The sequence below is a fragment of the Stenotrophomonas sp. 01N47 genome (genome assembly GCF_056399165.1).
This window is the reverse complement of record NZ_JBFTQU010000008.1, coordinates 1-115,343: the sequence shown is the minus strand read 5'-3', so window position 1 is coordinate 115,343 and position 115,343 is coordinate 1. Positions and strand designations below refer to the sequence as shown.

General features: G+C 65.0%; 90 protein-coding genes, 1 tRNA gene and 1 pseudogene (1 of these 92 running past the window's edge). 56 read left to right on the top strand and 36 right to left on the bottom strand.

Translation table 11 applies throughout. From position 1 onward, the window contains the following. The 4 genes from AC1DKR_RS15855 to tkt all read left to right on the top strand — a co-directional run. Positions 1 to 1,363, top strand: the 3' portion of a protein-coding gene (locus tag AC1DKR_RS15855) for a tetratricopeptide repeat protein (RefSeq protein ID WP_478033582.1). Its footprint begins 512 nt before the window's first position; the window shows 1,363 of its 1,875 coding nt (coding positions 513–1,875); its start codon lies beyond the left edge, outside the window; the stop codon is at positions 1,361 to 1,363. After that, positions 1,360 to 3,060, top strand: a complete 1,701-nt coding sequence (locus tag AC1DKR_RS15850; protein ID WP_478033580.1) for a BatD family protein — start codon at positions 1,360 to 1,362, stop codon at positions 3,058 to 3,060. The genes AC1DKR_RS15855 and AC1DKR_RS15850 overlap by 4 nt, the downstream gene beginning before the upstream one ends. Before the next feature lie 57 nt (positions 3,061 to 3,117). After that, entirely contained in the window at positions 3,118 to 4,452 is a 1,335-nt protein-coding gene (locus tag AC1DKR_RS15845; protein WP_099820835.1) for a dicarboxylate/amino acid:cation symporter, read from the top strand. A gap of 202 nt (positions 4,453 to 4,654) precedes the next feature. Further along, a complete protein-coding gene (gene tkt / locus AC1DKR_RS15840) occupies positions 4,655 to 6,652 on the top strand; it encodes a transketolase (protein WP_080150598.1) in 1,998 nt (665 codons plus the stop codon). A 111-nt stretch (positions 6,653 to 6,763) separates the two neighbouring features. Here tkt and AC1DKR_RS15835 read toward each other — a convergent pair whose 3' ends face one another. From AC1DKR_RS15835 to AC1DKR_RS15825, 3 genes are all read right to left on the bottom strand, one after another. Continuing rightward, positions 6,764 to 7,312, bottom strand: a complete 549-nt coding sequence (locus AC1DKR_RS15835; RefSeq protein ID WP_478033575.1) for an NADAR family protein — start codon at positions 7,310 to 7,312, stop codon at positions 6,764 to 6,766. A gap of 99 nt (positions 7,313 to 7,411) precedes the next feature. Further along, on the bottom strand, positions 7,412 to 9,364 hold the full coding sequence (locus tag AC1DKR_RS15830; protein ID WP_478033573.1) for an acetyl-CoA hydrolase/transferase C-terminal domain-containing protein: 1,953 nt from the start codon (positions 9,362 to 9,364) through the stop codon (positions 7,412 to 7,414). A 32-nt stretch (positions 9,365 to 9,396) separates the two neighbouring features. After that, positions 9,397 to 9,954, bottom strand: coding sequence for a flavin reductase family protein (locus AC1DKR_RS15825; protein WP_478033571.1), 558 nt, complete (start codon positions 9,952 to 9,954; stop codon positions 9,397 to 9,399). A gap of 118 nt (positions 9,955 to 10,072) precedes the next feature. Here AC1DKR_RS15825 and AC1DKR_RS15820 point away from each other — a divergent pair, with 118 nt between their 5' ends. From AC1DKR_RS15820 to AC1DKR_RS15795, 6 genes are all read left to right on the top strand, one after another. Beyond that, on the top strand, positions 10,073 to 10,438 hold the full coding sequence (locus AC1DKR_RS15820; RefSeq protein ID WP_478033568.1) for a BlaI/MecI/CopY family transcriptional regulator: 366 nt from the start codon (positions 10,073 to 10,075) through the stop codon (positions 10,436 to 10,438). Continuing rightward, the gene (locus AC1DKR_RS15815; protein ID WP_478033566.1) at positions 10,431 to 11,645 is read left to right on the top strand and encodes a M56 family metallopeptidase; all 1,215 of its coding nucleotides are present in this window, start codon (positions 10,431 to 10,433) and stop codon (positions 11,643 to 11,645) included. Before AC1DKR_RS15820 ends, AC1DKR_RS15815 begins: the two co-directional genes overlap by 8 nt. After that, positions 11,645 to 12,205 carry a hypothetical protein gene (locus AC1DKR_RS15810; RefSeq protein ID WP_312786501.1) on the top strand — a complete coding sequence of 187 codons (561 nt, stop codon included), beginning with the start codon at positions 11,645 to 11,647 and terminating at the stop codon, positions 12,203 to 12,205. The genes AC1DKR_RS15815 and AC1DKR_RS15810 overlap by 1 nt, the downstream gene beginning before the upstream one ends. Positions 12,206 to 12,474: 269 nt before the next feature. Beyond that, complete coding sequence (locus AC1DKR_RS15805; RefSeq protein ID WP_222388454.1) at positions 12,475 to 14,523, top strand: DUF6531 domain-containing protein; 2,049 nt, start codon at positions 12,475 to 12,477, stop codon at positions 14,521 to 14,523. Beyond that, complete coding sequence (locus AC1DKR_RS15800) at positions 14,520 to 18,383, top strand: RHS repeat domain-containing protein (RefSeq protein WP_442244427.1); 3,864 nt, start codon at positions 14,520 to 14,522, stop codon at positions 18,381 to 18,383. Before AC1DKR_RS15805 ends, AC1DKR_RS15800 begins: the two co-directional genes overlap by 4 nt. Continuing rightward, on the top strand, positions 18,380 to 18,835 hold the full coding sequence (locus tag AC1DKR_RS15795) for a hypothetical protein (RefSeq protein WP_222388456.1): 456 nt from the start codon (positions 18,380 to 18,382) through the stop codon (positions 18,833 to 18,835). The genes AC1DKR_RS15800 and AC1DKR_RS15795 overlap by 4 nt, the downstream gene beginning before the upstream one ends. A gap of 61 nt (positions 18,836 to 18,896) precedes the next feature. On the opposite strand, the gene AC1DKR_RS15790 is transcribed toward AC1DKR_RS15795, so the two are convergent. The 4 genes from AC1DKR_RS15790 to AC1DKR_RS15775 form a co-directional block, all read right to left on the bottom strand. Further along, the gene (locus AC1DKR_RS15790; RefSeq protein WP_312107362.1) at positions 18,897 to 19,697 is read right to left on the bottom strand and encodes an MBL fold metallo-hydrolase; all 801 of its coding nucleotides are present in this window, start codon (positions 19,695 to 19,697) and stop codon (positions 18,897 to 18,899) included. Positions 19,698 to 19,707: 10 nt separating this feature from the next. Continuing rightward, positions 19,708 to 20,526: a S1/P1 nuclease gene (locus tag AC1DKR_RS15785; RefSeq protein WP_478033559.1), complete on the bottom strand. Its 819-nt coding sequence runs from the start codon at positions 20,524 to 20,526 to the stop codon at positions 19,708 to 19,710. 176 nt (positions 20,527 to 20,702) lie between these two features. After that, complete coding sequence (locus AC1DKR_RS15780; RefSeq protein WP_394197491.1) at positions 20,703 to 22,112, bottom strand: hypothetical protein; 1,410 nt, start codon at positions 22,110 to 22,112, stop codon at positions 20,703 to 20,705. Positions 22,113 to 22,310: 198 nt separating this feature from the next. Next, on the bottom strand, positions 22,311 to 22,940 hold the full coding sequence (locus AC1DKR_RS15775) for an OmpW/AlkL family protein (RefSeq protein WP_279208871.1): 630 nt from the start codon (positions 22,938 to 22,940) through the stop codon (positions 22,311 to 22,313). A 193-nt stretch (positions 22,941 to 23,133) separates the two neighbouring features. Between AC1DKR_RS15775 and gap the strand changes: the two genes are divergently transcribed. From gap to AC1DKR_RS15735, 8 genes are all read left to right on the top strand, one after another. Next, the gene (gene gap, locus AC1DKR_RS15770) at positions 23,134 to 24,138 is read left to right on the top strand and encodes a type I glyceraldehyde-3-phosphate dehydrogenase (protein ID WP_025874252.1); all 1,005 of its coding nucleotides are present in this window, start codon (positions 23,134 to 23,136) and stop codon (positions 24,136 to 24,138) included. 127 nt (positions 24,139 to 24,265) lie between these two features. After that, on the top strand, positions 24,266 to 26,950 hold the full coding sequence (locus AC1DKR_RS15765) for a DUF2339 domain-containing protein (protein WP_478033556.1): 2,685 nt from the start codon (positions 24,266 to 24,268) through the stop codon (positions 26,948 to 26,950). Further along, the gene (locus AC1DKR_RS15760) at positions 26,947 to 28,323 is read left to right on the top strand and encodes a DUF3999 domain-containing protein (protein WP_478033554.1); all 1,377 of its coding nucleotides are present in this window, start codon (positions 26,947 to 26,949) and stop codon (positions 28,321 to 28,323) included. The genes AC1DKR_RS15765 and AC1DKR_RS15760 overlap by 4 nt, the downstream gene beginning before the upstream one ends. 648 nt (positions 28,324 to 28,971) lie before the next feature. Continuing rightward, entirely contained in the window at positions 28,972 to 30,147 is a 1,176-nt protein-coding gene (locus AC1DKR_RS15755) for a phosphoglycerate kinase (protein ID WP_312786594.1), read from the top strand. Further along, complete coding sequence (locus AC1DKR_RS15750) at positions 30,144 to 30,812, top strand: HAD hydrolase-like protein (RefSeq protein WP_478033552.1); 669 nt, start codon at positions 30,144 to 30,146, stop codon at positions 30,810 to 30,812. The genes AC1DKR_RS15755 and AC1DKR_RS15750 overlap by 4 nt, the downstream gene beginning before the upstream one ends. A gap of 181 nt (positions 30,813 to 30,993) precedes the next feature. Next, a complete protein-coding gene (pyk, locus tag AC1DKR_RS15745) occupies positions 30,994 to 32,460 on the top strand; it encodes a pyruvate kinase (protein ID WP_032975201.1) in 1,467 nt (488 codons plus the stop codon). Positions 32,461 to 32,656: 196 nt separating this feature from the next. Next, a complete protein-coding gene (locus AC1DKR_RS15740; RefSeq protein WP_099785228.1) occupies positions 32,657 to 33,661 on the top strand; it encodes a class I fructose-bisphosphate aldolase in 1,005 nt (334 codons plus the stop codon). Positions 33,662 to 33,796: 135 nt separating this feature from the next. Then, complete coding sequence (locus AC1DKR_RS15735; protein ID WP_059064932.1) at positions 33,797 to 34,909, top strand: hypothetical protein; 1,113 nt, start codon at positions 33,797 to 33,799, stop codon at positions 34,907 to 34,909. Positions 34,910 to 34,981: 72 nt separating this feature from the next. Here AC1DKR_RS15735 and AC1DKR_RS15730 read toward each other — a convergent pair whose 3' ends face one another. Both AC1DKR_RS15730 and cysK read right to left on the bottom strand, forming a co-directional pair. Next, on the bottom strand, positions 34,982 to 35,578 hold the full coding sequence (locus AC1DKR_RS15730) for an O-acetyl-ADP-ribose deacetylase (protein ID WP_025874259.1): 597 nt from the start codon (positions 35,576 to 35,578) through the stop codon (positions 34,982 to 34,984). A 322-nt stretch (positions 35,579 to 35,900) separates the two neighbouring features. Further along, a complete protein-coding gene (gene cysK, locus AC1DKR_RS15725) occupies positions 35,901 to 36,860 on the bottom strand; it encodes a cysteine synthase A (protein ID WP_032975199.1) in 960 nt (319 codons plus the stop codon). Between the two features lie 209 nt (positions 36,861 to 37,069). Here cysK and AC1DKR_RS15720 point away from each other — a divergent pair, with 209 nt between their 5' ends. From AC1DKR_RS15720 to AC1DKR_RS15675, 10 genes are all read left to right on the top strand, one after another. Next, on the top strand, positions 37,070 to 38,053 hold the full coding sequence (locus AC1DKR_RS15720; RefSeq protein WP_025874261.1) for a LysR family transcriptional regulator: 984 nt from the start codon (positions 37,070 to 37,072) through the stop codon (positions 38,051 to 38,053). A gap of 635 nt (positions 38,054 to 38,688) precedes the next feature. Further along, complete coding sequence (locus tag AC1DKR_RS15715; protein ID WP_478033545.1) at positions 38,689 to 39,087, top strand: DUF2946 family protein; 399 nt, start codon at positions 38,689 to 38,691, stop codon at positions 39,085 to 39,087. A gap of 72 nt (positions 39,088 to 39,159) precedes the next feature. After that, positions 39,160 to 41,223 carry a TonB-dependent copper receptor gene (locus AC1DKR_RS15710; protein ID WP_478033540.1) on the top strand — a complete coding sequence of 688 codons (2,064 nt, stop codon included), beginning with the start codon at positions 39,160 to 39,162 and terminating at the stop codon, positions 41,221 to 41,223. Positions 41,224 to 41,540: 317 nt separating this feature from the next. Then, the gene (locus AC1DKR_RS15705) at positions 41,541 to 42,647 is read left to right on the top strand and encodes an efflux RND transporter periplasmic adaptor subunit (protein ID WP_478033535.1); all 1,107 of its coding nucleotides are present in this window, start codon (positions 41,541 to 41,543) and stop codon (positions 42,645 to 42,647) included. Further along, positions 42,644 to 45,769 (top strand): efflux RND transporter permease subunit, encoded by a 3,126-nt coding sequence (locus tag AC1DKR_RS15700; RefSeq protein WP_025874265.1) that lies wholly within the window; start codon positions 42,644 to 42,646, stop codon positions 45,767 to 45,769. Before AC1DKR_RS15705 ends, AC1DKR_RS15700 begins: the two co-directional genes overlap by 4 nt. Continuing rightward, positions 45,762 to 46,301, top strand: coding sequence for a GNAT family N-acetyltransferase (locus tag AC1DKR_RS15695; RefSeq protein WP_025874266.1), 540 nt, complete (start codon positions 45,762 to 45,764; stop codon positions 46,299 to 46,301). Before AC1DKR_RS15700 ends, AC1DKR_RS15695 begins: the two co-directional genes overlap by 8 nt. A 188-nt stretch (positions 46,302 to 46,489) precedes the next feature. Next, positions 46,490 to 48,007, top strand: a complete 1,518-nt coding sequence (locus AC1DKR_RS15690; RefSeq protein ID WP_394198804.1) for an alanine/glycine:cation symporter family protein — start codon at positions 46,490 to 46,492, stop codon at positions 48,005 to 48,007. Further along, positions 48,000 to 48,833, top strand: a complete 834-nt coding sequence (locus tag AC1DKR_RS15685) for a TrmH family RNA methyltransferase (RefSeq protein WP_025874268.1) — start codon at positions 48,000 to 48,002, stop codon at positions 48,831 to 48,833. The genes AC1DKR_RS15690 and AC1DKR_RS15685 overlap by 8 nt, the downstream gene beginning before the upstream one ends. A 209-nt stretch (positions 48,834 to 49,042) precedes the next feature. Then, the gene (locus AC1DKR_RS15680) at positions 49,043 to 50,035 is read left to right on the top strand and encodes a hypothetical protein (RefSeq protein ID WP_478033533.1); all 993 of its coding nucleotides are present in this window, start codon (positions 49,043 to 49,045) and stop codon (positions 50,033 to 50,035) included. A 13-nt stretch (positions 50,036 to 50,048) separates the two neighbouring features. Then, positions 50,049 to 51,500 carry an alanine/glycine:cation symporter family protein gene (locus tag AC1DKR_RS15675; protein WP_108265626.1) on the top strand — a complete coding sequence of 484 codons (1,452 nt, stop codon included), beginning with the start codon at positions 50,049 to 50,051 and terminating at the stop codon, positions 51,498 to 51,500. Positions 51,501 to 51,577: 77 nt separating this feature from the next. Here the strand turns inward: AC1DKR_RS15675 and AC1DKR_RS15670 are convergent, their stop codons facing one another. The 5 genes from AC1DKR_RS15670 to AC1DKR_RS15650 all read right to left on the bottom strand — a co-directional run bounded on the left by AC1DKR_RS15670 (position 51,578) and on the right by AC1DKR_RS15650 (position 55,415). Beyond that, positions 51,578 to 52,999, bottom strand: a complete 1,422-nt coding sequence (locus AC1DKR_RS15670) for a M28 family peptidase (protein WP_108265625.1) — start codon at positions 52,997 to 52,999, stop codon at positions 51,578 to 51,580. Between the two features lie 174 nt (positions 53,000 to 53,173). Continuing rightward, positions 53,174 to 53,731, bottom strand: coding sequence for a hypothetical protein (locus AC1DKR_RS15665; RefSeq protein ID WP_146186962.1), 558 nt, complete (start codon positions 53,729 to 53,731; stop codon positions 53,174 to 53,176). A 154-nt stretch (positions 53,732 to 53,885) separates the two neighbouring features. Further along, complete coding sequence (gene mscL / locus AC1DKR_RS15660) at positions 53,886 to 54,290, bottom strand: large-conductance mechanosensitive channel protein MscL (RefSeq protein ID WP_229979535.1); 405 nt, start codon at positions 54,288 to 54,290, stop codon at positions 53,886 to 53,888. A gap of 56 nt (positions 54,291 to 54,346) precedes the next feature. After that, entirely contained in the window at positions 54,347 to 55,063 is a 717-nt protein-coding gene (locus AC1DKR_RS15655) for a fumarylacetoacetate hydrolase family protein (protein WP_346586472.1), read from the bottom strand. A gap of 70 nt (positions 55,064 to 55,133) precedes the next feature. After that, positions 55,134 to 55,415 carry a hypothetical protein gene (locus tag AC1DKR_RS15650; RefSeq protein WP_089236615.1) on the bottom strand — a complete coding sequence of 94 codons (282 nt, stop codon included), beginning with the start codon at positions 55,413 to 55,415 and terminating at the stop codon, positions 55,134 to 55,136. Between the two features lie 178 nt (positions 55,416 to 55,593). Between AC1DKR_RS15650 and AC1DKR_RS15645 the strand changes: the two genes are divergently transcribed. After that, positions 55,594 to 55,929 (top strand): Rieske (2Fe-2S) protein, encoded by a 336-nt coding sequence (locus AC1DKR_RS15645; RefSeq protein WP_049469607.1) that lies wholly within the window; start codon positions 55,594 to 55,596, stop codon positions 55,927 to 55,929. 349 nt (positions 55,930 to 56,278) lie between these two features. Here the strand turns inward: AC1DKR_RS15645 and AC1DKR_RS15640 are convergent, their stop codons facing one another. The 4 genes from AC1DKR_RS15640 to thiS form a co-directional block, all read right to left on the bottom strand. Further along, positions 56,279 to 58,126 (bottom strand): SLC13 family permease, encoded by a 1,848-nt coding sequence (locus AC1DKR_RS15640; RefSeq protein WP_100460182.1) that lies wholly within the window; start codon positions 58,124 to 58,126, stop codon positions 56,279 to 56,281. Between the two features lie 27 nt (positions 58,127 to 58,153). Further along, positions 58,154 to 58,888, bottom strand: a complete 735-nt coding sequence (trmB, locus tag AC1DKR_RS15635; protein WP_478033523.1) for a tRNA (guanosine(46)-N7)-methyltransferase TrmB — start codon at positions 58,886 to 58,888, stop codon at positions 58,154 to 58,156. Then, positions 58,888 to 59,682, bottom strand: coding sequence for a thiazole synthase (locus AC1DKR_RS15630; protein ID WP_089236612.1), 795 nt, complete (start codon positions 59,680 to 59,682; stop codon positions 58,888 to 58,890). Before AC1DKR_RS15630 ends, trmB begins: the two co-directional genes overlap by 1 nt. Before the next feature lie 114 nt (positions 59,683 to 59,796). After that, positions 59,797 to 59,997, bottom strand: a complete 201-nt coding sequence (thiS, locus tag AC1DKR_RS15625) for a sulfur carrier protein ThiS (protein WP_025874279.1) — start codon at positions 59,995 to 59,997, stop codon at positions 59,797 to 59,799. Between the two features lie 206 nt (positions 59,998 to 60,203). Here thiS and AC1DKR_RS15620 point away from each other — a divergent pair, with 206 nt between their 5' ends. The 3 genes from AC1DKR_RS15620 (at position 60,204) to AC1DKR_RS15610 (ending at position 62,951) form a co-directional block, all read left to right on the top strand. Continuing rightward, entirely contained in the window at positions 60,204 to 62,048 is a 1,845-nt protein-coding gene (locus tag AC1DKR_RS15620; protein ID WP_229979536.1) for an autotransporter outer membrane beta-barrel domain-containing protein, read from the top strand. Positions 62,049 to 62,154: 106 nt separating this feature from the next. Further along, positions 62,155 to 62,228 (top strand) — tRNA-Gly (locus AC1DKR_RS15615). A gap of 342 nt (positions 62,229 to 62,570) precedes the next feature. Next, positions 62,571 to 62,951 (top strand): DUF805 domain-containing protein, encoded by a 381-nt coding sequence (locus AC1DKR_RS15610; protein WP_229979537.1) that lies wholly within the window; start codon positions 62,571 to 62,573, stop codon positions 62,949 to 62,951. Between the two features lie 533 nt (positions 62,952 to 63,484). Here the strand turns inward: AC1DKR_RS15610 and AC1DKR_RS15605 are convergent. Next, positions 63,485 to 64,166: pseudogene (locus tag AC1DKR_RS15605) on the bottom strand (transposase). A 414-nt stretch (positions 64,167 to 64,580) separates the two neighbouring features. Here AC1DKR_RS15605 and AC1DKR_RS15600 point away from each other — a divergent pair. The 7 genes from AC1DKR_RS15600 to AC1DKR_RS15570 all read left to right on the top strand — a co-directional run bounded on the left by AC1DKR_RS15600 (position 64,581) and on the right by AC1DKR_RS15570 (position 73,408). Beyond that, a complete protein-coding gene (locus AC1DKR_RS15600) occupies positions 64,581 to 66,701 on the top strand; it encodes a peptidase domain-containing ABC transporter (protein ID WP_478033519.1) in 2,121 nt (706 codons plus the stop codon). Continuing rightward, complete coding sequence (locus tag AC1DKR_RS15595; RefSeq protein WP_478033515.1) at positions 66,698 to 67,942, top strand: HlyD family secretion protein; 1,245 nt, start codon at positions 66,698 to 66,700, stop codon at positions 67,940 to 67,942. Before AC1DKR_RS15600 ends, AC1DKR_RS15595 begins: the two co-directional genes overlap by 4 nt. A gap of 1,278 nt (positions 67,943 to 69,220) precedes the next feature. Beyond that, a complete protein-coding gene (gene rimK / locus AC1DKR_RS15590) occupies positions 69,221 to 70,099 on the top strand; it encodes a 30S ribosomal protein S6--L-glutamate ligase (protein ID WP_478033512.1) in 879 nt (292 codons plus the stop codon). A gap of 253 nt (positions 70,100 to 70,352) precedes the next feature. Then, entirely contained in the window at positions 70,353 to 70,829 is a 477-nt protein-coding gene (locus AC1DKR_RS15585; RefSeq protein WP_229979543.1) for a hypothetical protein, read from the top strand. Between the two features lie 89 nt (positions 70,830 to 70,918). Continuing rightward, positions 70,919 to 71,392, top strand: coding sequence for a hypothetical protein (locus tag AC1DKR_RS15580; protein ID WP_229979544.1), 474 nt, complete (start codon positions 70,919 to 70,921; stop codon positions 71,390 to 71,392). 8 nt (positions 71,393 to 71,400) lie between these two features. Next, positions 71,401 to 72,078 (top strand): response regulator transcription factor, encoded by a 678-nt coding sequence (locus tag AC1DKR_RS15575; RefSeq protein WP_025874286.1) that lies wholly within the window; start codon positions 71,401 to 71,403, stop codon positions 72,076 to 72,078. Continuing rightward, complete coding sequence (locus tag AC1DKR_RS15570; RefSeq protein WP_312785902.1) at positions 72,041 to 73,408, top strand: sensor histidine kinase; 1,368 nt, start codon at positions 72,041 to 72,043, stop codon at positions 73,406 to 73,408. Before AC1DKR_RS15575 ends, AC1DKR_RS15570 begins: the two co-directional genes overlap by 38 nt. Before the next feature lie 118 nt (positions 73,409 to 73,526). Here AC1DKR_RS15570 and AC1DKR_RS15565 read toward each other — a convergent pair whose 3' ends face one another. Further along, on the bottom strand, positions 73,527 to 73,685 hold the full coding sequence (locus AC1DKR_RS15565; RefSeq protein WP_312785901.1) for a hypothetical protein: 159 nt from the start codon (positions 73,683 to 73,685) through the stop codon (positions 73,527 to 73,529). A 734-nt stretch (positions 73,686 to 74,419) separates the two neighbouring features. On the opposite strand from AC1DKR_RS15565, the gene AC1DKR_RS15560 reads away from it, so the two are divergent. After that, complete coding sequence (locus AC1DKR_RS15560) at positions 74,420 to 74,806, top strand: hypothetical protein (RefSeq protein ID WP_229979545.1); 387 nt, start codon at positions 74,420 to 74,422, stop codon at positions 74,804 to 74,806. A 99-nt stretch (positions 74,807 to 74,905) separates the two neighbouring features. On the opposite strand, the gene coaE is transcribed toward AC1DKR_RS15560, so the two are convergent. From coaE to AC1DKR_RS15545, 3 genes are read right to left on the bottom strand one after another with little or no spacing between them, the layout of a single operon-like run. After that, positions 74,906 to 75,517: a dephospho-CoA kinase gene (gene coaE, locus AC1DKR_RS15555; RefSeq protein WP_478033506.1), complete on the bottom strand. Its 612-nt coding sequence runs from the start codon at positions 75,515 to 75,517 to the stop codon at positions 74,906 to 74,908. 11 nt (positions 75,518 to 75,528) lie between these two features. Further along, positions 75,529 to 76,392 carry a prepilin peptidase gene (locus AC1DKR_RS15550; protein ID WP_478033503.1) on the bottom strand — a complete coding sequence of 288 codons (864 nt, stop codon included), beginning with the start codon at positions 76,390 to 76,392 and terminating at the stop codon, positions 75,529 to 75,531. Positions 76,393 to 76,400: 8 nt separating this feature from the next. Then, positions 76,401 to 77,660 (bottom strand): type II secretion system F family protein, encoded by a 1,260-nt coding sequence (locus tag AC1DKR_RS15545; RefSeq protein WP_363731946.1) that lies wholly within the window; start codon positions 77,658 to 77,660, stop codon positions 76,401 to 76,403. A 347-nt stretch (positions 77,661 to 78,007) separates the two neighbouring features. On the opposite strand from AC1DKR_RS15545, the gene AC1DKR_RS15540 reads away from it, so the two are divergent. The 3 genes from AC1DKR_RS15540 (at position 78,008) to pilB (ending at position 81,301) form a co-directional block, all read left to right on the top strand. After that, complete coding sequence (locus tag AC1DKR_RS15540) at positions 78,008 to 78,448, top strand: pilin (RefSeq protein ID WP_363731948.1); 441 nt, start codon at positions 78,008 to 78,010, stop codon at positions 78,446 to 78,448. A gap of 111 nt (positions 78,449 to 78,559) precedes the next feature. After that, entirely contained in the window at positions 78,560 to 79,399 is an 840-nt protein-coding gene (locus AC1DKR_RS15535) for a sterol desaturase family protein (RefSeq protein ID WP_363732902.1), read from the top strand. A gap of 183 nt (positions 79,400 to 79,582) precedes the next feature. Beyond that, on the top strand, positions 79,583 to 81,301 hold the full coding sequence (gene pilB / locus AC1DKR_RS15530) for a type IV-A pilus assembly ATPase PilB (protein WP_363731951.1): 1,719 nt from the start codon (positions 79,583 to 79,585) through the stop codon (positions 81,299 to 81,301). 196 nt (positions 81,302 to 81,497) lie between these two features. Here pilB and AC1DKR_RS15525 read toward each other — a convergent pair whose 3' ends face one another. Together AC1DKR_RS15525 and AC1DKR_RS15520 are read right to left on the bottom strand one after the other, a co-directional pair. Further along, positions 81,498 to 82,871: a sigma-54-dependent transcriptional regulator gene (locus tag AC1DKR_RS15525; RefSeq protein ID WP_478033497.1), complete on the bottom strand. Its 1,374-nt coding sequence runs from the start codon at positions 82,869 to 82,871 to the stop codon at positions 81,498 to 81,500. A gap of 54 nt (positions 82,872 to 82,925) precedes the next feature. Further along, the gene (locus AC1DKR_RS15520; RefSeq protein ID WP_223496327.1) at positions 82,926 to 84,539 is read right to left on the bottom strand and encodes a sensor histidine kinase; all 1,614 of its coding nucleotides are present in this window, start codon (positions 84,537 to 84,539) and stop codon (positions 82,926 to 82,928) included. 377 nt (positions 84,540 to 84,916) lie between these two features. Here AC1DKR_RS15520 and sucC point away from each other — a divergent pair, with 377 nt between their 5' ends. The 3 genes from sucC (at position 84,917) to AC1DKR_RS15505 (ending at position 88,842) form a co-directional block, all read left to right on the top strand. Next, positions 84,917 to 86,086, top strand: coding sequence for an ADP-forming succinate--CoA ligase subunit beta (gene sucC / locus AC1DKR_RS15515; protein WP_025874298.1), 1,170 nt, complete (start codon positions 84,917 to 84,919; stop codon positions 86,084 to 86,086). 21 nt (positions 86,087 to 86,107) lie between these two features. Continuing rightward, the gene (sucD, locus tag AC1DKR_RS15510; RefSeq protein WP_017356169.1) at positions 86,108 to 86,983 is read left to right on the top strand and encodes a succinate--CoA ligase subunit alpha; all 876 of its coding nucleotides are present in this window, start codon (positions 86,108 to 86,110) and stop codon (positions 86,981 to 86,983) included. Positions 86,984 to 87,207: 224 nt separating this feature from the next. Next, the gene (locus AC1DKR_RS15505) at positions 87,208 to 88,842 is read left to right on the top strand and encodes an NAD+ synthase (RefSeq protein WP_363731955.1); all 1,635 of its coding nucleotides are present in this window, start codon (positions 87,208 to 87,210) and stop codon (positions 88,840 to 88,842) included. A gap of 110 nt (positions 88,843 to 88,952) precedes the next feature. On the opposite strand, the gene AC1DKR_RS15500 is transcribed toward AC1DKR_RS15505, so the two are convergent. Both AC1DKR_RS15500 and AC1DKR_RS15495 read right to left on the bottom strand, forming a co-directional pair. Continuing rightward, entirely contained in the window at positions 88,953 to 90,155 is a 1,203-nt protein-coding gene (locus AC1DKR_RS15500) for an alpha/beta hydrolase (protein ID WP_312785891.1), read from the bottom strand. A 151-nt stretch (positions 90,156 to 90,306) separates the two neighbouring features. Next, entirely contained in the window at positions 90,307 to 91,191 is an 885-nt protein-coding gene (locus AC1DKR_RS15495; protein ID WP_089236594.1) for an outer membrane protein assembly factor BamD, read from the bottom strand. A 113-nt stretch (positions 91,192 to 91,304) separates the two neighbouring features. Between AC1DKR_RS15495 and rluD the strand changes: the two genes are divergently transcribed. The 3 genes from rluD to AC1DKR_RS15480 are packed head-to-tail and all read left to right on the top strand — an operon-like array spanning position 91,305 to position 93,486. After that, the gene (gene rluD, locus AC1DKR_RS15490) at positions 91,305 to 92,294 is read left to right on the top strand and encodes a 23S rRNA pseudouridine(1911/1915/1917) synthase RluD (RefSeq protein WP_099820878.1); all 990 of its coding nucleotides are present in this window, start codon (positions 91,305 to 91,307) and stop codon (positions 92,292 to 92,294) included. Next, a complete protein-coding gene (gene pgeF / locus AC1DKR_RS15485) occupies positions 92,294 to 93,061 on the top strand; it encodes a peptidoglycan editing factor PgeF (protein ID WP_478033486.1) in 768 nt (255 codons plus the stop codon). Before rluD ends, pgeF begins: the two co-directional genes overlap by 1 nt. After that, complete coding sequence (locus tag AC1DKR_RS15480) at positions 93,061 to 93,486, top strand: thiol-disulfide oxidoreductase DCC family protein (protein WP_478033484.1); 426 nt, start codon at positions 93,061 to 93,063, stop codon at positions 93,484 to 93,486. Before pgeF ends, AC1DKR_RS15480 begins: the two co-directional genes overlap by 1 nt. Positions 93,487 to 93,613: 127 nt before the next feature. On the opposite strand, the gene otsA is transcribed toward AC1DKR_RS15480, so the two are convergent. The 4 genes from otsA to AC1DKR_RS15460 all read right to left on the bottom strand — a co-directional run bounded on the left by otsA (position 93,614) and on the right by AC1DKR_RS15460 (position 100,167). Beyond that, positions 93,614 to 94,978, bottom strand: coding sequence for an alpha,alpha-trehalose-phosphate synthase (UDP-forming) (otsA, locus tag AC1DKR_RS15475; protein WP_478033482.1), 1,365 nt, complete (start codon positions 94,976 to 94,978; stop codon positions 93,614 to 93,616). After that, entirely contained in the window at positions 94,975 to 96,756 is a 1,782-nt protein-coding gene (locus AC1DKR_RS15470) for a glycoside hydrolase family 15 protein (protein WP_478033479.1), read from the bottom strand. The genes otsA and AC1DKR_RS15470 overlap by 4 nt, the downstream gene beginning before the upstream one ends. 38 nt (positions 96,757 to 96,794) lie before the next feature. After that, the gene (gene otsB / locus AC1DKR_RS15465) at positions 96,795 to 97,553 is read right to left on the bottom strand and encodes a trehalose-phosphatase (RefSeq protein ID WP_025874307.1); all 759 of its coding nucleotides are present in this window, start codon (positions 97,551 to 97,553) and stop codon (positions 96,795 to 96,797) included. A 181-nt stretch (positions 97,554 to 97,734) separates the two neighbouring features. Then, positions 97,735 to 100,167: a TonB-dependent receptor plug domain-containing protein gene (locus AC1DKR_RS15460; RefSeq protein WP_478033474.1), complete on the bottom strand. Its 2,433-nt coding sequence runs from the start codon at positions 100,165 to 100,167 to the stop codon at positions 97,735 to 97,737. Positions 100,168 to 100,407: 240 nt separating this feature from the next. Between AC1DKR_RS15460 and AC1DKR_RS15455 the strand changes: the two genes are divergently transcribed. The 4 genes from AC1DKR_RS15455 (at position 100,408) to AC1DKR_RS15440 (ending at position 105,870) form a co-directional block, all read left to right on the top strand. Beyond that, the gene (locus AC1DKR_RS15455) at positions 100,408 to 100,884 is read left to right on the top strand and encodes a DUF3574 domain-containing protein (protein WP_478033472.1); all 477 of its coding nucleotides are present in this window, start codon (positions 100,408 to 100,410) and stop codon (positions 100,882 to 100,884) included. Between the two features lie 36 nt (positions 100,885 to 100,920). Next, positions 100,921 to 101,781: an SH3 domain-containing protein gene (locus AC1DKR_RS15450; protein WP_478033470.1), complete on the top strand. Its 861-nt coding sequence runs from the start codon at positions 100,921 to 100,923 to the stop codon at positions 101,779 to 101,781. A gap of 109 nt (positions 101,782 to 101,890) precedes the next feature. Then, positions 101,891 to 103,609 carry a thiamine pyrophosphate-dependent enzyme gene (locus AC1DKR_RS15445; protein WP_025874311.1) on the top strand — a complete coding sequence of 573 codons (1,719 nt, stop codon included), beginning with the start codon at positions 101,891 to 101,893 and terminating at the stop codon, positions 103,607 to 103,609. Between the two features lie 656 nt (positions 103,610 to 104,265). Further along, entirely contained in the window at positions 104,266 to 105,870 is a 1,605-nt protein-coding gene (locus tag AC1DKR_RS15440) for a SulP family inorganic anion transporter (protein ID WP_089236586.1), read from the top strand. Between the two features lie 76 nt (positions 105,871 to 105,946). Here the strand turns inward: AC1DKR_RS15440 and AC1DKR_RS15435 are convergent, their stop codons facing one another. Continuing rightward, positions 105,947 to 106,657, bottom strand: a complete 711-nt coding sequence (locus AC1DKR_RS15435) for a glutathione S-transferase (protein WP_478033467.1) — start codon at positions 106,655 to 106,657, stop codon at positions 105,947 to 105,949. 148 nt (positions 106,658 to 106,805) lie between these two features. On the opposite strand from AC1DKR_RS15435, the gene AC1DKR_RS15430 reads away from it, so the two are divergent. Together AC1DKR_RS15430 and clpB are read left to right on the top strand one after the other, a co-directional pair. Then, positions 106,806 to 107,621, top strand: coding sequence for a DUF3014 domain-containing protein (locus AC1DKR_RS15430; protein ID WP_312786682.1), 816 nt, complete (start codon positions 106,806 to 106,808; stop codon positions 107,619 to 107,621). Between the two features lie 181 nt (positions 107,622 to 107,802). Then, positions 107,803 to 110,388, top strand: a complete 2,586-nt coding sequence (gene clpB, locus AC1DKR_RS15425) for an ATP-dependent chaperone ClpB (RefSeq protein ID WP_312786681.1) — start codon at positions 107,803 to 107,805, stop codon at positions 110,386 to 110,388. 84 nt (positions 110,389 to 110,472) lie between these two features. Here the strand turns inward: clpB and AC1DKR_RS15420 are convergent, their stop codons facing one another. From AC1DKR_RS15420 to AC1DKR_RS15410, 3 genes are all read right to left on the bottom strand, one after another. Next, positions 110,473 to 111,273 carry a MipA/OmpV family protein gene (locus tag AC1DKR_RS15420; protein ID WP_312786680.1) on the bottom strand — a complete coding sequence of 267 codons (801 nt, stop codon included), beginning with the start codon at positions 111,271 to 111,273 and terminating at the stop codon, positions 110,473 to 110,475. A gap of 141 nt (positions 111,274 to 111,414) precedes the next feature. Next, the gene (locus tag AC1DKR_RS15415) at positions 111,415 to 112,704 is read right to left on the bottom strand and encodes an ATP-binding protein (protein ID WP_478033461.1); all 1,290 of its coding nucleotides are present in this window, start codon (positions 112,702 to 112,704) and stop codon (positions 111,415 to 111,417) included. Beyond that, positions 112,701 to 113,435 (bottom strand): winged helix-turn-helix domain-containing protein, encoded by a 735-nt coding sequence (locus AC1DKR_RS15410; protein ID WP_478033459.1) that lies wholly within the window; start codon positions 113,433 to 113,435, stop codon positions 112,701 to 112,703. The genes AC1DKR_RS15415 and AC1DKR_RS15410 overlap by 4 nt, the downstream gene beginning before the upstream one ends. Before the next feature lie 181 nt (positions 113,436 to 113,616). Here AC1DKR_RS15410 and AC1DKR_RS15405 point away from each other — a divergent pair, with 181 nt between their 5' ends. Beyond that, positions 113,617 to 114,903 (top strand): O-acetylhomoserine aminocarboxypropyltransferase/cysteine synthase family protein, encoded by a 1,287-nt coding sequence (locus tag AC1DKR_RS15405; RefSeq protein WP_478033457.1) that lies wholly within the window; start codon positions 113,617 to 113,619, stop codon positions 114,901 to 114,903. 224 nt (positions 114,904 to 115,127) lie between these two features. Here AC1DKR_RS15405 and AC1DKR_RS15400 read toward each other — a convergent pair. After that, the coding region (locus tag AC1DKR_RS15400) for a hypothetical protein (protein WP_478033455.1) at positions 115,128 to 115,343 on the bottom strand (216 nt) is incomplete at its 5' end.

Sequence of the window (115,343 nt, the reverse complement as noted above, 5' to 3'; positions counted from 1 at the left end):
CCTGGACGCGCTGTCGCCGGAGGTGATGCCGCGTGATGGACAGCGCGCCGACCGTGGCATCGACTGGGCGGTCAGGTTGCTGCGGCAGACCGGTGCCTTGCGCGGCCAGATTCTGCTGGTCAGCGACCAGGCTGACAGCGAAGCGGCGCTTGCCGCAACGCAGGCGCGTGGCCTCGGCCTGCAGGCGTCGGTGCTGGGCCTGGGCACACCATCCGGCGCCGCTTATCGCGATGGTCAAGGCCAGATCGCACAGGCCGTGCTGGATGAAACCAGTCTGCGTGCCGTCGCCACCGCAGGCGGCGGGCGTTACCAGCGCATCGCCAGCGATGATCGCGACCTGAAGGCATTGGACGTACTTGATGCCAGCGACGGCGGTGCGCTGCAGCGGCCCGGGCAGGCCCGGCAGTGGCAGGACGAAGGCTATTGGTTGTTGCCGCCGGTGATGCTGCTGGCACTGCTGGCGTTCCGCCGCCGCGCTGTGCTGGCGGCGGTGCTGGCCGTGGGTCTTCTGCCCTTGAGCGGGCAGTTGCAGGCACAGCCGCGCGCGCCCATGGCTGCGCCGACAGCGGGCACGATGTGGGAACGTGCCGACCAGCGTGAGCATGCACGCCTGGCCGAGGGTGTGCAGGCGTACCGTCAAGGTGATTTCGCCACTGCCCGCAAGCAGTTCGAAGGCATCGACAGCGATGCGGGCTGGTACAACCTCGGCAACGTGCTTGCCCGCCAGGGCGACTACGACGGTGCCATCGCCGCCTACGACAAGGCCTTGGCGCGCCACCCGCAGATGGCCGACGCCGTCGCCAACCGTGCGGTGGTCGACGCCGCGCGCAAGCGCAAGTCGTCGTCGAACAACAGCCAGGGGCAGGGCAAGGGGCAGCAGAAGCCGCAGCAGGGACAGCAGCAGGGACAGCAGCAGAACCAGCAGGGCCAGCAAGGCCAACAAGGCCAACAAGGTCAGCAGAATCAGCAGCAGGGCCAGCAAGGTCAGCAGAATCAGCCGCAGCAGGGCCAGCAAAGCCAGCAAGGCCAGCAGCAATCGCAGGACCAGAAGGGCCAGCAGAACCCGGCGTCTGCAGGTTCCGGCCAGCAGGGGGCGAAGCAGGAGCCACCGCAGGCAGCCGACGCGCAGGCCCAGGCGCAGGCCGATGCCCAGCAGCGTCAGCGGATGCAGCAGGCCCTGCAGCAGGCACGCGCCGGCGAAGCCGGCAAGACGGCAGTGCGCGGCGATGGCGGCACGCCGCAACAGCGCGAGGAGCAGCAGGCCGTGGAGGCGTGGATGCGGCGCGTGCCGGATGATCCGGGGGCACTGCTGCGGGCCAAGTTCCAGTTGGAAAACGAACGTAGAAAGAGGGAAGGGCGATGACAGGCATGGCGAGCAGGCAAATCCGGTGGCCTTTGCCTGTGCTGGCGATGCTGCTGCTGTGGCTGCCGATGGTGGCCATGGCGCAGACGCGCGCCTGGCTGGAACAGGACAGCATTGCCGCCGGTGATGCGGTCACCCTGCACATCGAGACCGATCAGGGCGCTCCGGACTATGCACCGTTGAATGCCGATTTCGTGCTCAGCGCGCAGAGCAGCAACCGCCAGGTGCAGTGGAGCAATGGCGGCGTCCAGCAGCGCAACCTCTATACGGTTGCGTTGACGCCGCGCCGCACCGGTACGCTGCAGGTGCCTTCATTACAGGTAGGCGCAGCACGCACGGTGCCCTTGGTGCTGCAGGTAAGTGATGCCGTGGTGGCCACCCCGCAGAGCAATGCCACCGCCTTCATCGAAACCGAGGTGGATGACCCGACGCCCTACGTGCAGCAGAGCGTGGGCGTGGTGGTCAGGCTGTACTTCGCCTCGCAGCTGGCGTCGGGCGAACTGGTGCTCGACACACCCAGTGGCGCTTCGCTGCAGCGGGTGGGGGAGGATCGCAGCGACGTGCGCCAGGTCAACGGCCGTCGCTACAACGTGGTCGAACGTCGCTTCCTGCTGATCCCCGAGCGCAGCGGGGCGTTGCGCCTGCCGGGTGCGCGCTTCACCGGCCGCAGTGCAGGTGGCTTCTTCGATGACTTCTTCGGGAGCGGTGGCGATGGCCGCATGAATGCCGTCGGTGCCGAACGCACGTTGCAGGTGCAGGCGCAACCGGCGCAGGCCGTGCAGCCGTGGCTGCCCCTGCACAGCCTGCAATTGCGCTACACCGCCGCACCCAGCAGTGCGCGCACGGGCGAAGCGGCCACCGTGATGGTCGAAGCGATCGCCAACGGCGCTACCCGGGCCCAGTTCACCGATCTGCCCGTACCCGACCTCGGCGACGCCGCACAGGTGTTCGCCGAACCTGCCCAGTACGAGGAGACCTTCAGCGGCAGCACGCCACGCCTGAAGATCACCCGTCGCTACTCGATCGTGCCGCGGCAGGTTGGATCGCTGCGTGTGCCGGGGCCGCGCGTGGCCTGGTGGAACGTGGACAGTGGCAGTGCCCAGCAGGCCAGCCTGCCGGATCTGGAACTGGCCGTGGCCGCAGGCCGGGCCGGCGCGCCGGTCGCACAACCGATCGATACCGATGCCGCGTTGCCGGGAGACGCCGCACCCGCCGCTGCATCCTCTCTTGCACCCACCGCAGCAGGTCCCCGGCCGTGGCCGTGGATGGCTGCCGCCGCAGGCCTGGCGCTGCTGTGGCTGTTGACCCTGGCATGGGGATGGCGACGTGGCCGCCGTGCCGTCGCCCACACCCGCCCGGTTCCCCGGCCAGGAGCCAGTGCCCCTGCAACGTCCTCGCGTGCCAGCGTGGCCGAGCTGCGCCGGGCGATCGATGGCGAGGGCTTTGACCAGGTAGAGGCGCTGCTGTGTTCGATGGCCGGCGTGGAACGCCTGGAGCAGGTGATCGAGCGCCTGGCCGATCCGGCCCAGCGGCAGACCCTGCAGGCGTTGCAGCAAGGGCGCTGGGGCGGGATGGGTGATGTCAGCGCGCTGCGGGCCCGCCTGCGCGAAAGCTTCCGTGACGGACCGCACTGGTCGGCCGCCACCGGCGCCGTCGACACTGGGCTGCCGCCGCTGTATCCGCCGCGGCAACCCTGAACCGGCGCGGCTTGCGCGCTTTGTTAGAGTAGATTCATTTTTCGAGGAATCCCGCGCATGACAGCAGCTGCTGCCGACAAGAAGAAGTTGCCCCTGCATTGGAAGATGGGCATCGGCTTTGCGATCGGCCTGGTCCTGGGACTGATCGTGCATGCCCTGGGCGGCAGCGTCGAAGGCCTGCAGACCGGTGCCAAGTGGGTAATGGACTACGTAACCACCCCGGCGTCGGGCCTGTTCCTCAACCTGATCTTCATGCTGATCGTGCCGCTGATCTTCTCGGCGCTGATCATGGGCGTGTCGGAGATGGGCGACATCCGCGCCCTTGGCCGCATCGGCTGGAAGACGCTGGCCTACACCGTGCTGCTGTCCGGCATCGCGGTGGGTATCGGCCTGGTGCTGGTCAACCTGCTCAAGCCCGGTGCCGGCGTCGATCCGCAGGTGGCCGCGCTGATGCTGTCGGAGAACGCAGAGCGCAGCAAGGAAATCGTTGCTGGCATCCATGGCACGCCGAAGGGCATGGACATGCTGCTGTCGATCGTGCCGAGCAACGTGCTGCAGGCCGCGTCCGACAATGGCGCGATCCTGTCGCTGATGTTCTTCGCGCTGATGTTCGGCATCGGCATGGTGCTGACCGACGAGGCCAAGGTCGCCCCGCTGCGTCGCGCCATCGAAGGCGTGTTTGAGATCTCGATGACCCTGATCAATCTGGTCATCCGCCTGGCGCCGTATGCAGTGGCCTGCTTCATGTTCAACCTGGCCGCGCTGTTCGGTTTCGATCTGATCATCCGCTTGGGTGCCTACGTGGGCGTGGTGGTGCTGGCGTTGGGCCTGCACATGGTGGTGACCTACGGCACTGCGGTCTGGCTGTCGGGCCGTTCACCGCTGGCGTTCTTCCGCCAGACCCAGGAGGCCACGGTGATGGCCTTCTCCACCGCCTCCAGCAACGCCACCCTGCCGACCGCGCTGCGCGTGGCCGACCAGATGGGCCTGCCGCAGCGCGTGTCGCGCTTCGTGCTGACCGTGGGCGCCACCGCCAACCAGAACGGCACGGCGCTGTTCGAGGGCGTGACGGTGATCTTCCTGGCCCAGTTCTTCGGTGTCGACCTGAGCATCGGCCAGCAGGTCATGGTGATGGCGGTCTGCATCCTTGGTGGTATCGGTACGGCCGGTGTGCCGTCCGGCTCGCTGCCGGTGGTGGCGATGATCTGTGCGATGGTCGGCGTCAATCCGCTGGGCATCGGCCTGATCCTGGGCGTGAACCACTTCCTGGACATGTGCCGCACCGCGCTGAACGTGACCGGTGACCTGGCCCTGACCACCCTGGTGGCCAAGGGCGAAGCGCCGGACACTCCGGCCGAGGCCGCGGCCGCCGCGGCCCGTCTGGACAACTGACCCAGGCAATACCTGATCGGGGTCGGATTCCTTTCCGCAGGAAGGGGCTCCGACCCCTCTTCATATGCGGAATCCAGCGCAGATCTCGACGTTGCCGGCCAACGGCCAGCACTAACGCTCTGGTCGACCTGACCCTGCCGGGCGTCTGTGGGACAATAGGCCGCCCGCAGTTCCGCGGCCGCCTCCCGATTCCGACAGAACCATGACGCAGCCTACCCGTCGCCAGTTGGCCAACGCCATCCGCTTCCTCGCCGCCGATGCGGTTGAAACCGCAAAGTCCGGCCATCCCGGCATGCCCATGGGCATGGCCGACATCGCCGAAGTCCTCTGGAACGACTACCACCGTCACAATCCGAACAATCCGCAGTGGTTCAACCGCGACCGCTTCGTGCTGTCCAACGGCCACGGCTCGATGCTGCAGTACGCGCTGTTGCACCTGAGCGGGTATGACCTGCCGATCGAGCAGCTGAAGGCATTCCGCCAGCTGGGCAGCCACACCGCTGGCCATCCGGAGCGTCACGAGACCCCGGGCGTGGAGACCACCACCGGTCCGCTGGGCCAGGGTTTCGCCAACGCCGTCGGTTTTGCCTTGGCCGAGAAGCTGCTGGCACAGCGCTTCAACCGCCCGGAGCTGGAAATCGTCGATCACCGCACCTGGGTGTTCATGGGCGATGGCTGCCTGATGGAAGGCATTTCCCACGAAGCCGCCTCGCTGGCCGGCACCTGGGGCCTGCACAAGCTGGTCTGCTTCTGGGATGACAACCACATCTCCATCGACGGCAACACCGAAGGCTGGTTCACCGACAACACCCCGGAGCGTTTCGAGGCCTATGGCTGGAACGTGGTCCGTGGCGTCGATGGCCACGATCCGGAGAGCATCAAGGCCGGTATCGAAGCGGCCCTGTCGCAGGACGGCAAGCCGACCCTGATCTGCTGCCGCACCACGATCGGTTTCGGCTCGCCGAACAAGTCCGGCAAGGAATCCAGCCACGGCGCACCGCTGGGCAAGGACGAACTGGAAGCCACCCGCAAGGCGCTGGACTGGAACTACGGCCCGTTCGAGATTCCCGAAGAGATCTACGCCGGCTGGCGTGCCGGCGGTACCGGCACCCTGCGTCAGGCCGAGTGGGAGCAGCAGTTCGACAAGTACGCTGCGCAGTACCCGGCCGAAGCCGCTGAACTGACCCGTCGCTCGCATGGCGATCTGCCGGCCGACTTCGTTGCCAAGGCCGACGCCTACATCGCCCAGGTTGCCGCCGAAGGCCAGACCATTGCGTCGCGCAAGGCGTCGCAGCTGGCCATCGAGGCGTTCGCGCCGCTGCTGCCGGAAATCGTTGGCGGATCGGCCGATCTGGCGCACTCCAACCTGACCCTGTGGAAAGGCAGCAAGTCCGTCGCCACCGACGATGCCAATGCCAACTACGTGTACTACGGTGTGCGCGAGTTCGGCATGACCGCGATCGCCAATGGCCTGGCCCTGCACGGTGGTTTCATCCCGTTCGACGCCACCTTCCTGGTGTTCAGCGATTACGCCCGCAATGCCGTGCGCATGAGCGCGCTGATCCCGGCCCATGCCATCCACGTCTACACCCACGACTCGATCGGCCTGGGCGAAGACGGCCCGACCCACCAGCCGGTGGAGCATCTGGCCTCGCTGCGCTACATCCCGAACAACGACGTGTGGCGCCCGTGCGATGCGGTCGAGTCGGCCGTGAGCTGGAAGGCTGCGATCACCCGTCAGGACGGCCCGAGCTGCCTGGTGTTCAGCCGCCAGAACCTGCCGCACCAGCCGCGCGACGCTGAGCAGATCGCACAGATCGAGCGCGGTGGTTACGTGCTGGCCGATGCTGCCGGCACTCCGGACGTGATCCTGATCGCCACCGGTTCGGAAGTCTCGCTGGCGACCGAAGCGAAGGCGCAGCTGGATGCGGCCGGCCTGAAGACCCGCGTGGTCTCGATGCCGTCCACCGATGTGTTCCTGCGCCAGGATGCGGCCTACCGCGAATCGGTTCTGCCGAACGCCGTGCGCAAGCGCGTGGCCATCGAAGCTGGCGTCACCGGCTTCTGGCGCCAGTTCGTCGGCCTGGACGGTGCAGTGATCGGTATCGACACCTTCGGTGCCTCGGCCCCGGCCGACAAGCTGTACCAGCACTTCGGCATCACCACCGCGCACGTGGTGGAAGCAGCCAAGGCGCTGTAAGTCCCGCTGCAATGGAAATAGGGAAAAGGCCGGCGAAAGCCGGCCTTTTCTTTGCCGGTCGATCCGTTTCGCCCGCCGTGCCCGTAGATCCACGCCACGCGTGGATGCGCGTTACATCGTGTCCCGCACTTCCATCAGCGCAAACCCCAGCAGATTCAATCCGCGCCACCGCGCCGGGTTGTGCGCATCGGCGTGATCCTTGGCCAGGCCGATTCCCCAGATAAAATCCACCGGACTGGCTTCGACCAGTACCTGATCTTCCGTGGCGCGCAGGAAATCGCCCAGCGCCGCATTCTGCGAGAACTTGGCCCGATTGCCTTCGACCACCAGCGCATAGCGCGCCTGCGCCCAGAGAGCTTCGTCGAAGGCCTCGATCTTCCGGCCCAGCGCTTTCACCTTGTCAGGCGTGCGGCTGGCGAGAACCTGTTCGAGGATGTCGGTGGCACCAAACAGTCGCGCTTTGCCGGCCATCATGAAGTGCTCGGCAGTGGGGTAGTGCACGCCGTCGATGTTGAAACCTGCGTCGTACCACTGGCTGAAACACGACGCCGCCACGCCCATGCGCGGCGGCTGATGGCCCCAGAAGCACAGATAACGCAGGTGCTCGCCATCGGCCTGGCGGCGTTGCAGGTCATGCAGGAAACAGGAATCGTCGTTCATCGGTACAGGATAGCGCGCTGCGCTACTGCGGTAGGTGCCAACCTTGGTTGGCACTGGTCGTTGTCCGCCGGGCATGGCCCGGCGCTACCCTCCGCGCGATCACGCGGTACGCGCCAGGGCCAGCCTCAACAACCGTGCATTGAGCCGTTCGCCGAAGTCCTTGGGCGACTGCAGTTCCATCCGCTGCAGATACACCGCGTCACCATCACCTGCAGGCTGCCACAGCGCGTCCCACACGGTACGCAGCTTGCTGCCGCGCGTCTGTGTATTGGCCTTCAACCAGCCCAGTGCCTTCACCAGCACCTGTTCGATCTCGGTGAAGTCGCTGCCCAACGGGTAATCGGGCAGGGTGCCATCGTTGCGGAACGGCGCCAGCGCCGCCGCCAGCGCCAGGGGTGTGTTGCGCTGCTGCCGCTGCGCATCAGGTTGCGCCGTGGCGGCCAGCTTGCGCGCGGCGAAGGCCTGCTGCAGCAGCGCGCCCTGGAACGGCGCTTCGGTGATGGCCGCCATGGCGTGTGCACAGTCGTCGTCGGTCAGGCCACGCACGTCGGCGATGCCGTACTCGTTGAGATAGATGTCACGCAGGTGGCGCGGAATGGTCGTGTGCCCGTAGTTCCAGCGCACATTGGAGTCGCGCTGGCCCTTGTCATCGCGCGCGGCGCGGAACATCAATACGCTGCGGGCTTCCGGCAGCGCATGCGCCATCGCCACGAAGTTGTACTGGCCGCCCACACCGGAGACCACGCGTCCGTCTTCCAGTGCATCAGACACCGCTGCGCCCAGTGCGGTGGCCATCATGCAGGAGTTGAAGAAGCGGGCGTGCCGGCGCTGCAGGCGTTCCAGTGTTTCGTTGCCACCGTAAAGCTGGTTGATCTCGCTGATGCGGCGCATGCCGATCGCCCGGCATTCGTCCTCGGGCAGGGTGCGCAGCCATTCGTAGAATTCGGATGAGCCCAGGTAGAACGCGCCGTGCAGATACTCGCCCTCCGCCTCCAACGTGGCGTGGTCGATGGACAGCGTGCTGCCGTTCTCGATGCGCTGCATCAGCGCCAGGTCATCATGCACCTTGCGCTTTATCACGCCGGTCTGCACCAGGCGGCGGAAGCCCTCGTTGAGCATTTCGCTGCAGCCGTACAGGCCGATCTCGAACGGCTCCAGCCCGCCGACCTCCTGTACCAGCGGATGGCTGGCCAGTTGCGGGTCCAGTGCGTCCAGCACGCGCCGGTAGCGCGCGTTGTCGGTGTGGCGCAGTACCAGTGCATGGCTGAGTGCATCTGCCAGGGTGCCGATGCCGATCTGCAGCGTGCCGCCGTCGCGCACCAGAGTACTGGCATACAGGCCGATGGCGTAGTCGGCGTCGGCCACCGGTTGCCGTGGCAACCCGAACAATGCCGGATACGGCGGGGGCGGGGTGATGACCAGATCGAAGAAGGACACGTCGACCGTGGCCGTGCCGCCCAGATACGGCAGCTGCGGATCGATCTCGGCGACCAGCAGAGGGCGCGGCAGGCCGCGCGCGGTCATCGCGTCCAGCGTGTCCTGGGTGATGTCGTTGTTGCAGGACAGCGAAAGGCGCCGGTCGCCCGGGCGCATCGCTACTTTCTGCACGATCACCTGCGGCGCGCGCTGGGCCACGGCGTCGGCAGCATGGGTGTAGTTGAGGCTGGTGTAGCTGGACTGTGCCTGCCGCGAGCCGAGCAGGGCACCGGACTGCATGTAGAACTCTTCCACCTGCACGTGTGCCGGCAGCGCGTCGCGGGCGATCGCATCGGCATAGGCCAGGCGCGGGAAGTCTTCACCGAAATGGCGGGCCGCGAACGGCGCCATGAAGCGCGCCTCCAGGCCGTCTCCCTTTGCCTGCGGCGGGTTCAACGACAGCGCGGTGTACAGCTGCAGCGGCCGCGACGGGTCCTGCTCGACACGCGCGTACAGGGCGTTGAGCAGGCGGTGGGGCTTGCCCAGCGCCAGCGGCGCACCGATCCGCAGCGGCCCGTCCACGCGCGCGAACAGCCAGTCAACGGCGGCGTCGAGGTCGGTGAGGTGTTCGGTCATCCGGGGCGGTCCTGCTTGGGGGAGTGCTGGCATTACAGCATGTCGGGCTTGAACCGCCGTCGACGCGAGACTTCGGCACCGGACACCATGAACTGCCCATCGCCCCGGTAATGCACCGTGCGTGGCAGCTTTGGGCGAGGCGCAACATGGGCGCGCACGATTTCCCAGATGAACAGGTTGCTCGATTCGACCTGGCTGTCGTCATGCAGGCGGCACTCGAAGCTGGAATGGCACTGGCCCACCAGCGGTGCCCCCACCTCCCGCGCTGGCATCGCATCCAGGCCGAACCGTTCGAACTTGTCCACGTCACGGCCGCTGCAGTTGCCGATGTCCACCACGGTGTCCAGCAGCTCCACGCCAGGGATGTTGATCACGCATTCGCCGCTGCTGCGGGCCAAGCTGAAGCTGTGGTTCTCGTTCCACAGGTAGGTGGCCAGCAGCGAGGGCGAGAAGCCCATCACCATGTGCCAGCCCATCGTCATCAGGTTGCGCTGGCCTTGCCAGGCGGTGCTGACCAGCACGATGGGGCCGGGCTCGAGGAAGCGCCGGGCCTGCTCGACCGGGAAGTCACGTTTGCGCAAGGGCTTCATGCCGGTACCCGCGGTGGAGGCCCCCCATGCTGGCGCAGGCGTGATGAATTACCGGTCGAGGGGTTGACAGTCGATTCGATTACGCGCGTAATCGAATCGTCGATTACGGATGTAAACCATGACCCCGATCAGCGAAGCCGAAGCCGTTGTGATGGAGGTGCTGTGGCAGCAGGCACCGCGCAGCGCCGACGAGGTGGTGGCCGCACTGGCGCACCGCGACTGGGCTGAGCCGACCATCAAGACCCTGCTCAACCGCCTGCTGACCAAGAGCGCGATCGCCGCCGAGCGCGATGGACGGCGCTACCTGTACCGGCCGCTGCTGCAGCGCCAGGCCTGGGTGGAGGCGCAGAGCCAAGACTTCATCGGCCGTGTCTTCGAAGGGCGCGTGGCACCGCTGGTCGCGCACTTCAGCGAACGCGGCCAGCTCAGCGCACGGGACATCGCCGAACTGAAGAAGCTGATCCAGGAGCTGGACCATGAATGAGCTGCTCGACGGACTGTGGCAGGCCAGCTTGTGGTTGGCGGTGGGCGTGATCCTGCTGGCGGTGACGCGGCCGTCGCTGGTGCGATTGGGCGGCGCCGGGCTGGCCTACCGTAGCTGGTGGCTGCTGCCCCTGATGTTGGCCACGCTGTTGATTCCCCTGCCACAGGTCGCGCTGTTGCAGCATGTGCCGACCTTGCCGCTGAAGGTCGTGCCGGAAGCCGTGGACAGCCTGCCAACGGCGTCGCTGCAATGGCCCTTGCTTCTGTTGTTGGTGTGGGCGCTGGGCGCGAGCCTCTGTCTGTTGCGCGACCTGCGCGCACAGCGCCGCTTCGAACGCGGCATGGGCGGCCTGCAGGCACGCGCCGATGGCAGCTGGCAGGCCAGTGGCGATCCCGGGCTGCCGGCGCTGGTGGGCCTGTGGCGGCCGCGCATCGTGGTCGGCCCCGATTTCGACCAGCAGTTCACTGCACAGGAGCAGGCACTGATCCTGCAGCACGAGCACAGCCATCGTCGCAATGGCGATCACTGGGCCAACGGCGTACTGCTGCTGATGCGCGCGGTGTTCTGGTTCCATCCGCTGCTGCCATGGGCCGCACGCCGTTTCCTGCGTGACCAGGAACTGGCCTGCGACGCCCGCACCATCGCCCCGCAGCCTGCGCTGCGCGGCCTCTACGCCAGCACGCTGCTGAAGGCGCAGCTGGTCCATCCGGTTGCGCCGGCGGTATGCCACTGGCGCAGCCAACCCGTGTTGAAGGAGCGTATCGCCATGTTGAAGCAGTCCAAGCGGAAGGCATTGCCGTGGGTGTCGGGGCAGGTGCTGGTGGTCGGGTTGTGCCTGGGCGTGGGGGCGGTGGCGTGGGCCAGCCAGGGTGGAGCAATGGCGGCCGGCCCAACCGTGGCCGTCATGGATCGGGAGATCCGGGTCGACAAGATGCCACCACCGAGCTACCCGAAGAGCGCGTTCGAGCAGAGCCAGACAGGCGTGGTGGTGCTCCGCGTCGACGTTGATGCGCAGGGTGCTGTCAGCGATGTGCGTGTAGTGAGCGCCACCAATCCGGGCGTGTTCGAAGCGGTATCGATTGCAGCAGCGCGAAGCTGGACCTATCGCCCGGCGCTGAAGAACGGCAAGCCGGTGGCGGGCGCAGTACGCATTCCGATCACCTTCGCCATGGATGAGAGCGACGAGGTGACGGAGACCGCCAGGTGATGCGCTTCGCACTGCTGTTGGCAGCGGGGATGCTGGCAGGCTGCGCCACCCAGGAACGGTTGACCACCGTCGATACCCGCAATGAGAGTGTCGGCCATCAGCGCCTGCATGCGGAAGGGAAAGGCGGCAGCGGCCAGGTGCAGGCGTACACGCTGGGAGCGACCGAAGGCTATCGGATGCCGCAGCTGTATGCGGCGCCGGATCCGCAGATTGGTGATCGTGACCCGCGCACCGAAATGGCGGCGACCACGATCTGCCTGCAGGTGGTGATCGATGCCGAAGGTGCTGTCGAGCGCAGCCTGGCGCTGGTCGACCGCAGCGAATGCGCTGCAGGCGCGGCGAGCGAGAATGCGCCGCTGTTGCAGGCTGCGCAGGAGGCGGTGGCGATGTGGAAGTATTCGCCCGCCGCGGTCTGCCACTTCGCCCCCGGCAAGGTGCCGAGCGACCGTGGCGACTGCCAAGGCGCCGAGCGAGTCGAACCGGTGCCGGTGAGCCTGCTGTACGCCTTCACCTTCGAGATCGTAAAGGGCCAGCATGTGGTGCGGAGGGAGGGGCGGTAGCGGCAGGCCATGCTGTCGGATACGGTGATGTAACGGTTGTTGACAATGGCCGGTTTCGGGCGTATCTAGGCGGCTGGGGCTTGGGGGCGCAACGCCCTACCCAGGGGAGCCGCCAGTGCTTGGCGGATCAATCGCAGTATCAACGTGTTGACGACGTCATGGATGGCGCGTGCGCGAATCCATGCGAGGGAATACGTATGGATTCGGCATTCCGCTTGATGTCCTGCCTCCTGCCCACTCGACGCACCCAGGGAGCCGCTACGTGGCGGATGTGTCGCGAACTCTATCCTTTTTCCGCTGCACTGTTGAGCGTCATTGTCTGCTTGGCATCTGCTGAGGCTGACGGGCGCATCATCCAGAATCAGCCGGGAGCGGGTGGTGCCGGCTCGGGCGCAGGACAGGGCATCACCAACCTTCCCCGTGTGGATGCTGTCCCCGACGGTGTAGTGCCTGGGCGACTGGATGGGTTCATGGCGCTCTGGGGCGTTCCTTCAAATCTTTTCCCTAGGCCAAATCAATGGGATGACTTCGTCGAACCCAGTAAGGGAGAGCCGGACCAGTCGGGGAAGGATGCCGCCGACGAGTGCCCCAAGAGTGGCAACCCGGTGGTTCTTCGCACCGGTACGAAGGTGGAAACCGAACTGGATTTCACCGGCGGTGGTGAGATGCCATTGACGCTCGAGCGCACCTTCAACTCGGCTGTGATGGATCGCTTCAACATCTTCGACACGTGGTACAGCAACCTTGATCGGCAGTTGGTCGTCTACACAGACTCGAACGAGGCGCGCATGCGCCGCCCCGACGGTCGCTATCTGGTATTCAAGCGAGGGGGAGACGGCATTTACCGGGAGGATGGTGCTCAGCAGAGTGGGCAATTGAAGTCAGTTGCGGGCGGAAAGTGGATCTACCTGAGCCCCGACCTGACTACGGAGACCTACGAAGGCACCAGAATGGTGGAGATCCGAAACGCCAATGGAGTGCGCTGGACCTTGAGTTACGGTGGTCCTGAAGGTGCCCAGCTGCAGCGTGTCACCCATAGCAATGGCCGCTATATGGAGTTCACGTGGATCCAGAAAAATGCGCAGACTGGCGTTGATCCGCGTGTGATCAAGGTGCGGGACCCGCAGGGAAACACCATTGATTACGGCTACACCCAGGACGTGTACGGGTTCCTGGAGTCGGTTACCTACAACGGCACTCCTGCCACCACGGTCAAGTATCACTACCTGTACAAGGAGTTGGGGCAGACCTACGGACTACCGCTGCTCACGGGGAAGTCGATCAATGGTCGCCGCTACTCAATGTTCACGTACGACGAGAAGAACCGAGCGACTTCGACGGCGCATACGGGGGGCGTCGAGCGGTTTGGTTTCGCGTATGAACCGGGAGCCAATGGAGAGAGCGTTACCGTGGAGACCAACCCGCTGGGAAAGGTCGCCCGCTATCGTTTCAAGGACAGGAGACTGGTCGCCATCGAAGGACTTCCGTCGGCCAATTGTGCCGCAGGGGTTGGCGAGACACATTACGACGACAATGGGAATAAATCGCTCACGTCCGATTTCGAAGGGAACCTGACCCGCTACCAATATGACGCCCATGGGCACCTTCTTCGTCGCGAGGAGGCGAGTGGAACTCCCGTGGCGCGTGTAGCGATCTACGAGTGGGACGAGCAGAGCAATCGGATCTCCTCCGAGACTCTGCAGGGCGTGCTGGAGACCAGTTACGCCTATGACGGCAATAATCGATTGACCTCCAGGTCTGAGAAGAACCTGGTACCCGGCAATGCACAGGGGGAGGTTCAGACAACTACCTTCAGCTATCAGCTGCATCCCAATGGCCTGGTAAGCAGGATGGTCGAGGATGGGCCGGGCCCAGGGGCAGGTGATGCGGTGATATCGACCTATTCGAGCATGGGCGATCTGGTGCGGATCGAGAACAGCCTTGGGCACGCCGTCGTCATGGGCGACTACACGGGCTACGGATATCCCGGCTATTCGATTGACGAGAATGGCGTGCGTACGAATTTCACCTATGACTCACGAGGACGACCTGCCGAGGTGCGGCTTGAACTGGCCGCTGGAACGCGGACTACCCGGTACGAGTACGATGCCTTTGGCAAGCTTGCCTCAGTAACTGGCCCGGATGGTGTCCGCATTTCCAATCTCTACGACGTGGCCGGGCGCCTGCTCTCTACGTCAATGCCGGAGCCAGGCGGGAGTTTTGCGGAGACCCGGTACACGTATAACGCACTGTCACTTCCTGTCAGCGAAACCATACAGCGGGTGTTCGCCGATCCGGGCCGAGGGACTCAGCCATGACCGCGCTTTTCCGCATTGTTCTCGGAGCCCTGCTGTTGATTGCAGCGGTTGGAAGTGCCTCCGCCGAGGGATGGATCAGGCTGGACGGCCCTCCAACCAACAGCTACCAGGCCCCCGCAGTTTTCGAGTTGAAGGTGAATTGGGGAGTCACCACCACAGGTCCCAAGGCGGAGTACATCGATGGGCTGAGGCTGTTGCGCAATGGCATTGTGGTGACCATCCAGGCGGGTGGTGTATATCGCGAGGCAGGTCTCAGTCCGGGGACCTATTACTACGAACTGCGTGCCGATGCGGTGCGCAATCTTCCCGATGGCGATCAGACTCGACGGTCGTTGGTATCGGCGGTCGGTCCAATTACGGTCAATGCACCTCCGGCACCTTTCGACGGCGCCGAGTTCGTCGGTTCGACAATCCCTGGTCCCCTGCAGCATCGCACGCCCTATACGTTCACCGCGACGGTGCGCAACAGCGGAAATACCACTTGGCCGGCAGGCAATGAATATCAGCTGGGAGGAGCGCATGACAGCTACGCCAGCACGTGGTCATTCTCCAATGTTCCTGTGCCGCAGCCGGTCGCTCCAGGGCAGACGGTCACTTTCAATATCAATGTGACCACTCCCCCACCTGGCGAATATGGATTCCAGTTGCAGATGATGCGGAACGGCGTCGGGCGCTTCGGTGCTTCGTCAGGTCTGGCGACACTGTGGGTGAATGGTCCGATCAACAAGGCGCATTTTATTGATCAGAACGTGCCTTCGCAGATGGAAGCAGGGAAGACATACAACGTCTCCCTGCGCATGAACAATGCCGGAAACACTACGTGGAGTCCGGCCGCGGGCTACGCGCTGGGCGCGCTGAACAATAGCACCGTATGGGGCAGTCATCGCCTTGCGTTACCTGGTGACATTGGTCCAGGCGCCACGGCGGTAATCAATGCCCAGCTGCGTGCCCCAACCACGCCAGGCGTGTACAACTTCCAGTGGCAGATGGTGCAAGACGGGGTGGAGTGGTTCGGTGTCTACACCACCAACGTGGCTGTCACAGTGACAGCGCCTCCTTCGGTCGTCACCGGCAACATTGATGGACTCTCAAGTGATGGAACGTCATTGCGTGGCTGGGCTTGCAGCACAAGCCGCAATGATCCCATCGACGTTCATCTGTATGTCCGTGGTGCGGCAGGGCAGGGAGGAGTATTTCTCGCCAGTGCCCGCGCCGATCAGGTCAGTGAACCCGCCGTAGCCACGGCATGCAAGGCGTCCGGCACAAATTACCGCTTCACCATTCCGCTGAACTATGCCCAGCGTCGTGAGCAGGTTGGGCAACCGCTGTATGTCCACGGTATCTCGCCTGTTGGAGGAGCGAACAGCCTGATCGGTTCGTCTGGCACGTATCGCGTCCAGCCGGCACCGGTAGGCAGCATCTCTGCGAGCCCGAGTCCGTGCACGATTCCATGGGGACAGTCGACCTGCTCCACGACGGTCCAGTGGCTCGTCTCCGAAGGCGATGCGCAGCTTTGGGGGGCTGTTGGCAATGGAGCGGGCACTCAGTTGGCGTCTGGGCCGAGCGGCAGTGTCGCTCTGACCAATGTAACTACCGCCGGCATGCGCCTGTGGCTGATGAGTCGGGGTGAGAATATCGCGGAGACGGCCGTGTCGACGGTGGCCGGTGTCCAGCCAGGGGAGGTGCTCTCGCGGATCACCTACAGTTACGACGAGCTCGGCCGGATGATTGCGCGTGTTGAAGGTGATGGAACAATTTACCGTCAACGATTTGATGGCAACGGTAACGTTGTTGAGCGGATCAACGGGAAGGGTGAAAGCGAGGTCTACACTTACGATGCACTCGGGCGGCGCGCGAGCTCGAGGAACGGTGCCGGAGCAATCATTCGCTACCAGTACAATGCGTTGGACAGCATCACCGCACTCACCGATGCCAAGGGCCTGATCACGCATTACGTCCGCGATGGATTCGATCGTCTCTGGCGGCAGGAGAGTCCAGATACTGGGGTAACCACCCTTTCATACACTCCGCCGTCGAGAGTCATGAGTACCACGCGGGCTGATGGAGTGATCGTCAGTGCAATCTATGATGCGCTCGGCCGTGTTCGTTCAATCTCGTCTGGTTCTGATGAACGAATACTGGACTACGATGCATGCCCGAATGGCGTGGGCAGGCTATGCACTGCCACCGTTGCCGACTCTACATTGAAAATTGGATACGCTCAGGATGGACAGATGGCCTATCGCGAAGAGCAGCCTGCGGTTCCTGGTTTGGCAGTTGCGCGAACGGCTTTCTCCTACGATGCTGCGGGAAGGTTGTCTGAGATGGTTTACCCGGACGGCATGGTTGTAACGTATGGATACAACGGCGCATGGCTCAGATCACTCTCAGCGCGTGGTGCTGGCTGGAACAAGGAGTTCATCACCGATGCGACTTATGCGGCGAACGGTGGTTTGACTGGATGGATCATGGGTAACGGGGTGGCACATCGACGACATTATGATTCGGCAGGAAGGTTGGATGGGCGTAGGGTGCTTTCCGCGAACCAAACGACTGTGCTTGATGACATCTCCTATACTTACGACGGCGCGGGAAGGATAAGTTCCATCATTGACAACATCGATGGCGCAATGAGCCAGTCAATCGCCTACGATGCAGCCGGACGAATTGGCACCCTTCAGCGCAACGGCGTTTCCCATTCCATGACCTATGATGGAAACGGAAATTGGTTGAGTCATTCCGACGCGGGATCATTGCGAACTTACCAGTTCGCAGAAACAAGCAATCAACTGGTGGGCTATGTAACCAGCCGTCTAGGGGATGTCGATCGCCACTATATCTACGACTCAGTGGGGAACCGGGTTGGAGAAAGCGCTGCCGGGGATCAGCGAGTCTTCTACTATGATGGATTCAATCGCCTGCAGCGCGTTGAAGTCAATGGCGTGGAGACGCGCTACACAATAAACGGAACAGGGCAGCGTATCGGAAAGTCGCGTTCCGGGGGGATGGCCACCTATGCTTACGGTGGGCAGAATCAGATTGTTGCGGAGAAGGACGGCACTGGAGCGTGGAAGAACTATATCTGGTTCGGCCAGGTGGTGGTCGGTGTCACGCAGGGAGACCAAGCCTATCAGGTCCATGCTGATCATCTTGGCCGTCCCGCATTGGCAACGGGTGCGTCTGGTCAAGTTGTGTGGCGCGCCTTCAACTATGCCTATGGAAGAACGGTCACCTTGGATCAGATGGGAGGACTCAACCTTGGATTCCCGGGACAGTACTATGATGCCGAAACGGGGTTCTGGTACAACGGCTTCCGTGACTACGACCCTGGCATAGGACGCTATCTCCAGAGTGATCCCATAGGGTTGGGGGGCGGTGTCAACCCCTATACCTATGTTCGCGGGGATCCCATCAATCTGGTTGATCCATTGGGTCTGGCTGATCGCTATGTATTCGACGGAGAGAGTTTGGTTGGTTACAACCGCTATGCGCCTCCGTCGCTCGATTCATCGCTGAAGGGTTCTGGATTGCCGGAGTGGAGGCAGGAGATACGCGTACCTGCCGTCTCCGGGCCTTGGGGCAAGGGAAAGCTGCCTGAAGGAAAGTACGGTGGTCGAAATTTGAGGAACCGTTCCGGTACAAAAGCAATGACCTGTCCAGATGGCAATGGTTGGAGTTTGGATCTGGATGACAAGGACGGGAGGAAGTTATTGCGAATTCATCCGGACGGAAATGTTCCGGGAACCGAAGGTTGTGTAGGTGTTGTATGCGGATACCATAATCAAGTTCATGACTCATTGATGAATGGTCTCCTTAGGAATGGGGGGCAAATCGAACTGGAAGTGGAGTACAAGCCATGATAATGGGTGAGAAATTGCTGCTGTTTGGGCTTGTTGCAACTCTCGCGTGTCCTGCTCTAGCGCAGCCACGTGATGCGGGTGCCGACCTGGTGGTCATCGGGACTAGATTGATTGCCGAATACAACAGGAAGGACCATCGTTCGGATGAATCGAGCGGTGAGTTCATTGAGGATGTGGTGATTCCTGCTGTCCACAGCGTTGTTGATCGGGGCGCGGGCAAGCTCTCCGGTGCTCAATTGGATGCGTTGGCTGAATTTTTCTGGGTGGCCGACGGTCTGGCGAGTGAGGAGGTGAGCGAGATCGCAGCGGAGGTCTATTCGGTGCAGAAGGCAGGCATATGCCTGTCGCTTGCGAAGCTTGCGAAGGCGAAGCGCGCGATTGTCATCGAGCGTATCGTCAGCGGAGTGAATGCCTCTGGCGCCAAAGCAACACCAGGAACTGTGTGTCGGTAGTCGCGTGTGATCGCTCAGGAGGCAAGCAGAGCTCGCCTCCTGAGCGTCTTGTTGGCATTCCTCACGCCCCGCCCTGGATGTTCGCCTTCACCGCCGGCTGCATCAGCGCCGGTTCGGCCAGCGTCGCGTCACGGGCCTGGCGCACGCTGACGAATTCGGCTTCGGCCACGCCGTCATGCACGTGGATGTTGTGCGCGCGCTGCTCACCAATGGTGGTTTCGTTGGCGAACGCGCGACCACCGGGACCATAGTCGTGGCAGACAAACACGCGAGTCGCATCGGGCAGGGACAACAGCTTCTGGATCGAGCGGTACAACTGCGCGGCATCGCCGCCGGGGAAATCGCAGCGTGCGGTGCCGCCATCGGGCATGAACAACGAATCGCCGGTGAACAGCGCATCGTCGATCAGGTAGGCGATGCTGTCGCTGGTGTGGCCGGGTACGGCGATGATGCGCCCCTGCAGTTCACCCAGTGCGAACGTCTCGCCATCAGCGAACAGGTGATCGAAGACGGCATGTTCCTCGGGCAGCTGCAGGCCATAGCGCGGTGCAAACGTGGCCTGCACCGCACGGATGCCTTCGCCGATGGCCAGCGTCGCCTGCGGGAACCGTTGCTTCAGTCGACGCCCCGCCGACACGTGGTCGGCATGGGCGTGGGTTTCCAGCAGCCAGCGCACGTGCAGCTGCTGTTGCGCGATGGCATCGAGCATCGCGCGCACCGGCGATTCGCTGCTGGCGTCGGTATCCGGGTCGTAATCCAGTACCGGGTCGATCAGCGCGGCCTCGCTGCTGGCCGGGTCGCTGACCAGGTAGCTGAAGGTGTTGCTGTCACGGTGGAAGAACGATTGCACCTGGACCGACATCGGGCACTCCTCAGCGTGTGGCGAGCACGCGGTTCAGCAACTGCGCCAGGTTTTCACCGGCCAGTCGCAGCTGCGCTTCGGCCACCGGCCGGTAGCGCGTGGTGTAGTCGTCGCCGATCTTACGCGAGGCAGGGTAAACGCCAGGTTGCACCGAAATGCGGCAGCTGGCTTCAGCCCAGCTGACCGGATCGCGCTGCGGGTTGGACTGGCGTGCCAGCTTCGGCGCCGACAGTGCGCGCAGCACCGGCAGGTAACCGGCATCGTCGACCTTGCGGGTGTTGAGCATGCCGCTGTCCCACAGCGAGTGCAGGTTGGTACCGCGGTTGCCGAACTGCAGCTGGAAATCGTTGCCGCCCTTGTCGTGGCCGTAGCCGGCGTGCATCGGCTGGTGGATGTCACCGACCAGATGCACGACGAATTTCAGCGCCTGCAGGCGCTCGCCATCGGTCAGGCTGCGGTCGCCGAGGATCGCGCTTTGCGCCTTCAGCGCTTCGACGATGCAGTTGCCGCTCTTGCAGTGCTTCGGCGCCTCGTAGTGGCAGCCATCTTCGGCGATGTTGACGTAGTGCCAACCGGCCGAGCGACGGCCCAGGCCCGGGTCCTTGGCGCGCAGCTGGTCGGCCCAGGGCGCGATGCTGGCAAGGGTGGCGCCGGGTTCGGTGGCCAGCAGGCGGTCGACTTCGGCGCGCGTGGCCGGGTTGAGGCGGCTGTCGGCGACTTCGGCGACCAGGCGGTGGCCTTGCGCGCCCCAGGCATGGGCGGGTGCGGACAGGGTCAGCAGGGCCGGCGCGAGGGCGGCGGCGAGGAACAGGGAGTGCAGTGCTTTCATCCGCTCATTCTAGCGGGGTGCGGAGAAGACGGGGCTGGCATGACCACCCATGGATAGACAGTGGGGACCTCGTCGGCTTTTCTGGTTGAATGAGAGCCGGGCACTGCAATCACAAAAGCAGCCGGGAGAGTGCCCCGCGTGGTGGAGTTGACCAAGCGAAGAGCATCGTTGTGGTTTCAGGGATTTAGCCGATAGAGCTCGAGAGGTATCGTGGTTATTTCGACGTCGACTCTATTGGTTCCGCTGCCAACGCGCCGCCATTTGCCGGTTTCGAAGTCGAGCTTCTCCACTGCACGCCACCATTTGTTGAGGCCAATGGCCCCGGATGCCGCCTGTCGGGGTGCGCGAGCAGCAACGACGAGATAGACGGGGGAAAGATCATCGTCGCCATACTCGCCGACAAGGAACGATGAGTTCGACAGCCAGCCTGAGATCTGGGCGGATGGAACGCCGAGACTATTGTCGACGAAGCCCAGGTAGTTGACGTTCTTCAGAGCGGATTGAACCTGTCTGGTCACACCAAAAGTGCTTTGCTGATCCGAAGCAAGGTTGCGCGGGTTGTTGTGTTTGTCGAGCAGCCCAAACATGTCATTCCCATTCGAGACACTGGCGACATTGCTGACGTCGTGGGTGATGAAGTTCGAGAAGCCAGTGACGCCGAATGCGAAAGACCAGCCGGCGAACCAGCGCAGGTCATGAAAGTTGGCGTACTCGAAAGGGTCTTGGGCCAGTGACGGATGTGCGGACTGCACATTCTGAAGGTAAGCAATAGGCGTTTGCCCCCTGGACCTGGCGAGATTCGAGATGATCGACATGTTCTCGGACAAGAGGAGATCCCTCGCTGCCGGACACTTCCTGAATGAAGGAGTGAAGGGGTAGATGTCAAAGGAAAGGTAGTCTGGACGAACTTCGTCAGATATTCGGCGCGCGAACGTGGAGTAGTGAGCCACCATCTGCGCGGTCCTGTCTGGATGCTGGATGTTTCCTGCTGTGCAATCTAATCCATAGTCCGTGGGCTGCATGGCGCCGGCATGTTCAGAGCCTGCATAGCTGCCAGCGTTGGCGTGCAGTGGGAACAGATTGATGAACACCTTCATGCCGGTGAGACGAGGGTCGGCTTTGACGCACCGGTTCATGTCTGCGAGCGGGGAAATGTCTGCTTCTGGCGGCTCGTCTTTAAAATGAAGGCCCACGAAGCTCTTGCCAAACTCTGCTCTGAGCTTGACTAAAACCGGGTCAACCCGCTCTTGGATGAACTTCTGGCAGTTGAATTTTCCGGCCTGGGTTGCAGACTCGAACGTCCAACGCTCATACGTATAGAACTCAAGCCCTCGTGCACTGATCGGGGTAGCAATGGTGCGCAACTGGCTTAAGGTTGCCGACGGCACGAGAAAACGCGTGACACCCATTTCGGCGAGCTGATCGACTACTTTTTCTGCCATCGCAGGATTGTCGAGGTAGCAGTCTGGGGCAAGGTCATCACAGGATCCTCCGGACATCATGGCGAACGTGCCATCTGCGACGGTGGTAGCGTGTGCCGCTGGTGTTCCTAGGAGAAATGCGATAGCGATCCAATTCACCTTCATTACTGAGATCCTTTTCTTTCCGGTGGGTGGGTCTGCAACTTCTCGACGCCTGGCGCATTCATGCGTTTCTAACAGGGCATTACCATCGCAGGGAACTTTAGATAAAAAAAGCCCCGGCACACACATACCGGGGCAACATGCTGCGAGGGTTTTGCCTGTAGCGGGGGAGCGGGGGCGAAGCCCCCGCCAAACAACCCCTTAGAACTTGAAGACGTAGGACGCGCCGTAGACCAGCGGATCGATGTTGACCGTGCCGATCTTCTCGCCGTCCAGCTTCACCTTGCTGTCGATGTCGATCCAGCGCATGTCCACGCGCAGTGCGCCCTTCTCGCCAATCGCGAAGTCGATGCCCGCATGCGCGGCCAGGCCCCAAGAATCCTGCAGCTTCAGCTTGCTGTTGGCCAGCGCACCGGTGGTGTCTTCGCTGAAGAACGTCGTGTAGTTCAGGCCGGCGCCCACGAACGGCGACACCTTGCCCTTGCTGTTGAAGTGGTACTGCAGGGTGACCACCGGCGGCAGCTGCTTGGTGCTGCCCACGCGGCCGAGGCCGTTGATGTTGATGTCGTGCTTGAACGGCAGCGCCGCCAGCACTTCGATGCCCAGGTTGTCGGCGATGAAGTACTCACCGGTGATGGTCGGCTTGACGTCGTTGTCGACGTCGACCTTCAGGGTGCCACCGGCCAGCCAGCCGTTGTTCGACTTCGGCGCGACCTGGTGCACGCCAGCGGAAAGGGTCCAGTCGCCCTTGGACTGGGCCATGGCCGGGGCAGCGGCCAACGACAGGGCGGCGGCCAGGCTGGCCACGATCAGGGGGGAGGTCTTGCGCATGGGGGTGATCTCGTTGCTGGGTGGATGTGGCCAGTCTCGGCCTCACGCCGCGCTAACGCTTTGATCCGGATCAAATCCTGTCCGGCCCCCGTCCCGGCGGCGGGCTTGGCCGGCGGTGGTCAAGGCCGGCCTGCTAGACTTGTGGGCCCTATCCACCCCGCCGCACCTGTCGCGGCTGCAGGAGCTTGAGAACATGGCAATCAAGGTTGGTATCAACGGTTTCGGTCGCATCGGGCGTAACGTCCTGCGCTCGGCGGTGCTGAACTTCGGCGACGACATCGAAATCGTGGCCATCAACGATCTGCTGGAGCCGGATTACCTGGCCTACATGCTCAAGTACGACTCCGTGCACGGCCGTTTCAAGGCCGACGTAGCCGTCGATGGCAAGGATCTGCTGGTCAACGGCAAGAAGATCCGCCTGACCCAGGAACGCGATCCGTCCAACCTGAAGTGGGACGAAGTCGGCGTCGACGTCGTGCTCGAAGCCACCGGCCTGTTCCTGGACAAGGTCAGCGCGCAGAAGCACATCGATGCCGGCGCCAAGAAGGTCATCCTGTCGGCACCGTCGAAGGACGACACGCCGATGTTCGTGTTCGGCGTGAACGACAAGACCTACGCTGGCCAGGCGATCATCTCCAACGCCTCGTGCACCACCAACTGCCTGGCGCCGCTGGCCAAGGTCATCAATGACAAGTGGGGCATCAAGCGCGGCCTGATGACCACCGTGCATGCGGCCACCGCCACGCAGAAGACCGTCGATGGCCCGTCCAACAAGGACTGGCGCGGCGGCCGCGGCATCCTGGAGAACATCATTCCGTCCTCCACCGGTGCCGCCAAGGCCGTCGGCGTGGTCATCCCGGAACTGAACAAGAAGCTGACCGGCATGAGCTTCCGCGTGCCGACCTCGGACGTGTCGGTGGTCGACCTGACCGTCGAGCTGGAAAAGGAAGCCACCTACGCCGAGATCTGCGCCGAAGTGAAGGCACAGAGCGAAGGCGCGCTGAAGGGCATCCTCGGTTACACCGAAGACAAGGTCGTGGCCACCGATTTCCGCGGTGAAACCCACACCTCGGTGTTCGACGCCGACGCCGGCATCGCCCTGGACGGCACCTTCGTCAAGCTCGTGTCGTGGTACGACAACGAGTGGGGCTATTCCAACAAGTGCCTGGAAATGGCCAAGGTCGTCGCAGCCAAGTAAGGCCTGCGAAGATCGTCGCGCGAACCCCGGCCTGGCCGGGGTTCGTCGTTTAAGGGGCCCGGCCTGACGTAGCATGGGCCCGTCGACCGCCGCCATCGTGGCGCGGGATCGCATTGGAAGGCGAGGAATGGAAGCACTCTTGGTCCTGGCAGTACTGGTCCTGCTGGCGATACCGCTGCTGCTGGTGGTGGCGCTGGTGATGATTGCCGGCCTGCGCCGGCGGGTCGCCGCGCTGGAGGCCGCACAGAGCGTGCAGGCCGCGCCCACTTCGGCAGAGACGCTTGGCCGTGCGCCCACGGCAGTGGCCGCGCCGCCGCGCGCGCCTGCGGCATCGCGCGAACCCGGCAGCGAGCCCTCGTTCCTGCGGCCCACGGCGGCCACGGCCCCGCCTCCGGTTGCCGCCCGCGAGGAGCTGCCGCCACCGGTCCAACCCGCGCGTCCGTCGCCGCCACCGCCGTTGCCACCTGAGCCCACATTGCCGCCCTTGCCAGCGGAACCGGCCCTGCCGAACCTGGTCGAGCGCGCGATCGGTGCGGTCAAACACTGGTTCACCCAGGGCAATGTGCCGGTGAAGATCGGCATGCTGGTGCTGTTGGCCGGCGTTGCTGCGCTGCTCAAGTACGTCAGCGACCAGGGCTGGCTGGTGGTGCCGGTCGAGCTGCGGCTGGCGGGCATCACCGTCGGTGCGCTGGGCCTGCTGGCCTTCGGCTGGCACCAGCGCGAGCGCCGGCGGATGTTCGCGCTGGCCCTGCAGGGGGGCGCCATCGGCGTACTGCTGCTGACCATCTTCGCTGCCTTCAAGCGTTTCGATCTGCTCGCGCCCGGCTTCGCTTTTGCCAGCTCGATCGCGCTGGTGGCGGGGCTGTGCGTGCTGGCGGTCGTGCAGAACTCGAGGACGTTGGCAGTGCTGGGCATCCTGGCCGGCTTCATGGCGCCGCTGTGGCTGTCCACCGGCAGTGGCAACCACGTCGGGCTGTTCAGCTACTACGCCGTGCTCAACGCGGGCATTTTCGCCATTGCCTGGTACCGCCCGTGGCGTGTGCTGAACCTGCTGGGTTTCGCGTTCACCTTCGGCATCGGCACCTTCTGGGGCGTGCTGCAGTACGACGCGGCCAAGTTCGCCAGTACCGAACCGTTCCTGCTGCTGTTCTTCGTCTTCTATCTGCTGATTCCGTTGTTGTATGCGCGCCGGCAGCCGGCCGGGCGTCGCGATCTGGTCGACGGCAGCCTGGTGTTCGGCACGCCGCTGATCGCCTTCTCGCTGCAGGCCGGCATGCTGCACGAACAACCGATGACGCTGGCCCTGTGCGCGCTGGGCCTGGCAGCGATCTATGCGCTGCTGGCACGGGCCCTGATCGCACGCGCGTCGTACACGGTGCTGGCGCAGTCGCATGCAGTACTGGCGGTGGGCTTTGCGACGCTGGCGGTGCCGCTGGCATTCTCGGCGCGGGCCACCGGTGCGGTATTCGCGCTGGAAGGCGCCGGCCTGGCGTGGCTGGGGTTGCGCCAGAAGCGCTGGTTGCCGCAGGTGACCGGTGCGCTGCTGCAGCTCGCCGCCGCATTCGCATTCGTGGTGGGCGCCGACCATTGGCACCAGGACCAGCGCTTCCTGCTCAATCCGACCGCGATCGGCGCACTGCTGCTGGCCGTGGCGGGTTTCGCGGCGGCGTGGAGCTACCAGCGCAGGCAGCGCCATGACATAGCCCTGGCGTACTACCTGTGGGGCCTGCTGTGGTGGTTGGGCGGTCTGGTGCATGAAATCGGCCGCTTCTTCCAGCATTCGGCGCAGGCCGACGCGGTGTTGGTGCTGGCCGCCGTCACCGCCTGGCTGGCGTCGGAAGTACAGCGCCGCATGCCGGCGCGTGCGCTGGGCGTGACCGCGTTGGCGATGCTGGCCGCCGGCTTCCCGCTGGCCCTGCTGCAGAGCGATGCACACCAGCAGCCGTTTGCCGGCTATGGCGCATTGGCATGGGCAGTGTTCGCCGTGCTTGGCGTGCGCAGCCTGCTGTGCCTGCGCCAGGGCAGCGGCGGCGTGGCCCGTATCGCGCAGTTCCTGTGGTGGCTGCTGTGGCCGTCGCTGCTTTCGCTGCTGGCCCTGTGGGGCGGCGGCGACGCGCGCCTGGCGCAGGGCTGGACGGCATTGCTGGTCACGTTGCCGTGGCTGCTGCTGGCGGCGCTGTCGCTGTGGCGCTGGAACGTGCTGCGCTGGCCGCTGGGTGCTGCGTTTGACCCGGTGCGCCTGCCGCTGCAGTGCGTGATTTTCGCGGTGCTGGCGCTGGCCTGGTTGTTCGGCCTGACCCTGGCGGGCGACGCCACGCCGTTGCCGTGGTTGCCGCTGCTCAATCCTGCCGAACTGGCACAGTGGGTCAGCCTGCTGCTGATCGCGCGCTGGCTGTATGACCCGCAGGGACCGGCGCAGCTGCAGCGGTTGCGTGTGCCGGTGCTGGCCGTGGCCGGTTTCATCGCGTTGACCAGCACGGTGCTGCATGGCGTGCATCATTGGGGCGGTGTGGTCTGGGGTCCGACGATGGCCCGCTTCAGCCTGGCCCAGACCAGCCTGACCGTGTTGTGGAGCGTACTCGGCGTGATCGCCTGGGTGTGGGGCTCGCGTCGCGGCCAGCGTGTGCTGTGGATGGTCGGTGCCGTGTTGATGGCCGTGGTGCTGGCCAAGCTGGTGCTGATCGACCGCCAGCATCTGGGCAACCTGCTGGGAATCGCATCGTTCATTGCCTACGGCCTGCTGTGCACCGTCGTGGGCTACCTGGCGCCCGCGCCGCCGAGCGCGCCGCCGACCGTGGAGGAAAGCCAATGAGGAAGTGGAGCCGAGCGTTGCTGCCGGTCTTGTTAGGCCTGGCCGGTGCGGTTGCCGCGCAGGCCACGGACTACCGCGCGCAGTACGCCGAACAGTGGCCGCTGAGCCTGTCCAGCGCGCAGTCCGGTGCCTATCGTGTGGTGCTGGAGCCGGCGATCTACCGCCGCGCAGGCGCCGCTGATCTGGGCGATCTGCAGGTGTTCAACGCTGCCGGCCAGGCATTGCCATCGGCGCTGCTGGCGCCGGACCAGCCGTTGGCGCAGCCGCCGGTGCAGCGCGAACTGCCGTGGTTCGCGCTGCCACCGCTGGCCGAGGCCCAGCGCAACGACCTGCAGCTGCTGACCGAGCGCGATACCGACGGCCGTGTGCGCCGGGTCGAGGCCAGGCTTGGTGGTGGTGCGGTGGCGAACGGGCAGGGCGGCTGGTTGATCGATGCCAGCGTGCTCGGCCAGCAGCCGCTGGCAGCGCTGGTGCTGGACTGGGCGGAAAGTGGCCGGCCACTGCAGGCGCAGGTGCAGCTTGATGCCAGCGACGATCTGCAGCGCTGGCAGTCGATCGCCCGTGATGTGCCCCTGGTGGACCTGCAGCGTGCGGGCAAGCGCCTGCTGCAGCGACGCCTGCAGGTCGACAGCAATGTGCGCTACCTGCGGATCCTGCCGCAGGGCGAGGCGCGCCTGCCGGAGCTGCGCAGTGTATTGGCCGAGCTGCCGCCGGCACCGGCAACGGTGCCCTGGGAGTGGCTGTCGCTGACACCGACCGCGCAGGGCAAGGGTGAATTCACCTTTGAACTGGACGGGCGATTCCCGGTGACCCGGGCCGATGTGGCCAGCACCGACAACAGCCTGGTGCAGTGGACCCTGTTCAGCCGCGACGACGAAAGCGCCGAATGGCAGCGCCGCAGCGCGCCCTGGATCGCCTATCAGCTGCAGCAGGGTGCCCCGGGCCAGCGCCAGCAATCGGCGGCACAGCCGTTGGGCGGCATGTACCGCGACCGCTACTGGAAGCTGGTCGCGAGCCCGGTGGAGACCACCAGCGCCCCGACCCTGCGCCTGGGCTATCAACCGGAAGTGATGGTGTTCCTCAGCCAGGGCGCAGCGCCCTACGCGCTGGCCGTGGGCAGTACGACCGCGCGCCGCGCGGAGGCGCCGATCACGGTGCTGATCGAGGAACTGCGGCAGCGCAATGATCCGTCGTGGCAGCCGACGCTGGCACGCTTGGAGGGTAGCCCGGAGACGCTCGCCGGTGACGCAGCGCTGAAGCCGCAGCACGACTGGAAGGCGTGGTTGCTGTGGGCGTTGCTGGGGCTGGGCGTGCTGGTTGTTGGTGGACTGGCGTTGAGCCTGCTGAAGCAGAAGCCGTCGCCTTCGGCGTAGTTTGCAGCGAACGGCGCAGCCCCTCGTGGGTGGTCGGTTGGTTGCGTAGAGCAAAAGCAGCGCTTGGCCGGGCGGGTGGGCTGGGCAGGGGACGCCGTGAATCCGTCCCTGGAGGCTTGGCAGCCGCATCCATGCGGCTGACACCCCTGCCCAGCCCACCCCCCCGGCCCCTGACAGTTTCCGTGTGCGTCCACCCACGGAAGAGAAAAAAAGAAGAGCAAGAGCAGAAGCGCTCGCTTCGCTCGACGGCCGTCGGGGTCGGATCCGTTTTCCGCAGGAAAACGGATCCGACCCCTTCTTCCTTCATCCGACACCAGAAAACGCTCTTGCTTCAGCCTTTGCCATCCGCTCCGCCTCATGAACCTGTCGAGGCCGGGGTGGTGTGGGCTCGCGGGGGCGTAAGCGCCATGGATGGCGCGCCCGAGCCTCCAGGGATGGATTCACGGCGTCCCCCGCGATCCCACACCACCCCGGCCCACCCACAGCACCAAGAAGCGCCAGCGCTCTGGCCGTTGCTGTTGCCGTTGCCGTTGCCGTTGCCGTTGCTTCGAAGCCTGCCGCAGGCAGCGGCGCGGCCGCCAGCCGCACCCGATACAATGACCGTCTGCCGCACGCCGGCATCCCATCTCCAGAGCCAAAGAGTTGCCCATGTCCATCGTCCGCATGACCGACCTCGACCTCTCCGGCAAGCGCGTGCTGATCCGCCAGGATCTGAACGTGCCGATCGAGAATGGCCGCATCACCTCCGAACAGCGCATCACCGCTTCCCTGCCGACGCTCAAGCGCGCGCTGGAGCAGGGCGCAGCGGTGATGGTCACCTCGCACCTGGGCCGCCCCAAGGAAGGCGTGTGGAGCGAAGCCGATTCGCTGGCGCCGGTGGCCGAGCGCCTGTCGGTGCTGTTGGGCCGCGAAGTGCCGCTGGTGCGTGACTGGGTGGACGGCGTCGACGTGCAGCCGGGCCAGCTGGTGCTGCTGGAAAACTGCCGCATGAACGTTGGCGAGGGCAAGGACGATGAAGCCCTGTCGAAGAAGTACGCCGCCCTCTGCGATGTGTTCGTGATGGATGCGTTCGGTACCGCGCACCGTGCGCAGGCGTCCACCCATGGCGTGATTCGTTTCGCCCCGGTCGCTGCCGGTGGCCCGCTGCTGATGGCCGAGCTGGATGCACTGGCACTGGCGCTGGATGCGCCGGCCAAGCCGCTGCTGGCCATCGTCGCCGGCAGCAAGGTCAGCACCAAGCTGGAGCTGCTGGCCAACCTGGTCGGCAAGGTCGACCAGCTGATCGTTGGTGGTGGCATCGCCAACACCTTCATCGCGGCGGCCGGCTACAAGGTCGGCAAGTCGCTGTACGAACCGGACCTGCTGGATACCGCCCGGAAGATCGTGGCCGACGCCAAGGCGCGGGGTGCGGACATCCCGCTGCCGGTGGACGTGATCACCGCCAAGCAGTTCCTGCCCGACGCGGCTGCCGAAGTGAAGGCCGTCGATGCGGTGGCCGAGGATGACCTGATCCTGGATATCGGCCCGCAGACGGCCGCGCAGTACGCACAGCTGATCGCCAAGGCCGGCACCGTGGTCTGGAACGGCCCGGTCGGCGTGTTCGAGTTCGAAGCCTTCAGCAAGGGCACCGAAGCGCTGGCCCGCGCCATCGCCAGCTCGCCGGCGTTCTCCATCGCCGGTGGTGGCGATACCCTGGCCGCGGTCGACAAGTTCGATATCGCCCAGCAGGTCAGCTACATCTCCACCGGTGGCGGCGCGTTCCTGGAATTCCTGGAAGGCAAGACGCTGCCGGCGGTGGCTGCCCTGGCCGCGCGCGGCGCATGAGCGTCGATCCGCGGGTGGACGGAGAAGAGCGTGCAACGCTCTTCTTCGACATGGACGGCACGCTGATCGATTCGGAAGTGGGCATCACCACCTGCATCGCCTATGCGCTGCAGAAGATGGATCACCCGGTGCCGCCGCAGGAAACGTTGCTGGGCTGGATCGGCCCATCGCTGCGCACCACGTTCGCGCCGTTGTTCGGTGAGCCCGAGCGGGTGGAGCAGGCCGTGGCCTTCTATCGCGAGCGCTTCGACGTGGAAGGCTGGCGCGAGCACACGATCTATCCGGACATCGAAGTGGTGGTACGCGCGCTGCACGCACGCGGCCATCGCCTTGCGGTGGTCACCGCGAAGAACGAGCCGCATGCCCGCCGCATCGTCGAGCATCTGCCGTTCGGTGACCTGTTCGAGGACGTGATCGGTTCAACCCCGGATGGCTCGCGCAGCAGCAAGTCGCAGCTGGTGGGCGAGGCGCTGCATCGCTTGCAGCTGGCGCCGGAGCACTGCTGGATGATCGGCGACCGCCGCATGGACATTGAGGGCGCCCGTCATCATGGGCTGCGCAGTGTGGGCGTGCTGTGGGGCTTTGGTGGCGAGCAGGAGCTGACCGAGGCCGGTGCCGGGCAGCTGGCCCGTGATCCGGCGCAGCTGCTGGCCTTGCTTGCCTGAGTTGGACGATGCCGCGCGCCGGGCCTTGCCCGGCGGCGTTTCCGCTGCCATCGACCAGCGTATGTCCGGAACATGTCCGTGCGATGTCCCGCAGAGTCAGACAGCACAAGGCTGTAACCGTATACATGGGACGTGAAGGATGTGCTAATTTCCGTCCTTTAACGGGAGAGGCCCATCCATCATGTTCGAGCGTCAGCGTCGCACCAAGATCCTTGCCACCCTCGGTCCGGCTACCGATCCGCCGGGCGTGCTGGAGGATCTGTTCCGCGCCGGCGTCAACGTGGTGCGCCTCAACTTCAGCCACGGTGACCCGTCCGGCCAGGCCAAGCGTGCCGCCGATGTGCGCGCCGCCGCGCAGCGCGTGGGTGTGGAAGTGGGCATCCTGGCAGACCTGCCGGGCCCGAAGATCCGCATCGAGCGCTTCGCCGAAGGCAAGGTGCATCTCAAGGCCGGCGACCGCTTCGACCTGATCGCCAGCACCGATGCCGGCCCCGGCGATGCCACCCAGGTGGGCGTGAGCTACCTCGGCCTGCCGCAGGACGTGACCGCCGGTGACGTGCTGCTGCTCGACGATGGCCTGATGCAGCTGCAGGTGGTGGAAGTGCAGGGCGAGCGCATCATCAACACCGTGCTCAATGACGGTCCGTTGTCCGATCGCAAGGGCCTGAACAAGCAGGGCGGTGGCCTGTCGCTGGGCGCGCTGACCGAGCGTGACAAGGAACTGATCGGCATCGTCGCCAAGATCGGCGTGGATTTCATCGCCGTGTCGTTCTGCCGCAATGCGCAGGACATGAACGATGCGCGCGAGATCGCCGAATCGCACGGCTGCTACGCCGCGCTGGTGTCCAAGATCGAGCGCACCGAAGCCATCGAGAACCTGGAAGAGATCGTCGACGCCAGTGACGTGGTGATGGTGGCGCGAGGCGACCTGGGCGTGGAAATCGGCGATGCCGAACTGCCGGGCCTACAGAAGAAGATCATCAAGGCCTCGCTGGCACAGAACAAGGTGGTGATCACCGCCACCCAGATGCTGCAGTCGATGGTCGAAAGCCCGATCCCGACCCGTGCCGAAGTGCTGGACGTGGCCAACTCGGTCATCGACGGTACCGATGCGGTGATGCTGTCGGCCGAAACCGCCGCCGGTGCGTATCCGGTCAAGGCGGTCGAAGCGATGGCGCGCATCTGCCTGGGCGCCGAGCGCCAGTTCCAGACCGAGACCGACTTCGGCGCTTCGCCGCGCAACCTGGAACGTGCCGACCAGGCCATTGCCATGGCCACCATGTTCCTGTCCCAGCACGTGGGCGTGCGCGCGATCGTGGCGATGACCGAATCCGGTGGTACCGCGCGCTACCTGTCGCGTTTCCGTGCCTCGGCACCGGTGTTCGCGGTCACCCGCCACGACGGCGCCCGCCGGCAGATGGCGCTGATGCGCGATGTGTTCCCGATCAACTTCGACAGCCGGGGCTTCACCCCGCGCGAAGCCGCACGCGGCAGCATCCGCCTGCTGGTGGAGGGCGGCATGCTGCAGGCCGGCGACCGTGTGGTGTTCACCAGCGGTGAGCACATGGAAACCCACGGCGCGACCAATACCCTGCGCCTGCTGGAAGTGGGCGAAGACGGCCGCGCCAGCGGTCTCGGCGACCTGTAAGACGCATCGCGTCGGGTCGGAGCCGCTGCGCGGGTCCGACCCGGGGTCAGATCCCCGAAAGGGGCTCTGACCCGATCCGGCAGGATATTTCCTGTCCCGCACAGACAGTGGAACCGGTTCCATCCGAGCCTCCACGTCGGGGCAACGGATAGCGGGGCTATACTTACGTTTTTCCCGCACCCGCCACAGGAAGTACATGAGCATCGAACAGCTGGCTGAAACCGCCCAGGCCATGGTTGCCCCGGGCAAGGGCATCATCGCGATCGACGAATCCACCGGTACCATCGCCAAGCGCTTTGCCAGCGTCGGCATCGAGAACACCGAAGAGAACCGTCGCGCCTACCGCGAACTGCTGCTGACCACGCCGAAGCTCAACGAGCACATTTCCGGCGCCATCCTGTACGACGAGACCATCCGCCAGTCGACCAAGGACGGCGTGCCGTTCGCCAAGTACATGTCCGACCACGGCATGATCCCGGGCATCAAGGTGGACAAGGGTGCGCACCCGCTGGCGGGCTGCCCGGGCGAGCTGGTCACCGAGGGCCTGGACGGCCTGCGTGAGCGCCTGCAGGAGTACTACAAGCTGGGCGCACGCTTCGCCAAGTGGCGTGCGGTCATCAACATCGGCGAGAGCATTCCGTCGGGCACCTGCATCGAGTCCAACGCGCATGCGCTGGCCCGCTACGCCGCGCTGTGCCAGGAATGCGGCCTGGTGCCGATGGTCGAGCCGGAAGTGATCATGGACGGCGAGCACGACATCGAGACCTGCTACGAAGTCACCGAAGCCACCCTGCGTTCGCTGTTCGACGCGCTGTACCAGCAGAACGTGCTGCTGGAAGGCACCATCCTGAAGGCTTCGATGGTCATCTCCGGCAAGGGCTGCGACGAGCAGGCCGATGTCGAGGAAGTGGCCGAGTCGACCGTGATGTGCCTGAAGAGCACCGTGCCGGCGATCCTGCCGGGCGTGGTGTTCCTGTCCGGTGGCCAGAGCGATGAGCAGTCCACCGCCCACCTCAACGCCATGAACCAGATGGGCAACCTGCCGTGGCCGCTGAGCTTCTCTTATGGCCGTGCCATGCAGCAGGCGGCGCTGAAGCTGTGGGGCAAGGACATGAAGGGCAACTACGCCGCAGCACAGAAGACCGTCTACGAGCGCGCCAAGGAAAACGGCCAGGCCGCGCTGGGCAAGTGGAACGGCTGATCCGCCGTTGCGCAGCATGAACTGAACAAGGCAGCGCCGGCATCACGCCGGCGTTTGCTTTTGCCGGTATCGTTGCCGCCTCCCGCACGCCAGGCCAGTGCGTGGGGCATACATGGAAGGCCAAGGAGAAAAAACATGCGTATCACCGCAATCACGCTGGCCGTTGCCACGGTGCTGGCTGTCGGCGGCTGCAACCGGATGGGCGGCAGCACGGACGTGGGCAAGGCCCCCTCGCTGGAGTTCGACAAGCCGGTGTCCGGCGAAATCACCTCGCGCAGCGGCGTCAATTTCAACGATGGCAGCCACCATCAGCTGTACCAGCTGAAGCTGGAAGACAAGCAACTGGTCGGCATCACGTTGACCGGTGCGCTGCGCGGCTCGATCGCCGTGTTCAACAATGGCGTGCTGGTGGCCAGCAGCAACTCGGGCTACGAGCGCGGCAACGACGTCTCGCTGGCGTTCCGCGCCAACGGCACTGGCAGCTACCAGGTGGCCATCAATGCCGACGGCCCCTCCGCCTTCGGTCCGTACCGCCTGCGCGCCGAAAAACTGGTGCCGTATGACGGCAAGCCGATGGTGGCCGAAGGTGAGATCGCCGACCTGCTGGTCTCCAAGTCGCAGGATTACACCCTGCAGGTGGACAAGGCGGGCATGTACGAAATCCGCCTGGAATCGAAGGCGTTCGATACGGTGCTGAAGCTGGATGGCAACGGCGTCCAGTCGGAGAACGACGATGGCGGTGATGACACCAATTCGCGCATCGGCATGCCGCTGGAACCGGGCAAGTACACCCTGCGCGTGCGCAGCCTGGATGAAGACAGTACCGGCGCTTTCAAACTGACGGCCAAGCGCACCGAGCTGCCGGCCAACATGGTCATGCGTGATGGCACCTCCCTGCCGAACACCGGAAGTGTGTTCGCCATGCTCGATGGCGAAGGCCGCCGCCGCTTCCTGCTGAGCCTGCCGCGTGCGGCCGATGTGCGCCTGGACGCCATTTCCAGCCAGGTGGATACGGTACTGCGCGTGGTCGGCGGCGATGTGGAGCTGGTCAATGACGATGGTGGCAACGGCACCAACGCACGCGTGGAAGAATCGCTGCCGGCCGGCCACTACACCGTGGACGTGTCCAGCCTGAGCGATGAAGCGGGCATGGTGGAAGTGCGCGTGCAGATCGACGGCGCCGCTTCGGCCGCGGCATCAGCTGCTGCTACGGCGGCCGCCGACGCTGCCGCTGAAGCGACGGACTGACGCCGCCACGAGGATGCAAACGAAAAGGCCGGGCATTGCCCGGCCTTTTTTCCTTCCACACACGGCGTTGTTTCAATGCGCCGGCACGAATCCGGTATCGCCCAAGGGCGACAGCAGCGAACCGCGCCCACTGTCGGCGACCTGGCCTGCGGCCGACAGTGCCTGCTGGTAGGCCTTGGCAGTCGCCGTGTTGAACGCCACCAGCACGATCCGCATCGGCTGGGCGTGGCTGCGCTGCCAAGCGAGTGTTTCGGTGACCGCGATCTGTGCGGCCTGGTACAGCGGATAGCCATACACACCGCAGCTGATGGCCGGGAATGCGATCGACTGCAGGTTCAGGGATTCGGCCAGCTGCAGCGACTTCCAGTAGCAGTTCGCCAGCAATGCCGGTTCGTCGCGCTGGCCGTCGTGCCAGACCGGACCGACCGTATGCAGTACGTGCCGTGCCGGAAGCGCATAGGCATCGGTTGCGCGCACCTCACCGGTCGGGCAGCGCACACCGGGGCGCAGCTCCGGCAGACGCTCGCACTCGGCCAGCAGGCCAGGGCCGGCCGCACGATGGATGGCGCCGTCGACACCGCCGCCACCGAGCAGTGATTCATTGGCCGCGTTGACGATCGCATCCACCGCCAGGGCCGTGATGTCGCCCTGCCACACTTCGATCTTCATGCGTCCGTCTCCTGCCTGTAGTTGTTGCGCGCCGTGCCCACGCTGGCTGCACCCGCATCTTGCGGGACAGGGCATCGATGCTGCGTCATGACCGTCTCATGCACTGCGATCCGCGCTGTTCATGCACGATGGCCGGCGGCGCCTTCACGCAGGCTGAAGCGAGCGCCGCACGCGGGCAAAACGAAAGTTTTCGGGGTGAATCTCTTATGATTTCTGGGGAAAGCTGTCCGCTTTCGTCGGCAATACCCAGACAGGATCACCCAAATAGCAAACGCCCACCGCGAGGGTGGGCGTCATCCTGCTGTCATCGACAACGCGGCGATCAGGGCAGACCGGCCAACCAGTCGTCGTCCGAACCTTCATTGACGTCGGCGAACAGCGGCGTGGAGAAGTAGCGTTCACCGGTGTCCGGCAACATCGCCAAGATCACCGCGCCCGGTTCGGCGCGATCTGCCACGTCCAGTGCGCTGGCAACCGTGGCACCGGCGGAGATGCCGACGAAGATGCCTTCCTCCGCCGCCAGCCGGCGGGCGGTGGCGATCGCGCGGTCATCTTCCACCGTCACCAGTTCGTCGACCACATTGCGATTGAGCACATCGGGCACGAAGTCCGGGGTCCAGCCCTGGATCTTGTGCGGCTTCCAGTCATCGCCCTTCAGCAAGGCGGCGCCGGCCGGCTCGGTGGCGATGATGCGGGTGTCCGGGCGGGCGACCTTCAGTACTTCGCCCACGCCGGTCAGCGTTCCGCCGGTGCCCCAGCCGCTGACGAAGTAGTCCAGCCGCTTGCCGGCGAAATCACGCAGGATTTCCGCGGCGGTGGTGTTGCGGTGGTAGGCCGGGTTGGCCGGGTTGGCGAACTGGCTGGCCAGGAACCAACCGTGCTCCTCGGCCAGCTCGCGCGCCCTGCGTACCATGCCGCTGCCGCGCTCGGCGGCCGGGGTCAGGATGACCTTCGCACCGTAGGCACGCATCAGCTTGCGGCGTTCCACCGAGAAGGTCTCGACCATCGTCGCCACGAACTTGTAACCGCGTGCGGCGGCCACCATCGCCAGGGCGACGCCGGTGTTGCCCGAGGTGGCTTCGACGATGGTGTCGCCCGGCTTGAGCAGGCCACGCTGTTCGGCATCGAGGATGATCGCCAGCGCCAGGCGATCCTTCACCGAGCCGCCCGGATTGAAGGACTCGACCTTGGCGTACAGGGTCACGCCCTGCGGCGCCAGTCGCTGCAGCTTGACGATGGGGGTGTTGCCGATGGTGTCGAGGATGGAGTCGTACAGGGCCATGGGAGCGCTCCAGGAACAGGCCGCGCCGGGCTCGGCGGGCGGAAAGGAAGTGGGCTGGCTGTTCAGGCCAGCGGCTGCCGGCTGACCGTAGCGCCGGCATATGACGCCCGGAAATGACCAGATACCTTTCTTAAACAACCTTTGGTTATAAGCTGGTGACGGCAATTGACCCTAGAGTGGACCTCCGCCCCCCACATCGCCCGCCTGCCATGACGCTGACCCAGCTGCGCTACCTGGTTGCCATCGCCGACGCCGAGCTGAACATCACGCTCGCCGCCTCGCGCGTGCACGCCACCCAGCCTGGGCTGTCCAAGCAGCTCAAGCAGCTGGAGGACGAACTGGGCTTCCTGCTGTTCGTACGCAAGGGGCGCAGCCTGGAGTCGGTCACCCCGGCCGGCACCGAAGTGATCAGCCGCGCCCGCGCAGTGCTTTCCGAAGCCAACAACATCCGCACCTACGCGGCCAACCAGCGCCGCGAGAGCCAGGGCCAACTGATCCTGACCACCACCCACACCCAGGCGCGCTTCGTGCTGCCGCCGGCCGTGGCGCGCATCAAGCAGGCCTATCCGCAGGTCAGCGTGCACCTGCAGCAGGCCGGTGAGGCCGATGCGCTGGACCGGCTGAACCAGGGCGATGCCGATATCGCGATCATCAGTACCGCCGGTAGTGAACCCAGCGATGGTATCGCCGTGCCGCTGTTCCGCTGGCGGCGGCTGGTGGTGGTGCCCAAGGGCCATCCGCTGGATCGCGCCGGGCGCGCACCGGACCTGGCGGCATTGTCACGACAGCCGTTGATCAGCTACGAATCCTCGACCCGGCCCAACTCCTCGTTGCAGCGCGCTTTTGCCGCGCAGAGCCTGGTACCCGATCTGGCGCTGACGGCGCTGGATGCGGACCTGATCAAGACCTATGTGCGTACGGGTCTGGGGGTAGGTCTGCTGGCCGAGATGGCGATCAGCGCCAACGACGAGGATCTGCGGGTATGGCCGGCGCCGGCGCCGATCACCGAGTGCGTCGCCTGGGCGGTGCTGCCGCGCGACCGGGTGCTGCGCGACTACGCGCTGGAGCTGGTGCATGTGCTGGCCCCGCAGATTGATCCGCGCGACCTGCGGCGGGTGCTGGATGGCAACCAGGCCGCGTCCTGGCCGGTGCCGCCGACCTGGGAATCGCTGACCCAGACCATCACGGTGTGAGGTTGGTCGAGCAGGGCTGCGCCCTGCACCTGCGGTAGTGCCGGCCGCTGGCCGGCAACCTCAGCAGCAACAGCAACAGCAGAAGCGTGCATTCCGTGGGATGGCGGGGCGGTGTGGGTAGGCAGGACACGCCGTAAACCCATCCATGGGGGCTCGATGGCGCCATCCATGGCGCCAACGGTCCTGCCTACCCACACCGCCCCGCCTCTGACAGATTCCGGCGGCCGTTGGCAGGTGTCGACCTTGGTCGACACGGTAGATCCACGCGATGCTTGGATGCTTTTCGATCAATTGTCTGAATATTCGATTTCGTTGGAGATTCATCCACGCATGGAGTGAATCCATCAGGCATCGGGAAATTGTCAGAGGTGGGTCGGTGTCGGATTGCGGGGTGTCCGCGGCATGGATGCCGCGGCCAAGCCCCCAGGGATGGGTTCACGGCGTCCCCGCAATCCGACACCGACCCGCCATCCCACGGAATGCCAGCTTCTGCTGTTGCTGTTGCTTGAAGCCTCTGCGGGTGCAGGGCGCAGCCCTGCCGATAAACCCCCTCCTGCGACGGTTCGTCGCACGGTGCCTTCGGGAGGCACCTCTACACTAGCGCGGTGATCCGTACCGGCTGCCTGCGTCGAACCTTGCTCCAGCTCGCCTTCATCGCGACGCTGTTGATGGTGCTTGCGCCGCTGGTCAGCCGTGCGCTGCAGCAGCCGATGGACCATGCGGCGATGGCGGGCATGGACCACGCGGCCATGGGCCATGACATGCACGAGATGGCCATGGCCGGGCACGATGACCATGCTGCTGCGCCAGCAGCCCCCAGCCCGCCCGCCGATCCGCACGCCATGCACGGGGAGGCCTGCGAGTACTGCGTGCTGGCCATGCGCCTGCTGCCGTGGCTGGCCGTGCTGGTGCTTCTGCTGCCCTTGCTGTGGCGGCCGAAGCCGATGTTCCCATGGTCGCAGCCGCGACTGCCGCTGCTGCATTGGCCGGCACATGCCGCGCGTGGACCGCCGCTGATCTCCACCGTCCGCTGATTTCCCTATCGAATCCGCCGCACGAGGCCTGCAAGGGCGTCGTGCGCGCGTGCGTACCTTGGAGCTGTTTCCATGAAAATGACTTTCCCCGCTGCGGGCGCCCGTGCGCGCCTGCCGTTTGCGCTTGGCGCTGCCCTGGCCGCCCCCTTCGCCCATGCCGCGCCCGCTGAAGAAGCGCGGACGCTGGATACGCTGGTGGTCACCGCCGCCGCGCCGTCCTCGCCGCTGCATTGGGTGACCGATCCGCGCCTGCCGCGGCAGCCGGTACCGGCCAGCGATGGCGCCGATTACCTGAAGACCGTTCCCGGATTCTCCGCCATCCGCAACGGCGGCACCAACGGCGACCCGGTGCTGCGTGGCATGTTCGGTTCGCGCCTGAACATCCTCAGCAACGATGGCAATCTGATTGGCGCGTGTCCCTCGCGCATGGACAACCCGCTGTCCTACATATCGCCGGAGAGCTTTGACCGGCTGACCATCATCAAGGGCCCGCAGAGCGTGCGCTGGGGCGCGGGTGCCTCTGCGGGCACCGTGCGTTTCGAGCGTGATACCCCGCGTTTCGATGCGCCTGGGCTGCGTGCCGATGCCAGTGCACTGGTCGGCTCACGCAACCGCAACGACCAGGTGCTGGACCTGACCCTGGGCAATCCAACGGGCTACGTGCGTGCCAGCGGCAATCGCTCCGAAGCCGATGACTACAAGGACGGCAACGGTGATGTGGTTCCGTCGAAATGGCGCAAGTGGAATGGCGACGTAGCGGTGGGCTGGACGCCTGACGCCGATACCCTGCTGGAGGTCTCCGCCGGTGCCGGCGATGCGATCGCGCGCTACGCGGGGCGGGGCATGGATGGTGCCGCGTTCGAACGCACCAGTTACGCCGCACGCTTCGAGAAGCGCAATCTGCCCGGGGCGTGGGACACGCTGCAGGCGAACGTGTACTACAACGAAGCCGACCACGTGATGGACAACTACACGCTGCGTACGCCGAACCCACACAGCATGATGCCGATGCCGATGGCGTCGAACGTGGATCGCCGCACGCAGGGCGGGCGCATCAGCGCCGAATGGCGCTGGCAGGACGTGCAGCTGGTGGCCGGCATCGACGGCGAAGACAGCCGGCATCGCGGCCGCATGGGCATGGGGCGCGATACCTATAAACAGGCGGACTGGAACACCGACGCCGATTTCCGCCGCTACGGTGCATTCACCGAACTGACCCTCGGCGTGGACACCGGGCAGCGTTGGATCGGCGGGCTGCGCATCGATCGCGCCAGCGTGCGCGATGCGCGTGCCGACATCGGCGGCATGATGATGGCCATGCCCAATCCCACCGCCGGCCAGCGCCGCAGGGAATGGCTGGGCAGTGGTTTCCTGCGCTACGAACAGGACCTTGCCGACGGCCTGACCTGGTATGCCGGGCTGGGCCACAGCCAGCGCATGCCCGACTACTGGGAACTGTTCTCGCCCGATCAGGGGCCGGCAGGTGCGGTGAACGCGTTCGCTGGCATCCAGCCCGAGCGCACCACCCAGCTCGACATCGGCCTGCAATACAAGGGCCCGCGCGTGCAGGCCTGGGTCTCGGCCTATGCGGGTCAGATCCAGGACTACATCCTGTTCACCTATCGCGGCAGCGGCATGATGGGCATGAGCCAGGCTGACAATGTGCAGGCACGCATCGCCGGTGCCGAGGCCGGCCTGCAGCTGCAGCTGGACGAGCAATGGAAGCTGGGGGGCACCCTGGCCTATGCCTGGGGCGAGAACCGCGATCAGCATCGCCCGTTGCCGCAGATGCCGCCGCTGGAAGCGCGCCTGAGCGCTGACTGGGAAGGCCAGCGCTGGAGGGCCGGTGCGCTGGTGCGCGCGGTCACCCATCAGCATCGGGTCGCGGACGGGCAGGGCAACGTGGTGGCGCAGGACCTGGGGACGAGCAGCGGCTTTGCCACGTTGGCGCTCAACGCGGCCTATCGTTTCAGTTCGCAGCTGCAGCTCAGCGCCGGCGTCGACAACCTGTTCGACCGTGCCTACAGCGAGCATCTGAACCTGGCCGGCAGCGCCGACTTCGGCTTCCCCGCTGACCCGGTGCGCATCAACGAGCCCGGCCGCAGCCTGTGGATGAAGGTGAACTACCGGTATTGATCCGCCGGGCATGGCCCGGCGCTAACCATGCGTCGGGCAAAGAAGGCCTGTGTCCAAAGAAAACGGGGTCGGATCCCCGCCAGGTTCCGACCCCGCCCGGCGCCCTCGGCCGGGCCCCTCGACTCTACGACGGCATCGCCCCTAGCGGGGTGACCTGATACATCCCGACATATGCCGACACTGCGCCGCTGCCCCCTGCATGGAATGGGCACATGGCGCTATCGCAGCCCTCGTTCCACGTCGGTAAACGCTTGGCACATACCGCTTTTGCGGGGCCTTGCCTACACTCGGCGGCCGTGTACCACTCAGGACGCTTCATGTTGGCTCGTATCGCTTCGACCCTGGCCCTTGGCCTCAGCCTGGCCGTGCTGGCCGGGTGCGCAGGCAAACAGGAGGCCGCCGCGCGTCGGCAGGGCGAAGCCGTGCCGGTCACCGCGCAGGTCGTGCAGGCGATGCAGTGGAACGACACGCTGCAGGCGCTGGGCACGGCCAAGGCGCGGGAGTCGATCAGCGTGACCGCCAAGGTGAGCGAAATCGTCGAACGCGTGCACTTTGAAAGTGGCCAGCAGGTCGCCGCCGGTGCGCCCCTGGTGACCCTGCGCGGGCAGGCCCAGGAGGCTGCCTTGGTGCAGGCGCAGGCGACCTTCCGCGAAGCCGACCAGTTGTACAAGCGTCAGCGCGAACTAGCGGCGCAGCGGTTGGTGTCCAGCGCGACCCTCGACACGCAGAAATCGATCCGCGACGCGGCCGAAGCGCGTGTGGCACAGATGCAGTCGGACATCGGCGACCGTCGCGTGCGCGCGCCGTTCGCCGGCGTTCTCGGCATCCGCCAGATCAGCCCGGGCACTTTGCTGACGCCGACCACGGTGATCGCCACCCTCGACGACGTCGAGCGCATGCACGTTGATTTCCAGGTGCCGGAAGTGGAACTGGCGTCGCTGACCGCCGGCGACAAGGTGCAGGCCACCAGCGTGGCCTGGCCGGGCCGCACCTTCGAGGGCGAGGTCAGCACCATCGATGCACGCATCGATCCGGCCACCCGTGCGGTGACCGTGCGTGCCGACTTCGCCAATGGCGACCATGCGCTGCGGCCGGGCATGCTGCTCGACGTGCGCCTGTTCCATCCTGATCGACCGGCCCTGGTGGTGCCGGAAATCGCGGTGGTGCAGGTCGGTCGCGACAGCTTCATGTACCGCATCAAGGCCGATGACACCGTCGAACGCGTGGACGTGGTCACCGGTGCACGCCGCGCCGGCGTGGTCGAGATCAAGCAGGGCCTGCAGGCCGGCCAGCGCATCGTGGTGGACGGCACCGGCAAGCTGCGGGCGGGCCTGAAGGTGGCAGCCTCCGACGCCGCGCCCGCCAGCGGCGCGCAGCCGGCGACGGTTGAAGCACCTGCAGCCGCCGAGGGTCACGGCGGATGAAGCTGTCCGACATCTCCATCCAGCGGCCGGTGTTTGCCGTGGTGATGAGCCTGTTGCTGCTGGTGCTGGGCGTGATGTCCTTCACCCGGTTGACGCTGCGCGAACTGCCGGCCATCGACCCGCCGATCGTTTCGGTCTCGGTGGACTACACCGGTGCCTCGGCAGCGGTCATCGAGAGCCGGATCACACAGGTGCTGGAAGACGCGCTGGCCGGCATCGAAGGCATCGATACGATCAACGCGCGCAGCACCAACGGCCGTTCGCAGGTCAGCATCGAATTCACCTCCAACCGTGACATCGAAGCGGCGGCCAACGATGTGCGCGATGCGGTCAGCCGCGTGGCCGACCGCATGCCCGAGGAAGCACGGCCACCTGAGATCGCCAAGGTCGAGAGCGATGCTGATCCGATCATCTGGTTCAACATGGTGTCCTCGACGATGGACACGCTGGAACTGAGCGACTACGCCGACCGCTACGTGGTCGACCGCTTCTCCAGCCTCGATGGCGTGGCCCAGGTCCGCATCGGTGGCCGCCAGCGCTATGCGATGCGCATCTGGCTGGACCGTGACCAGCTGGCCGCACGTGGGCTGACTACCGGCGATGTGGAAACCGCGCTGCGCAACGAGAACGTGGAACTGCCGGCCGGCCGCATCGAATCCACCGACCGCGATTTCACCCTGCGCGTGGAGCGCAACTACATCAAGCCGGAAGACTTCGCGACCATCCCGCTGGGCAAGGGCAGTGATGGCTATGTGGTGCGCATGGGCGATGTGGCGAAGATCGAGCTGGCCTCGGCCGAGCGTCGCGCTTACTACCGCAGCAACGGCGAGCCCGGCATCGGCCTGGGCATCGTCAAGACCTCCACTGCCAATTCGTTGGACGTGGCGCGCACCGCGCGCGCCGAGGCCGAACGTGTCGCGCTGACCCTGCCCAAGGGCACGCAGATCTTCGTTGCCTTCGACAACACCACCTTCATCGAGGCTGCCGTCGACCGCGTGTACGCCACCTTGGTGGAGGCGATGATCCTGGTGCTGGCGGTGATCTGGCTGTTCCTCGGCAGCTTCCGCGCGGCGTTGATTCCTGCGGTGACCGTGCCGGTATGCCTGGTGGCGGCGTTCATCGCGCTGTACGCGTTCGACTTCTCGATCAACCTGCTGACCCTGCTCGCGCTGGTGCTGTGCATCGGCCTGGTGGTGGATGACGCGATCGTGGTGGTGGAAAACGTGCAGCGCCGCATCGACCTGGGCGAACCGCCGCTGGTGGCGTCCAAGCGTGGTACCGCGCAGGTGGCGTTCGCGGTGATCGCCACCACCGCCGTGCTGGTGGCGGTATTCCTGCCGGTCGGCTTCCTGGAAGGCAATACCGGGCGCCTGTTCCGTGAACTGGCGGTAGCCCTGGCCGCCGCTGTCGCGCTGTCGGCGTTCGTCGCGCTGACGCTGACGCCGATGATGGCCTCCAAGCTGCTCAAGCCGCATACCGGGCAGGCACCGCGCGGGCTGCACGGCTTCATCAACCGCAATCTGGAACGCCTGGCCGGCGCCTACGGCCGCGTGCTCGACCATCATGTCGATCGCACGTGGATCTACCTGCTGGTGATGGCCGCTGCGTTGGCGGCCAGCTGGCTGCTGATCAAAGTGCTGCCTTCGGAACTGGCCCCGGCCGAAGACCGTGGTTCGTTCCAGATCATGATCGACGGCCCGGAAGGCGCCGGCTACGACTACACCGTGCAGCAGGTGCAGCAGGTCGAAGCGCTGCTGGCACCGCACGTGGGCGCGGACAAGCCGATCGTGCGCGCCAACCCGCGCGTGCCCGGCGGCTTCGGGGCAAGCGAGGAAATGCACACCGGTCGCGTCAGCGTGTTCCTGCAGCCGTGGCGCCAGCGCAGCGAAGGCACGCCGGAAGTCGCCAACGAACTGCAGAAGGAACTGGACACCATCCGTGGCGTGCGCGTACGTACCCAGGTCGGTGGCGGCCTGGTACGCAGTGGCGGGCAGCCGTTCCAGATCGTGCTGGGCGGCCCGGAATACGCCGAGATCGCACAGTGGCGGGATCGCATCCTGCTGCGCATGGCCGACAACCCCGGCCTGGTCGGCCCGGACTCGGACTACAAGGAAACCCGTCCGCAGATGCGGGTGAACATCGACCGCCAGCGTGCCGCCGACCTCGGCGTGCCTGTCACCGCGATCGGTTCGGCGCTGGAAACGATGATGGGCTCGCGCCGCGTCACCACCTTCGTCGACAACGGCGAGGAGTACGACGTGCTGGTGCAGGCCGGCCGTGATGGCCGCGCCAGCCCCGCCGATCTGGCTGCGATCCGCGTGCGTGCGACCTCTGGCGAGCTGGTGCCGTTGTCCAACCTGGTCACGCTGAGCGAAGTGGCCGAGGCCGGAACCCTGAACCGCTTCAACCGCCTGCGCTCGATCACCATCAGTGCCGGCCTGGCACCGGGTTATCCGCTGGGCGAGGCCATCGCCTGGGCCCAGCAGGTGACCGGCGAAGAGCTGCCGCAGTACGCACAGGTGAACTGGAAGGGCGAATCGCGCGAGTACCAGAGTGCGGGCGGTGCGGTGCTGCTGACCTTCGCCATGGCCCTGCTGGTGGTGTACCTGGTACTGGCCGCGCAGTTCGAGAGCTTCATCCACCCGCTGACGATCATGCTGACCGTGCCGCTGGGCGTGCTTGGTGCGCTGGTTGGCCTGTGGCTGAGTGGGGGTACGGTGAACCTGTTCAGCCAGATCGGCATCGTCATGCTGGTAGGCCTGGCGGCCAAGAACGGCATCTTGATCGTCGAATTCGCCAACCAGCTGCGCGACGATGGCCGCAGCGTGCGCGAAGCGATCATCGAATCGGCGATGGTGCGCCTGCGTCCGATCCTGATGACTTCGATCGCCACCGTGGTCGGCGCCATCCCGCTGGTGGTGGCCGGTGGCCCGGGCTCGGCCAGCCGTGGCACCATCGGCATCGTGATCATCTTCGGCGTCACCCTGTCCACCTTCCTGTCGCTGTTCGTGGTGCCGGCGTTCTACGCGCGGCTGGCCCCGTATACCCGCTCGCCAGAGGCGGTGAAGCGCGAGCTGGAGAAGCAGGAGGCCGACTCGCCGTCGGTGGGTGGTCATGCCTGAGCCGGCGCGGATCCTGCACGGCGCAGGCTTCCTGCTGCGCCCCTGGCGCAGTGATGACCTGCAGTCGCTGCTGCATCACGCCAACGACGCGGACGTCTCGCGTGGGCTGCGTGACCGCTTCCCGTATCCCTACACCCGCGAGGATGGCGAAGCCTTCCTGGGCGGGCGCGTACTGGCCCCAGGCACGTTGAACCTGGCCATCGAGATAGAGGGCCAGGCCTGTGGCAGCGTTGGCGCCCAGCAGGGCGTGGCCGAGCGCGGGCATACCGCGGAACTGGGCTACTGGCTCGGCCAGGCCCACTGGGGACAGGGCCTGATGACCGCTGTGGTCGGCCTGTTCGCGCCCTGGGTGATGGATGAGCTTGGCCTGTTCAGGCTGCAGGCCACGGTGGTCGACTTCAACCTGGGCTCGGCCCGGGTACTGGAAAAGAACGGTTTCCAGGAGGAGGGCGTGGAGCGCTGCGCCGTCTACAAGCGCGGCGTCCTGCATGACCTGCGCCGCTTCGCCCGGGTACGCAGGCAGCTTCCGTAACAGGCCGCCGGGCACGGCCCGGCGCTACCGCGGGGGGCACGGTCATTGCCGGTAGCGCCGGGCCATGCCCGGCGGAGAACATGCCCCTACATCCGGCGCTATCGCAGCGACCTTCGATCAGGGAGAATCGACCGGTCCCTTCCAGCCGACGGGACGTCCTCACAACCCGCCGACTGGAGAGAGCGCGCGTGGAAGCTACCGTACATTTCATCAACAGCATCATCTGGAGCAAGGCGCTGATCTTCATGTGCCTGGCCGCCGGCCTGTTCTTCAGCCTGCGCACCCGCTTCATGCAGATCCGTGGTTTCGTCGAGATGTGCCGCCTCACCGTGTCCGGTGAGAAATCCGACGCCGGCGTGTCCTCGTTCCAGGCCCTGGCCATGTCGATGGCCGGCCGCATGGGCATCGGCAACATCGCCGGCGTGGCCACCGCCATCGCCTTCGGCGGCCCCGGCGCGATCTTCTGGATGTGGGTGATGGGCTTCCTCGGCGCCTCCACTTCGTATGTGGAATGCACCCTGGCGCAGATCTACAAGACCAAGGATGCCGAAGGCCGCTACCGCGGTGGCCCGGCCTACTACATCGAAAAAGCGATGGGCCTGAAGTGGTATGCCATGGCCTTCGCCATCGCCACGATCATCGCCGCCGGCTTCCTGATGCCGGGCGTGCAGGCCAATGCGATCGCCGACAGCGTCATCAATGCCTGCCGTGGCACCGCGCTGTGCGGTCCGCTCGATGGCCAGGCCTTCGGCATGGAATCGGCGCAGGCGCTGAAGCTGGGCATCGGCATCGTCGTCGCCCTGCTGCTGGGCGTGGTGATCTTCGGTGGCGTCAAGCGCATCGCCAACTTCGCCGAAGTGGTGGTGCCGTTCATGGCCGCCGGCTTCATCCTGATGGCCATCGTCATCATGATCATCAACTACGACCGCGTGCCGGAAATGTTCGGCATCATCTTCAAGAGCGCGTTCGGTACCCACGCCGCGTTCGGCGCGATGATGGGCCTGGCGGTGGAGTGGGGCATCAAGCGCGGCATCTACGCCAACGAGGCCGGCCAGGGCTCGGGTCCGCACGCTGCGGCGGCCTCGGAGGTCTCGCACCCGGCCAAGCAGGGCTATGTGCAGGCGTTCGCCATCTACTTCGACACCATGATGGTGTGCACCGCCACCGCCTTCCTGATCCTGGCCAGCGGCACCTACAACGTGTACTCGCCGGTCGCCGGCGCTGAGCCGATCTTCCAGGGCCTGGCCGGCATTCCCGAAGGTGCGGGCTACGCGCAGGCGGGTGTGGAAGCAGTGCTGCCGGGCTGGGGGTCGGCCTTCGTGTCGGTGGCGATCTTCTTCTTCGCCTTCACCACGATCATGGCCTATTACTACATGGCCGAAACCAACCTGACCTACGTCAACCACAACAAGCGCCGGCCGATCACCGTGCTGCTGCTGCGCCTGGGCATCATCGGCATGGTGGTGTTCGGTGCCTTCCACAACGCCACCCTGGCCTGGGCGCTGGGTGATATCGGCGTGGGCCTGATGGCCTGGCTGAACATCATCGCCATCCTCATCGTGCAGAAGCCGGCCATGCTGGCCCTGCGCGATTACGAACGACAGAAGAAGCTCGGTCTCGACCCGATCTTCGACCCCGATGCCCTGGGCATCAAGAACGCCGATTTCTGGCGTCAACGCAAGCTGGAGTTGTCCCGTAGTGAATGATCCCTGGAAGAATGCCCGCCGCCCGTCGTCGCGACCGCCGCGGGCCACCCCGCTGCCACCGCGTGAGGGCGGCACCCCGCCACCGCCGGGGCGTGGCAACGACGAACTGCGCCTGTATGGCTGGAACGCGGTGCAGGCGCTGTTCGCCAAGCGTCCGCAGGCGCTGCGCAAGCTGTACCTGGTGGAATCGCTGATTCCGCGCATGCAGCCGGTGCTGAAGTGGTGCGTGGCCAACCGCGTGGGCTATCGCGTGGTGGAGGAGGGCGACCTCAACAAGCTGGCCGCCACCACCCATCACGAAGGCCTGGTGGCCGACGTGCTGCGTGCGCCGGTGTTGCCGCTGGCGCAGTGGCTGGCCGAACTGGGCGAAGGCCCGGCGCTGGCACTGTGGCTGGATGGCGTCGGTAATCCGCACAACTTCGGTGCGATCCTGCGCTCTGCCGCGCATTTCGGGGCCAAGGCGCTGCTGCTGCCGGCCAGCAGTACGCTGGCGCTGTCCGGCGCGGCCGCACGCGTGGCCGAGGGCGGCGCAGAGTCGGTGCCGCTGGTGCAGTTGCCTGAGGATGCAGAAGCGATGGCGCAGCTGCGCGCGGCCGGTTTCGGCCTCGCCGCGACCCTGGTCGAGGGTGGCGATGACGTGTTCCGCGCGTCGTTGCCGGCCCGCCTGGTCTACGTGATGGGCGCGGAAAGTGAAGGCATGGATCGCGGCCTGGCCAGCCAGTGTGACCAGCAGCTGTCGATTCCCGGCAGTGGCGCGGTTGAAAGCCTGAATGTCGCTTCCGCCACGGCCGTGTTGCTGGCGCAGTGGGTCAGCCAGCGCGGCTGATGGGCGTGTCTGCGGGCACCGCAAACCGGTGCCCGCACAGCGCAGTTCCAGGTCGAACGGGACTTCCCGGCAGCCGGGCAACGTCTGGCGGTTTTCCTGGCAGTGCCATGCGCAAAGCAGGCATGACGAATTGAAAGTTTCCTTATTGGTGTGCCGTTCCCGGCGACGCAGGGTGGAAGTCCATCCAACGTCGTACAGGAGCGGTTCCCATGCGTCATCCTCCTCGCAGTGCGGTGCGTGTCTGCCTGGTACTGGCACTCAGTGCGCTTGCCGCCGTTTCCGCGCAGGCCAACGAGCGCACGCTCGACGGCGTCAACTTCACCGGCCCGCTGATCACGCCCAATCCTGCCGGCATGCCAGCGGGTCACTGGTACGTCGAACCCTATCTGGTGCGGGTCGACAGTTCCTCGTCCTTCGACCACAACGGCGACCGCCACCGCATCAGCGAACGCAGCGGCGCGTGGGCGATGGTGGTGCCCATCGCATACGGCTTCAGCGAACGGGTGACCGGCCAGGTCAACCTGAGTGCATTACGCGCCGAATCCGGCAACGCACGCAGCCGAGGCTTCCGCGCCGGTGATACCACCGCACGCCTGCAATACCTGTTGCAGGCCCCCAGCGCCGATGGCACCACGCCGGCGGTGTCGATTGCCCTGGTACAGCGCTTCAGCACCGGCAGCCACGACCGCATCACCGGCAATCCGCTCGATGCGCAGGGTGATGGCGTGCAGCGCACCGTCGCCGCGTTGGCCGTGCAGCAGGTGCTGTGGCTGGGCAACGATCGGCCGCTGCGCTGGCGGGCGCAGTTCAGCGCGGGGCCGGCGCCCTCGCGAACGGCCATCTCCGGCACCAGCGTGTACGGCACCGAGGACGGCTTCCAGGGCCATATCGCGCGGGGCTCGGTACTGGGTCTTTCCGTGGGCGCCGAATACAGCTTCAACGAACGCTGGGTCGGCGTGATGGAAGTTGCCGCCAGCCGAGAGACCGGCCAGCGCCTGACCGGTTTCGCGCCCGACGCTGCAGGTGGCGTCCGGCCCATCAACGAACACCGCCCGGCCAGTCGCAACCTGACCTTCGCGCCCGCTGTCGAGTACCACTTCAGCCCGTCGCTGGGGCTGATCGCCGGCGTCGAATTCACCGTTGCCGGCCGCAATACCGGCCGCACCGTCAGTCCCCAGGTCGCCCTGGGCATGTTCTTCTGATGGGGGCCCTGCGATGAATGTCGAATCGATCGTCAATGCCGTTCTTGCCGTTGTCTGGAGCCCGTACCTGGTGGTGCTGTGCCTGGCGACGGGTCTGTACTTCAGCGTGCGTACCCGCTTCATCCAGCTGCGCGCGCTGCCGGACATGCTGCGCCTGATGTTCCGCCACGAACGCTCCGATGCCGGTGTCTCGCCGTTCCAGGCGTTGTCATTGTCGCTGTCCAGCCGGGTGGGCGTAGGCAACATCGCCGGTGTCGCCATGGCCATTGCCTTCGGCGGTCCCGGCGCGATCTTCTGGATGTGGGTGGTCGCCTTCCTCGGTGCCTCAAGCGCGTTCATCGAGTCCACCCTGGCGCAGATCTACAAGGATCGCGATGCCAAGGGGCAGTACCGCGGTGGTCCGGCGTACTACATCGAAAAGGGGTTGGGCCAGCGCTGGTACGCCGTGCTGTTCGCGTTGGTCACGGTGCTGGCGGGGGCGATGCTGGCGGGCACGCAGTCCAACGCCATCACCAGTGCGGTGAATGAAGCGTGGGATGTTCCGGTAGTGGTCACCACCGGTGTGCTGCTGGTGGTGTTGGCGGCGATCCTGCTTGGCGGCGTGCGTCGCATCGCGCGCGTCGCCGAATGGGTGGTGCCGGTGATGGCCGTGGCCTATCTGCTGGTCACTGCGGTGGTGATGGTCCTCAATGTCGAGAAAGTGCCTGAGGTCATCGCCCTGGTGCTGCGCAGCGCGTTCGGTGTCGATGCTGCATTCGGCGCGATGATCGGCACCGCGATCCAATGGGGGGTGCGTCGTGGCGTGCTGTCCAACGAAGCGGGCATGGGCAGCGGCGCGCATCCTGCCGCCGCAGCGGAAGTGTCGCACCCGGTGAAGCAGGGGCTGGTGCAGTCGTTCTCGGTGTACATCGACACCATGGTCGTGTGCAGCGCGACGGCCTTCCTGATTCTCTCCACCGGGCTCTACAACGTCTACGACCCGGCGGTGAACGGTGTGCCCGATGAGGCACGACTGCTGCTGGGCAACCTTCCTGGCGTGGAAGCGGGGCCGCGCTTCGTGCAGTACGCGGTGGAGTCTGCCTTGCCCGGCTTTGGCAAGTCATTCGTCGCGCTGGCGATCCTGCCTTTCGCCTTCACCACCATCCTCGCCCTGTACTACATGGCCGAGACCAACGTCAGTTACCTCTGCCGCGATCGTCCCCGACAGTGGGTGATGGGCGCCTTCCAGCTGCTGTTCCTGGCTGCTACGGGCTACTCGGCGATGAAGAGTGCGACAGTCGCGTGGGCGCTGGGCGATATCGGCGTAGGCATGATGAGCTGGCTGAACATCATCGCCATCCTGCTGCTGCAGAGGCCCGCGCTGGCAGCACTGCGCGATTACGAAAACCACCGGCGCCACGGGCGTGATCCGTTGTTCAATCCGAAGCTGCTGGGGGTTCGCAATACCAGCGTGTGGGCAGAGTAAGTGCCCAGGCAGGTAGCGCCGGGATGGCCCGGCGCTACCTGGTCAAGCGTTGATCCACGTCATGCGTGGATGCGGCTTCACTCGTTCGGCGGCGTGGTGGCCTTCGCTTCACTGCCGAAACTGCCATCGGCTTCGGCGGCCAGATACGCAAACACGGTGTAGGCCGCCACGTTCTGCGCCAGCGCCTTCGGGTCGATCTTGTCGAGCGTGTCGTCGGCGGTATGGTGCAGGTGGAAGTAGTCCGAGCCATCCTGCGCCAGCCACGCCCACGCACCGCCCTTGGCGGCCAGCGGACCGACATCCGGCCCTGGACCACCCTTGTCGGCGGCGTACTCGATGCCGAGCGGCTTCATCACTTCGGCGATCTGCTTGGTGGCCTCGCGCGAGCCCTCCGGGTTCGGCGAACCGGTGTTGAAGGCGTAGATGCGACCAGCACCGAAATCGCTCTCGGCGGCCAGCTGGTGCAGGGCCACGTCCTTGGCATGTGCCTCGGCGTAGGCCTTGCCGCCATACAGACCCTGTTCTTCATTGGCGAAGGCGACCACGCGGATGGTGCGCTTCGGTGCCTGCTTCAGCTGGCCGATCAGATGGCCGGCGGCCATGGTGATGCCCACGCCCGCGCCGTCATCGACCGCGCCGGTGCCCAGGTCCCATGAATCCAGATGGCCGCCGATGACGACCACTTCCTTCGGCAGCGTGCGCCCGGTGATCTCACCGATCACGTTGTACGAGGTCGCGGTGCCATCCCAACCGCAGTCCAGCGCCACCTTCACCGTGGTCGCGCCACGGGCGAGCAGGCGTGCCAGCTGGTCGGCGTCGGGCACCGACAGCGCCGCCGACGGTACCGGCGTCAGGCCGTCATCGAAGCGGGTGATGCCGGTGTGCGGTACGCGGTGCGAATCGGTACCAGCCGAACGCATCAGGAAGCCGACCGCGCCCTTGCGGATGGCCTCGGACGGGCCCTTGCTGCGGATCGCGCCGCCGCGGCCATAGTCGCGGCCATCGCGGAACGGCAGCATCTGGTAATCGACGAAGGCGATCTTGCCCTTCAGCGACCCGGCCGGTGCGGCCTGCAGCGCGGCCAGATCGGCGAAGCGCACCACCTCGGCTTCCACCGTGCCGCCCGGGCTGCCACCCAGCGCAGTGATCTGCAGCGGCTGCGGGTTCCTGCCGGTCACGGCGGCGTGTTCACTGCGGCGCTCCCACTTCGGGAATGTCACCGGTTCCTTCCACACCTTGTCAAAGCCCAGTGCCTTGAACTTGGCTTCGGCCCAGGCCACGGCCCGGGCGTCGGCTTCGCTGCCGGCGATGCGCGGGCCGATCTCGGTGGTCAGCGATTCGACCACCTTCCAGCCGGTGTCATCGGCCAGCGCCTGGTCGCGCAGCTGCGCGGCAGTGGCCAGCGAGGCCGGCGGCAGGGTGGTGGCATGCGGCGCCGCGAAGGCCGGCGCGGCCAGCAGGGCGAGGGAGGATGCGATGGCAAGGACGCGGCGACGCATGGACAGCTCCGGGAAGGGTGTAAGCCTTGGAGCTTAACAGTCGTTCAGCGCCGCGCATGGGCGGGAGGTCATGGCCGCTGCGGATGCTGTTTTCCGCCAGATGCAGCAAAGCGAAAGCCCCGCCGGAGCGGGGCTTTCGCACGCTCCCATGGCGCCCGAGGGCGCCGCTGGCAATTACTTGGCTGCGGTATCCAGCTTCATGATGTAGCTGGCCACGCCGTTGCCGGCGTTGTTGATGTAGTCGTTCAGAAACTGCTTGTCGAGCGACAGCAGAGGCGAACCCTTCAGCGAATCGTAGGTGGCATCGACCGTCAGTAGCCCGAAGCGCTTGGCCAGCGCAGTCACCGCTTCATGGCGTGCCTTTGGCGAATCGCCGGCCTTCTGCAGATCGGTGGCGATCTGGTACTCGGCACTCTTGGCTTCCAGCGCCTCGTTCAGCACGCCGGCCATCGCGAACAGTGACTCGCGCGTCAGCGTCGGATCGAGGCCGCGCGCTTTCATCTGCGCTTCGATCGGCTGCGCGGCCGCCAGCAGCAGGTCGGCGTGGCTGTAGCCGTCCAGCGGTGCGGCTACGCCATTGGGCAGTGCCATCCCGGGCTTGTAGGGCAGGTAATGGCCCTTGCCATCGGTGACAGAGACATCGCGCGCCTGCGCGGTGCCGGCCACGCACATGCAGGCAGACAGCAGCAGGGGGATGGCGAGTGCGCGCATGCGCGGGGTGGGGGTGTTCAAGCGGTGCCTCCTGGCATCCACCGCAAAGGGCGGTGGTTTCGCGCTTTCAGCGCGGTGCGAGGGCACTGCGCGGGCGCAGGAGGATAACAGCAACACCGCATGGGCAGCGTCGCAGACACGCAGATGGAAAGGGCGCCCGCAGGCGCCCGTTCCGTTACTTCTTCAGGTTGTCGCGGATCTCGCGCAGCAGCAGAACTTCCTCGGCCGGTGCAGCCGGTGCGGCTTCCTGCTTGCGCGACAGGCGGTTGATCACCTTGATCACCAGGAAGATGGCGAAGGCCACGATCACGAACTGGATCAGCGTGTTGATGAAATCACCGTAGCCGATCACCACGGCCGGGATTTCCTTGCCATCGGCACCGATGCTGGCCGGCGACAGCGTCCACGCAAGCTGCGAGAAATCGACCTTGCCGATCAGCATGCCCAGCGGCGGCATGATGATCTTCTCCACCAGCGCGGTGACGATCTTGCCGAAGGCCGCGCCGATGACCACGCCGACGGCGAGGTCGATGACGTTGCCGCGCATCGCGAATTCCTTGAACTCGGTGAGCATTCCCATTGTTGTTTTTCTCCTGAGGGCGAGGGGGGACAGCGCGCAGGGTAGCGCAGGTGATGTCAGCCGGCGATCACGCCGTGGCGCTCGGCCACGTTCTCAAGGCGTGCGCTGAAACGGTCGCCGGGCTTCAGCGCGGCCACGCCGGAAGGCGTACCCATGAACACCAGGTCGCCGGCACGTAGCTGCCACAGCTTGGACAGCTCGTGCAGGACCTCCGGCACGTTCCAGATCATCTGGTCGAGCAGGGACTGCTGGCGTACTTCGCCGTTGATCTCCAACGACAGATTGAGTGCAGCCAGATCGCCAACTTCACCGGCATGCACGATCTCACTGATCGGCGCAGAGGCATCGAAACCCTTGGCCGAATCCCACGGGTGGCCCTTTTCCTTGGCGGCGGCCTGCAGGTCGCGGCGGGTCAGGTCCAGGCCCACGGCATAGCCATACACCAGTGCCTCGGCATCGGCCACGGCCAGCTCGCCGGCGGGCGCGTCACGGCCGATCGCCACCACCAGTTCCACCTCGTGATGCAGGTTGCGGGTGGCAGGCGGGTAGGGGATCACATCATCGTGGCCGACCACGATGGCGTCGGCCGGCTTGGTGAAGAACATCGGGCGGCCGCGATCGTCTGCTGCAGGCACGGCAGCACCCATCTCACGCGCATGGTCGGCGAAGTTGCGGCCGACGCAGTAGATGCGGTGCACGGGAAAACTGCCGCCACCCACGACCGGTACACGCGGCGTGGCTGCAGCAGGGATCACATCGGAGACATCGGACATGCGGGCATCCAGGAAGGGAGTGCCCGCAGTCTAGAACGCAGCAAGGCCCGCCGTCAGCGGGCAGCGTCGATCAGCGCGAGGCCGGCAGCGCCGACTTGCGCACCACGTGGTACTCGCCCTCGACCACGTTCGGGTCGGCCGGGCGGCTCGGGCCGGGCTTGCGCGAAGCCAGCAGCTTCCACGCCAGGCCCACCAGGATCATGGCCGCACCGACGAATACGCCGATGAACACCATCGCGGCCAGGATCGCCAGGCCGAGCAGGCCCACGGCAACGCGCACCAGCGGATGGCGCGGCTTGCGCGGGGCAAACAGGGTGCGGAACTGGTTGAAGGCGAAATCGCGATTGAACATGGTGGCTCGATAGGCTGGAAATCAGCGAGCCATGAGTATCGGCAGCTGCCACTGTCATTGAGTGAAAAACTCGTTAAATATAGCCTTGGCTTATTACGGATCAATGACTTGTGTTCATGTCGCAGCTAGTCACATGACCAGGCATGCGACAATGCGCGATTCCGTCCGAGCCTTCGCCATGACTGCCGCTGTCGCCCTGATCACCCTTGATGCCATTGCCGATGGCGCGTTTGCCGAGGTTGAAGCGGTGGTTGATGGCGATGCCGAGTCGCTGCTGCTGTACCGCGACGGTGAACAGGTGCGCGCGTTCCTGAACATCTGCCCGCACGCGGGCCGCCGCCTGGACTGGGCACCCGGCCAGTTCCTGAAGAGCCGCGAAGGCCACCTGGTCTGCGCCGCCCACGGCGCCTCGTTCGCGCTGGACAGCGGCGACTGTATTGCCGGCCCCTGCAAGGGCGACCGCCTGCGTGCAGTGCCGGTGGACGTGCGAGATGGGCAGGTCTACCTGGCCTGATGCATCGGTGTGCGGACCAACGGTCCGCACCCACAGGATCAATGGGTATCCAGAGATTCATCCACGCATGGCGTGGATCTACCGTGTCGACCAAGGTCGACACCTACCAACAGCAGCACAGAATGCGGTTTCGACAGCTCGCGGAAATCCGTCGAAGGCGGGGTGGGTCCGGTTGCGGGGGCGTGAGCGCCATGGATGGCGCGACCGAGCTTACAGGGACGTACTTGCAGCGTCCCCCGCCACCGGGCCCACCCCGCCATCCCACGGATAGCCAGCTTTTGCCGTTGCTCCGGCTGTTGCCGTTGCCTCTGCGGGTGCAGGGCGCAGCCCTGCCAACAAACCCCAACCCTCAGAACATCAGGTTGATCATCACCACCACCACGCAGGTGTAGATCAGCGACAGCGGGCCGCCGACCCGCCACATCTCGCGCGGGGTGTAGTTGGCCGGGCCGGTGATCATCGAAATCACCGGGTTCGACGCCGTCATCAGGTTGTTGGACGCCGACAGCGCCACGATCAGCGCGAACGCAGTGGGATTACCGCCTGCCGCCAGCGCCAGGTTCACCGCGATCGGCACCATCACGATCGTCGCGCCCACATGGCTGATCACCAGGGAGAACACCGTGGTCAGCAGGGCCAGCGCCAGCTCCAGCACCCAGACCGGAATGCCGGTGGGCAGCTTGTCGATGGTATGGCCGGCCACCCACGCCGCGGCGCCGCTGGAATCCATCGCCCAGCCAAGCGGAATCAGCCCGGCCATCATGAACACCGTCTTCCAGTTGATCGAGGCATAGGCCTCGTCCATGCGCAGCACGCCGGTCAACAGCATCCCGGCCACGCCGGTCATCAGGGTCAGCGCCACCGGCAGCTTGCTGGTCAGCGCGATCAGGATGGTCAGGGCGAAGATCGCCATGGCGATCTTGAACTTGTGCGGACGCTGCTCGCCGGTCGGGTAGTCGGTGACCACCACGAAGTCGCGGCTCTTGGCGGCCTGCGCCAGGTCGGTCCAGATGCTGTGGAAGACCAGCATGTCGCCGGCGCGCAGCTGCACATCGCGCACATCTTCGCGGATCACCTGCTTGTCGCGGTTGATCGCCAGCAGGCTGATACCGCGTTCCTTGCGCAGGCGCAGGTCGGCCGCGCTCTTGCCGATCACGTTCGACGTCGGCGGCACCACCGCTTCGGAAATGCCGGCGCGGCTGGGATTGAACAGGTCGCCCAGGTGTTTCAGGCGCGAGGACATGCGCAGGAACTGGTTCTGCGCGAAATCGTGGATCTGTTCGCGCGGGCCCATCGCCCCCAGCACGCTGCCCACCCAGATGCGCATTTCCGCTGGCGGCGCCAAGCGGGTGTCGTTGCCGGTCTTCAGCGCCAGCAGCAGCGGTGAATCGTGCAGGTTCTCCGCTTCGCCCAAGGTCATGCCGACCAGCGGACTCTCGGCGGTGACCACCAGCTCGAACACATCGCCTTCGATGCCGTAGGTCTTGGCGAAGTAGCTCTCGGTGCGGGCCGGCGTGGTGCCGTCGTTGACCAGGCTTTCCTCTTCCACCAGCTTGCGGTCGCCGTAGTAGCGGAAATACAGCAGCGAGGCGATCAGCAGGGCGATGCCGATCGGCAGCGGCGCGAACATGCGCAGCGGCTCGATGGTGGCCAGGCCGGAGGGCAGGTTGTTGTTGGCCGAGGCCAGCAGATCGTTCAGCAGGATCAGCGGCGAGTTGCCGACCATGGTCAGCGCGCCACCCATCACGATCGCCGCCGAGATCGGCAGCAGCAGGCGCTGCATGGTCAGCCCGGTGCGCGCGGCCAGGCGCGAGGCGACCGGCAGGTACAACGCCATCACCGATGGGTTCTGCATGAAGGACGAGTTCAGGCCGGCGATGGCCGTGGTCATCATCAGCAGCCGCTGCTCCACACCGTGGCCTCGCCGCAGCAGCCAGGCCGCAAGGCGGTTCAGCGCGCCGGTGCGGTCCAGGCCCGCGCCGAGGATGGTGGTGGCGATGATGCTCATCACCGCGTTGCCGGAAAAACCGCCGAAGATCTCCTCCGGCGCGATCAGGCCGGTCACGCCCAGCACCACCAGCACCACCAGCGCGACCACGTCGGCGCGGATGCGCTCGAACAAGAACATCGCCATTGTGAAGCCGACCAGCCCGAGTACGAGCTTCATGTCAGTGGTCAGCGTCAGCGCGGTATCCATGTGGGGCGCGGCGTCCTCAGGCGTTCATCAGGTGCGGTCGTACAACAGGTCCCAGACACCATGGCCGAGCTTCTGGCCGCGGGTCTCGAAGTGGGTCTGCGGGCGCCAGTCCGGACGCGGCACGCTGCCACGCGGGCCGGCACGATTGACCAGGCCGGGGGTGGCATCCAGCACGTCCCACATCTGCTCGGCGTAATCTTCCCAGTCGGTGGCGCAGTGCAGACGGCCACCGGAGCGCAGTTTGCGCACCAGCAGCTCGGCAAAGCCCGGCTGGATCAGGCGACGCTTGTTGTGGCGCTTCTTGTGCCACGGGTCGGGGAAATAGATGCGCACTTCGTCCAGCGCGCCATCGGCGATTTCCTTTTCCAGCACTTCCACCGCGTCGTGGTGGTACAGGCGCACGTGGTCGGCGTTGTCGTCGGCCAGCGCGTTCAGCAGGCGGCCGACGCCGGGCGCGTGCACTTCCAGGCCGATGTAGTCACGGCTCGGGTCGTGCTGTGCGGCAAAGCGCAGCGCGGCACCGTTGCCGAAGCCGATTTCCAGCACCTTGCGTGCATCGCGGCCGAAGGTGGCATCCAGATCACGCGGTTCACCGCTGAAATCCAGGCCGAAACGCGGCCAGCGCTCGTCGAACGCGCGCTGCTGGGCTGGGGTGAAACGGCCCTGACGCAGCACGAAGCTGCGCACTTCGCGGCGGCCTTCGTTGACCGTGAACGGCTTGGGCTGCGCCTTCGAACCGGCGCTGTCGAATGGATTGGTCATCAGCCGATCAACCCATCGATCGGCGAGGACGCACTGGCGTAGCGCTTGCGCGGAATGCGGCCGGCCAGGAACGCCTCGCGGCCTGCTTCAACGGCCTTGCGCATCGCGCTGGCCATCAGCACCGGGTGGCGCGCACCGGCAATGGCGGTGTTCATCAGCACGCCGTCGCAGCCCAGCTCCATCGCGATCGCCGCGTCCGAAGCAGTGCCCACGCCGGCGTCGACGATGATCGGCACCTTGGCGTCTTCGATGATCTGCAGCAGGTTGTACTTGTTCTGGATGCCAAGGCCCGAGCCGATCGGCGCGGCCAGCGGCATCACCGCAGCGCAGCCGATCTCTTCCAGGCGCTTGGCCAGGATCGGATCGTCGGAGGTATAGACCATCACCTCGAAACCGTCCTTGACCAGCTGCTCGGCGGCCTTGAGGGTCTGCACCACGTCCGGGTACAGCGACTTCTGGTCGCCCAGTACTTCCAGCTTGGTCAGGTTATGGCCGTCCAGCAGTTCGCGGGCCAGGCGGCAGGTGCGCACGGCATCCTCAGCGGTGTAGCAGCCGGCGGTGTTGGGCAGGATGGTGTAACGGTCCGGCGGCAGCACGTCGAGCAGGTTCGGTTCGCCCGGGTTCTGCCCGATGTTGGTGCGGCGGATGGCCACGGTGACGATCCGGGCGCCTGCGGCCTCGGTGGCCAGGCGGGTTTCTTCCAGATCCTTGAACTTGCCGGTGCCGGTGAGCAGCCGCGAGCTGTAGGTCTTGCCGGCGATCACCAGCGAATCGGGGGAGACATGAGCGTTCATGGCGCGATTATCGCTTATCCGCCTGAAGATGGGGTCGTCGTGTCGACCCCGCCGGAGACGTCAGCGCGGGTAGCGCCGGGCCATGCCCGGCGAGCGCAGGGCACGGGCCTTGCTTCAACCACCGCCAAGCGCATGCACGATCTCAACCACATCACCCTCGGCCAGCACATGCTCGGCATGACGGCTGCGGCTGACGATCTCGCCGTTGACCTCCACCGCCACCCGGCGTTGCAGCAGCTGCTCGGCCGCGAGCAGGTCCAGGAGGGTCGCCGAAGCGGGCAGGGTGCGGGGTTCGCCATTGAGCTGGATGTTCATGCGGCCATTGTCGCTGATCGCCGGTTCGCATCGGAACCGTTGCAAGTTGCGCGCTACGCCCGCACCGGCAAAGCCCACCAGGCCTGGCTCGGGCGACAATCCATGCGGCGGCGCAGCGTGAGCAATTGGCGGCGCAGTGAAACCATTCACCGTGCGCCGGCGTACGTGCGTCGGAACCTCAACGATATCCCCACAGGAGTTTTTACATGCTGCTCAGCAAACGCCCGATCCGCTCCCTCATGGCGGCCGCGATCGCGCTGGCCGCGCTGCCGGCCATGGCAGGCGAATCCCCCTACAGCCACGCGGTCTTCTTCGGCGACAGCCTGACCGACGCCGGCTACTTCCGTCCGCTGCTGCCGGCCGACGTGCGCCCGGTCACTGGCCAGTTCACCACCAACCCGGGCTGGGTGTGGTCGCAGCAGGTGGCCAACTACTACGGCCTCAATGGCGCTGCCAACGGCAACGGCCAGAACGGCGACAACTACGCTGTCGGCGGTGCCCGTGTCGGCGTCGACGTGGCCAGTGCCCTGGGCACCATCCCATCGTTGAAGAGCCAGACGGCCCGCTACCTGGCTGCCAACGGCGGCAAGGCTGACGCCAATGCCCTGTACACGGTCTGGGGCGGTGCCAACGACCTGTTCGCCGCAGCGCGTGCGCCGGCCCAGGCGCAGGCCATCATCGGCGCGGCCGTCACCGATCAGGTCGCCCTGGTTGGCGCCCTCAAGCAGGCCGGTGCCGAGTACGTGCTGGTGCCCAACCTGCCGGACGTCGGCATTGCCCCGCAGTTCCGCTCGCTGGGTCCGGCCGGTGCCGCGCAGGCCACCGCACTGGCGGCCGGTTACAACAAGGCCCTGTATGGCGGCCTGAAGCAGGCCGGCATCGAGTTCATCCCGCTCGACACCTTCACCGTGCTGCGTGAAGTGGCGGCCAACCCGGGCATGTACGGTTTCCGCAACGTCACCGACACCGGTTGCAGGATCAACCCCGCCGATACCACCACCAGCATCCTCACCTGCAACCCGACCAGCTACGTCAGCCCGGATGCGGCCACCGCCTACCTGTTCGCCGACGGCGTGCACCCGACCACCGCCGGCCATGCGCTGCTGGGCCAGTACGCGGTGTCGATCCTCGAAGGTCCGCGCCTGCAGCAGGTGCTGAGCCATTCGGCACAGACCATCGGCCGCTCGCGTGCCGACCAGGTCAGCCTGCACCAGGCGGGTCGCCCGGCTGACGGTCTGTCGTGGTGGGGCGGCGTGCGCGGCGACATGCAGCGCTACGACCACGCCGATCTGTACGACGGTCTGGCCCCGGCCGGCCTGTTCGGTATCGACTGGGCACGTGACGGCATGGTCTTCGGCGGCTTCGCCGGCTTTGGCCGTCTGAATGCCGACTTCGGCAACAGCCGTGGCGACTTCACCCAGAAGGACACGACCGCAGGTCTGTTCGCTGGCTGGTACGGCGACCGCATCTGGGTCAATGGCCAGGTCAGCTACACCTGGTTGTCCTATGACGTGAACCGCAAGGTCCAGCTCGGCCCGGCAACCCGTGAGCACAGCGGCTCGCCGGACGGCAGCAATCTGACCGCCGCCCTGAACGCCGGTTACGAGTTCGGCACCGAAGGCGGCTTCCGCCACGGCCCGATCGCCTCGGTGATCTGGCAGCAGGTCAAGATCGACGGTTACACCGAAAGCGCCGATGCCGGCACCCTCGCCACCGCGCTGGGTTACGGCAAGCAGGATGTCGATTCCACCGTGGGCCGTATCGGTTGGCAGGCCCGCTTCGACGGCGGCACCGTCAAGCCGTACGTGCAGGTGACCTACGACCACGAGTTCGAAGACACCAAGCAGGCCAGCGCCTGGGTGCAGAGCCTGCCGGACGTGGGCATGTACCGCGTGCCGGGCATGGACTTCGACAAGAACTATGCGACCGCCATCCTGGGCGCGCGCATGGAACTGTTCGGCCTGCAGAGCAACATCGGCCTGAGCGCCACCACTCTGCAGAAGCGTGCGCAGGACGCGACGCTGTTTGCCAGCTTCAGCGGCAGCTTCTGATGCGCACGACGGCAGGCCTGCGGGCCTGCCGTCTACTCAAGGGGCAGGCTGCAAGGGCCTGCCCGTTGCGTTTGAACACGTGCCCCGCATAGACTTGTCGGGCAACGCGGGCGTAGCTCAATGGTAGAGCAGTAGCTTCCCAAGCTACTGACGAGGGTTCGATTCCCTTCGCCCGCTCCATGCCTCCCAAAGGTCCGCGGCTTTTCCAGCCGCTCCGCGATATCCGGACCGCTCCGCAATTCAATGCGTTGAAGTGGCTTTGGAACGTCTTTTCTTCTGCACGTGGATCCCGGTCGTGGTGACCGGTGAATGCCCCAGCCGGGCCGGCACCTCGCGAATGTCGATTGCCAAACAGGCCCTGTCTGCGCCGTCATGGCGTGGAGATCGCGAAACTGGAAATCCCCTTCGCTCCCCCTTCGGCCTTCCGGTTCTTGTCGAGCCGATAGTTCAGTTGTTGCTTGGTTTGGAGATGCTAAAAGATCGTTAGCTAGAGGTTTTCATCATCCGTTGTCCGGAGCGCGAATGATCGCTGCACTTTTGCCATTCAGGCGATGCCTTGATTTTTCAGGGCGATCCAACCGGACAGAATTCTGGTCGTTCTTTCTGCTTGCTGCTCTCGTCGCGGCGCTCAGCTATAGCTTGGACAATGCCGGATACTGGCTGATCGGTACCGATCTACACAGCTGGGAACTGTCCTCGCGTCTCGGGGATGCGGGACGGTTGGTAGCGTTGGTTGCACTCATACTTTTCCCTCTGCCAATGCTCGCGCTGACCGTCCGAAGACTGCACGACATTGATGAGTCTGGATGGTTCGTTGTGATTGCGTTGGTTCCTTTAGGGGTGTTCGTTCTGTTTCCGGTGATGCTTCTCCCCGGCAGCGAGGAAGAGAATAGATTTGGTTGACCAACATGGACCCTGCCGCTTCGGTTGGGCGGGTTGGGATTGGATTCCCATCGCCCGCTCCATCGAGACCACTCAATCAACAGCTGTCTGATTGAGCTGGCAATTTGGGCCAACTGATGATTCCGAGGGATGCCCCCTGAGGTATCAATCATGTCCAAGCCTTGTTGCGGGCGCGTCCAGCTGCGCTCTACGCACGCTTCTTTGTTCCTGCAGACTTGCGGACCATCGTTGGTATGCGTTATGTCGTGCGCTCACTTGGAGCTTGCTGCAGCGATCATGCAGGGCTCGTCTCCGCCATTGTGGGAGTGGCGCTATGCTCAGCGTTCAGCGCCGTGCTGCAAATTCCGCCCATGGATCTGAACGACCTGCTGAAGAAGGTTCGCATTGGGGCGATCAAAGAGCTAACGCTGAGCGACGTGACACTGCTGGACGGCATGCCTATCGCTCAGGCGTAGTTGGACACTCCGTCCTATGCCGTCATATCCGGCGAATTGATGTAACGGTCTCGCCGGGCGGAGCGGGCTGAAGGGGTTCTACCCCGATGTCACGGACGCTTCTAAAAGAGTTGTAACCTTCTGATCCTGCTTGGCGACCCTTCGCCGCATCCTTGGGTTGTCGCGTCGCTCGATGTAGTCAAACACATCCGCTCTTGCTGCATCCAGTGTGGGGTAGCTCGTTCGATAGATCCGCTCGCGCTTCAGCAGCCCAAAAAAGCCTTCGCAGGCCGCGTTGTCGCCGCAGTGCCTCACAGCGCTCATTGAGCAGATCAGCCCGTTAGCCGCGAAATACCCTTGGTAGTCGCCGCTGCGAAACTGACTGCCACGATCCGAATGCAGAATCACCTCATCGCTTCCTTGCCGCTGCCACAGGCACCGGCACATCAGCCGGATCGGAAACTCATCGCGGCAACGTTGGATCACCTGATACCTCAGGATGATCCCTTGGCAAAGAACGTCGCCGCTTCTCGCAAAGAATCCCGTATCTTCTTTACCCGCGCCAGCTCACGCTTGAGGCGTGCCAACTCCTCATCCCGAGGTGTCCCGGTGCCCCAGAAGGCGATAGCCCCCGGGCTCTGTGCCTCGCGTTTCCAGCCGGTCAGCAGGGTGTCGCGAATCCCCAGCTCCCGGGCCACCTGGGCGCAGGTGGCCCAGGCTGGCTCGCCTGCTCCACCCCTCCGCGCTTGAACTCGGCACTGAACTTCTTACGCTTTGACATGAACGCTCTTTATGGCCTGAATCGGCCTTCTCGTAAGCGTCCGTGAAAACGGGGGTAGAACCTAGGGCGTGCCGGAGAAGCTCCATATTGTTCGGGGGACCTGCCGGATCGAGTGGCGAGGCATGCAAATTTCAGACCTGCCACTCCACTTGCCATCTATGGCCTCAGTCAGTTTGTGGTCGATCGGCAGAGGATGGAGCTGTGGAACAATGGAGATGAAAATTGTCTAGCTGCTCACCTTAACTGCAGGCCCTCGACTGCAGGCCCTCGGAGCTTCCTTGCGCAAACAAGGCTTGGAGGCGACGCCGTTATCTATAACTATAAGAGGCGTTCCAGCAGTCCAGCCTTGGATCGCACTTGAGTCTGGACTTGCCTCGTAGAAATATAGCGAATCTCTCACAGGTAGGTGGTTGCATGGAGGCTGCGGTTCAATCTGAGGCGGCAGAGTGCGGTTTGGCGTGCCTAGCCATGGTTGCGTCTCATCATGGCAACAACGTTGGGCTTCGAGAGCTCCGCCGTCGTCATGCCCTTTCGCTCAAAGGGGCAACTCTTACCCAACTTATAGAAATTGCAGGAAACCTTGGCTTTCGTTGCCGCCCCTTGCGCTTGGACTTGGAGCACTTGAGCCAACTACAGGTACCCTGCATTGCGCACTGGGACCTCAATCACTTCGTCGTAATCAGCAAGGTCCATCACAGCGGCGTCACTGTGTTGGACCCGGCTTTTGGCAAGCGCAAGCTCCCCTTAAAGGAGGTCTCACGTCACTTCACTGGAGTCGCGCTAGAGCTGCACCCAACTGCTGAGTTCCAAGCGAGACCTCGCCCGCCGGCGGTTTCACTTGCACAGCTCACAGGAAGGGTTGAGGGGCTTTGGCGGGCTCTAAGCCTGTTGCTGCTCTTGTCTGTTGCTCTTCAGGTATTCGTCCTGGTAGCGCCGTTCTTCATGCAATGGACCGTAGATCAAGCGCTCGTCGCATATGACAGTGATTTGCTGACCGTGCTAGGCATTGGATTCGCCTTGGCGCTGCTGCTGCAGGTCTGCATTGGGCAGATACGAGGCAGGGCGGTCATCTACCTATCAAGCCGACTCAACCTCCAATGGACCGGAAACGTCTTCCAGCATCTCATGCATTTGCCCTTGGACTACTTTGAGAAGCGCCACTTGGGCGATGTCAGCTCACGAATGGGAAGCGTCCAGTTCATTCAGCAAACGTTGACAATCAGTTTCGTAGAAGCGCTCATTGACGGGCTTATGGCGATGGTGACGCTGGGAATGATGCTGTTGTACAGTTGGAAGCTCGCGCTGATCACGCTGCTTGCGGTTGCCCTGTATGCAATTGCACGCGCCTGTGCATTCGCACCCCTTCGACGTGGCACAGAGAAGCAGTTGATCGCCGCTGCACGGCAGGAGAGCCATCTGCTTGAATCCATTCGCGGAGTCCAGTCGGTAAAAGTTGCCGGTCGAGAATCCATTCGCCAAGCTGGCTACTTCAATCTCATGAACGAGACTGTCAATCATGACGTTTGGCTTTCGAAGTTTGGACTGAGCTTCGGTGGGGCCAATCAGTTGCTGTTTGGCTTGGAACGGATTGCGGTGATTTGGCTGGGCGCGCTATTAGCCATGGATAGCGTGTTCTCCGTCGGCATGCTGATTGCCTACCTCGCTTACAAAGATCAGTTTTCCCAGCGCGTCGGGGCGTTGATCGACAAGTGGGTGGAGTTCCGCATGTTGCGCCTTCACGGCGAGCGTCTCTCCGACATTGTTCTCACCGAACCAGAGGACCACTCTCCCAATGCGGGCGCCCTGCTACCGGACGGTCTGCGTATTGAGGTTGAGGGGCTTGGCTTCCGCTACGCCCCTGGGGAACCATGGGTGCTGAAGAACTGCAGCTTTGCAGTGGACGCCGGTGAATCGGTCGCCATCGTCGGTCCGTCTGGCTGCGGGAAGACCACGCTGGTCAAGATACTTCTTGGTCTTCTTCAGCCGACCGAAGGTCAGATCCGCATTGGTGGCGTGCCCTTGTCAAAGATCAGCGTGAGCGACTACCGGCGCATGATTGGGGCGGTTATGCAGGATGACCAGCTCTTTGCAGGCAGTGTCAGCGACAACATTGCCTTCGAGGATGAACACTATGATGAATGCAGAGTACATAAGGCGGCGCAGTTGGCTGCTGTGCATGACGACATCGCGGCTATGCCAATGGGCTACAACAGCCTGATTGGCGACATGGGCACGACCCTTTCCGGAGGTCAGAAGCAACGGGTGATCCTCGCCCGCGCTCTGTATCGCAAACCCCAATTGCTCTTCCTGGACGAGGCGACCAGTCACTTGGATGTTGAACGGGAAAGGCTTGTGAATGAAGCCGTCAGGCAGCTTGAACTGACTCGGGTGATCATCGCCCATCGCCCGGAAACCATCGCCAGCGCCGATCGAGTGCTGGTCATGGACGCGGGTGCTGTAGCACGCGTGCTGACGCAGAACGCATCAAGCTCGGTGAAGGCGGAACGGGGTGGGGTTGAGGAGGTCCCCGTATGAGCGGCCTCTTTCGCAAGGAAGCCATCGATGCCCAGCGGCGAAGCTGGCTCGGCGGGGTATCCCTGGCGCAACCGCTCCGTTTCTGGATTCTGGCTGTGTTCGCGACAATGGCCGCCTCGGCTATCGTTAGCTTCCTTTACCTCGGCGAGTATTCACGCAGATCCAGGGTTTTGGGTGAACTTGTCCCTGATCTCGGACTTTCCACCGTGGTCGCTCCGTCGGCAGGCGTGGTCGCGAGACTGGATGTCGAAGAAGGGGATCACGTCCAGCACCAGGACGGGCTACTGACGATCAACGTGCCGCGTGTCACCTCCTCCGGCCGGGACACCGTATCTACGTTGATCGAGGCACAACGCTCCCGCATGACAAGTGTGGAGGCGATGAGAGAGTTTCAGGACAGGCAGCTCGCAGCACAGCAGGAGGGTGCGAAGGCTCAACACTCCGCGATGCTGCGCGAGCTTTCGCAGATCGAGGCAGAGATCCATACCCGCGGCGAGCAGGTGAGAATTGGTCGCGAGACCCTCGCCCGATATCGGAGCGTCGAGGATCAGCACTATGTCAGCCTGGTTCAGATCAACCAGCAAGAGCAATCGATGCTTGAGGCGGTCAACGCACAGCAAGCCCTTCAGCGCCAAGCGACCGCGATTCGGCGGAACCTGGCCGAACTCAAACAGCGGCTCGAAGAAATTCCCCATCAGAGGCTCTCCGCCAAGGCGGCCTCTGAACGTGATCTGGCCGCGTTGAGTCAAGAGGCCGTCCGGATGGAGGCCGAAGGTGAGCTGCTCCTTCGCGCACCGGTAACTGGATTGGTAGCAAATCGCCTCGTTGAGGCCGGCCAGGCAGTGCAGCCGGGACAGCCCATTCTTAGCCTGCTTCCCAAGGGCTCCGAGCTTCGAGCACAGCTACTAGTGCCCAGTTCGGCCATCGGTTTCGTTAAATCAGGCGATCGAGTTCTCCTGCGCTACCAAGCCTATCCTTACCAGAAGTTTGGAGCGCATGAAGGAACGGTCATTCGCATCTCACGCAGCGCTTTGACGAGAACCCAGAAGGAAAGCGATACGCAGCAGTCGCTATATCGAGTTTTGGTCTCGCTGGATCAACAGGGAGTGCTGGCATACGGGAGAACGGAGCCGCTCCGTCCGGGCATGCAGCTTGAGGCCGATATCATGGGCGAGCGTCGTAAGCTCTATGAATGGCTGTTGGAACCTCTCTACTCTGTTACTGGCAAGGTGGGTGGCTAGCCATCGTAAGCGGCCAAACTGTCAGTCTTATCCCTGCCGAACCCTTGCGCGAAAATCGCGTATTGTGGACAGGCATGCAGATGTGTCAGTTCATCTCTCAAAACCAGTGTCGCCACAGCCTACATTCCTGTTGGGCCCATGTGCTGTATCCGGGCCTTGGTTGTCGAGCGAATTTGTACTCTTTTGGAGGGCATGGGGCGGTGGTGCGAACAGTTAAATGTTGAAAATTCTCGCCGCCATAGTTTACCCAGAGGGGCGTGGGCACTAGGATATGTGCATTCAGTGGTATGTCGGGTGAGTGCAGTTGCAGCGCCGCTGTTAATCTTATCTATTTTCTAGATCTTTGCTGTCGCAAACGAGACTGCGGCGATCCAGCAATCGCTCGCGATTTTGATGTTGATCCCGGACATATGAATGGAAAAGCTCGGTCCGATCTTTGTTGCATTCACTGGCTGCTAAGTCTCTCCATCACGACTGCTTGTTTCCATCTCGCTGCAGCGTGGAGTCGGTCTCTCACTTACGATGCTTGTGTGCTCGATTGACTCCGAATTGCGAGCGTGGTAAACACTGGGTGACGCAGTTATCTATGATATCTGCGTCATTTGGCTTCTCACAATAAAGGAATTTCTGTGAAAGAGTTGACTGCTTCGGATGTGCTCTTGGTTGCTGGTGGTGGTAAGAATCCCTTTGCTGGGAACCCGCCTGCACCGCCCAGTCCCGGTCCTACTACGAGCATTCCCTCCACCGGCCGCAATCCGTTCACGTCCCCGGGCGGAACCAATCCTTATGTGCATTATCAGAAGGCTTAATTAGCCGCAGCTCGCTTGCCGTCAGGGTAGGCGAGCTTGAGGCTATAGAAATTGTTTGTTTAATGGGGGTGATGTGATTGTTGTTCGAAAGGTGCTGTGATGTTGCTCTGGCACGACGGCTGTTTTTGGCGTAGTCGGTAATGGGCGCGCGGCACGCGCGGCATCTGTAACCTGCAGTCAATAGCGCGAAGTGGATACGATCCCAGTGCAGTGTGCAAGGCGCATTCGAATGTAGGGGGGGGCAATGCTTGGCAGTCTTGCTTGATGCGATTAAATTATCTGTAGCTGAGGGTATTGCAAAACATCCACGCTTCAGAGGCGTGGGAGACCGAATGGGTGTGATTTCAGTCGGCGGACTGTCTGGATGGAATGTGTCAGAAGCATCTTGAACGGGCTTCTCGCGTCATCGTCTGCTTGTCTGGCCACGCGCCCACGCTATGCTGCGCGCCTGCCGACCGATCCCACTGCGATGAAGCTCGCCATCCTGTCCCGCAACACCCGGCTGTACTCCACCCGTCGGCTGGTCGAGGCCGCGCGCGCGCGGGGCCATACCGTACGCATCCTGGATCCGCTGCGCTGCTACATGCGCATCGCCGCCGATGGCTTCTCCATGCACTACAAGGGGCGACCGATGACAGGCGTGGACGCGGTCATCCCGCGCATCGGCGCTTCAGTCACCCGCTATGGCACGGCCGTGTTGCGCCAGTTCGAACTGATGGGCGCACGCACGCCCAACCCGTCCGACGCGATCCTGCGCTCGCGCGACAAGCTGCGGGCGCACCAGCTGCTGGCAGCCAAGGGCATCGACATGCCGGTCACCGTCTTTGGCGACAACCCGGATGACACCGTCGACCTGTTGTCCATGCTCGGCCCGCCGCCGCATGTGGTGAAGCTCAATGAAGGCACCCAGGGCCGCGGTGTGATCCTCACCGAGAAGGCCAGCGCTTCGCGCGGCATCGTCGAAGCCCTGCGTGGGTTGTATGCCAACTTCCTGATGCAGGAGTTCATCGGCGAGGCCAAGGGCGCCGACCTGCGCTGCTTCGTGGTCGGCGACCAGGTGGTGGCGTCGATGCAGCGCCAGGCCCCGGAAGGGGATTTCCGTTCGAACCTGCATGCCGGCGGCACTGCGGTGGCGTCCAAGGCCAGCCGGTCCGAGCAGCAGGTGGCGGTGCGTTCTGCCAAGGCACTGGGGCTGGGCGTCTGTGGCGTGGACCTGATCCGCTCCGAGCGCGGCCCGCTGGTGCTGGAGGTGAACTCCACCCCGGGCCTGGAAGGGATCGAGGCTGCCTGCGGGGTGGACGTGGCCGCGCGCATCATCGCGCATGTCGAGAAAATAAAAAAAACCTGATATTTCAGTGGCTTGAAATTTAATTCAGGCGGGGTTGGCGGGTTTAACGCCGCTTTAATCGCCCCGGGCGTAGCCTTCAACGAACCGCAGCTCTGCCTCTCAGCAGGATCGGTATCGGGATACAACTTCAGGCCCAGGCGGGTGCACCGCCTGGGTCTTTTTTATGTCCGGTGCCCCTGCCAAGGGTCCCTTGTGGGCGCGCGGGGACACTCGTAGAGTTGGGCCTTCGTTCCGAAGGATCGGGAGGTTGGCGATGTACCGCACCACGATGATCGTGCTGTTGCTGTGCCTGCCTGGCGTTGCACTGGCCAAGCCGGAAAAGGCGGCTGTGCAGATGGACCGCCAGAGTCCGGTGGCCGAGCAGGTCCGCCAGGTCGAAAAAGCCCTGCAGCAGGGCGATTACAACGAAATCTCCGCCGAGGACCGCAGTCAGGTCCAGCAGGCACTGGCGCGGATCACCCAGCGGATGGGCGACCGGCAGACCGTCCAGGAGCTGCCGCCGCAGGTGCAGAATGACGTTTTCAACGATCAGGAGCGGGTCAACAGCATCCTGACGCGCGCCCACAACGACAGTCGGCAGATCTGCTCGTACCAGCGCACCACGGGCAGCAACATGCCTAAGAGCCGCTGCCTGACCGTCGCCCAGCGGCGCCGTATCGAAGAGAAGGGCAAGGCCCTGCTCAATGACCAGCGCACCTACAGCAATCTGAACCCGGATTCCAAGCTTTAGGGCCACGTGCACCCTGCCTGCCAGCACTTGCTGGCAGAGCGCGCATCCGCATACAGTCGGCGTTCACCTCAAACAGGGATTCGTTTGTCATGAAGTATCCAGTGATATCAGCGGTTCTGGTCTCGGCATTGGCCCTGGTTGCCGCCTCGGCAGGGGCCAAGAGTGCCGAAGAGGTATTCCTGCCGGGCAAGCCGCTGCTGCAGCAGGTTGAGCGCATCGAGATCGAGCTCAACGACGGCGAAACCTATTCCGAACTGCGCCAGGAAGAGCGCGGCAAGGTCCGTGAGACCCTGGTTCGCATCCGTACCGCCGCCGAACAGTATCCGACCAGGGACGCGATGCCTGAATCGGTACGAACTGAGGTCTTCAACGATCAGCAGGTCGTGAACACCGTTTTGACACAGGCGCGTGAAGATAGTCGTCTAATATGCCGACGTGAGAAGGCCATCGGTTCCAACATGTCGTCCACGCAATGCATGACCGTCGCCGAGCGTGCTCGGCAGAAGGACAAGGCACAGCGCGACATGGGCCAGGCCCAGCGCGTCGGTAAATTCGTTAATTAGAGGTGACAGTGAGAATCCTGGTAATCGAAGACAACAGCGACATTGCGGCCAATCTGGGCGACTACCTGGAGGACCGGGGCCACACCGTGGACTTCGCTGCCGACGGAGTGACCGGGTTGCATCTGGCTGTCGTGCACGAGTTCGACGCGATTGTCCTGGATCTCAACCTGCCGGGCATGGACGGTATCGAGGTCTGCCGCAAGCTTCGCAACGAAGCGCGCAAGCAGACTCCGGTGCTGATGTTGACCGCGCGCGATTCGCTGGACAACAAACTGGCCGGCTTCGATTCCGGTGCTGACGACTACCTGATCAAGCCGTTCGCGCTGCAGGAAGTGGAAGTGCGTCTGAACGCCCTGTCGCGTCGCGGCAAGGGCGTGCAGACCCGCGTGCTGGAAACCGGTGATCTGGAATACAACCTGGACACGCTGGAAGTGCGCCGCCAAGGCAAGCTGCTGCAGCTCAACCCGACCGCACTGAAGATCCTGCAGGCGTTGATGGAAGCGGCCCCGGCCGTGGTCACCCGGCAGGAGCTGGAAACCCGCGTCTGGGGCGAAGAGCTGCCGGACTCCGATTCGCTGCGCGTGCACATCCATGGCCTGCGCGCCGTGGTGGACAAGCCCTTTGAAGTGCCGATGATCCAGACCCGCCATGGCATCGGATACCGCATCGCCACGCCGGAAGCCTGATTCTGTGGCAAGCAAGGGGGAGCGCCGACGCACGCCTTATCGGCGGCGTCTGCGCAGCCGCATCATCGTCTCGTTCGTGTTGTTGGGTTTCTGCCTGACGACACTGTTCGCGTTCGCCACCAACTGGGCCCGTCTTCGCGTGGAAAATCAGCTGGTGGAAGAGCTGATGAATCGCAACATCGACGAATACGCCCGCCGCTACTACGAGCACCCGGGGCACAACCCGGATGCTCCGGTGCTGCAGATCCGTGCGTATGCCTATTCCAAGGACAAGTTCGATCGGGTGCGCGAAGAGCGCGCGCAGTGGGCGGGCTTCTCCGATGGCATCCACAGCGTCAGTGGTGACGAGCAAGGTGAGGCGTATTCGTACAAGCTGGCGGTGCGCAAGACGCCTGACGCTTGGTTCTTCCTCGCCTATGACATGACCGACAGCGTGCGCGGTGGCAAACAGCTCAACCGCGCGCTTGTGCTGTCGGTGCTGGTGTTCAGCGTTCTGTCGCTGGTTCTGGGCTGGTGGTCGGCCTCCAAGGTGATGAAGCCGGTCTCGGATCTGGCCGCGCGCCTGCGTGCGTACCGTGGAGGCACCAGCGATCCCGAACCTTTGGCGCCGCGCTTCCCTGATGACGAAGTGGGGCAGCTGGCCCAGGCGCTCGATGACTATTCTTCGCGGCTGACCGAAGTGGTGCAGCGCGACCGTGAGTTCAATGCGGACGTCAGTCACGAACTGCGCACGCCGTTGGCGGTGATCCGTGGCGCCACCGAGCTGCTGCTGGCCCGCCCGGGCCTGGACGAGAAGGTGCTGCAGCGCCTGCAGCGCATCCAGCGTGCCGAGCAGCAGTGCAGCGATCTGATCGGCGCACTGTTGCTGCTGTCGCGCAACGAACGCGGGCAGGGCAGCAGCAATGTGGCTCGTGTGGCCGAACAGCTGCTGGATGCGCATCGCGCGCAGTTGGGTGGCAAGCCGCTGGAACTGCACCTGGATGGCGAGCGCGACCTGGTCATCGACGCCCCCGAAGCGGCGTTGTCGGTGGCGCTGGGCAACCTGATCGGCAACGCGGTGAAGTACTCGCAGGATGGCGAGGTGCGCGTACATGTGGGCGCCAACGCCGTATCGGTGACCGACAGCGGGCCGGGCCTGAGCGAGGAAGATGCCGCCAAGCTGTTCCAGCGCGGCTACCGCGGCACCCATGCTGGCCACTCGCAGGGCGGCGGTATCGGCCTGTCGATCGTCAGTCGCCTGTGCGATCTGTACGGCTGGCAGGTAAGCGTGCGCCCGGGGGGCGCCCGCGGCGTGATCGCCACGCTGACGTTCTCGCCGAAGCCGTTGTAGTCCTAGGACGCGACTGTTTTCGTGAGAATAGGGTCAGACCCAGTCTAAGAGAGCTGACTCTGACGTTTCTCACTTGGATCCCGGTAAAGCTCCGCCCCGTGAAGGGCGGAGCCAAGAATCATTTCTGGACGTAGCGCACGTAAGGAACGGTGCCGTCCGACGGAACCGGACCTGAGAAGGGATTCTTGCCTCGGCTTTCAACCGTTCCTGAGTGAACAGGGAGGCGGTCGGCGCCACCCGAAACGGCTTCTACTTCCTTTGCAGTCAGCTCTTTCATGCTTCTTCCTTGTCTCAAAATGAAAAGTAACTTGTTCCTGATTGAACAAGTCCATGAATGTTTAGCTCAGGTTGGCGTGATGTGTCAACGTCAAGCGGCGATAGGTTGAAGGTGTCTTGCAGCCTGGTTGCTAGGAATGGTGGGATCAGATTGACTCAAATCACTATTGCGATGCTGGTCACAGATTCAGATGCCCCCCTATAGAGTACTCGTCGGAGGTGCTGTAAATGTGCGTCCATTGAATCTGCTTGGGTCTTCGCGACGTCGGTCGACGCAAGAGTACCGACGCTAAAATTTTCCACTCGGCGCGAAATGTCGCATGCAACGCCAATGCAGCTTTCGCGAAGACGCGGCGTCTCTGGCCCAGCACGACACCTGCGTGACGCACTCCGCGCCCTGTGCGTGTCACACCGCACGGTTCCGCAGACGGTTGGCCCACATGGCGTTTTCGCCTCATGACCGCATTGCATGCAGCTGGCGAGATGGCATGGCTGGGGTCATCGCCCTGGCCGGGATTGGCGTCCTGAAATCGACCCAACAATCAACAAACCTCTGATGCGCCGAAGGCCGTCATGGAAAATGCATCGCGATGCCCTTGCTTTGGCGGGCGGTGCGTGGGGACTTTGAAGAGTCCGCCGGAGTGTTTTGTTGATTGTTGTGATCCGGTACGCCAACCCGCACCGTCCGCCACCTCGCATCTGCGGGTGGCCTTGCCGTCTGCGAGGAGCACTGCCATGTCTACACGCACCACCTACCCGAACCTGCGCCGCCTGGTCGGCGAATCCGCCGACCAGTTGCCGGCCGACATCGCCGAACGCATCGAAGACGTGCTGGCCGAACCCAGCGACCTGCTACCGGCACTGATGGCGCGCATGGATGGCCGCGACAACGCCGATGGCCAGACCCGGCAGGGGCCAGGTCTCACTCCGTCGCAGGCGGTAACCCTGGCCAGCCTCAGCCGCACCCTGGCCGGTCTCAATGCATTGATCCAGATGCTGCACGCGGCCGAAGCGGCCCGGGTGCAGGGGAGTGCAGGCCAGCAACTGCCGCCGGACGTAGTGGAAGGCCTGTTGCTGGCCGCGCGCGAACTGGCCCGCTACGCCCGCCAGCAACTGGAGTAGATCCACGCCATGCGTGGATGCCTGTTCGGGCGGAGCAGGTGAAGTAGATCCACGCCATGCGTGGATGCCTCTTCGGGCGGAGCCGGTAGACCTGCCGGCTTACCCGCTAGCCAACCCCAGATACCGCAGATGCAACCGCTCCACCTGCGCCTGCAGGTCATCCGGATGGCCATCATTGACGACCACGTCATCGGACAGCGCCAAGCGCTGTGCGCGGCTGGCCTGGGCGGCGATCATCTGGTCGGCCAGCGCCGCGTCGATGCCGTCGCGCTGCATCAGGCGGGCGTGCTGTACGGCCTCGGGCGCGTCCACCAGCAGCACCCGGTCCAGCCACGGGTAGGCCTGGCGGCCGCCCACTTCGGTCAACAGCGGGATCGCCGCCAGCGCATAGGGGCTGGCGGCCTGCTCGCACTGCTGCTGCATCAACCGGCGGATGGCCGGGTGGGTGATCGCTTCCAGCGCCGCCCGCTCGACTGGGTCTGCAAAGATGTGGGCACGCAGGCGCGCCCGGCCCAGGCTGCCGTCGGCCAGCAGCATGTCCGCGCCGAAGCGTTCGGCAATCAGGGACAGGGCAGGACTGCCCACCGTCACCACCGCGCGTGCGGCAAGATCGGCGTCGGCCACGACAATCCCCAGCGCCTCGAAGCGCCGGGTCACCTCGCTCTTGCCCGAGGCGATGCCGCCGGTCAGGCCAACCACATACTGGCTCATGGGGACTCCCCTCAGCGCAGCCCGCTCATCACCAGATACTGGTTCAACAGCGGCTCGCCCCACATGAAGAACAGCCAGCCGGCCAGGGCCAGATAAGGGCCGAAGGGAATCGGCGTCGCCCGGTCACGGCCACGGCTGTACAGCCAGATCGAGCCGATGAGGGCGCCCAGCACCGACGACATCAGGATGATCGGCAGGATGCCCTTCATCCCGCACCAGGCGCCCAGCGCGGCCAGCAGCTTGAAATCACCGTGGCCCATGCCCTCCTTGCCGGTCAGCTGCTTGAACAGCCACCACACCGACCACAGCGACAGGTAGCCGAGCAAGGCGCCGAGCAGGGCGGGCTTGGCCGGCATGTACAGGTTGTCGATGCTGCCTATCAACCCCAACCACATCAGCGGCAGGGTCAATTGATCCGGCAACAACTGGGTGCGCAGGTCGATGCCGGACAGGGCGATCAGGAAGCAGGTCAGTACGATCGCGCCGAAGCCCTGCCAGCCAAAGCCGAACTGCCACACGCAGGCCAGCACCATCACCGCGGTCAGCGCTTCCACCAGCGGGTACTGGATGGAGATCGGCGCCTTGCAGTGGCGGCACTTGCCGCCCTGGATCATCCAGCTGAACAGCGGGATGTTCTCGTACCAGGCCAGCTTGTGCTTGCAGTGCGGGCAGTGCGAAGGCTCAACCACGATGCCCGGCGGGGGCGGCTCGTAGAAGTCCGGCTCCTCCAGTACTTCGCGGGCGTCGCGCTTCCACTCCCACTCCAGCCGCTTGGGCAGGCGCAGGATGACGACGTTGAGGAAGCTGCCGAGAAGCAGTCCCAGGCCGGCCGCGGCGGGATAGCCGAGGCCGGGATGCTGGTCGAGAAATGCCATTGTTACCTTTAGCCGACGACGGCGCCGAGTTTGAAGATGGGCAGGTACATCGCGATGACCAAGCCACCGACAATGGTACCGATAAACACCATGATCATCGGTTCCAACAGGCTGCTCAGGGCGTCCACTGCGTTGTTGACCTCCTGCTCATAGTACTCGGCCACCTTGAACAGCATCGCATCCAGGGCACCCGCCTCTTCGCCGATGCCGGTCATCTGGATGACCATGTGCGGGAACAGGTTGAGCTGCTTCATGGCCATGTTGACCGGATAGCCTACCGACACGTCGTCGCGCATGCGCAGCACGCCTTCGCTGTAGACCTTGTTGCCGGTTGCACCGGCGACGATGCCCAAGGCCTCGACCAACGGGACGCCGGCCTTGAACGTCACCGCTGTGGTGCGGGCGAAGCGCGCAATGGCGCTGTTGTGCATGATCTGGCCGATCACCGGTACCTTCAGAATCAGGCGGTCGACTGTGTGCTGCATCTTTTCTGATCGCCGGTACATCATCGCGATGGCCACCACAGAGCCGATCATCACGATGGCCATCAGCCACCACCACGACACCATGAACCGGGACAGATTAACCACCATCTGCGTGAAGGCCGGCAGATCGGCGCCAAAGCTCTTGAAGACCTCTTCGAATTGCGGCACCACCCAGACCAGCAGGACGGTGCTCACCAAGAATGCGACCACCAAAACCATCGCCGGGTAGAACAGGGCCTTCTTGATCTTGCCCTTCAGGGCCTCGATGTTCTCTTTGTAGGCGGCGATGGTATCGAGCACCGTTTCCAGCACACCTGCACTTTCGCCAGCGCGCACCAGATTGCGGTAGAGCTCGTCGAACTGCACGGGGTGGCGACTGATCGCCTCGTGCAGTGACGAGCCGCCCTCGATGTCGGTGCGAATGGCATCGACCATCTTCTTCATCCGTGGGTTCTTATGGCCGCTGCCGATGATTTCCAGCGCCGACACGATCGGCACGCCGGACTTCATCATTGTGGCCATCTGCCGGCTGAAGAACGCAATGTCCTTCGCCGATACCGGCTTGCCGGCAGCACCGAACAACGGCTTTGGCTTTACCTTCACCTGGCCGGGGTTGATGCCCTGGCGGCGTAGTTCGGCGCGCAGCAGATTGGCGTTCTTCGCCAACTGTTCGCCTTTCATCTTGATTCCCCGCTTGTCGGTCCCCTCCCAGACAAACGGCTGCAACTCCATGGTGCTTCGCGCCACGGGCTCTTTCTTGATCGCACTGCGACTGACAGACATGTTGGCTCCCCGGCCCGCCATCCCCAGACGGGCATCTGCCGATGGTAGCGGGTTCATTGCCGTCTTGGCAGAGCCGGGAGGGGCGGAAGTGCGAATTCGTGCCGGACGCCGGCCAAAGGTGACGCACTGCGTCACATTGCCGGATTCGTCGCAGAATGATGACTGGGGGGTTCACATCCCGGAAATTGCTGCCATCATGGGCGCGGGGAATCCAGGGGGAGGCGTGCCGGGGTTGGCACGCAACCTGCGTTGATCCACCCGCGGGGTGCAGGACACGCTCAGCCGGCCGTAGGCCGGACCGATCCAGCGCACTGACTCAACCACCACTATCTTGGGGATGTATCACTATGAAGAACCAGAAGGGCTTCACCCTTATCGAACTGATGATCGTTGTTGCGATCATCGCGATCCTGGCCGCCATTGCGCTGCCGGCTTACTCCAACTACACCAAGAAGGCCAAGGTCTCGGAAGTGATCCTGGCGGCTTCTTCGCTGCGTACCGACGTGTCGGAGTATGTGGCAACGAATAATTCGCTGCCGCCGGCAACTTGGAAGCCGGACGTCCAGACCACCCAGTATGTGTCGGCCCTGACCTGGGATTCGACCACCAAGAAGATCACCGCGACGGCGCAGAACATCTCGGGTGATATCGACGGCAAGAACATCACTCTGCTGGCTGACGACAGCAACGTCACCAACGGCGTGATCCCGAAGTGGACCTGCGAAGGCAGCATCGAGTCCAAGTACCGTCCGGGTAGCTGCCAGGGCGCGAAGGCTGCGGCTCTCTGATACTGCGGCGGCAATGAAGAAAGTCCCGCATGACGCGGGACTTTTTTTTTGTAGGTTGTGTTTTGTCTGGCCAGCTCACTGTTAATGAACCCCGGAGGGCCCTTGAACGTCGTGGCCACCATCGTTCCGGCGATGAACTTCAATCTTCTGGATCACCTGAGTTCCGCATACTCAATGGTGTCGGTTGAGGCTGGGGCGTTCTTGCTGTTGTCGCTGATCCTGCAGCGAAAGAATCTTATCGCGGTAATAGCGAAAATATGGCCGCAAGGGGCGACGGTCAATTTCATCTGCCTACTGATGGAAGTGATTCTGATCATGCCGCTGCTTGGCATACTGATGGTGTGGATGCACGAGATGGCGGGAATGGGGCTAGGTGTCGACCTGCGGGGTTTCTGGACAGAGTTGTCGCCCCTGCTAGCCTTTGCCGCAACGTTGTTCATCGCCGATGGCATCAGCTACGCCCGGCACCGGCTGGAACATACCCGTTGGCTCTGGCCTGTCCACGGCATGCATCACAGCGATCGCGAGCTGAGCTGGTTCTCTGCCTATCGCCAGCACCCCTTGAACCGACTTGGCGCAGTTGTTTTCGACATCGGTCTTCTGTTGCTGATCGGTGTTCCCCTGTGGGCGATCTATGCCAATGCCCTTGCCCGGCATTACTACGGTCTGCTTACACACGCCAATGTTCCTTGGACATTCGGCTGGCTTGGCCGCGTGCTGGTGTCACCGGCGATGCATCGCTGGCACCATGTACGTGAAGGGCAGGGCGTGGGTAAGAATTTTGCGACCATTTTTTCCGTGTTTGATCAGGCATTCGGCACCTACTACGTGCCCAGTGCCTGCCATTTGCCAACCGGGTTGATGGACGAAGGACACAACTCTTTCCTCGCCCAGATATGGGCACCTTTCAAAGCGTTGGCAACTTCATCCTGGTGGCCCCACAGGCGGTGAATCCCGGAGATTGGGGGCGGCAGCCCAATCCAAGGACGTACAGGGCCTGCCGATTGATGTGGAAAGTCCGCCGTTGTCGGTGCTCGGCGAGGGAAGGGAGCCGGTTATCATGTCGGTAACGTATCCGTTGACATGGCTGTCAAAGGCGTTCCAGTCCCCTGAGCCAGCCCACTGAGGAACACCATGAATGCTCCTAACCTCGTCGGCATAACCGGCATCGCCCGTCGTCTCGTCCAGGACGGCGCGCTCGACGAAGGCGCTGCGCGCGACGCCATGGCCAAGGCCACCGCTGCCCGTCAGCCGCTGCCCACCTGGTTCGCGCAGAACAAGGTGGTCTCGCCGTCGCAGCTGGCCGCGGCCAATGCGGTCGAGTTCGGCATGCCGCTGTTCGACGTGTCGGTATTCGATGCCAGCCAGAACGCGATGAGCCTGGTCAGCGAGGAATTGCTGCGCAAGCACAACGTGCTGCCGCTGTTCAAGCGCGGCGGCAAGCTGTTCGTCGGCACCAGCAACCCCACCCATTCTCTGGACGAGATCAAGTTCCACACCAATCTGGTGGTTGAACCGATCCTGGTGGACGAGGACCAGATCCGCCGCACGCTGGAGCAGTGGCATGCCAGCCACGACACCATGGGCGATGCCTTGGGTGGCGACGACGAGGGCATGGCCAATCTCGATGTCGGTCTTGGTGACGATGAGGGTGGAGGCAACGATTCGGGCATCGATGCCAAAGGCGACGATACGCCGGTGGTGAAGTTCGTAAACAAGGTGCTGATCGATGCCATCCGCAAGGGGGCGTCGGACATTCATTTCGAGCCTTACGAAGACGACTACCGGGTGCGCCTGCGCATTGATGGCCTGCTGAAGCTGGTCGCGCGCGCGCCGGTCAAGCTCAGCCAGCGCATTGCCGCGCGCCTGAAGGTGATGTCGCAGCTGGACATTGCCGAAAAGCGCGTGCCGCAGGACGGGCGCATCAAGCTCAATCTTTCCAAGACCAAGCAGATCGATTTCCGCGTCAGCACGCTGCCCACCCTGTTCGGTGAGAAGGTGGTGCTGCGTATCCTCGATGGCAGCGCGGCCAAGCTGGGTATCGACAAGCTGGGTTACGAGCCAGAGCAGCAGAAGCTGTTCCTGGAAGCGATCCACAAGCCGTACGGCATGGTGCTGGTGACTGGCCCGACCGGTTCGGGCAAGACGGTGTCGCTGTATACCGCGCTGGGTATCCTCAACGATGAGACCCGCAATATTTCCACTGCCGAAGATCCGGTGGAAATCCGCCTGCCCGGCGTCAATCAGGTGCAGCAGAACAACAAGCGCGGCATGACCTTCGCAGTAGCGCTGCGTTCCTTCCTTCGTCAGGATCCGGACATCATCATGGTGGGCGAAATCCGCGACCTGGAGACGGCCGAGATCGCGATCAAGGCGGCCCAGACCGGTCACATGGTGCTGTCCACGCTGCATACCAATGATGCGCCGCAGACCATCGCGCGCCTGATGAACATGGGCATCGCGCCGTACAACATCACCAGTTCGGTGACGCTGGTGATCGCCCAGCGACTGGCACGCCGTTTGTGCGGCAACTGCAAGCGCCCGGCCAACCTGCCGGCGCATGCGCTGCTGGCCGAGGGTTTCACCCAGGCGCAGCTGGATGCGGGCATCGAGCTGTACGAGGCGGTGGGCTGCGATGAGTGCACCGAGGGGTACAAGGGCCGTACCGGTCTCTACCAGGTCATGCCGATGACAGATGAAATCGCAACCATCGTGTTGGCTGGCGGCAATGCGTTGCAGATTGCCGAGGCCGCGCAGGCGATCGGCGTGAACGACCTGCGGCAGTCGGCGTTGAAGAAGGCGGCTGCGGGTGTCACCAGCCTGGCCGAGATCAACCGCGTCACCAAGGATTGATGCAGTAGATCCACGCCATGCGTGGATGGCGCGGTGCATGAGGATGCCGGCCAGCGGCCGGCACTACCATTTCGATGCAGCACGCCCAGTAGATCCACGCCATGCGTGGATGGCAGTTTTCAGTAGATCCACGCCATGCGTGGATGCGCGGTGCATGAGGTTGCCGGCCAGCGGCCGGCACCACCACGGGGTAGCCTTATTCCATCCCCAGCTTCTTCAGCTTGTAGCGCAGCGCACGGAAGGTAATGCCCAGCTGCGCGGCAGTGCGGGTCTTGTTCCAGCGGTTTTCTTCCAGCGCGCGCTGGATGGCACTGCGCTCGAGCTGCTCGATATACGAGGGCAGGGCGGCACTGCCCGGATGCAGATCCACCACCGCTTCGGCGTGCGCAGCGCTGCCGGGTGAGCGAGGCGCATGCTGCGGCAGGCGCAGATCGTCGGCGCCGATACGGTCTTCCTCGGCCAGTGCCAGTGCGCGTTCGAGGATGTTCTCCAGCTCGCGCACGTTGCCCGGGAAACCGTACTGGGCCAATGCGTCCAGCGCCGAAGGCGCCAGCAGCGGGGTGGCGCGGCCATGGCTGCGGGCCAGTCGTGCCAGGATCGACGCGGCAAGCGCGGGCAGGTCCTGGCGGCGTTCGCGCAGCGGCGGCACGCGCAGTTCGATCACATTGATGCGGTAGTAGAGGTCGTGGCGGAAACGCCCGTCTTCGACCAGCTCGGCCAGATCCCTGTGGGTGGCCGAGAGGATGCGCACATCCACCGGTTCTTCGCTGGGGGCGCCAACCGCGCGCACCGATTTTTCCTGGATCGCACGCAGCAGCTTCACCTGCATCTGCAGCGGAAGCTCGGCCACTTCATCCAGGAACAGGGTGCCGCCGTGCGCGGTCTGGAACAGTCCCGGCTTGTCGGCATGGGCGCCGGTGAAGCTGCCCTTGCGGTGGCCGAAGAACTCGCTTTCCATCAATTCGGTGGGGATGGCGCCACAGTTGACCGGCACGAACGGCCCGGCGGCGCGTGCGCCCTGCGCGTGGATGGTGCGTGCGACCAGTTCCTTGCCCACCCCGGATTCGCCCAGGATGTAGACCGGCGCCTGGCTGCGCGCGACCTTGCTGATGGTGGCGCGCAGCACGTCCATGGCCGGCGATTCGCCAAGCAGGCGCGCGGCCTGTTCGGCAGCAGGCCCGGCAACGGGGCGTTCGCTGTTGTTGAGTTCCAGCGCATGCTTGACCAGGCCGCGCAGCACGGTGATGTCCACCGGCTTGCTGACGAAATCGAAGGCACCGGCTTTCAGTGCTTCCACGGCCAGGTCCATGCTGCCGAAGGCGGTGATCATCGCCACCGGCGTGCGCGGGTAGTGCTGGGCGATCTCGCTGACCAGTTCGATGCCGTTGCCGTCCGGCAGACGCATGTCGGTGATGCACAGGTCATAGGGATTGCTGGCCAGCAGTTCGCGGGCTTCGGCGAGGTTGGCGGCGGTGCTGATGCGCAGGCCCATGCGGCCGAGGGTCAACACCAGCAGTTCGCGGATATCGCGTTCATCGTCGACGACGAGGGCGCTGCGGGTTTCGTTCATGGGTGGGAAAGATAGCCGAGGGGGTGGGATGCGACAAATGTTTGACGGGCGGAATCAGTCCGGAAACAGCGTGTGCGGTCCAGGCAGAACCAGGCGGAAGCAGGAGCCGCCGGCGGGGACGGGGATGTAATCCAGTCGCGCCTGGTTGGCCCGGCACAGCTCACGGGCGATGTACAGCCCCAGCCCGGTGCCGTGCTCGGAGGTGGTGAAGAAGGGGCGGAACAGCTGAGCGGCGACGGTCTCCGGGATGCCGGGGCCACGGTCCATCACATCGATCACCGCACTGCGTTCGTGCTGGGCCACGCGCAGCCTTACGCGCGCGGGCTGCTCGCCGATGCGGCCGTACTTCAGTGCGTTGTGCACCAGCACGGTCAGCACCTGGTACAGATGGCGCGGGTCGACCTGGGCCGGCACTGATGTGTCGTTGATGATCGGTTCGATGCTGTCGGTTTCCAGCGTCTGGCCCTGCTTGTACTCCAGCACGAAGCGGCGCACGAAGGCGGCCAGATCCACGTTTTCCGGGTTGGCGCGTTCGCGCCGGGCCAGGCCCAGCACGCTTTCAACGATGCCGTTGGTGCGCTGGCACTGCTGGTGGATGATCTGCAGCAGGCGACGGTCGCTTTCGTTGAAGCCGGTACCTTCTTCCAGCAGCTGCACGGCATAGTTGATGGCCGCCAGCGGGTTGCGGATCTCGTGCGCGAGGCTGGCCGAGAAGCGCCCCATCGCCGACAGAGTGAGTGATTCGGCGCGGCGTGAGACCACGCTGGAGTCGTCCAGGAACACCAGCACCAGGTCGCTGCCGGCCAGGAGGCGGGCGAAGCGTGGCTGCACTTCCGGCTGGTCGGGGTTGAGCTGCAGCGGCATTTCATCCTGTGCCCAGCCGTTGCGCCAGCGTTGCAGGCGCCGCGCAAGTTCGGGGGCGACACTGGCCAGGTCGAGGCGGCCCGAATCACTGTTGCCATCGCGGTCGCCCAGCAGGATCGAGGCGGCTTCGTTGGCCAGGGTGATGCGGTTGTCGGCGTCCACCACCACCACGCCGGTGCGCATGCGGCGGATGATCAGTTCGTTGATCTGGAACAGGTTGGCCACTTCGTCGCCACGCTGATTGGCCAGCTGCTGGTTGCGTCGTGCACGGTTGCCGACCTGGTAGCTGATGAAGGCCAGCGCCAGGTAGCTGGTGGCGAACATCGCCAGTTCGGCCAGGGTGCGGGTGGGGTCGCCGCCTTCCAGCACCTTCCACAGGTATTCGGCAGCAGTGGCGACGCTGGCGGCCAGCGCCAGCAGCAGGCCCCAGCTGAGCGGCAGCAGGGTGGCGGCGGCGGCGATGTTGAACAGCAGCGACATCGAGATGCCGGCGCTGGCGCCGGGCAGGGCGTGCGCCAGCAGGCTGGCGGCGACGATATCCAGCAGAACGCCGCCGACCACGATCTGCCGCAGCCAGCGTTCGTTGCGGCCGATCACCAGCCACAACAGGGACAGCAGCAGATAGGCGGCGCCGACCGAATAGGCCAGGCGCGGGTGGTGGGCTTCGCCGACCATCGCCGACAACGGGCTGTACAGCAGGGCGGCGATGACCGAGGCGATCAGCACCCGGTACAGGGCGAAGAAATACAGCTCGCGCCGCGGTATCGATTCGATGCGGTCGATCAATGAAGCACTGGGTGACACGCCGGAACTCCCCTTCTGGCTGCCTGGAACTGGATCATGACGGCGGTGGGCCGAACCTGCCCGACGTCCCCCGATCGTCGGATCTGCTCGCTGCCCGGTTGCCGGCACCGTGGGCTCGAATTTACGGGACCAGTATAGGGGGCCTGTACCGGGCTGGGCTGCGCAATCGACCCGGCCCGGCCTTTGGGGGGCGAGCCGTGCCGTGCCGCAACTGCCTGAATGCCCGTGGAAATCTGGCCGGTTGCGGCCTTTTGTCCATACTTCTTTGCGCCCCGGCGCCGGCTCGGCCACAATAGTGGGCCCGCCGCGGTCCATGCCGGCGCCCCGCCGGGGCCCTGAGGAATTGCGTGCGGTCGTTCCTATTCCCACGGTGACGCATGAATTTCCACGAATACCAGTCAAAACAACTGCTTGCCGAGTACGGCATCCCGGTCCCGGCCGGCAAGGTCGCTGCGACCCCGGACGAAGCTGTTGCCGCTGCCAACTCCCTGGGCCAGGGCCCCTGGATGGTCAAGGCGCAGATCCACGCTGGCGGCCGCGGCAAGGCTGGCGGCGTCAAGTTCTGCAAGACCACCGACGACGTGAAGGCCGCTGCGGCCAAGATGCTCGGCACCAAGATGGCCACCTACCAGACCGCTGGCGTTGAACTGCCGGTCAACCTGGTGCTGGTGACCACCGCTGGCGAGATCGTCAAGGAACTGTACCTGTCGGTGCTGGTTGACCGTGGCACCAAGACCATCACCTACATCGCCTCTTCGGAAGGCGGCGTGGAGATCGAGCAGGTCGCCGCTGAAACCCCGGAGCTGATCCACTCGCTGAACGTCGACTTCGTCGAAGGCGTGCAGGGTTACCACGGCCGTGATTTCGGCTTCAAGCTGGGCCTGACCGCCAAGCAGGCCGGCCAGTTCGCCAACATCATGGTGAACCTGTACCGCCTGTTCAACGAAAAGGACCTGGCGCTGGTTGAAATCAACCCGCTGGCCATCCTGGACGACGGCAACCTGTACGCGCTGGACGGCAAGTTCGACAGCGACGACAACGCCGCGTTCCGCCAGAAGGCCCTGGTCGCCATGCGCGACAAGACCCAGGAAGATCCGACCGAAGTGATCGCTTCGGAGCTGGACATCAACTACGTCACCATGGACGGCAACATCGGTTGCATGGTCAACGGCGCAGGCCTGGCCATGGCCACCATGGACGTCATCAAGCTCAACGGCGGCGAGCCGGCGAACTTCCTGGACGTGGGCGGCGGTGCCAACAAGCAGCGCGTCATCGAAGCGTTCAAGCTGATCCTGTCCTCGGACAAGGTCGAAGGCATCTTCGTCAACATCTTCGGCGGCATCGTCCGCTGCGACATGATTGCCGAAGGCATCATCGCCGCCGTGAAGGAAGTGGGCGTCAAGGTTCCGGTCGTGGTGCGTCTGGAAGGCACCAACGTGGAAGAAGGCAAGCAGCTGCTGCGTGACAGCGGCATGGCCATCATCCCGGCCGACAACATCAACGACGGTGCCAAGAAGGTCGTCGAAGCTGTCAAGAACGCCGCCTGATCCGACACCGAAGGAAATCCAATGTCAGTTTTGATCAATAAGAACACCAAGGTGATCGTGCAGGGCTTCACCGGCCAGCAGGGCACCTTCCACGCCACTCAGATGATCGAGTACGGCACCCAGGTTGTTGGCGGCGTGACCCCGGGCAAGGGTGGCACCACCCATATCGACCTGCCGGTCTTCAACACCGTTGCCGACGCCGTGCAGAGCACCGGCGCCAACGCTTCGGTCATCTACGTGCCGCCGCCGTACGCGGCTGACGCGATCCTGGAAGCTGCTGCTGCCGGCATCAAGGTCATCGTCTGCATCACCGAAGGCATCCCGGTGCTGGACATGCTGCGCGTCAAGAACGTGCTGACCCGTTCGCATCCGGACACCGTGCTGATCGGGCCGAACTGCCCGGGCGTCATCACCCCGGGTGAGTGCAAGATCGGCATCATGCCGGGCCACATCCACAAGCCGGGCAAGATCGGCATCGTGTCGCGTTCGGGCACCCTGACCTATGAAGCGGTCAAGCAGACCACCGAAGTCGGCCTGGGCCAGTCCACCTGCATCGGCATCGGTGGTGACCCGATCAACGGCCTGAACTTCGTCGACTGCCTGAAGCTGTTCAACGAAGACCCGCAGACCGAAGGCATCATCATGGTCGGCGAAATCGGCGGCGACGCTGAAGAAGCCGGTGCCGAGTACATCAAGAACCACGTGAAGAAGCCGGTCGTCGGTTTCATCGCGGGTGCTTCGGCTCCGGCTGGCAAGCGCATGGGCCACGCCGGTGCGATCGCATCGGGCGGCAAGGGCACTGCCGAAGGCAAGTTTGCTGCCATGGAAGCTGCTGGCGTCGTCACCGTGCGTTCGCCGGGCGACCTGGGCGCTGCCATCGCCAAGCTGGTGAAATAAGACCGCAGCCGCGCAGCGGCTACGTGTTTGTAAAGCCGGCCGCTGGCCGGCTGTCTGAAACAGAAGGGCCGCCTCCGGGCGGCCTTTCTGCGTCCGGGTATCGGCGACCCGCTGAACCGCATCCACGCATGGCGTGGAACTACTGTGGCACACACCCAGGTGCGCTCCATCCACGCATGGCGTGGATCTACAATGTGCGTATTGCAACCACAGGCTGGACCCTCATGGCTTCGATCCGCATCGCGATGGCGCAGTTCGACTTCCCGGTTGGCGATGTCGCCGGCAACACCGAGCGCATCATCGAGATGATCGGCCAGGCGCGCGACGAGTACGGCGCCGGGCTGGTGATGTTCCCCGAACTGGCGGTCAGCGGCTATCCGCCGGAGGACCTGCTGCTGCGCCCGGGCTTCCTGTACGAGTGCGAGCAGGCGATGACCCGCATTGCAGCTGCGTGCCGTGGCATCACCGCCGTGGTCGGTTGGCCACAGGCGGCCGGCGCGGTGGTCTACAACGCGGCCAGCGTGCTGCGCGATGGCCTGGTGGAGCAGACCTATCGCAAGCGCGAGCTGCCCAATTACGCCGTGTTCGACGAGCGCCGCTACTTCGATGTCGACCCCGACGGTGGCAGCTGCGTGTTCGAGGTTGACGGTATTCCGGTTGGCCTGCTGATCTGCGAAGACCTGTGGTTCGCCGAGCCGCTGGCCGATACGGTGCGTGCTGGCGCGCAGCTGGTGGTGGTGCCGAACGCTTCACCCTACGAGCGCGGCAAGCATGCCCAGCGTGACGCCGTGCTGGCTGCACGTACCCGCGAAAGCGGTGCGGCCATCGCCTACCTCAATGTGGTGGGCGGCCAGGACGCGCTGGTGTTCGATGGTGCATCGGTGGTGGCCGATGGCGATGGCACGGTGCACCCGGCCGCGGCGGCCTTCGTCGACCAGTGGCTGGTGGTGGACTACGACGGCGCTACCCGTAGCTTCCTGCCGCAGGTATGGATGGACGATGGTGACGAGAGCATGGATGCGCTGGCCTGGCGCGCGGTCACCCGCGGCATCCAGGACTACTGCAGCAAGAACGGTTTCAAGAAGGTGTGGCTGGGTCTGTCCGGTGGCATCGACTCGGCGATCGTGCTGGCCATGGCGGTCGATGCGCTGGGCGCCGAGAACGTCACTGCGGTGCGCCTGCCGTCGCGCTATACCGCCGGCATGTCCAACGACTTGGCCGCCGAGCAGTGCGAGGCGCTGGGCGTTAAGCTGGAAGCCGTTTCCATCGAGCCGGCGTTCCAGGGCCTGATGCAGGCGCTGGCACCGATGTTCGAGGGCACCACGCCGGATGTGACCGAGGAGAACCTGCAGTCGCGCAGCCGTGGCGTGATCCTGATGGCGCTGGCCAACAAGTTCGGTGGCCTGTTGCTGACTACCGGCAACAAGAGCGAGTACGCGGTCGGTTACGCCACCATCTATGGCGACATGTGTGGCGGCTATGCGCCGCTGAAGGACCTGTACAAGACCGAGGTGTTCGGCCTGTCCAAGTGGCGCAACACCGTTGGCGGTGCGCCGGTGATCCCGCCGGCGGTGATCAGCCGCCCGCCTTCGGCCGAACTGCGCGAAAACCAGACCGACCAGGATTCGCTGCCGGCCTACGACGTGCTGGACGGCATCCTGTACCGCTACATCGACCAGGAGCAGTCGCGCACGGAGATCGTCGCCGCAGGCTATGACGCGGCGGTGGTGGATCGTGTGCTGCGGCTGGTGCGGATCAGCGAGTGGAAGCGCCACCAGGCCGCGCCGGGCCCGAAGGTCTCGCGCCGCGCGTTCGGGCGTGAGCGCCGCTATCCGATCAGCAACGGCTACAAGAGCTGAGGACCGGTCGCCGGGCATGGCCCGGCGCTACCAATGTTCGATGGATCCATCGGTAGTGCCGGCCGCTGGCCGGCAACCGGGTGTACCGCCCATCCACGCATGGCGTGGATCTACTGGGCTTCGTTGAGCAGTTGCTCCAGGCCGGCGGTTTCGGCGGCGTCGTCAAAATGGCTGTCCCCCAGCCGCGCGCGCACGAATGCCAGGGCATCGGCCGCTGCTGCGTCCAGGGTGCCGCGATGGTCGACCGGGTAGCGTCGGAAGGCCACCGGTTCGCCGCGCACGGCCAAGCCGGCGGCATACAGCAGGGTGGTCAGATAGGGCACGTCGCGGTCCTGGCTGCCGTGGCCCAGCATCAGCGGCTGGCTGAAGCCCCGGCGTGGCACGCCCAGATAGTCATGCAGCAATGTCCAGATGCCCGGTACCGAGCTCAACGGCGCGTTGAACATCTCTCCTGTGTTGGCGCCCTCCAGGGTGACAGCCAGCGGGCCCAGGCACTGCTGGCGCGCCAATGCGACGCGTGCGTGGCCCTCAGCGCTGAGCACCTGCGCGATGCGTGGCTCCACCTGCAGCAGGCCATCGAGCAGGTAGGCATGGTAGGCATTGAGCGCGCCCGGATTCGGCGTACGGTTGTCCGGCTTCATCACCAGGCCGGTCACCTCCACGGCGGTGGGCGTGCCGGTGGTGAAGCTGCCCTGGTACTGCAGCGACGTCCCACCATAGGATGGCGCCAGATGACCAGCAGTGAGCGCGGCGGCGCCACCCTGCGAGTGGCCCACCGATACCCAGCGCGGCGACAGCGTGGCGCTGCCCAGGAACCGGTGGCCCGCCTTCACCAGATCGATGGCGTTGCGCGCGGCGGTGCGCACGTGCAGGTAGGCGTGGTCGCCCGGGCTGCCCAGCCCCTGGTAATCGGCGGCGAACACTGCATAGCCCTGATCCAGGAACTGGTCGAGAAAGCGGCCATCGCGCTCGGGCTGGTAGGGGCCGGACACCGAAGGGGCGCAGTGATCGGCGATGCCCTGGGTGCCGTGTGCCCAGGACACCACTGGCCAGCCACCTGCCGGCGCAGGCCCGGCGGGCAGGTAGACCAGCCCGGTCGCCTCGGCCAGGCGTCCGTGATGATCGGGGGTGCGGTAGGCCAGCTTGTAGGCCTGGGCGGCCTTGGAGGGCACCCAGCTGGCGCGGTAGGGCGCGGCCGAGAGCAGGTCACCCGGCTCCGCCGCCATCGCGACAAGGGGACTGGCGGCCAGCGCGAGCAGGGCAGTGACCAGCAGGGTCGGGCGGGGTCGGAACCGCTGGGACGATGAGGACATGTGGCGCTCCATGCAGGCCGGGATGGCCTTTGCGCCGCAGTCTGGAAGCTGTCCCTTCGCGCTGACTGGGACGGACGTCGCAGCGATCGCGGATTCGGAGAATTCCTAGCGATGACGCCACGAAAAAAAGGCCCCTTGCGGGGCCTCTTTCTTACTTCTTTTCCAGTCGCGCGTTGCGCTGGCCGGTGGCGGCGGACTTCTCGCCGGCAAACGGGTTCAGCTTGCGGATCATCCACGGATACTTCGGCCACTTGCCTTCCAGCCACGGGTGGTCCGGCTGGTTCAGCTGCAGGACGCGGCGGGCGTCGTCGGCCAGGGTCTTGTTGCCCAGGTGGGTGTAGGAGTCGGCCAGAACCGCAACAGCGTCGTTCTGGAACGCGCTCTGCGGATAGGTTTCCAGCAGGTAGTTGGCGCGGCCGGCGGCCGAGACCCAGGCGCCACGGCGCATGTAGTAGAGCGCGTTGTCGAGCTCGTGCTGGGCGAATACGTCACGCAGTACCAGCATCCGCTGACGCGCATCGGCGGCATAGCGGCTGTTGGGGTAGCGGTCGACCACGATGTTGAAGTCTGAATACGCCTGGTGCGGCGTGGACAGATCGCGGCGGCTTGCGTCCAGGGACCATACGCGACGCAGGAATACCGTATTGCGATTGGAATTGGCCAGGCCGCGCAGGTAGTACAGGTACGCGATGTTGCGGTGGGTCGGGTAGGTACGGATGAAGCGGTCGATGCTGGACACCGCGTCATCGTGCTTGCCGGCCTTGTACTGGGCGTAGGCCGATTCGATCATCGCCTGCTCGGTGTACGGGCCGTAGGGATACTGTGCCACCAGGCGACGGAAGCTGGCTTCGGCGCCGCTCCAGTTGCCGCCTTGCATCAGCTTGTGGCTCTTTTCGTAGAGCTGTTCGACCGGGGTGCCTTCATCAGGGCGATCGCCCTTGGTGCCGCGGTTGCAGCCAGTGGCGACGATGACCAGCACCAGCAGGAGGGCGGTCAGGCGGACGGGCGCGGAGAGCAGGACGGAGCGTCGGATCATGGGGTCAATGCGGGACGCGGCTGGAATACGAAGGGTCGATGATAGCCTAGTGTCCTGTCCAGCGACTGAAACCGGCTCGCCGGGACCCCAAAATTTCAAAGATGCCCCCTGCCATGTCTGAACAACCCTCCGAATCGGCCCGCCAGGCCATTGTCCCCGACACCTCCGCCGGCCGTCGTTTCGACGCGGTCGTGGCCGAGCTGTTCCCCGAATACTCCCGCTCCCGCCTGACCGAGTGGATCAAGGCTGGCGACGTCCTGCTGGACGGCGCGCAGGCACGCCCGCGCGACGCGCTGCGCGGCGGCGAGGTGGTCACCCTGCAGGTGGTGCTGGAAACCCAGACCACCGCCGAGCCGGAAGACATCCCGCTGGATGTGCTGTTCGAGGACGAGCACCTGCTGGTGATCAACAAGCCGGTCGGCCTGGTCGTGCACCCCGGTGCCGGCAACCACAGCGGTACTCTGGTCAATGCGCTGCTGTACCGCGATCCGTCGGTGGCGGTGTTGCCGCGCGCGGGCATCGTGCATCGCCTGGACAAGGACACCAGCGGCGTGATGGTCGTGGCCCGCACGCTGGAAGCGCAGACCGCGCTGGTCGAGCAGCTGGCTGCCCGTGACGTGCACCGCCAGTACCTGGCCGTGGTGATGGGGGCGCTGGTGGCCGGTGGTACCGCAGATGCGCCGATCGACCGCCACCCGCGCGACCGCCTGAAGATGGGCGTGCGCGAGGATGGCAAGGAAGCGGTGACCCATTACCGCCTGCGCGAGCGCTTCCGCGCGCATACCGCGCTGGAATGCCGTCTGGAAACCGGGCGTACCCACCAGATCCGCGTGCACATGGCGCACCTGCGCCATCCGATCGTGGGCGATCAGCTGTACGGCGGTGCGCTGAAGCTGCCCAAGGGCGCCAGCGACGAGCTGGTGGCCGCGCTGCGCGGCTTCAAGCGCCAGGCCCTGCATGCAGAGACCCTGGAGTTCGTGCATCCGATCAGTGGTGAGCCGGTGCGCAACACGGCGCCGGCGCCGGCCGACATGCTGCACCTGATGAAGGTGCTGCGCGAAGACAGCGCTGCCTTCGCCGAGCGCGAGCGGAACCGCTGGTAATGACTACCGCGCTGCCGCTGCTGCAGGCCGATTGGCCGGCGCCCCCGGGCGTGCATGCACTGACCACGCGCCGGCACGGCGCGGGGGTCTCGCCGGAGCCGTTCGCCCAGTTCAACCTGGGCAACCGGCACGCGGCCGACGGTGACACCCCGGCCAACGTCGAGCACAACCGGCAGCTGCTGCAGCAGGGCCTGGCGTTGCCGTCGGCGCCGCATTGGCTGCGCCAGGTGCACAGCAGCACCGTGCTGCGTTTCGCCGCGCCGCCGGTGGAGGGCGCCAGCGAACCGGTGGCCGATGCCGCGCTGACGTCGGTACCCGGCGTGGTGCTGGCGATCCTCACCGCGGACTGCCTGCCGGTGGTGTTCGCCGCCGTCGATGGCAGCGAGGTAGGCGCCGCCCATGCCGGTTGGCGTGGCCTGGCCGACGGCATGCTGGAGGCCACCGTGGCCGCCATGCAGACGCCGCCGGCACAGCTGCGCGCGTGGCTGGGCCCGGCAGCGGGACCAGCCGACTACGAGATCGGCGAAGAGGTGTACCACGCCTTCGTCGGCCACGACGCGGCCGCTGCGGCGGCCTTCGTGGCAACCCGGCCCGGTCACTGGAAGGTGGATCTATTCGCGCTGGCGCGACAGCGCCTGCAGGCGGCGGGCATGGAGTTGGGCAACATCCACGGCGGCACGGTCTCGACCATGGCCGATGCGGATCTGTACTCGCACCGTCGCGACCGCCGTACCGGCCGGATGGCGACGCTGGTGTGGATGGACTGATGCGCGAGGATCGCGCTGCGGGTGGAGAGCCTGGCGGCGTGATCGTCTTCGATGGCGTCTGCGCCTTGTGCAGCCGCTGGGTGCGTTTCCTGCTGCGGTTCGACCGGCAGGAGCGCTTTCGCTTCGCGGCAATGCAGGGCGCGCAGGGCAGCGCGCTGTTGCGGGCGCACGGCCTGGACGCGCACGACCCGACGTCGTTCCTGCTGCTGGACGGGCAGGGCGCGTGGACCGATACCGATGCGATCCTGCGCGTTCTGGACGCACTGGGCGGTGCTTGGCGCCTGGCGGCCGTGCTGCGCGTGCTGCCACGGCGCTGGCGCGATGGTGCGTACCGTGTGCTGGCACGCAACCGCTATCGCTGGTTCGGGCGGCATGACGCCTGCTTCCTGCCGACGCCGTCACAGGCCGCGCGCTTCCTCGATTGATCGCCTGTTGTTGTAGAGCCGAGCCATGCTCGGCCGGCTTTTCCGCAGAGTTGAGCGGAGCAATCGAGCATGGCTTGACTCTACAAAAGCCAGCCGAGCATGGCTCGGCTCTACAGGAGCTCTTGCCTCAGCCTTCCAGCGCCTCGAGGTAGCTGCGGCGCCAGTGGTTGATGTCGTAGGTGCGCAGATGTTCCATCATCGCGTGCCAGCGTTCCTGGCGCTTGCGCAGTGACATCGTCGCGGCGGTGGCGATGGCATCGGCCACGCCGTCCAGGTCGTGCGGGTTGACCAGCAGCGCCTGCTTCAGTTCATCGGCGGCGCCGGCCAGCAGGGACAGCACCAGCACACCGGGATCTTCCGGGTCCTGCGAGGCCACGTATTCCTTGGCGACCAGGTTCATGCCATCGCGCAGCGGGGTGACCAGGCCGACAGCGGCGGCGCGGTAGAAACCGGTCAGGGTGGCGTGGGTGAAGTTCTGGTTGACGTAGCGCAGCGGGGTCCAGTCGGGTTCGGCGTGGCCACCATTGATGTGGCCGGCGATCTGCTCCAGCTGGCTGCGCAGTTGCCGGTACTCGGTGACATCGCCGCGCGAGACCGGCGCGATCTGCAGGTAGGTGAGCGATCCACGCTGGTCGGGATGGCGCTGCAGGTAGCGTTCGAAGCCGAGGAACCGTTCGGGCAGGCCCTTGGAATAGTCCAGGCGATCCACGCCGATGGCGAGCTGGCGGTCGCGCAGGCTGCTGCGCAGGTTCTTCACTGCCGCCTTGCTGGCGGCGGTGCTGGCCTGGCGCGCGATCAGCTCGGTGTCGATGCCGATCGGGAACGCCGCGGCACGGAAGTGGCGTCCACCGGGCGCTTCGAGGTTGCCGTTGTCGAGCACACGACCGCCGCCGAACAGGCGCAGGTAGGTCTGGAAGCGATCCGCATCGCGCTGGGTCTGGAAGCCGACCAGGTCGTAGGCATACAGCGCCGAGAACAATCGCAGATGGTCGGGCATGGCCTGCAGCAGGTCGGCCGAGGGCATCGGAATGTGCAGGAAAAAACCGATGCGGCAGCCGATGCCGCGCTCACGCAGCATCGCGCCGAGCGGAATCAGGTGGTAATCGTGGATCCAGACGATGTCGTCTTCGCGCAGCAACGGCGCCAGCTTGTCGGCGAACAGCGCGTTGACACGGTGATAGGTCTCGCGGGTGCCGCGGTCGTAGTCGACCAGGTCCAGGCGGAAGTGCAGCAGGGGCCACAGCGTGCGATTGGCGAAGCCGTTGTAGTAGCCATCCACATCGCGCTTGGCCAGGTCCATGGTGACGTACTCGATGTCACCATCGCGCTGTTCGTGCAGCGTGCCACTGGCCTCGCGCACGCTCTTGCCACTCCAGCCGAACCACAGCCCGCCGCGCTCCTTCAGTGCCGCCAGCAGGCCCACGGCGAGGCCGCCGGCGCGGCTCTCGCCGGGGACGGCCACGCGGTTGGAAACAATGACAAGACGGCTCATGAGGCCTCCTGCCAGGAACGCGACAGGCGCATCGCCGCGGTGATCAGGCCGACATGCGAGTAGGTCTGCGGGAAGTTGCCCCAGGCTTCACCACCGTCGAAGGCAAGGTCCTCCGACAGCAGGCCCAGATGATTGCGTTGCTGCAGCAGCGCTTCGAACATCTCACGGGCTTCATCCATGCGGCCGATGGCGGCGAGCGCATCGATGTACCAGAACGTGCAGATGGTGAAGCTGGTTTCCGGTTCGCCGAAATCATCCGGCGCGATATAGCGATACAGCGCGTTGCCATGCTTGAGGTCACGGCCGATGGCCTCGACGGTGGCGACGAAGCGTGCGTCGTTGGCGTCGATGAAGCCGATGTCGGCCAGCAGCAGCAACGAGGCATCCAGGCGATGGCCATCGAAGGTATCGGTGAAGTGGCCGAGCTCTTCGCTCCAGGCTTTTTCCATGATGCGTGCGTGGATGGTGTCGGCACGCTCGCGCCAGTACTGCGCGCGATCATCACGCTTCAGGCGCACGGCGATCTTGCACAGGCGATCGCACGCCGCCCAGCACATCGCGCTGGTGTAGGTATGCACTTCGGTGCGGCCGCGGAATTCCCACAGGCCCGCGTCGGGCACGTCGTGCAGTGCGAAAGCCTGTTCACCCAGCGGTTCCAGCCGAGCGAAGGTGTGGCTGTCACCCGGATCCTGCAGGCGACGGTCGAAGAACAGCTGGGTGGAGGCCAGCACCACGCTGCCGTACACATCGTGCTGGCGCTGTACCCAGGCCAGGTTGCCGCGCCGCACCGGCCCCATGCCACGGTAGCCGGACAGGCTGGGTACTTCGTCCTCGTCCAGCTTGGCTTCGAAGCCGATGCCGTACAGCGGCTGCAGCGTGCCGTCGGTGGTGGCCAGGTTGAAGATGTAGCCCAGGAATTGCTCCATCGTGCGGGTGGCGCCCAGACGGTTCAGCGCGCGCACCACGAAGGCGGCATCGCGCAGCCAGCAGTAGCGGTAGTCCCAGTTGCGGACGCTGCCGGGCGCTTCCGGAATCGAGGTGGTCATTGCCGCGATGATCGCGCCGCTGTCCTCGTACTGGCAGAGTTTGAGGGTGATCGCACTGCGGATCACCGCGTCCTGCCATTCCAGCGGGATGGACAGGTAGCGCACCCATTCGCGCCAGTAGTCGCGGGTGCGCTGGAAGGCTTCCTGCACGTAGCCGCTGATGGAGCGGTTGAGCGATTCATCCACGCCCAGGATCAGGTGGATGGGATGGTTGAGCACGAACGGCAGGCCATCACGCACGAAGCGCACAGGAACGTCGGTGGTCAGGCGCAGCACATGCTCGGGCAGGATCCAGCGCACGTGGTTGCTGCCCCAGGTGGACTCGGGCACGCGCGCGCCCCAGTCGACCAGTGGTCGTGCGCGGATCACGATGCGCGGGCTGCCTGACAACGGGCGCACCTGGCGGATGAGGCTGACCGGCCGGTAAAAACGGTCGTTCTGGCGCCAGCGCGGGGCGAAATCGAGGATTTCCAGCGCGCCGCCATGCGCATCGCGCAGCACGGTGCGCAGGATCGCGGTATTGGTGAGGTATTCCTGTTCGCTGCCGGCGAAGTCCTCCAGCTCGATGGCGAAGTCGCCGCCGGTCTGCTGGTTGGGGCTGAGCAGGGCACAGAAGGTCGGGTCGCCGTCGAAGGTCGGCAGGCAACTCCAGACAACACGGGCGTGCTTGTCGATAAGGGCGCCGAAGCTGCCGTTGCCGACCACGCCCAGATCAAGATCGGGTTGGGTCATCACGCGGTACATCTCGGTTGCGGCCGTGGGGGCCGGGGTCAATACGCATTCTCACGCAGCCAGGCGTGCACGCTGCGTATGTCGGGCAGCGCGAACACCGCTGCACTGGGTTCACGTTCGCCGATCAACACGCTCCAGCCATGCAGGCCATTGGCCGCATCGAAGCCGAATTCATCGGTCAGGTCATCGCCGAGGAACACCGGCAGACGACCACGGAACGGCAGGTACTGCATCAGCCGACGTACGGCTCTGCCTTTGTTGGTAGCCACCGGGACGAATTCGACGACATGGTCGCCCGGCTGCAGGCGATAGCTGGCACGGCCGCGAACGTGGCGGTCGGCGAAGGCGCGCACATCGTTGGCTGCATGCGGTGCGCCACGCCAGTGCAGGGCCAGGCCTACGCCCTTGTTCTCGACCAGTACGCCGGGGTGACCATGGGCGAAACGCATGGCTTGTTGATGAAGCGCATGCAACCAGTCGGCGGTGTCGTCAGCATGCTCATCGCGTATCACGTGCCCGTCCTGCGCACGCAGTTCGTGGCCATGCAGGCCCGCAGCGGGAAGCTTGAGCGGCGCGAACAACTGGTCCAGCTGTTCAAGCGGGCGACCACTGACCAGTGCCACGGCACCTTCCAGGCGATCGCTGATGCGGCCGATGGCTTCACGCACATCGGGGAGAAGCTGCACGGCGTCGGGACGTGCAGCGAATTCGATCAGGGTGCCATCCACATCGAGGAACAACGCGCACGCGTCGTCCAGCAATGGAGGTGGCGGACGCAGGGGGAGCGGTTCAGCCATGGCGACCACCATGCCAGCGGCGACGTGTACGCGGGGTCGAGGTCAGGCTACGGCTGGTGCGGACCAACGGTCCGCACCCACCCGCAGCGATCCATCGCGTCCCGGTGGGTGCCGACCGTTGGTCGGCATGCTGTGCGGACCAACGGTCCGCACCCACCCAAGGCAATCACACCCAGAGCAATCAGAACGTGTAGCGCACGCGACCGTAGTAGTAGGCACCGTTGCTGCCGATCGGCGACAGCACGTCGTAGGGCAGGTTGCCGAAGTAGTGGATGTCCTCGTTGGAGCGATCCGGGTAGTTGTCGGTCAGGTTCTGCCCACCGATGGCCACGCTCCACTGCGGGGTGATGCGGTATTCCACTTCCGCATCCAGCTGCCACTCGGCCTGGTAGGTCTGGCGGGGAATGTAGCCATCACCGAAGTTGAATACGCGGGTCGCGCTGCCGTAGCGGTTCACCCGGCTGCTCAGCGACCAGTGGTCGTTGCTCCAAGCGGCTGAGAAACTGCCACGGGTGCGCGGGGTGGCGTCGGTCAGCGTATTGGTCTCTTCGATGCCGAACAGCACGTAGTCCGGGTCCAGCGCCTGCAGCTGCGCCGGTGTGGCCAGCACGTTCTTCAGCGTGGTCTTGGTGTAGGCGTAGGTGCCGGTCAACAGCAGCTGGCCATCGCCCAGCGACTGCCGCCAGTTGCTCACCAGCTCGGCGCCGCGGGTGCGCGTGTCGGCGGCGTTGACGAAGAAGCTGGCGCTCTGCAGGCCGCCAACACCGTAGTTGGTGGCCACGTAATCGGTCAGCGCATCGCCGGTGATGCTCTCGGACAGTGCGATGCGGTCGTCGATGTCGATCTGGAAGAAGTCCAGCGACAGGTCGAAGTGCTCGCCGATGCGGCTGGTGAAGCCGAGCGAGGTGTTCAGCGACTTCTCCGGCTTCAGGTCCTGCGCACCCAGGCCACGGGCGATGGGGTTGTTGACCGAGAGCAGGCGGCCCTGCACCAGCTGGCCGCCGGCGTTGTAACCGGTGGAGGTGGATTCGTAGCCGATCTGCGCCAGCGACGGTGCGCGGAAATTGTTGGAGATCGCGCCGCGCAGGGCGAATGCCGGGGTGAACTCGTAGCGCAGTCCGAGCTTGCCGGTCAGTTCGCCGCCGAAGTCATCGCTGTGCTCGTAGCGCGCGGCCAGGTCGGTGGAGAATTTTTCGCCGAACTGGCTGGACAGGCTGGCGTAGGCGCTGGCCACATCGCGTGACAGGGTCGCCGCGTCCTGCGGAGTCAGGCCACCGCCTGCCTGCGAGCCGGTCGGACGATCGGTGTGCGGGCCGGCGGCGTAGCTGGCCGGGTCGCCTGGACGGGTCTGGTAGCGCTCGTGGCGGGCTTCGGCGCCCAGGCCCAGGGTGTGGCTGATGCTGTCGCTCTGCGAGAACACGCGGCTCAGGTCGACGTTGCCCACGGTCTGCGCGTACTCGTAGTCCGCGGTCTTGAAGCGGGTCGGGCTGGTCGGGCCCAGCGAGGCATTCAGCGAATCGCGCAGACGATAGGTGAAGTCGTTCTGGCCGTAATCCAGGCTGCCGTCATAGCTCCATTCACCCCACTGCCCACGGATACCGGCCACCGCTTGCACGTCGCGGTTCTCGCCTTCGGAGATCGGCCGGTAGCCATTGGGGTAGACCTCCTTCCAGTTGGCATCGCCATCGGGGTAGCGGAAGTAGTTCGCGCCTTCGGTATCACGCTGGTTGAAGGTACCGAACGCATAGAACGTCGCGGTCTTGCCCACCGGAGTCTCGGTGTTCAGCCACAGATTGATGTCCTTGCTGGCGCCATCGCCGAGCACGTAGTTGCGCTTGCCCTGCAGGGCAAGATTGGCCTCGGTCTGGTCCCACGGCGGAATCTGGTCGAAGCCGGCGCGGTTGGTGCCGTTGCGCTTCTTGTATTCCAGGCCGACGCGCAGGAAGCCGCCGTCTTCGCCCAGCGAGGTGCCGACCTTGGCACTGAGGTTGCCCGTCTGGCCGTCGGTGAGGGTGCGGCCGATCGGCTTGAGGTCGGTGTGGTTGGCGCCGTAGCTGGCTTCGATCTCGCCGCCGTCGCCGCCGTTGTCGAGGATCACGTTGATCACGCCGGCCACGGCGTCAGAGCCGTACAGCGCACCGGCGCCATCGCGCAGTACTTCGATGCGCTTGATGGCGCTGACCGGGATTGCGTTGAAGTCGACCGGCGTGGTGCCCTTGCCGATCTTGCTGTCGGTGTTGACCAGCGCGGTGTGGTGGCGGCGCTTGCCGTTGACCAGCACCAGCACCTGGTCCGGCGACAGCCCGCGCAGCTGCGCGGCGCGCACGTGGTCGGCGCCGCCGGAGTTGGACTGGCGCGGGAAGTTGAACGAGGGCAGCAGGGCCTGCAGGGCGCTGCCCAGCTCGCCATTGACCACGCCGGCCTTGCGGATGTCCTCGGCGGTCAGCACGTCCACCGGCGACGTGGATTCAAGCACGGTGCGGTCGGCGGCGCGGGTGCCGGTGACGATCACCGTGTCCAGGTTGGTGGCGGCGTCCTGGGCCGAAGCCAGGGCGGGGGACAGGGCGAGCGCGATGGCGAGGCCGAGCGGCGACGCGGACAGGCGGGGGGACATGCGGACTCCAGCAGCAACGACGTGGGGAAGGGGGAGGTAGATAGTTTCACTTACATCCATCCGGATGAAGCGATATATTATCTTGGCGTGAGGAGGCGGTGCGATGCAAGTCCCGGCTCCCATTGCATCACTTCATGCCCTGCCGGCATGAGGGAATTGGTTGCAGCCGCAACCGAGGCGCAGGTGTACCCTCCGTGCCCCTTCGTCGTGCTTTTTCCCCTTCCCGGAGTGCTGTTCCCGATGAAACACCTTGGCCTTGTCTTCGCCGTGCTGCTGGCCACCAGTGGCTGCGCCAGCCTGTCCTCCAAGGCGCCCAGCGCCTATGCCACCACCGCCGACCTGCAGGGCGACGCCGCGCGTCCGTCCAGCGGCCACGGCTGGGTGCGCAGCGAGCTTTATTTCGGCGTGGGCGAAGAGCAGGGCGCCGGTGACCGCCCGCAGGCCGGCACCATCAGCGATGCGCAGTGGCGCGCGTTCCTGGACAAGGAAGTGACGCCGCGCTTCCCGGACGGCCTGACCGTGTTCGATGCCTACGGCCAGTGGCTGTTCCGTGGCGATGCTGCCCCGAACCGCCTGCGCACCAAGGTGCTGGTAGTGCTGCACGAGGACAGCCCGCAGCGCCGCGCCGACATCGAAGCGATCCGTCTGGCGTGGAAGCAGCAGTCCAGGCATCAGTCGGTACTGTGGTCGCGGCAGGCAGTTGACGTATCGTTCTGACCTCGACGCGCCACTGTGGCGCTGCAGGGAATGACGATGACACCCAGGGGTGTGCTGATGGCGGTGATGCTGGCCGGTCTGTTGGCGCCGGCGGCACAGGCGCAGGACGAGGACCGGGGCCCGCTGCGGTTTTCGCCGGCAGCGGGCGTGCAGGCGGCGGTAGAGGTACAGGAGGACGGCATGCTAGCCGTGCTCCTGCAGCCGGCAGGGAAGCGGCAGCGCCTGCCTGGCGCGCCGGACGCCGAGGGACATTCGCGCCTGGGCGCAGAGGATCTCGATTTCGACGGGCGCCCCGAGCTGGTTGCGCGCGCGGCGGTGGGCATGGTCAATGAGGCCGTTGCGGTCTATCGCTTCGACGTAGGCAGCGGTCAGTTCCGCGCACTGAAGGCGGTGACCCATGGACACGACCAGTGCGGTGACCTGATGGGCCTTACCGCCGACGCCGCCACGCGCACGCTGACCGCCAGCTGCCGCAGCGGGCCGATGTGGTACACCGACGTGTATCGCTTCAACGGACCGCAGCTCTATCTGTACCGCAGTGAGAGCGTGTTGATGCTGGGCGATACGCTGAACCGGGCGCTGCACTGGGAAGAGACCGGGAACCAAGGGCCACTGGCGGTGTGGCGTACCTACGATCCCTCCGGCAAGGTGCTGGAAAGCGCCATCGGTGACGGGCTCGGCGCACCAGCAAGCGGTGCGCCGCTGCTGGGGTTGATGGCGAGCGTGCTGCCTGCGCGCCTGTTCCTGTTCGATCAGCCCGGTGCGTCCAGCACGCAGCGCTACCTGGTGCAGGGTGATCGCGTGGAGATGCTGGATGAGCAGGATGGTTGGGTGAAGCTGCGTTATCGCAACCCGAAGCACGGCGCGGTGACGGGGTGGATCAACGTCAACGATTGACGGCAGCCCTGCCCGGAGTTTGCACGACAAGGCGATCGGTCTCTTGCCCACGGGAGCATCACTTCACCGGGACTAGCCTCGGGGTTCCCCCTTGCAAGGCTGTAGTCCCATGAGCAAGCGCGTTGCCGAGATCGTCGTCGATACCCTGCAGCAGGCGGGCGTCCGCCGTTGTTATGGCATCGTCGGCGACACCCTGAACCATGTCACCGACGCACTGCATCGCAGTGAGATCGAGTGGGTGCATGTCCGCCATGAAGAGGTCGCGGCGTTCGCGGCCGGTGCCGATTCATTGATCAGCGGCCAGCTGACCGCCTGCGCGGGTTCGTGCGGTCCTGGCGGTCTGCACTTCATCAACGGCATCTTCGAGAGCAACCGCAACCGCGCGCCGATGGTGCTTATCGCCAGCCAGGTGGTCACCAGCGAACTGGGCATGGAGTTCCCGCAGGAAGTGGATTTCAAGGCGGTGTACGGCAGCTGCACCGTGTTCTGCGAGCAGGTGCACAGCCCGGCCCAGGCACGGCGCGTGGTGGCGCTGGCCTGCCAGGCGGCGATCAGCCGCCGCGGTGTGGCGGTGGTGATCCTGCCGGCCGACATCAGCGAAGCGGAAGTGAAGCACGATGTGCCGTTCTCGGTGCATTACACCCAGCCGGTGCTGCGCCCCTCCGAGGCCGAGCTGCAGCACATCGCCGAACTGCTGGGGCAGGGCAAGCGTATCGGCATCTATGCCGGCGCCGGTTGCCAGGGGGCACATGCGCAGCTGCTGGAACTGGCGCGGCGCCTGCAGGCACCGGTGGCGCACACATCGCGCGCCAAGGATTTCGTCGAACCGGACAACCCGTACAACATGGGCATGACCGGAGTCTTCGGCATCGAATCCGGGTTCCACACGTTGATGGAGTGCGACACGCTGCTGCTGCTCGGCGCGGATTTCGCCTGGGGCCAGTTCTATCCGGACAAGGCCACGATCATCCAGGTCGACCGCGACGGCAGCCACCTCGGTCGCCGCCATCCGGTGAACCTGGGCGTGGTCGGCGATATCGCACCGACGCTGGATGCGCTGCTGCCGATGCTGCCCCCGCGCGAAGACAGCAGTTTCCTGGACGAATGCATCGAGCACCGCGACAAGGCGCTGAAGAAGCGCGAGCAGGAGGAGCAGCCGGGTGAGGGTGAGCTGATCCATCCGCAGCACCTGACCGCGCTGCTGTCGAAGTACGCCACCGACGATGCGCTGTTCACCGCGGATGGTGGCTCGCCGATGGTGTGGGTGCTGCGGCACATCCGGGTGAACGGCCGGCGCCGCACGCTGACCAGCCTGCTGCACGGCACGATGGCCAACGCGATGCCGCAGGCGCTGGGTCTGCAGAAGGCCTTCCCGGGGCGGCAGGTGATTTCGTTGTCCGGCGATGGTGGGTTGGCGATGTTGCTGGGCGACCTGCTGACCGCGGTGCAGGAGAATCTTCCGATCAAGGTGGTGGTGTTCAACAACGGCTCGCTGAATTTCGTCGAGCTGGAGCAGAAGGTGGAAGGGCTGCTGGACAACTACACCGACCTGAAGAATCCGGATTTCGGCCGATTGGCCGAGGTGATCGGCTTCCATGGCCGCACGGTGACCCGCAGCGAGGACCTGGAAGAAGCGGTGCAGGATTTCCTTGCCCAGCGTGGGCCGGCGCTGCTGGATGTACATACCAGTCGCGCGGAGCTGGTGATGCCACCGCAGATCGAAGCCAAGCAGGTGGCGGGCACGGCGTTGTATGCGGCCAAGGCGGTACTGAGCGGTCGCATCGACGACGTGAAGCATCTGCTGGTGGACAACTTCCTGAAGAAGTGAGGGTTGGGGTCTGATGCAGGGCTGCGCCCTGCACCCGCCGAATCAACGTCAACGTCAACGTCAAAAGCGGGGTATCGGTGGGATGGCGGGGTGGGTCCGGTTGCGGGGGACGCCGTAAACCCATACTTGGGGGCTTGGCCGCGGCATTCATGCCGCGGACACCCCCGCAACCGGACCCACCCCGCCTTCGACAGATTCCCACGATCTGTCGGAATGGCATGGCCTGTTTCTGATGGGTGTCGACCTTGGTCGACACGGTAGATCCACGCCATGCGTGGATCCTTCCCAGTAGTGCCGGCCGCTGGCCGGCAACCAGGCAGATGCCTGCGATCCGGCGCTTGAGCGCGCAGCAACCGGCTTCTGCTTTTGATCTTTTGATTCTCATCCGTGGCTGGCGCCCGCAGGAAACTGTCCGTGGCCGGGCGGGTAGGCTGCGCAGGGGCGTGAGCCGCATGGATGCGGCGACCGAGCTTACATGGACGTACTTGCAGCGCCCCCTGCGCAGCCTACCCGCCCGGCCCACCCCCAGAACCTGCTTTCAGCGACCAACCACGAGGGGCTCCGCCGTTGGCTGGAACCCATCATTCCACTCGGGAATTGGCGCGCCGGCCCCGCTGGGCCTACCATCGGCGGTCCCCACCCCCACCGCCCCTTCCATGTCCGCTCCCGCTTCCACCGCGCCGCGCCGCTGGTTCGTCGCTGGCGACTTCAATGGCTTCTTCGGCCTGGTCGTCGACAACCTCTCCATCCTCGGTTTCATCGCCATGGCCCTGGTCGGGATGTTCCAGTTCCCCGCCGACGTGGTCTTCGGCCGCATGTTCCCCGGCACCGCCCTGGGCGTGCTGGTCGGCAACCTGCTGTACACCCTGATGGCACGGCGCCTGGCCGCGCGGACCGGGCGCGACGATGTCACCGCCATGCCGCTCGGCCTGGATGCGCCGACCAGCATCGGCATGGCGCTGCTTGTGCTGGGCCCGGCCTTCCTGGCCTTCAAGCAGCAGGGCATGGACCCGCACGCTGCGGCCATCGCCACCTGGCAGCTGGGCATGGCCTCGCTGGTCATCATGGGCGTGCTCAAGCTGATCCTGTCGTTCTTCGGTGAAGCGGTGACCCGCGCGCTGCCGCGTGCCGCGCTGCTTGGCTCCATCGCTGGCATCGCACTGGTGCTGATGGGCCTGCTGCCGCTGCTGGAAACCCTGCGCTCGCCGCTGGTCGGCTTCACCACGCTGGGCCTGCTGCTGTATGTGCTGATCGCCAAGGGCAAGCTGCCGCTGCGTGGCCCCGGTGTGCTGCTGGCGTTCGTGTTCGGCACCGTCCTGTACTACGGGCTCGGTCTGGCCGGGCTGGGTGTGCCCGGCTTCCAGATTCCGGCCTGGGTGCCGCCGCAGGTGGTGCTGCCGCTGCCGACGCTGGGCTTCATCGAGGGCCTGCCGACCGCGATGACCTACCTGCCGCTGCTGCTGCCGTTCGGCCTGCTGATGGTGGTCGGTGGCATCAACGTCTCCGAGAGCGCGCGCGCGGCCGGCGATGACTACCGCACCCGCGACATCCTGCTGGTGGAAGCGGTGGCCACGCTGGTGGCCGGCGTCTGCGGTGGCGTGGCGCAGACCACTCCGTACATCGGCCAGCCGGCCTACAAGCACATGGGCGCGCGCAGCGGCTACACGCTGCTGACCGGCCTGTTCGTCGGCATCGGCGGCATGCTTGGCATCATTTCCGGGCTGGTGCAGTGGCTGCCGCTCGCGGTGCTGGCGCCGATCATCGTGTACGTGTCGATCGACATCACCACCCAGGCCTTCCAGGCGACGCCGCGCCAGCATGCCGGTGCGATGGTGCTGGGCTTCCTGCCGTCGGCGGCCTACCTGCTGGCGATCAAGGCGCCGGGCTGGATTCCGGCCGAGCAGATGGGCGCGCTGCTGACCCACGTCGATGGTCATGGCCTGCCGGAACTGGCGGTGATCTTCGCGCTCGGCAATGGTTTCATCATCACCTCGATGCTGTGGATCGCCACGGTCGCGGCGATGGTCGATGGTCGCCTGCGCCGTGCCTGCGGCTTCCTGCTGGTGGCGGCGGTGCTCACCCTGTTCGGCCTGATCCATTCGGTGGATCCGCGCGGCGGCATCTACCTGCCGTGGGATCTGCAGGGCCTGGCCCGCGTCATCAGCTGGCAGTTCGCCGGCGCCTATGTGGCGCTGGCCATCCTGCTGGGGCTGCTGTCGCTGCAGAAGCAGGCAGTGAAGCCGCTGGCTGGGAACGACTGATCACGGGTGGTGCCGGCATGGCCGGCACCCTCAGAGGCTCCGGTTGGATCGTGCAGTTGCCGGCCAGCGGCCGGCACTACCGATCTGAATCCAGTTCCGGGTAATGCCGGAAGATGCCGTTGGTGTTGAAGGGCAGCCGCCGCTCCGAAGCGAGATAGACGGCGATGCCGGGCCGTTGTTCCACCCGATCCTTCAGCGCGCGCAGCAGTGGCAACGTCGGCCATAGCGCCTGCATGCGGCGTGGGAACATATAGTCCAGCCCGCTCAGCAACTGGAACAGCGACAGGTCCACGTAGGAGTGTTCGCGCAGCGGGTGGCGACCGCCATTGGCCTTCAGCACCTGCTCGAAGTAGCCAAGGAATTTCGGCAGGCGCTCATCGCGCATCGCTGCCGCGCGCGCCCTGGCCTCGGTCTTCTGGTCTTCGTAGTACTTCGACGCGGCGATCGGATGGTGGGTGTCGTGCACTTCGGCCACCAGATCGGCGATGGTCAGCTGCAACTGCAGCGCCTGCATACGCCGCGAGGCGGCCTGCGGAACCAGATCCAGCGTCGGGCCGAGGAAATCGAGAATGGCCGCGACCTGTGCGATGACCTGTCGCCCCGCCTTCAGGAACGGTGGCGCGAAAGGTTGAGCACCTTCGCTGTGGCCATCGAGGAACGGCTGCATCACGGCGTCGCCGTGCACCCGCGCCATGTCCACGTAATCGGCGCCGGCATCTTCCAGCGCCAGCCGCACGAGCTCGCCACGGCCTTGGATGCCGGTCCAGTAGTACAGCGCGTACTGCATGAAGCTTCTCCACCCAACAGGAACAACAGGGTCGCGCGCGCCGCGCAAAGCAGGCGTGAACCACAACGGCAGTGGAATGGCTGGGGAACCCCGCCGAATCAGGGCAGTCACACCTTGTCCATGCAGCTGAAAGGCGAGGTTCTGCATCATGCAGAGTGGAAAAGTGGTCTGGCCCTGGGTTCTGGGCGTGGTGGTGGTGGGCGGCGCGGGCACGTGGTTGTTCCGCGACCAGTTGCAGCACCTGGCAGATGGCGTAGCGGTGCCGGAGCAATCCGCGCCGACCTCCGCAGGTGCCGCACCGAAGCCTGCTGCTACGCAGGAACCCGCGCCCTCTCCGATCAAGCATCCGCTGGATTCCGAGGCCGCCGCCGACCCTGCGTTGCCGAACCTGGCCGACAGCGATGCCGCCGCCTGGAGCACATTGAGCGAACTGTTCAAGGGCGAGGGCGCGTTGACTGCGCTGCTGCGCGATCACCTGATCCAGCGCCTGGTCACCCAGGTCGACAACCTGGACAAGGCCAGTGTGCCGCCTACCGCGCTGGCTGCACGGCCGCTAGCGGGCAGCCTGCAGGTGGAGCTGGGTGAGGGCGGCGAGCGCATCGCCGCGGCCAATGCGGCGCGCTATGCGCCCTATGTGCAGGCCTTCACCGCGATTGACCCGGCGGCCGCAGGCGTTGCCTACAAGCGCTTCTATCCGTTGATCCAGCAGGCCTACGTCGATCTTGGAAAGCCCGATGGCTACTTCAATGATCGCCTGGTGTCAGTCATTGATCACCTGCTGGACACCCCGGAGCTGGCTCAAGCGCCGCTGGTGGAGCGCGATGCGCGCGGCCGCTACCGCTTCGTCGACGCCACCCTGCAGTCGCGCTCGATCGGGCAGAAGGCCTTGCTGCGCATGGGCGTGGCGCAGGCGCGGGCGGTCAAGCAGCAGCTGCGGGCGATCCGGGGCGCGATCACCCGTTGAGCCAACCCATCGTGCGGATCTGATCCGGATCAACGCGCCGACAACACCCCGTCCGGCATGCTGGCCGCAGGCTGACTGGCCTTCGAATGCAGTCGCAGCCACCCTTGAAACGGGGTGGGGCAACCGCATCTTTCCAGCATCGCCGGCGCGGGCCGGCCAAGATGACCGATGAGGTTTCGCAATGCGAATGGACAAGCTCACCTCGCGTTTCCAGCAGGCGCTGGCAGACGCGCAGTCGCTGGCAGTTGGCCGCGACAACAGCATCATTGAACCGGTGCACGTGTTCAGTGCCCTGCTGGACCAGCAGGGTGGCAGCACCCGGCCGTTGCTGGCCCAGGCCGGCGTCAACGTACCGGTGCTGCGCGAGCGCCTGGACGAGGCGCTTGAAGCGCTGCCGAAGGTGTCCGGCCAGGCCGGCAACCTGTCGATCGGCAACGATCTCAACCGCCTGCTCAACCACACCGACAAGCTGGCACAGCAGCAGGGCGATGCCTTCATCGCCAGCGAGTGGTTCGTGCTGGCCGCGCTGGAAGACGGCGGCACGCTGGGCATGGCGATGCGCGCTGCCGGTGCCGACAAGGCGCGCCTGCAGACCGCCATCGACAAACTGCGTGGTGGCGAGAACGTGCAGTCGGAGAACGCCGAAGAGCAGCGGCAGGCGCTGGAGAAATACACCATCGACCTGACCGCACGCGCCGAGAGCGGCAAGCTCGATCCGGTGATCGGTCGCGATGAAGAAATCCGCCGCACCATCCAGGTGCTGCAGCGTCGTACCAAGAACAACCCGGTGCTGATCGGCGAACCCGGCGTGGGCAAGACCGCGATCGTCGAAGGCCTGGCCCAGCGCATCATCAATGACGAAGTGCCTGAAGGCCTGCGCGGCAAGCGCGTGCTGTCGCTGGACATGGGCGCGCTGATCGCCGGTGCGAAGTTCCGCGGTGAATTCGAAGAGCGCCTGAAGGGCGTGCTCAACGACCTGGCCAAGAGTGAAGGCCAGATCATCCTGTTCATCGACGAGCTGCACACCATGGTTGGCGCGGGCAAGGCCGACGGTGCGATGGATGCCGGCAACATGCTCAAACCGGCACTCGCGCGCGGTGAACTGCACTGCGTCGGTGCGACCACGCTGGACGAGTACCGCAAGTACATCGAAAAGGACGCAGCACTGGAGCGCCGCTTCCAGAAGGTGTTCGTGGGCGAGCCGACGGTGGAGGACACCATCGCGATCCTGCGTGGCCTGAAGGAAAAGTACGCGGTGCACCACGGGGTGGAGATCACCGACCCGGCCATCGTCGCTGCGGCCACCCTGTCCAACCGCTACATCACCGACCGCCAGCTGCCGGACAAGGCCATCGATCTGATGGACGAGGCCGCTTCACGGCTGCGCATGGAGATCGATTCCAAGCCGGAGGAACTGGACCGGCTGGAACGTCGCCTGATCCAGCTGAAGATCCAGCGCGAGATGCTGAAGAAGGAAAAGGACGACGCTTCGCGGCAGCGCCTGGCCGATCTGGAAAACGATATCGATGCGCTGGAGCGCGAGTTCTCCGATCTCAACGAAGTCTGGAAATCGGAGAAGGCCGCGCTGCAGGGCACGACCAAGATCAAGGAACAGGTCGAGCAGGCCAAGGTTGAACTGGAGTCGGCGCAGCGCCGGCAGGATTTCGCGCGCATGAGCGAGATCCAGTATGGCGTGCTGCCGCAGCTGGAAAAGCAGCTGGCTGCCGCCCAGGAAGTGGAGAACCACGACTTCAAGCTGGTGCAGGACCGTGTCACCGACGAGGAGATCGCCGAGGTCGTCTCGCGCTGGACCGGCATCCCGGTCAACAAGATGCTCGAAGGCGAGCGTGACAAGCTGCTGCGCATGGAAGAGGTGCTGCACAACCGCGTGGTCGGCCAGGAAGAGGCGATCAAGGTGGTGTCCGACGCGGTGCGTCGTTCGCGCGCTGGCTTGTCCGATCCGAATCGACCGGGGGGATCGTTCCTGTTCCTGGGGCCGACCGGCGTGGGCAAGACCGAATTGTGCAAGTCGCTGGCCGAATTCCTGTTCGACAGCGCCGACGCGATGATCCGCATCGACATGAGCGAGTTCATGGAGAAGCACAGCGTCGCACGCCTGATCGGTGCGCCCCCCGGCTACGTGGGCTATGAGGAAGGTGGTTACCTCACCGAGGCCGTGCGCCGTCGCCCGTATTCGCTGATCCTGCTGGACGAGGTGGAAAAGGCGCATCCGGATGTGTTCAACATCCTGCTGCAGGTACTGGACGACGGTCGCCTGACCGATGGCCAGGGCCGCACGGTGGACTTCCGCAATACCGTCATCGTGATGACCTCCAACCTGGGCTCGCACCAGATCCAGGACATGAGCGGCGATGACACGCCGGAAGCCTACACGCAGATGAAGGCGGCGGTGATGGGCGTGGTGCAGGCGCACTTCCGTCCGGAGTTCATCAACCGGTTGGATGACATCGTGGTGTTCCATCCGCTGGACAAGCAGCAGATCAAGCAGATCGCGCGCATCCAGATGCGTGGCCTGGAAAAGCGCCTGGCCGAGCGTGGCCTGAAGCTGGTGGTGTCCGATGCGGCGTTCGACCTGCTCGGCAACGTCGGCTTCGATCCGGTCTACGGTGCGCGTCCGCTGAAGCGTGCGATCCAGGCACAGCTGGAAAACCCGCTGGCGCAGAAGATCCTGTCCGGTGCGTTCGTCAACGGCGATACCATCGAAGTGGGCAACGACGGTGGCCATCTGGTGTTCGCCAAGGCCTGATGCGTGCAACGGGGCGCTGCATGATCGCAGCGCCCCGTCTCTTTGCCAGCGCGAACGTCGGTGTCCGGCGCTCGGCGGCAATGCTCAGAACCGGTGCGTATACCCGGTCATCAACCCGAACTGGTTGGCCTTCTGCACGATCGGGCTGTCGGCGGCGTCGCCGAGCAGGCGGGTGCCTTCCACGGCGATGTACCAGTTGCCGTTGCGACCAGCGCGATGGCTCCATTTCATGCCCAGCCCGGCGCTGACCAGGCCGGCCTTGGGCTTGTGCTGGGCGAAACCGGTACGTGCGGCCTGGTCGGGGCTGACGCCGTACCAGGTCTGCAGGTAGCCGCGGTTGCCGTAGTCGGTGGACACGCTGCCGCTGACCACGCCACCGGCCAGATCGAACAGCGGCATCTCCAGGTTCAGGTGGATCTGCTGGGTGGCAAGGCCGTTGTCGCCCTTGTCGTCGTCTTTCATCGTGTATTGCCAGGAACCACTCAACACCGCCTCGCCCAGCGTATAGCCAGCCGCCAGGCCGACCAGGGGCCGGGTACCGATATCACCCATGCCTCGCAGGAAGTCCGAGCCGCCGAGGATCGAGTTCTTCTCCCGTCGGCTGCCGCTGCCGCCGACGTAGGCACGCACGCGGGTGTGTTCGCCGATCGCCGTGCCCCAACCCGCACCGCTGGTACCCAGAAACCAGCCGCCCGGCGAAGTCACGTCGAACGACAGCGTCGGTGCGGCCTGGAATTCCTCGCTGCCGCTGTAGCGCGGGGCAACGCCGCCACCGGCGGCAAGCTCGAAGGTCCATTGATCCTCCTTGGCATGCGCTGTCGACGTTGCGAACAAGGGCAGCAGGGCCAGGCCGAGCAGGGTGGGGAAACGGCGACGGTGGGACATGGCAACTCTCTACAGTGGGAGGAAATGCAGTGCGCGCATCCGGCGCGTGCTGCTGGGTCGACAGCGTGGCGGGATGCCACCGACCAATCCGTCCGCAGTTGTGCGGGAGTTGTAAGCAACTGTAAGCGCGGCCCGTGGCGTTCAGCTGGCAGCCAGTGGCCAGTGCATTTCCAGGCGTGCACCGCCCAGGGTCGCGCGTCCCACGCGCAGCTCGCCGTGGTGACGAACCGCGATGCGCCCGGCGATGGCCAGGCCAAGACCAAAGCCGCCGGTGTCGCGGCTGCGGCTGTCATCCAGACGGGTGAACGGGCGCAACACCTTCTCGCGATCGCCTTCGGCAATGCCGGGGCCATCGTCATCCACGCGCAGGCAGGCCTTGCCGGCCACGCTGACCAGTGACACCTCCACACGGGTGCGTGCATAGCGCATCGCGTTGCCGACCAGGTTGCTCAGGGCCAGCTGCAGCAGGCGTGGCTCGGCATCCACGCGTGGCAGCGCGCTGGGCCAGACCTGCAGCACCAGGCCCGCGCGCTCGGCATCGCGCCGTGCGTCTTCCATGCAGGCCTGCAGCCAGTCATTCGCCTCGATCCGCTGCATGGGCTCGGCGTCGTTGGGATGCTCCAACCGCTCATAGGCCAGCAGCTCACTGACCAATCGGTTGAGCTCGGCCAGATCACCACGCAGGCCGCTAGCGAGGTGTGCCCGCCGCGCCGGGTCGTTGCTGTCCTGCATCAGATCCAGGCCGAAGGCCAGGCGTGCGATCGGCGTGCGCAGCTCGTGGGAAATGGCATGGGTAAGATCGCGCTGCCGTTGCACCAGTTCGGCCACGCGCGCGGCCATGCGGTTGGAATGCTCGACGATGACCCGGATCTGCGAACGTGGCGATACCTGCGCACGCGCCTGCAGATCGCCGGCACCGATGCGATCGGCATGACCCCGCAGCGCTTCCAGGTCGCGCCACAGCAGGCGTACCCAGGCATACAGGCAGGCGCCGACCAGCAGCAGGATGCACAGGTAGGCGGCGGCGGTCATGTACAGGGTCATCTGCACCTCGCCGGGAAAGTGCAGCTGCAGCCAGCGTCCGTCAGCCCCCGCGATGGGCATCAGCACCTGCTGGTAGCGGTCACGGACGATGAAGCCGTCCCCGCGCAGGGCACTGCGCTCGTCGTCATCGAGCACGGGCGGTGCATCCAGCAGTGACAGCGCAATGCCGTAATGCGGCTGCCACTGCAGCAGGCGCTGCTGTTGCTGCTGGCGGTCCAGGCCGGCCAGTCCGCTGCGCAGCGCATACACCTGTCCGCGCACCTGTTCGACGAAGACTCGTTCCTGCAGAGGCGTGTAGATGCGGTCCAGCAGATGGTTGAGGCTGAACACCGACACCAGCAGGCAGCCGCCGGTGACGAACCACAACCACAGGAACAGGCGCTTCACGCCGACCAGGCCGAGGGGTTGAACTGGTAACCGCGGCCCCACACGGTCTTGATCCGGCGCGGTTCGCGCGCGTCATCGCCAAGCTTGCGACGCAGCTTGCCGATGCAGACATCCACGCTGCGATCCAGGCCATCGAAACCGATGCCGCGTGCCGCCTGCAGGATCTGGTCGCGCGAGAGGATCCGCCCGGGCTGGCTGGCCAGCAGCCAGAGGATCTCGAATTCGGTGGTGCCCATTTCCACCGGCTGCCCATGCAGGTGAACCTCGCGCTGCACGCGATCGATCAGCAGTTCGCCATGCATCAACCTGCACGGCACGCCGGCAGGGCCGCTGCCATGGCGACGGCGCAGCAGCGCACGCAGGCGCGCCAGCAGCAGGCGTGGCTCGATCGGCTTGTGCACATAGTCATCGGCACCGGACTCCAGGCCCAGCACCTGTTCGATATCGTCCTCGCACGCTGTCAGCATCAGGATCGGCACGTCGGAAAAGCTGCGGATCTGCCGGCACACGTCGATGCCACCGAGGCCAGGCAGCATCAGGTCCAGCACCACCAGTTCCGGCGCGTGCTGGCGGCAGGCCGCGCTGGCCAGGTCGCCACGCGGCACGTGCTGCACGGCAAATCCATGTTCGCTCAGGTAGTCGCTGACCAGCTCGGCCAGGCGGCGGTCGTCCTCGACCAGCAGCACCTGGGTCGGGTTGCCGGCGGCGGGAGTCCACGGGAAGGGCTGCATCGGGTAGGGCGTCCTTGTCCGGGGCAAAGGGCCCGGCGGCGAAGCCTAGCAATGGCCCATGACGACTGCCTGAATCCCGGGCAACCTGATAACCGCCGGTACTGGCGTCATCGCCAGGGGCTCTCAATGGCGGTCGATGGCTGGCCTATGGTGGGCGTTTCCCCGGATGGAGCCTGGCGCAATGAGCGATCCGCAGTGGCAACTGGAAACCCTGGCCGTGCACGGCGGCTACCGCCCCGACCCGACCACCCGCGCGGTGGCGGTGCCGATCTACCAGACCGTGGCCTACGCATTCGATGACACCCAGCACGGGGCGGACCTGTTCGACCTGAAGGTGCCGGGCAACATCTATACGCGCATCATGAATCCCACCACCGACGTGCTGGAGCAGCGCGTTGCGGCGCTGGAAGGGGGCATCGGCGCGTTGGCACTGGCTTCCGGGCAGGCCGCGATCACCTATGCGATCCAGACCATTGCCGAGGCCGGCGACAACATCGTCGCTGCCAGTGCGCTGTATGGCGGCAGCCTCAACCTGCTGGCGCACACGCTGCCGCAGTACGGCATCCAGGCGCGTTTCGCAGATCCGGCTGACCCGTCGGCGTTCGCGGCCTTGATCGATGAACGCACCAAGGCGGTGTTCGTCGAATCGATCGGCAACCCGCGCGGCAACGTCACCGACATCGCCGCCATCGCCGAGGTCGCGCATGCGGCCGGCGTGCCGTTGATCGTCGACAACACGGTGGCCACGCCATTCCTGCTGCGCCCGTTCGAACATGGCGCCGACATCGTGGTGCACTCGCTGACCAAGTACCTCGGCGGCCACGGCACCAGCCTGGGCGGGGCGATCGTCGATTCGGGCCGCTTCGACTGGACGGCACAGCCGCAACGCTTCGCCCGCTTGAACCAGCCCGATCCGAGCTATCACGGCGTGGTCTATACCGAAGCGCTCGGCGCGGCGGCCTACATCGGTCGGGCGCGGGTGGTGCCGTTGCGCAACACCGGCGCAGCGTTGTCACCTTTCAATGCCTTCCTGATCCTGCAGGGCATCGAGACCCTGGCCCTGCGCATGGAGCGGATCAACGCCAATGCGCTGGCCGTGGCGCAGTACCTGCGCGCCCATCCGAAGGTAGCCTGGGTGCGTTATGCAGGGCTTGCCGACGACCCCGAACACGCGGCGGCGCAGCGCTATCTGGGCGGCCACGGCTCCGGTGTGCTGACCTTCGGCCTGCCGGGTGGGCGCGTGGCCGGCGCCCGCTTCCTCGATGCCCTGAAACTGTTCACCCGGCTGGTGAACCTGGGGGATGCCAAGTCACTGGCCACCCATCCGGCGTCGACCACCCATCGCCAGCTGGATGCGGCTGAGCTGGCCAGGGCCGGGGTCAGCGAGGACACCGTGCGCCTGTCGATCGGCATCGAGCACATCGAAGATCTGCGCGCGGACCTGGAACAGGCGTTGGCGGACGCCTGATGCCTGCTGGCTTGGTCGTCATCGCCAGAGGCGATCACCACCACTGCAGGAAAGCGTTACGGTAGAGACGCTCTCCAAGGGCGTGGCGATATCATCCCCGGCCGATGCGGGTCGGCCGGGGATTTTTTTTGGGGTCAGCCAACCCCACGCCATGCGTGGATGAATCCCCATCGGAATCGAATAGTCCGACGGTGCATCGAAAAGCATCCACGCATGGCGTGGATCTACTGTCGACCAAGGTCGACACCTACCAAATCGTTCATCCACCAACAGCAGCGGGAAATTGTCGAAGGCGGGGTGGCCATCACCATTTCCGCCAGCGAGTAGGCCAGCTCGCGCTCGGCCATCACCGTGCCGTCGGCACCGTGTTCAAGCAGATGCTTCACTTCGGCATCGCTGTGTGCGCGCGCCAGCAGGGTCAGGTTGGGGTTGATCGCACG

Coding starts and splice junctions, on each gene's coding strand:
- AC1DKR_RS15495 (WP_089236594.1), bottom strand. CDS start 91,191: ATGATCCGACGCTCCGTCCTGCTCTCCGCGCCCGTCCGCCTGACCGCC.
- AC1DKR_RS15445 (WP_025874311.1), top strand. CDS start 101,891: ATGAGCAAGCGCGTTGCCGAGATCGTCGTCGATACCCTGCAGCAGGCG.
- AC1DKR_RS15750 (WP_478033552.1), top strand. CDS start 30,144: ATGAGCGTCGATCCGCGGGTGGACGGAGAAGAGCGTGCAACGCTCTTC.
- AC1DKR_RS15805 (WP_222388454.1), top strand. CDS start 12,475: ATGTGTCGCGAACTCTATCCTTTTTCCGCTGCACTGTTGAGCGTCATT.
- otsB (WP_025874307.1), bottom strand. CDS start 97,553: ATGGCTGAACCGCTCCCCCTGCGTCCGCCACCTCCATTGCTGGACGAC.
- otsA (WP_478033482.1), bottom strand. CDS start 94,978: ATGAGCCGTCTTGTCATTGTTTCCAACCGCGTGGCCGTCCCCGGCGAG.
- AC1DKR_RS15560 (WP_229979545.1), top strand. CDS start 74,420: ATGTCTACACGCACCACCTACCCGAACCTGCGCCGCCTGGTCGGCGAA.
- AC1DKR_RS15720 (WP_025874261.1), top strand. CDS start 37,070: ATGACGCTGACCCAGCTGCGCTACCTGGTTGCCATCGCCGACGCCGAG.
- AC1DKR_RS15645 (WP_049469607.1), top strand. CDS start 55,594: ATGACTGCCGCTGTCGCCCTGATCACCCTTGATGCCATTGCCGATGGC.
- AC1DKR_RS15565 (WP_312785901.1), bottom strand. CDS start 73,685: ATGAAAGAGCTGACTGCAAAGGAAGTAGAAGCCGTTTCGGGTGGCGCC.
- AC1DKR_RS15735 (WP_059064932.1), top strand. CDS start 33,797: ATGCGTATCACCGCAATCACGCTGGCCGTTGCCACGGTGCTGGCTGTC.
- AC1DKR_RS15810 (WP_312786501.1), top strand. CDS start 11,645: ATGCGCTTCGCACTGCTGTTGGCAGCGGGGATGCTGGCAGGCTGCGCC.
- AC1DKR_RS15795 (WP_222388456.1), top strand. CDS start 18,380: ATGATAATGGGTGAGAAATTGCTGCTGTTTGGGCTTGTTGCAACTCTC.
- AC1DKR_RS15755 (WP_312786594.1), top strand. CDS start 28,972: ATGTCCATCGTCCGCATGACCGACCTCGACCTCTCCGGCAAGCGCGTG.
- AC1DKR_RS15420 (WP_312786680.1), bottom strand. CDS start 111,273: ATGTCCCACCGTCGCCGTTTCCCCACCCTGCTCGGCCTGGCCCTGCTG.
- AC1DKR_RS15500 (WP_312785891.1), bottom strand. CDS start 90,155: ATGTCCTCATCGTCCCAGCGGTTCCGACCCCGCCCGACCCTGCTGGTC.
- AC1DKR_RS15480 (WP_478033484.1), top strand. CDS start 93,061: ATGCGCGAGGATCGCGCTGCGGGTGGAGAGCCTGGCGGCGTGATCGTC.
- AC1DKR_RS15765 (WP_478033556.1), top strand. CDS start 24,266: ATGGAAGCACTCTTGGTCCTGGCAGTACTGGTCCTGCTGGCGATACCG.
- AC1DKR_RS15570 (WP_312785902.1), top strand. CDS start 72,041: ATGGCATCGGATACCGCATCGCCACGCCGGAAGCCTGATTCTGTGGCA.
- rluD (WP_099820878.1), top strand. CDS start 91,305: ATGTCTGAACAACCCTCCGAATCGGCCCGCCAGGCCATTGTCCCCGAC.
- AC1DKR_RS15670 (WP_108265625.1), bottom strand. CDS start 52,999: ATGCGTCGCCGCGTCCTTGCCATCGCATCCTCCCTCGCCCTGCTGGCC.
- AC1DKR_RS15730 (WP_025874259.1), bottom strand. CDS start 35,578: ATGAAGATCGAAGTGTGGCAGGGCGACATCACGGCCCTGGCGGTGGAT.
- AC1DKR_RS15550 (WP_478033503.1), bottom strand. CDS start 76,392: ATGGCATTTCTCGACCAGCATCCCGGCCTCGGCTATCCCGCCGCGGCC.
- pilB (WP_363731951.1), top strand. CDS start 79,583: ATGAATGCTCCTAACCTCGTCGGCATAACCGGCATCGCCCGTCGTCTC.
- AC1DKR_RS15620 (WP_229979536.1), top strand. CDS start 60,204: ATGCTGCTCAGCAAACGCCCGATCCGCTCCCTCATGGCGGCCGCGATC.
- AC1DKR_RS15705 (WP_478033535.1), top strand. CDS start 41,541: ATGTTGGCTCGTATCGCTTCGACCCTGGCCCTTGGCCTCAGCCTGGCC.
- AC1DKR_RS15790 (WP_312107362.1), bottom strand. CDS start 19,697: ATGTCGGTCCAGGTGCAATCGTTCTTCCACCGTGACAGCAACACCTTC.
- AC1DKR_RS15785 (WP_478033559.1), bottom strand. CDS start 20,526: ATGAAAGCACTGCACTCCCTGTTCCTCGCCGCCGCCCTCGCGCCGGCC.
- tkt (WP_080150598.1), top strand. CDS start 4,655: ATGACGCAGCCTACCCGTCGCCAGTTGGCCAACGCCATCCGCTTCCTC.
- AC1DKR_RS15850 (WP_478033580.1), top strand. CDS start 1,360: ATGACAGGCATGGCGAGCAGGCAAATCCGGTGGCCTTTGCCTGTGCTG.
- thiS (WP_025874279.1), bottom strand. CDS start 59,997: ATGAACATCCAGCTCAATGGCGAACCCCGCACCCTGCCCGCTTCGGCG.
- AC1DKR_RS15540 (WP_363731948.1), top strand. CDS start 78,008: ATGAAGAACCAGAAGGGCTTCACCCTTATCGAACTGATGATCGTTGTT.
- gap (WP_025874252.1), top strand. CDS start 23,134: ATGGCAATCAAGGTTGGTATCAACGGTTTCGGTCGCATCGGGCGTAAC.
- AC1DKR_RS15440 (WP_089236586.1), top strand. CDS start 104,266: ATGTCCGCTCCCGCTTCCACCGCGCCGCGCCGCTGGTTCGTCGCTGGC.
- AC1DKR_RS15835 (WP_478033575.1), bottom strand. CDS start 7,312: ATGAACGACGATTCCTGTTTCCTGCATGACCTGCAACGCCGCCAGGCC.
- AC1DKR_RS15775 (WP_279208871.1), bottom strand. CDS start 22,940: ATGCGCAAGACCTCCCCCCTGATCGTGGCCAGCCTGGCCGCCGCCCTG.
- AC1DKR_RS15780 (WP_394197491.1), bottom strand. CDS start 22,112: ATGAAGGTGAATTGGATCGCTATCGCATTTCTCCTAGGAACACCAGCG.
- AC1DKR_RS15470 (WP_478033479.1), bottom strand. CDS start 96,756: ATGACCCAACCCGATCTTGATCTGGGCGTGGTCGGCAACGGCAGCTTC.
- AC1DKR_RS15800 (WP_442244427.1), top strand. CDS start 14,520: ATGACCGCGCTTTTCCGCATTGTTCTCGGAGCCCTGCTGTTGATTGCA.
- AC1DKR_RS15630 (WP_089236612.1), bottom strand. CDS start 59,682: ATGAACGCTCATGTCTCCCCCGATTCGCTGGTGATCGCCGGCAAGACC.
- AC1DKR_RS15845 (WP_099820835.1), top strand. CDS start 3,118: ATGACAGCAGCTGCTGCCGACAAGAAGAAGTTGCCCCTGCATTGGAAG.
- trmB (WP_478033523.1), bottom strand. CDS start 58,888: ATGACCAATCCATTCGACAGCGCCGGTTCGAAGGCGCAGCCCAAGCCG.
- AC1DKR_RS15610 (WP_229979537.1), top strand. CDS start 62,571: ATGATCGCTGCACTTTTGCCATTCAGGCGATGCCTTGATTTTTCAGGG.
- AC1DKR_RS15430 (WP_312786682.1), top strand. CDS start 106,806: ATGCAGAGTGGAAAAGTGGTCTGGCCCTGGGTTCTGGGCGTGGTGGTG.
- AC1DKR_RS15655 (WP_346586472.1), bottom strand. CDS start 55,063: ATGTCCGATGTCTCCGATGTGATCCCTGCTGCAGCCACGCCGCGTGTA.
- AC1DKR_RS15815 (WP_478033566.1), top strand. CDS start 10,431: ATGAATGAGCTGCTCGACGGACTGTGGCAGGCCAGCTTGTGGTTGGCG.
- coaE (WP_478033506.1), bottom strand. CDS start 75,517: ATGAGCCAGTATGTGGTTGGCCTGACCGGCGGCATCGCCTCGGGCAAG.
- AC1DKR_RS15525 (WP_478033497.1), bottom strand. CDS start 82,871: ATGAACGAAACCCGCAGCGCCCTCGTCGTCGACGATGAACGCGATATC.
- pgeF (WP_478033486.1), top strand. CDS start 92,294: ATGACTACCGCGCTGCCGCTGCTGCAGGCCGATTGGCCGGCGCCCCCG.
- AC1DKR_RS15825 (WP_478033571.1), bottom strand. CDS start 9,954: ATGAAGCCCTTGCGCAAACGTGACTTCCCGGTCGAGCAGGCCCGGCGC.
- AC1DKR_RS15585 (WP_229979543.1), top strand. CDS start 70,353: ATGTACCGCACCACGATGATCGTGCTGTTGCTGTGCCTGCCTGGCGTT.
- AC1DKR_RS15820 (WP_478033568.1), top strand. CDS start 10,073: ATGACCCCGATCAGCGAAGCCGAAGCCGTTGTGATGGAGGTGCTGTGG.
- AC1DKR_RS15460 (WP_478033474.1), bottom strand. CDS start 100,167: ATGTCCCCCCGCCTGTCCGCGTCGCCGCTCGGCCTCGCCATCGCGCTC.
- AC1DKR_RS15650 (WP_089236615.1), bottom strand. CDS start 55,415: ATGTTCAATCGCGATTTCGCCTTCAACCAGTTCCGCACCCTGTTTGCC.
- AC1DKR_RS15640 (WP_100460182.1), bottom strand. CDS start 58,126: ATGGATACCGCGCTGACGCTGACCACTGACATGAAGCTCGTACTCGGG.
- rimK (WP_478033512.1), top strand. CDS start 69,221: ATGAAGCTCGCCATCCTGTCCCGCAACACCCGGCTGTACTCCACCCGT.
- AC1DKR_RS15675 (WP_108265626.1), top strand. CDS start 50,049: ATGAATGTCGAATCGATCGTCAATGCCGTTCTTGCCGTTGTCTGGAGC.
- AC1DKR_RS15545 (WP_363731946.1), bottom strand. CDS start 77,660: ATGTCTGTCAGTCGCAGTGCGATCAAGAAAGAGCCCGTGGCGCGAAGC.
- sucC (WP_025874298.1), top strand. CDS start 84,917: ATGAATTTCCACGAATACCAGTCAAAACAACTGCTTGCCGAGTACGGC.
- cysK (WP_032975199.1), bottom strand. CDS start 36,860: ATGGCCCTGTACGACTCCATCCTCGACACCATCGGCAACACCCCCATC.
- AC1DKR_RS15710 (WP_478033540.1), top strand. CDS start 39,160: ATGAAAATGACTTTCCCCGCTGCGGGCGCCCGTGCGCGCCTGCCGTTT.
- AC1DKR_RS15740 (WP_099785228.1), top strand. CDS start 32,657: ATGAGCATCGAACAGCTGGCTGAAACCGCCCAGGCCATGGTTGCCCCG.
- clpB (WP_312786681.1), top strand. CDS start 107,803: ATGCGAATGGACAAGCTCACCTCGCGTTTCCAGCAGGCGCTGGCAGAC.
- AC1DKR_RS15455 (WP_478033472.1), top strand. CDS start 100,408: ATGAAACACCTTGGCCTTGTCTTCGCCGTGCTGCTGGCCACCAGTGGC.
- AC1DKR_RS15600 (WP_478033519.1), top strand. CDS start 64,581: ATGGAGGCTGCGGTTCAATCTGAGGCGGCAGAGTGCGGTTTGGCGTGC.
- mscL (WP_229979535.1), bottom strand. CDS start 54,290: ATGGGAATGCTCACCGAGTTCAAGGAATTCGCGATGCGCGGCAACGTC.
- AC1DKR_RS15410 (WP_478033459.1), bottom strand. CDS start 113,435: ATGCAGCCCTTCCCGTGGACTCCCGCCGCCGGCAACCCGACCCAGGTG.
- AC1DKR_RS15405 (WP_478033457.1), top strand. CDS start 113,617: ATGAGCGATCCGCAGTGGCAACTGGAAACCCTGGCCGTGCACGGCGGC.
- AC1DKR_RS15695 (WP_025874266.1), top strand. CDS start 45,762: ATGCCTGAGCCGGCGCGGATCCTGCACGGCGCAGGCTTCCTGCTGCGC.
- AC1DKR_RS15700 (WP_025874265.1), top strand. CDS start 42,644: ATGAAGCTGTCCGACATCTCCATCCAGCGGCCGGTGTTTGCCGTGGTG.
- pyk (WP_032975201.1), top strand. CDS start 30,994: ATGTTCGAGCGTCAGCGTCGCACCAAGATCCTTGCCACCCTCGGTCCG.
- AC1DKR_RS15830 (WP_478033573.1), bottom strand. CDS start 9,364: ATGACCGAACACCTCACCGACCTCGACGCCGCCGTTGACTGGCTGTTC.
- AC1DKR_RS15450 (WP_478033470.1), top strand. CDS start 100,921: ATGACACCCAGGGGTGTGCTGATGGCGGTGATGCTGGCCGGTCTGTTG.
- AC1DKR_RS15680 (WP_478033533.1), top strand. CDS start 49,043: ATGCGTCATCCTCCTCGCAGTGCGGTGCGTGTCTGCCTGGTACTGGCA.
- AC1DKR_RS15435 (WP_478033467.1), bottom strand. CDS start 106,657: ATGCAGTACGCGCTGTACTACTGGACCGGCATCCAAGGCCGTGGCGAG.
- AC1DKR_RS15760 (WP_478033554.1), top strand. CDS start 26,947: ATGAGGAAGTGGAGCCGAGCGTTGCTGCCGGTCTTGTTAGGCCTGGCC.
- sucD (WP_017356169.1), top strand. CDS start 86,108: ATGTCAGTTTTGATCAATAAGAACACCAAGGTGATCGTGCAGGGCTTC.
- AC1DKR_RS15580 (WP_229979544.1), top strand. CDS start 70,919: ATGAAGTATCCAGTGATATCAGCGGTTCTGGTCTCGGCATTGGCCCTG.
- AC1DKR_RS15595 (WP_478033515.1), top strand. CDS start 66,698: ATGAGCGGCCTCTTTCGCAAGGAAGCCATCGATGCCCAGCGGCGAAGC.
- AC1DKR_RS15505 (WP_363731955.1), top strand. CDS start 87,208: ATGGCTTCGATCCGCATCGCGATGGCGCAGTTCGACTTCCCGGTTGGC.